This window comes from Enterobacter cloacae complex sp. P42RS, assembly GCF_014930595.1.
Taxonomy (GTDB): domain Bacteria; phylum Pseudomonadota; class Gammaproteobacteria; order Enterobacterales; family Enterobacteriaceae; genus Enterobacter; species Enterobacter bugandensis.
Genome location: NZ_JADBRK010000016.1, coordinates 1 through 100834, shown reverse-complemented (window position 1 = coordinate 100834; position 100834 = coordinate 1). Strand labels below are relative to the sequence as shown.

The following is a 100834-nucleotide window of genomic DNA, read 5'->3' as shown; positions in this document are numbered from 1 at the left end:
CGATGGTGCGGGACAATAAAAAATGGGCGGCAGCTTAGTCGTCAGATGTTGACTTTAAACACAGCTGCTCACCCCGTCCCTCTCCCACAGGGAGAGGGCGCAAACACCAAAAACGGCAACGAGGTTGCCGTTTTGCTTTTACCCTTAGGGCAGTTTACTCTCCAGCGGATTCTTGCTCAGGTAATCCGCACATTCCACCGTTGGGCGGTCAACCTTCTGCAGCTCCATCCCGTCATATTCAAGCGTAGCGCCGTCGCGATCCAGCGGATAGATATCCAGCTTGCGTGTGACGTTGTAATAGCTGTCTGAACGCAGCATGATCTTACCCGGTACGGCAATCACGCGCTGCCACTGGCGGCAGTCCAGCGTATCGCCCTCTTCCGTCACCACCAGTGTGGCAATCGCTTCAGGGCTGACCAGACTGCTCTGCGGCCCTTTCGACTGCCAGTATCCCGCCAGGTTCGCCGGGACGGGATGCTTGATCACGTCATTATAGTTATCGACCTGAACGCACCCGGTCAGTGCCAGCAGCGCGCCAGCAATTGCTATTTTTTTCATCATCTTTCCTGCATTCGAAGAAAAAAATATTGTGGCATTAAAGCGCTGAGGCTGCCAGCGAAGATCGAGGGGGCTTAAACACAAGAAGGACAGGTTTACTGAAATCTGATAAAACCCCGTTTACACGGGGTTTTGTATGACAGCATGTTGGAAATTAATACAGACTCGAGATAAACGCGCTTACAGGTTCTGGTAACAAATCCTGTGGGTGATCGCCACCGAAGGTAGCCCACTTGCTTTTGCCATTGATAATTGTTGATGCAATACGACTATTGGATTCACTATTATATACAGTGATTTTCACTTCAATCTTGTCTGGAATGCCGGACCACTCAGTTGCACGATCTTCCCAGTGCAATATCTGTGGGACCACATAATAACCGCGGCTAAGTGTATGGCGGCTTTTGAGACAGGCAAGATCATCACAGTCGGCAAAAACTGTCACATTATCTGAATATCGCAAAAATGCAGCTTTTACAGCGTCTGCCGTAGCTTTGCCAGACCCCGAATAAGTGTGTGTTTCATATACACCGTCAGTTGGCTGAGAGATCGCAACTGGGGAATCTTTTAACAGGGGCTCTGTACGCTCCTGAATATTATTTGTGCTGTATTTGGCGGAACAACCTGCCAGTAAAATTGCAGAAAAAAACAGAAACAAACTTTTCACTTTTCTATCCCTGTAAAATAAAGGAGTTACATTTTATCAGGCCAGCCCAAGTGAAACATATGTTTGCATCATGAAGACGTGACAAAACTGGTGAAATGCGTCGAGGAGGCACAGTTCTGGAAGGCGAAATTGACCGTATGAGACGCCTGTCCAGAACGAAATGTAATTAGCTTTGTCCCACCCATGTCCCATAACATGTCTGAGAGCAATCATTAACTATAAATTTCATCAGGTTTGATTGCTTAAACCTGCATCCCCATCACTTCCTGATACGCCGACACCAGCTTATTACGCACCTGGATCCCCATCTGCAGGGAAACCGAGGCTTTTTGCAAATCGGTCATCACATCATTGAGCGCCACGCCCGGCTCGCCGAGGGTGAACTTCTCCGCCTGCGTACGCGCAGCGGTCTGGGTATCGCTGATACGGTCAAGAGCGGCATGCAGTTGCCCCGCAAAGCTGATGGTCGGCTGCTGTTCTGCCACATTCTGATTACGGGCCGTCATCGCCGTTGCCTGCAACTGACTGATGACCCCTTCAATGCCCTGTATAGCCATGACTCTCCCCTGGATGGTTTTTTACGCGGTCAAGACTAACAGCTTGTCAATAAGATAATGGCGGTAAATAGCGTGAAAAAACCAGGTTATTTGACGCATAGAAAATCCGGAATCGTCAAATAATGGCAGGGCCATCAATATGGAACTTTTGTCGTGTTTGCCGACCCGGGAGTCAGTTTTGTTTCTCTACACGAATAACGTAAACCACCAGGATTTAAGAGGTGCGCAATGAGTGCAACAGCATCTACAGCGCCGCAGAATAAATCACTCGAGTGGATGAACCGCCTTCGCGCGAATCCTAAAATCCCGTTGATCGTGGCAGGCGCTGCCGCAATTGCGATCCTTGTAGCGATGGTCCTGTGGGCGAAAAGCCCTGATTACCGCACGCTCTACGGCAACCTTTCCGATCAGGATGGCGGCGCCATCGTCACCCAGCTTACCCAGATGAACATCCCGTATCGCTTTGCCGATAATGGCGGTGCGCTTGAGGTACCGGCGGATAAAGTGCACGAGCTGCGTCTGCGCCTGGCACAGCAGGGCCTGCCAAAGGGAGGTGCGGTCGGCTTTGAGCTGCTGGACCAGGAAAAATTCGGCATCAGCCAGTTCAGCGAGCAGGTGAACTACCAGCGTGCGCTGGAAGGCGAGCTGGCCCGCACCATTGAAACGTTAGGCCCGGTAAAGAGTGCCCGCGTGCACCTGGCAATGCCTAAACCCTCTTTATTTGTTCGGGAACAGAAATCCCCTTCAGCTTCCGTTACCGTAAACCTCGAGCCCGGCCGCGCGCTGGACGAAGGGCAAATCAGCGCGGTAACGCATCTCGTCTCCAGCGCCGTCGCCGGCCTGCCGCCGGGTAACGTGACGCTGGTGGATCAAAGCGGACACCTGCTGACGCAATCCAATACCGCCGGGCGTGACCTGAACGATGCGCAGCTGAAATACGCCGCCGACGTTGAAAACCGTCTCCAGCGCCGTATCGAAGCGATCCTCGGCCCGGTGGTGGGCAACAGCAACGTGCACGCCCAGGTGACCGCGCAGATTGACTTCTCTAATAAAGAACAAACCGAAGAGCAATACAGCCCGAACGGCGATGCGGCTCAGGCGGTCATGCGTTCACGCCAGATAAACTCCAGCGAACAGATCGGCGGGGCCTATCCTGGCGGCGTGCCGGGCGCGCTCTCTAACCAGCCAGCGCCGGCAAACGCGGCGCCGATTTCCACGCCGCCGGCCAACCAGCAGAACGGTCAGCAAAATAATCAGCAGACCACCTCAACGACCAATAACGCCGGTCCGCGCTCCAGCAGCCGTAACGAAACCACGAACTATGAAGTGGACCGGACGATCCGCCACACTAAGCTGAACGTGGGCGATATTCAGCGTCTTTCCGTTGCGGTGGTGGTGAACTACAAAACCCTGCCGGACGGCAAACCGTTGCCGTTGACCGCCGAGCAGATGAAGCAGATTGAAAACCTGACCCGCGAAGCGATGGGCTACTCCGAGAAGCGCGGCGATACCCTCAACGTGGTGAACTCTCCGTTTAACTCGGTTGAAGAGACCGGCGGTGAACTGCCGTTCTGGCAACAGCAGGCGTTTATCGACCAGCTGATGTCCGCAGGCCGCTGGCTGCTGGTGCTGATTGTCGCGTGGCTGCTGTGGCGTAAGGGTGTTCGTCCTCAGCTCCAGCGTCGTGCGGAAGCCGAAAAAGCGGCGCGCGAGCAGATGAATACGCGTCAGGAAACGGAAGAAGCGGTTGAAGTTAGCCTCAGCAAAGATGAACAGATGCAGCAGCGTCGTGCTAACCAGCGCATGGGCGCTGAGGTGATGAGCCAGCGCATTCGCGAAATGTCAGATAACGATCCGCGCGTCGTGGCGCTGGTCATCCGCCAGTGGATGGGTAACGAACATGAGTAATACGCTTACGGGCACCGATAAAAGCGTCATCCTGCTGATGACCATTGGCGAAGATCGCGCGGCAGAGGTGTTTAAACACCTCTCCCAGCGAGAAGTGCAAATTCTCAGTGCGGCGATGGCCAACGTGCGTCAAATCTCCAACAAACAGCTGACCGAAGTGCTGTCAGAGTTTGAACAGGAAGCCGAACAGTTTGCCGCGCTGAACGTTAACGCCAACGACTACCTGCGCTCCGTGCTGGTCAAGGCGCTGGGTGAAGAGCGTGCCGCCAGCCTGCTGGAAGACATTCTGGAAACCCGCGATACCGCCAGCGGTATCGAAACGCTCAACTTTATGGAGCCGCAGAGTGCCGCCGACCTGATTCGCGACGAGCACCCGCAGATTATCGCCACCATCCTGGTTCACCTCAAACGTGGTCAGGCGGCCGATATTCTGGCCCTGTTCGAAGAGCGCCTGCGTCACGACGTGATGCTGCGTATCGCCACCTTCGGCGGCGTCCAGCCGGCCGCGCTGGCGGAGCTGACCGAAGTGCTAAACAACCTGCTCGACGGCCAGAACCTCAAGCGCAGCAAAATGGGCGGCGTGAGAACGGCGGCGGAAATTATCAACCTGATGAAAACGCAGCAGGAAGAAGCCGTCATTTCGGCGGTTCGCGAATTCGACGGCGAGCTGGCGCAGAAAATCATCGACGAGATGTTCCTGTTCGAAAACCTCGTCGAAGTGGACGACCGCAGCATCCAGCGCCTGCTCCAGGAAGTGGATTCCGAGTCGCTGCTTATCGCCCTCAAAGGCGCCGAACAGCCGCTGCGCGAGAAGTTCCTGCGCAACATGTCCCAGCGTGCGGCCGATATCCTGCGCGACGACCTTGCCAACCGCGGCCCGGTTCGTCTGTCTCAGGTGGAAAACGAACAGAAAGCCATCCTGCTTATTGTTCGTCGTCTGGCGGAAACCGGCGAGATGGTGATTGGCAGCGGAGACGACACCTATGTCTAATGAGCTGTCGTGGAAGCGCTGGACGCCGGACGATCTGGCCCCTCCCCTTGCCGAATTCACGCCTGCGGTGGTCTCGCCCGCAGAGCCCGACGCGGACGTTGAACAGCCCGAGCTGAGCGAAGAGGGGCAGCAAGCGCAGATGCTGGCGCAGCTGCAAATGCAGGCGCACGAGCAGGGCTATAACGCCGGTCTGAACGAAGGCCGCCAGAAGGGGCACGATCTGGGGTACCAGGAAGGCCTGGCGAAAGGGTTAGAGCACGGCATCGATCAGGCGCGCCAGCAGCAGGCACCGATCCATGCCCGCATGCAGCAGCTGGTCAGCGAGTTCCAGCACACGCTGGACGCGCTGGACAGCGTGATTGCCTCGCGTCTGATGCAGATGGCGCTGGAGGCGGCGCGTCAGGTTATCGGCCAGACGCCCGTGGTGGATAACACCGCGCTGATTAAACAAATTCAGGGTCTGCTTCAGCAGGAGCCGCTGTTCAGCGGCAAACCGCAGCTGCGCGTCCACCCGGACGATCTGCAGCGCGTTGAAGAGAGCCTGGGCGCAACGCTGAGCCTGCACGGCTGGCGTCTGCGCGGCGACCCATCCTTACACCACGGCGGATGCAAAGTCTCTGCCGATGAAGGCGACCTGGATGCCAGCGTCGCCACCCGCTGGCAGGAACTGTGTCGCCTGGCGGCACCGGGAGTCGTCTGATGACCGCACGCCTTACCCGCTGGCTCACCACGCTCGACAACTTTGAGACGAAGATGGCGCAACTGCCATCTGTTCGTCGTTATGGGCGACTGACGCGCGCCACCGGTCTGGTACTGGAGGCCACCGGCCTGCAGCTTCCCCTGGGTGCGACCTGCGTCATTGAGCGTCAGGATGGGCAGGAAACGCGTGAAGTGGAAAGCGAAGTGGTCGGGTTTAACGGCCAGCGCCTGTTCCTGATGCCGCTTGAAGAGGTGGAAGGCATTCTGCCCGGCGCGCGCGTATACGCGAAAAACATCAGCGGCGACGGGCTGCAAAGCGGGAAACAGCTGCCGCTTGGCCCTGCCCTGCTCGGCCGCGTGCTGGACGGCAGCGGGAAGCCGCTGGATGGCCTGCCCGCGCCGGACACCACCGAAACCGGCGCGCTGATTACCCAGCCGTTCAACCCCCTGCAGCGTACCCCTATTGAGCACGTGCTGGATACCGGCGTGCGTCCGATTAACGCCCTCCTCACCGTAGGACGCGGACAGCGCATGGGCCTGTTCGCCGGTTCCGGCGTCGGGAAATCCGTCCTGCTCGGCATGATGGCGCGCTATACCCAGGCCGACGTGATTGTCGTGGGGCTGATCGGCGAGCGTGGTCGCGAAGTAAAAGACTTTATTGAAAACATTCTGGGTGCGGAAGGCCGCGCCCGCTCGGTGGTGATCGCTGCGCCGGCGGACGTGTCGCCGCTGCTGCGTATGCAGGGTGCCGCCTACGCCACCCGTATCGCCGAAGATTTTCGTGACCGCGGCAAGCACGTGCTTCTGATCATGGACTCCCTCACCCGCTACGCGATGGCTCAGCGTGAAATCGCGCTGGCCATCGGCGAGCCGCCGGCCACCAAAGGCTATCCGCCTTCGGTCTTCGCCAAACTTCCGGCGCTGGTAGAGCGTGCGGGGAACGGCATCAGCGGCGGCGGCTCCATCACCGCGTTCTATACGGTGCTGACCGAGGGCGACGACCAGCAGGACCCGATTGCCGACTCCGCGCGCGCGATCCTGGACGGCCATATCGTGCTGTCGCGCCGCCTGGCCGAAGCCGGGCACTACCCGGCGATTGATATTGAAGCGTCCATCAGCCGTGCGATGACGGCATTGATTACCGAGAAGCACTACGCCCGCGTGCGTAACTTCAAACAACTGCTTTCCAGCTTCCAGCGCAACCGCGATCTGGTCAGCGTGGGGGCGTATGCCAAAGGCAGCGACCCGATGCTCGACAAGGCGATTAGCCTGTGGCCGCAGCTGGAGGCGTTTTTACAACAGGGCATTTTTGAGCGTGCCGACTGGGAAGATTCAATCCAGGCGCTGGAGCTGATTTTCCCGCAGGTGTAACACAGGTGGAGGGCGAAGGTCATGGCGCAAAACAGCGCGTTATCAACGCTGAAAGATCTGGCTGAAAAAGAAGTTGATGATGCCGCATTGCAGCTTGGCGCAATGCGACGCGGGTGCCAGCAGGCTGAAGAACAGTTGAAGATGTTAATCGACTATCAGCATGAATATCGCACCAACCTCAATACCGATATGACGCAGGGCATTGGCAGCCAGCGCTGGATTAACTATCAGCAGTTTATCCAGACGCTCGAGAAGGCGATAGAGCAGCACCGCCAGCAGCTAAACCAGTGGACCCAAAAAGTCGATACCGCGCTGAATTTCTGGCGCGAGAAAAAACAGCGGCTGCAGGCCTGGCAGACCTTACAGGACCGGCAGATAGCAGCCTCGACCCTGGCGGAAAACCGCCTGGATCAGAAGAAAATGGATGAGTTTGCCCAGCGCGCATCAATGAGGAAACCGGAATGATCACACTGCAACAACTGCTGATGAGCGACAGCGACCCGTCAGGCGGGATGCAAACAGGGAAAGGCTCCGAGGGGGCACAGGACTTTCTCTCCCTGCTGGCGGGCGCCCTGACGGACGCAACGGGCAAGGGCAACGATGCGCCGCTCACCCTGGCGGATCTGAAAGCCGCCGGCAGCAAGCTGTCGAAAGTCGCGCAGGATGCCAAAGGCGATACCGCTCTGCAGGCCAAAATTGCCGACCTGCTCTCGCGTCAGCCTGCGCTGAATGGCGTTGAAACGTCGGAGTCTGCGCCGCTTGAAACGTTGGTCTCCGGGCTGGTGCCGCTGTCAAAGGGCGACGCGCTGAAGACGCTCACTGCGGCCAACGGTAAAGATGACGCTAAAACCGAGCTGAGCGAAGAAGAGCTGGCGGGGCTAAGCGCGCTGATGGCGATGCTGCCGCACCAGCAGACGACCGTCTCTCGTGCGGCAGGCAGCGACGGCGTTCACGCCACCTCGGCGCTGAGTTCAGCAACGCTTTCGCAAAACGGTGCGGGACAGCCGCCGTCCCTGAACGCGCCTGCGGGAAGCCATGATAAAGCGCAGCTTTCTGCGTCCTATCAGAGCCAGGCGAAGAACATCGGTCCGGATCTCGCCGCCAACGCGCCAGCCACACCGGTCGTGGCCGCAGCCGCTGAGAAGCAGGACTTCGCCAGCGCCTCCTCGTCATCTTCGCCGACCGCTACCCTGGCGCCGATTATCTCCAGCCATGCGGCCAGCCAGCCTGCCGCTACCGTTGCCACCGCCCCGGTGCTAAGCCAGCCTCTGGGCACACATGAATGGCAGCAGTCCCTGAGCCAGCACATCACCCTGTTCACTAAGCAGGGCCAGCAGACGGCGGAGCTGCGCCTGCACCCGGAAGATCTGGGCCAGGTGCAAATCTCGCTGAAGCTGGACGATAACCAGGCACAGCTGCAGATGGTCTCTGCGCACAGTCACGTGCGCGCGGCGCTGGAAGCCGCGCTGCCGGTCCTGCGGACCTCGCTGGCGGAAAACGGCATTCAGCTTTCTCAAAGCAGCGTCAGCAGCGAGAGCTTTGCCGGGCAACAACAGTCTTCATCCCAGCAGCACCATGCTTCACGCCCGGGCCAGCACGGCGGTTTTAATGAAGAGAGCGATGAGCTCCTGCCGACCCCTGCCGCCCTGCAATCCGCGGCGCGCGGTAACGGTGCCGTAGACATCTTCGCCTAAACGCCAGAGGTAGCGTGATTATCCCCGTCTTTTCCACGCTTTGACGACGGCAGGACACGGGATAATCACCTTATTAAGCTGTACCGAAACAGGAAGCTCGTATCAGATGACAGACTCCGCTATCACCAAAAAAAGCAAGCGTTCCATCTGGATCCCGCTGCTGGTGTTGATCACGCTCGCCGCCTGCGCTACCGCGGGCTATAGTTACTGGCGTATGCAGCAGGAACCTTCAACCGCTGCGGCCAAAGCCGAACCAGCCCCACCGCCGGCGCCGGTCTTTTTCCCTCTGGACACCTTCACCGTTAACCTCGGTGATGCGGATCGCGTGCTGTATGTCGGTATTACGCTGCGCCTGAAGGACGAAGCAACCCGCGCGCGCCTGAACGATTATCTGCCGGAAGTGCGTAGCCGCCTTCTCCTGCTGTTTTCTCGTCAGGACGCCTCCGCGCTGGCTACCGACGTGGGTAAGCAAAAGCTGGTCGACGCCATCAAGCAGACGCTGGCCACCCCGCTGGTAAACGGTCAACCTAAGCAGGAAGTCACTGACGTTCTGTACACAGCCTTTATTCTGCGGTAACGACATGGGCGACAGTATTCTTTCTCAGGCAGAAATCGACGCGCTGCTTAACGGCGACAGCGATAAGAGTGACGACCCGCAACCGGGTCTCACCGGTGACGATAATATTCGTCCTTACGATCCCAATACCCAGCGTCGCGTGGTACGTGAACGTCTGCAGGCGCTGGAGATCATTAACGAACGTTTTGCACGTCAGTTCCGTATGGGGCTGTTTAACCTGCTACGTCGTAGCCCGGATATCACGGTCGGTGCGATCCGCATCCAGCCGTATCATGAGTTTGCCCGCAACCTGCCGGTGCCAACCAACCTTAACCTGATTCATCTGAAGCCGCTGCGCGGCACCGGTCTGGTGGTGTTTTCCCCAAGCCTGGTGTTCATCGCGGTGGATAACCTGTTCGGCGGCGACGGGCGTTTTCCGACCAAAGTGGAAGGTCGTGAATTTACCCACACCGAGCAGCGCGTCATTAACCGCATGCTGAAGCTGGCGCTGGAATCCTACAGCGACGCGTGGAAAGCGATTAACCCGCTGGAAGTGGAGTACGTCCGTTCTGAGATGCAGGTGAAATTTACCAATATCACCACCTCCCCGAACGATATCGTCGTCAATACGCCGTTCCACGTGGAGATCGGTAACCTGACCGGTGAGTTCAACATCTGCCTGCCGTTCAGCATGATTGAACCGCTGCGCGAGCTGCTGGTTAACCCGCCGCTGGAGAACTCACGCAACGAAGATCAGAACTGGCGTGAAAACCTGGTGCGCCAGGTGCAGCACTCGCAGCTGGAGCTGGTGGCGAACTTCGCCGACATTTCGATGCGGTTATCCCAGATCCTGAAATTACAACCCGGCGACGTTTTGCCGATAGACAAACCCGACCGCATTATTGCCCACGTAGATGGTGTCCCCGTACTTACAAGCCAGTACGGCACGATTAACGGTCAGTATGCGTTACGCGTTGAGCACTTGATCAACCCGATTTTGAATTCGCTGAATGAGGAACAGCCCAAATGAGTGACATGAACAATCCGTCCGATGAAAACAGCGGAGCACTGGACGATCTGTGGGCTGACGCGTTAAACGAGCAAAAAACGACTCCGACAAAAAGCGCGGCGGACGCGGTATTCCAGCAGTTAGGCGGCGGCGACGTCAGCGGCACGCTGCAGGACATCGACCTGATTATGGACATCCCGGTTAAGCTGACCGTTGAACTGGGACGCACCCGGATGACCATTAAAGAGCTGCTGCGCCTCACGCAGGGTTCAGTTGTGGCCCTTGACGGCCTGGCCGGCGAGCCGCTGGATATTCTGATCAACGGTTATCTGATTGCCCAGGGTGAAGTGGTGGTGGTTGCCGATAAATACGGCGTGCGCATCACCGACATCATCACCCCGTCTGAACGCATGCGTCGTCTGAGCCGTTAAGCATGAAAACCCAGGCAACAATATCACAGCCTTCCGCCGTTCCCGGCTCCCCGCTGCTCCAGGTGAGCGGGGCGCTGTTCGGTATTATTGCCTTTATTCTTATCGCCGCCTGGCTGGCAAAGCGTTTTGGCCTGGCGGGTAAAACTGCCGGCACCCGCGGCCTGAAGGTCAGCGCCAGCACGACGCTTGGGCCGCGCGAACGCGTGGTCATCGTCGATGTGGAAGATGCGCGTCTGGTTCTGGGCGTAACCGGCTCAAACATCAACGTATTACATAAACTGCCGCCCGCCCCGGTCACGGTGGACGAGCGCGCACAAGCCCCTGCGGATTTTCAGTCCGTCATGAAGAGTTTGCTTAAGCGTTCCGGGAGAACCTGATGCGCCGTTTGTTATCCCTGACGCTTGCGGGCGTTGGCCTGTTTGCTCCTGCGGTTTATGCGCAGCTGCCCGGTCTGGTTTCCACGCCGATTGCGGGTGGCGGCCAGAGCTGGTCGCTCCCGGTTCAGACGCTGGTCTTCATCACCTCGCTGACCTTTATTCCGGCCATTCTGCTGATGATGACCAGCTTTACCCGCATCATCATCGTTTTTGGTCTGCTGCGAAACGCGCTGGGCACCCCTTCGGCGCCGCCAAACCAGGTTCTGCTCGGGCTGGCGCTGTTTTTGACCTTTTTCATCATGTCGCCGGTGATCGATAAGATTTATACCGACGCCTACCAGCCGTTCAGCGAAGACAAAATTTCGATGCAGGAGGCGCTGGATAAAGGCGCGCAGCCGCTGCGAGAATTTATGCTGCGCCAGACGCGCGAGGCGGACCTGGCCCTCTTCGCCCGCCTGTCCAACACCGGCGAGCTGCAGGGCCCGGAAGCGGTACCGATGCGCATTCTGCTGCCGGCCTATGTCACCAGCGAGCTGAAAACCGCGTTCCAGATTGGCTTTACCATCTTTATCCCGTTCCTGATTATCGACCTGGTGATCGCCAGCGTCCTGATGGCGCTCGGGATGATGATGGTACCGCCCGCCACCATTGCCCTGCCCTTTAAGATCATGCTTTTTGTGCTGGTCGACGGCTGGCAGCTGCTGGTCAGCTCGCTGGCGCAAAGTTTTTACAGTTAAGGAACGGTAATGACACCCGAATCGGTCATGATGATGGGCACGGAAGCGATGAAAATCGCCATTGCCGTTGCCGCGCCGCTGCTGCTTGTCGCGCTGGTTACCGGCCTGATTATCAGTATTCTTCAGGCCGCCACGCAGATTAACGAAATGACGCTGTCGTTCATCCCGAAAATCATCGCCGTATTTGTGGCGATTATCGTGGCCGGACCGTGGATGCTGAACCTGCTGCTGGACTATATGCGCAACCTGTTTACCAATCTGCCGTACATCATCGGCTGACCTGACGATGTTGCACTTCACCAGCGACCAGTGGGTTCAGTGGCTCGGCGTCTATTTCTGGCCGATGCTGCGCATTCTGGCGCTGATCTCCACCGCCCCCATTCTCAGCGAGAAATCGATCCCCAAGCGCGTTAAGGTGGGGCTGGGCATTATCATCACCATTATCGTCGCCCCTTCCCTGCCACCCGTGAATATTCCCATCTTCTCGGTTAACGCAATATGGGTCGCTTTACAGCAGGTGATGATTGGCGTCGCCGTGGGCTTTACCATGCAGCTCGCCTTCGCCGCCGTGCGCACGGCCGGTGAGTTGATTGGCCTGCAAATGGGATTATCGTTCGCCACGTTTGTCGATCCCGGCAGCCATCTCAACATGCCGGTGCTGGCGCGCATCATCGATCTGCTCGCGATGCTGCTGTTTCTGTCGCTCAACGGTCATCTGTGGCTCATCTCCATGCTGGTGGATACTTTCCATACGCTGCCGATCGGTGATAACCCGGTCAACAGCAATGCCTTCCTCGCGCTGACCCGCGCGGCGGGGCTGATCTTCCTCAACGGTCTGATGCTGGCTCTGCCGATCATCACGCTGCTGCTCACCGTCAACCTGGCATTAGGCTTGCTGAACAGAATGGCTCCGCAGCTCTCGGTGTTTGTGATTGGTTTTCCGCTAACGTTGACGGTCGGAATTTTATTAATGTCATTACTGATGCCCCTTATCGCCCCCTTCTGTGAACATTTATTCGGCGAGATATTCAATCTGTTAGCGGATATTGTCAGCGAATTGCCACGTAAATAATAGTCCTCACGATCGCTATTGTCTTTCTGAGGATATTCCTAAAATAAAACGCGAAAAACATCTTCCAGGATATATCTGACGCGGTTTAAATGTTTCTAACCACCTCACAATACTTAATATTTACTTTACTTTAAGAAGATTCCTGGCAAATTATACGTAACTTTACGGGATAGTGAGTCCGCCTGAAAGTCTTTGTCATGCTCACAGGTTTATTATTTTTTTCCATCCCGTATGGCTGTTTTGAGCTCTCAGGCAGATGGTGAATTATCGTTACGCATTGAGTGAGGGTATGCCATGTCAACGATCATTATGGATTTATGCAGCTACACCCGGCTAGGGTTAACCGGGTACCTGGCAAGCAGAGGGGTAAGAAAGAGAGACATCAACGATGCACACACCGTTGAAGAACTCGCAGCCGCTTGTGACGAACTCAAACCAGGCGTGGTGTTTATTAATGAGGACTGTTTCATTCACGATCCAGCCAACAGTCAGCACATTAAGCAAATCATTAATCAGCATCCAAAAACCCTGTTTATTGTTTTTATGGCGATCGCGAATATCCATTTCGATGAGTATTTGTTGGTCCGTAAAAATTTATTGATCAGTTCTAAGTCGATTAAACCCGAGTCGCTGGATGACATTCTGGGTGATTATTTGAATAAAGAAGTTAAAAATGTAGGAGCGGTTAACTTACCCACCCTTTCATTAAGCAGGACTGAATCAAGTATGCTGCGAATGTGGATGGCTGGACAAGGAACTATTCAGATCTCTGACCAGATGAATATTAAAGCGAAAACCGTTTCGTCACACAAAGGAAATATTAAAAGGAAAATTAAAACGCATAATAAGCAAGTGATCTATCACGTGGTACGTCTGACCGATAATGTGACGAACGGGATTTTCGTCAACATGCGTTAGTGGCTTAAACCCCTTTGCACCCTACCTTTGATCTCTGGCCTGGCCAGAGATTTTTGCTTTTGCGGACGTGGTCGGGCACGCGCAATGCTACCCGACGCCGTACTACTCCGCTTTCTCAACAAAAATGCCGTCCGGATGCCCCAGTTCGTTAAAAAACCAGATACCGAGCGGGTAGTCTTCCAGTGAGACCAGGTACATTGTGCCTTCACTAAACTCTTCAATTGCCAGCACCACCCCCGGGCGGCGCGGCCCACCGTCCGTTTTAACGGTTACCCGATCGTTGACCTTCATACATTCCTCCTCTGGTTTTGAGCCAGTGTAGAACAAAACGCAAAAACACACATCGCCGCACGGCGTGAATGGCGTTTTTATACACAGTCTATACTTACCGTGGACACGGTTTAATGAGGAGCCCCGTAATGAAGACCGATAAAGAGTACAGCGACACCATCAAACGCGAGGTCGAGGTGGATGTCGATGCCCTGCTGGCCGCCATCAATGAGATCAGTGAGTCAGAAGTCCGCCGCACGAACGATGGTTCGGACCACGTCATTGTAAACGGGAGGGATTATCACACCTACCGCGAGCTGGCGGAGGCCTTCGAGCTGGATATTCATGACTTTAGCGTGTCTGAAGCAAATCGTTAACACGAAAAAAATCCCGGTCATGGGGATGGCCGGGATCAAAACTTGCTTATGCAAGAAGCACTTGAAAATTCGTTACACCAGGAAATCTGATGTATAAACAACACTATCCCCAACGATTTTGCATGACAAGCATATATTCTTACGGTGAATATAATATTTTTAACATAATCGTTTTGGTTATGAGCAACAACATACGCCGAATGCGGGTTTGGCTGGATCGGTTCTCCTCAATTCGGTTTGAGCCCAGATATATTTTAGGATTATTCTTAGATTAAGGTTCATTCGTTTTCGGGAGTTATTATGCTTTCACTCCGGGGTCCCCTGCTGATTTTTTCCGATCTGGATGGATCGCTGCTGGATATTCATACCTATGAGTGGCAGCCCGCGATGCCATGGCTGGATAAACTGCAGGATAACCAGGTACCGGTGATTCTTTGCAGCAGCAAGAGCGCGGCAGAGATGCTGGATATTCAGCAGGATCTGGGTCTGGAAGGGTTACCGTTTATCGCTGAGAACGGCGCGGTGATTCAGCCTGACGTGCGCTGGGAAATGGGTCAGCGCCACATCAACGGCATGACGCACCGGGAGATTCGTCCGCTTATTGAGCAAATCCGCCAGCAGGCGGGCTTCAAATTCACCACCTTTGACGACGTGGACGAACGCGTCATTAGCGAATGGACGGGGGTGACCCGCTACCGGGCGGCGCTTGCCCGCAAGCATGACGCCTCCGTCACGCTCATCTGGCGTGATTCCGACGAAGCCATGGCCCGGTTTGAAGCGGCGCTGGCGCAACGCGGGCTGAAATGCCTGCAGGGTGCCCGTTTCTGGCATATTCTCGATGCCGGCTGCGGTAAGGACGTTGCGGCTAACTGGCTAATCGCGCAGTACCGTGAACGGGAAAATATTGAACCCACGACCCTGGGGCTCGGCGATGGGCCGAATGACGCGCCGCTGCTGGACAGCGTGGACTTCGCGGTGGTGATTAAGGGGATAAACCGGCAGGGTATTACGTTACGGGACGATAACCCCCGCCGGGTTTATCACACCCGGCAGGCGGGACCGCTCGGCTGGCAGGAGGGGCTGGATCACTTTTTGTCATGATCGTGCCAGACAACCCGGTTACGTCCGTCCTGTTTAGCTTTATATAACCGGGCATCCGCGACGGACTGCAGCTGTTCGAAATCGTAATTTTCGTTTTCCCGAGCGCTGCTGACGCCGAGTGACGCGCTGATGCGCAGGGTCGTACTCTTCTTCACCAGAATTTCCTTGCTGTTGATTCGGCAGCGAATACGCTCCGCGACGCCTCTCGCCTCCTCAAGACCGAGCCCCGGAAGGACGATACAAAACTCTTCCCCGCCCACGCGTCCTGCCACGTCGTTTTTACGCAAGGCGCTGGAAATCAGCCCTGCAGAGTGGGAAAGCACCTTATCACCGGCCTGGTGACCGAACCGATCGTTGACGCTTTTAAAATGGTCGAGGTCTAACTGAATGACCGAGAACGGCAACGACTGTTGATGACACTTCTTCGCCAGCAGTTTCGCGCGTTCGAACAGCGCGCCGCGATTATTCAGGCGGGTTAGCGGGTCGTGCCAGGCCTGCCACTTGAGCGAGTGCTGCAGCGTATACATATTGCTGACCATCCGGCGGATCACCAGCCACGAAATCAGCAGCATCGCGGTAAAAAGCGCCCACAGTAATGCCAGTACGATACTGATGCTGCCGAAGTCGCCCTGTACCCCTTCCTGCAGAGTATGGACACGCAAAACCAGGCCATCAAAATGATCGAGCCGCTGCCAACTGATGAAACGGCTGCCGAGGCGGATGCCACCGCCAGTATCGTGCTCGATCGCCTGCGCTATCTGCGCGAGTTCGCGTTCATCGAAATGGTTCACCTGTTTATCTGTCTTTTCAGAGGAGGCAATCATATTGAGCCGGGAGTCGTACAGCTGATACTCCCCCTCCGTACGGTCGTCCGTCGCCTCTGCCAACAGGCGTTGCATCGTATTCAGCGAAAAATCCATCGCCACCACGCCATACCAGTAGTGATTGAAATAAATGGGGACGCTGGCAGTGATCGTTCGCTCGTCACCAGTCCAGGATGACGGCGTGGAGATAAACCAGCGCACCGCGCGGGAGCGATTGTTACGTTCCGACTGCTGGGTAAACCAGGACTGCGTGACCAGTTGATAATAGCGGGGGATAATATCGCTCGCCTCTGTTAGCGTGTCCGTCGAAAGATAAAACCCGGCGCGTGAAACGTAGATCACCCGAGATTCACTATGCCTGCTCGACGTCGCCAGCCTAAGCAGATAACCCACCTCAAGCGCGGCTGAAATTTCATTGCTGATGCGTTCAGCGTCCCGGTTCAGAATCGACGTTTTTTCAACAAACGCATCCGAGACGCCGTTAATCGGAAGTGTGCGATTTTTGTCAACGAGGAGCTGCCAGGTGGGACGCATGCGTAATGCGTTAAAGTGCGATACTGCATCGTGCAAAACATTGAAGGCCAGCGGCGTCTGTAGCGCATCGCGCATGCTCTGGCGAAATAACAGCATTTTATCCACGCTGTACTGCAGCTGCCTGTCCAGCGAGCTGGCCACGGTTTCCAGGTGGTTGCGCTGGCTGGAGATATACGCCTCTTCGAGGACCACCACTTCACGCCAGGTCAGGAGGGTTGAAAATACCAGAACAGTGATAAAACAGAGGTTAACAATCAAACCCGGATTGCTACGCTTATGCAGCCATTGCAGAAAAGATCGTCTTACAACAAAGGTATCGCGCTGCACACACACTCCCTGATTACTACCTTACACCCGGTACTTCAGTTAAAAACGCCCGGCAAAGCCGGGCGTTATGTGATTAAGCCTGATCGTGCTTGCGCTGGCCGTCACCCGGCTGAAGCTCATCTTCACGAAAGGCTTCCTGCTTAATGCTGTAGCCATCATGCCACCGACATTCCACCATTCCGCTGGAATACCCGGTGACAATCATGCGCGGGCCGCCCTTCTTAGGCTTAACTTCATCACTGACCAAAAAGACCATACCTGCCTCCTGTATCAGGGTGAAACTGTTTCAATTTAGACGAGGAATGGTCTTTTTGCACCCTGCGACGGGTAACAATTAGTGCGCCGTACCGCGCATTTTTTCGATCAGTTTCACCGCCGCCACCACGATAGCGCCAACGATAAAGCCCAGCACCAGATTAAGCAGCGTGGGCAGAATCGCTGCCACCACGCTCCCCTGCGCCGAGGCGAAATGTTCGATGGCATGGTGCAGCGGCGCAATGCCGTGGACCACAATGCCGCCGCCCACGAGGAACATCGCCAGGGTACCCACCACGGACAAGCTCTTCATCAGCCACGGCGCCAGCGTCAGTAAGCCTTTACCGATACCTTTAGCCACCGCGCTGGATTTCTCCTCCAGCCAGTAACCGATATCATCCAGCTTCACGATCAGCCCGACCAGGCCGTAAACGCCCACCGTGACCAGAATGGCGATCCCGGAGAGGATCAACACCTGATTCAGCAGCGGCGCATCGGAGACGATGCCCAGCGTAATGGCGACAATTTCAGCCGACAGAATAAAGTCGGTGCGAATGGCGCCTTTGATTTTATCGCGCTCGAAAACTTTCGGATCCTGCGCGGCAAGCGCTTCAAGGCGCTGCTGGCGCGCCTCCGGGGTATCCTTCTGCTTGCGCGAGCTCAAAGAGTGCAGGACCTTCTCCACGCCTTCGAAACACAAGAATGCCCCGCCAATCATCAGCAGCGGCGTGATGGCCCAGGGAATGAATGCGCTGATCAGCAGCGCAAGCGGCACCAGGATAACTTTGTTCAGAAACGAGCCTTTTGCCACGCCCCACACCACCGGCAGCTCACGGTTAGCCCGTACCCCGCTTACCTGTTGGGCGTTAAGCGAGAGATCGTCCCCCAGCACCCCTGCGGTTTTCTTCGCCGCCAGTTTCCCCATCACGGAAATATCATCCAGTAAGGTGGCAATATCATCCAGCAATGTTAATAAGCTACTTCCTGCCAAAATGGTGATCCTTCTTTTTTGGTAATTAAGTGAATAGTATGGAGCAAAAGCGCAATCGCGGAAACAGGCAGCTTTCGTCAACAAAAAATTCACATCAACTACACAATTAAAGGGCTCGCCAGCGCGATAGTTTTCGCGTTTACTATCAGCGACCTTTTTATTTCGTCGTGAGGGATTATGCGTTTCCGGCAACTGCTTCCGCTTATCGGGGCACTTTTTTCGCTGTATATCATCTGGGGTTCAACCTATTTTGTCATTCGCATAGGCGTGGAAAGCTGGCCGCCGCTGATGATGGCGGGCATTCGCTTCCTCTCGGCGGGTGTGCTGCTACTGGCCTTCCTGCTGCTGCGCGGGCACAAGCTTCCACCGCTCCGCCCAATGCTGAACGCCGCCCTGATAGGCCTGCTGCTGCTGGCGGTCGGTAATGGCTTTGTGACCATTGCCGAGCACCAGAACGTACCGTCAGGGATCGCCGCCGTGGTCGTTGCCACCGTACCGCTGTTTACCCTCTGCTTCAGCCGTCTTTTCGGCATCCGCACCCGCAAGCTGGAGTGGCTGGGGATTGGCATCGGCCTTGCCGGCATTATTCTGCTTAACAGCGGCGGTAACCTGAGCGGGAATCCGTGGGGCGCAGTGATTATCCTTATCGGCTCGATGAGCTGGGCGTTTGGCTCCGTATACGGTTCGCGTATCGAACTGCCGACCGGCATGATGGCGGGGGCAATAGAGATGCTTGCGGCTGGGATTGTGCTGCTGCTGGCCTCAGCCCTGACGGGAGAGGAGCTGACGACCCTGCCGCCGTTGTCGGGCTTCCTGGCGGTAGGCTATCTGGCGCTGTTTGGCTCCATCATCGCCATCAACGCCTACATGTTCCTGATCCGTAACGTCTCACCGGCGGTCGCCACCAGCTATGCCTACGTCAACCCGGTCGTGGCCGTGCTGCTTGGCACCGGGCTAGGCGGTGAAACGCTCTCTCCGGTTGAGTGGTTAGCTTTAGGGGTGATTGTTTTTGCCGTCGTGCTGGTGACCTTAGGCAAATATTTGCTGCCGGCAAAGCCCGTGGTTACGCCTTGCGAGGTGGAGAAACCGTAAGCGCGTGGATCCCCTGGGTGTCGATCTGCGCGGCCTGGCCGCCGCCGCAGATCCACTCTTCCAGCCGTTCGCTCAGATCGGCATCGTTCAGCTTTAACCGTCCTCTCAGCGCACACTCCCAGACGATCAGCACTCTCCAGCCCTGCGCGACAAGCGTGGCGAGATCCCGCGCGTCGCGCTCAACGTTCTTACCAATCTTCTCCAGCCAGAAATCGGTGCGCGTCGCCGGGACTTTAAACAGGTAGCAGTCGTGATGATGCCAGAAACAGCCGTGGGTGAAGATAATGCACCGATACGCGTCGATGACGAAATCCGGGCGACCCGCAAGTGCGGGATCCTGCACGCGAAAGTCGAAGCCCACCTGCGTCAGAAGCCCGGCCAGACGCTTTTCAATCGCGGTGTCACGCGTGCCGATGGCACGCATGTTTTTGCTGCGCGTGGCCTTATCGTGAACGTCCGTCATTGACGGCCTCACCCTGGCGGAGCGCCACCGCCTGTCTGATGCGCGGGGCCAGCAGTTTTGCCACCGCCGCGAACGCGGGCACCACCACCGAGTTGCCAAACTGACGGTAAGCCTGGGTGTCCGAAACCGGAATACGAAAGCGGTAGCCCTGCGGCGTTTCAAAGCCCATCAACCGGGCGCACTCCCGCGGCGTGAGGCGCCGCGGACGGTGACGCTGGTTTTGCGGATCGTCGAAATCTTTCTCGCCCAGCGCTTTATCCCAGCCTCTGTCGATCAGGATTTCCGCGCCGTCTTTGTAGTAGCGAGCGGACAGCGTGCGGGTCACGCTGTGCGGATCGTTTGGGTTCACCATGCCAAACCCAAATCCGTTGCCTTTGGCCTGATGCTTTTTGGCATAGCGGTAGAGGTATTTCCACAGGATCGGGGTAAGGATAAATTTCGCGTCGACCACCGGCTCCAGCAGGTCGGCAATGGTTGGACGACGCTCGGGGTATAAGGAGGGAATATCCCGCAGGGTGAAATCCCCCTTCAGATTGAGATCGCGGCGGAAACCGACGAGCACAATGCGTTCGCGATGCTGGGGCAGGAAGTGTTTCCCGTCGATAATTTTCGGGTCATCCGCGCCCATGTCCTCGGAATCCGCCACGTCATAGCCCAGCTCGTCCAGCGTTTGCATGATAATGCGGAAGGTCTTTCCACCGTCATGGCTCTTTAAGTTCTTGACGTTTTCCAGCACGAATATGGCCGGGCGACGGGCGTCAATGATTCGGGCCACATCGAAAAACAGCGTTCCCTGCGTATCGCAGGCAAAACCGTGGGCACGCCCGAGGGCATTCTTTTTGGAGACGCCGGCCAGCGAGAAAGGCTGGCATGGGAAGCCCGCCAGCAGCACGTCATGCGCCGGAATCGTCTGGCGAATGTGCTCGGCGGCTTGTTCATCCGTGACGCCGCTTTTATGGCTCAGGGTAACGTCGCGGATATCGGCGTTGAAATGATGTTCGTGCGGATCGCAGTACCAGTTCGCTTTATAGGTGCGTACCGCATGTTTGTTCCACTCGCTGGTAAACACGCACTGACCGCCGATAGCTTCAAAGCCGTGCCGGATGCCACCGATGCCGGCAAACAGATCGATAAAGCGGAAGGCATAGTTCGGGTGCGCGGCAGACGGCCGCGGAAGCAGGTCTTGCAGATAACGAAACTCGCTTTCGCTCAGGCGGCGCCCTGCCCGATCGCTGGTCAGCAGTCGCTTAAGGATGGCCGGGCTCCAGTGGCTCTCGCCGTGCGCCACCAGCTGGTTTGCCAGCGTTTTAGCGTCATAAATATCCAGCAGCTGGCGCAGTAATGCCTGCACCGTTGCCGTTGACTTCTCAGCCTGCTCTGGCGCGGGCTCTGTCACTGATCGATTTTCCTGCATTCTTTTAACCGGGCAATAAAGACTGGAAACAGATTACCACAGTTCACTTTCGCAAACTGCGACGGAAGCGGTGTTGAATCTGGCTATCCAGCCCGATGCAGTCGCCCTGTAATTCGGCACTGAGTTTCGCCATAAACTGAATCAGAAAATCGGCGTTGTGCTGCGCGAGCTCGCGCCCGACGTCGGTTTGCATTGTATCAGGCAAGCGCAGCAGCTTGGTCTGAAAATGATCGAGCGCAAACGCCCGGTCATCAAGCGGGCGCGCGTCGGCAAACGGATCGTCCGCGTCAAAAAGCGGTACGCCCAGCGCGCCTGACACGGCAAACACGCGCGCCAGGCCAATCGCCCCCAGCGCCTCCAGACGATCTGCATCCTGGACAATTTTGGCCTCAATCGTGTACGGCGTCAGGCCGGCGCTGAAACTGTGCGCCTCGATGGCGTGCTCCACGGCGGCATAGCGATCGGACGGGAAGTCAGGGAAATCGCGGTGCAGAATGTCCCGCGTTTTGCGTGCAGCCAGACGCGACGACTGGCTGCGTTCAGGATGATTTTTCGGCAGGCTAACGATGTCGTGAAAATAGCAGGCGGTCAGGATCGTCAGCGGGTCGACGTGGTGATGAACCATGATTTTCTGCGCCGTCAGCCAGACGCGACGGAAGTGTGAAATATCGTGCGCGGTGTCGTCGGTCGCGTGATGTTCATCAAGCCAGGATTCAAAGCGCTGCTGCCACTGTATGAGTTCCATCATCCTTCCCTGTTACGAAAATGGGCACTGAATTATAACATAGCTAAATAAAATAAATTAAAAAATAGAACCCCGAAATACTTAATAATAATTACCCGCAATACTTTCAAGCGATTAATTCATTTGAAAAATAAAGAGATCTTTGGAAATATTTTGTAATATTTTCACTGGTTTAATTACATTTATTTTTGAACCAAATTTACTAGCCATAGAATAGTATCAGACACGTAATTACGGAGGGTGATTACATATATTCATATAAATTATCTTTAAAGGGAATATATAATGAAAAGAAAAGTTCTGGCAATTCTTGTACCCGCATTATTAATGGCTGGCGCGGCAAACGCGGCTGAAATGTATAACAAAGACGGCAATAAAGTTGACCTGTACGGCAAGGTCGACGCGCGTCATACCTTCTCCGACAACCCTGGCGACGACGGCGACGAAACCTACGTGCAGATTGGTTTCAAAGGCGAAACGCAGATTACACGCGATCTGGTCGGTTACGGTCAGTGGGAATATAAAACCTACGCAAATGATACCGAAAACGCCGGGGACACCTCTTTTAACCGTCTGGCCTATGCGGGCCTGAAATATGGCGAATACGGTTCATTTGATTATGGCCGTAATTACGGCGTCGTGTATGACGTTGAAGCCTGGACGGATATGCTGCCGGTATTTGGTGGTGATTCCTACACCTGGACTGACAACTATATGGTTGGCCGTACCAACGGTGTTGCGACCTACCGTAATAATGATTTCTTCGGTCTGGTTGATGGCCTGAACTTCGCGCTGCAGTATCAGGGTGCTAACGAAGGCGCAAACGCTAACGAAGATCAGGAAGGCACCAAAAACGGTCACGACGACGTACGCTTCCAGAACGGCGACGGCTTCGGTATGTCTACCACCTATGACTTCGACTTCGGCCTGACCCTGGGTGCGGCGTATTCTTCCTCTGACCGTACCAACGATCAGGTTGCTTATGGCGCGGGCAACTATAACCGCTTCAGCAAATACGCAGGCGGTGACCGTGCAGACGCATGGACCGTTGGCGCAAAATATGATGCTCAAGGCGTCTACCTGGCGATGATGTACGCGGAAACCCGCAACATGACGCCGTACGGCAGCGACGGCATCGCCAACAAAACGCAGAACTTTGAAGCCGTAGCGCAATACCAGTTTGACTTCGGTCTGCGTCCATCCCTGGCGTGGGTCTATTCCAAAGGCATCGATCTGGGCGGTAACGATTATCACCCACGCAATGGCTATGACTATGTAGACCAGGATCTGGTTAACTACATCGACCTGGGCATGACCTACAACTTCAACAAGAACTTCTCCACCTATGTTGATTATAAAATCAACCTGCTGGACGAAGATGACGCCTTCTACAATGACAACGGTATTGCAACCGATGACATTGTTGGCATCGGCATGATCTACCAGTTCTGATACCTGAAAATACTAAAGCCCGCATTTGCGGGCTTTTTTGTTTCAAGGGACACTATTTTACGGCGCTTCCTGCAGCGCCACGCGGATAAACCCGTTATTCTGCACCAGCAGCTCATGGGCTTTCCACGCATCAAGGCCTGTCAGCACCATCAATACCGCGGTTTTACAGTGATGGTTACAGCTCTCCAGCGCGGCCTTTGCCTGCGCCCGGGTGCATCCCCCCGCCTCCATCACGATGGCGATCTGCCGTTCGGCCCATTTGGTACTGCTTGCCTCAAGATCCACGCGCAGGTTGCTGTAAACGCGCCCGGTGCGAACGGCCAGCGCGGTGGTAATCATCGAGAGGATCATTTTTTGCGCGATCCCCGCCCTGGTATTGCGATACCCGGCAACCACATCAGCCCCAAGCTCTGGGGCAATTACCATGCTTGCCAGCTGTGCTGCTTCACTTTGTGCATCACCGGTGATGACCGCAACCGGCGCTCCCAACGACCACGCATGCCGCATTGCCCCCCAGACCCACGGCGTTTTTCCGCTGACGGTCACGGCAAGCATCATATCGTGTTCATCAAATTTAATGGCCTGCAGGTCAGCCACCCCGCGCTCGTAGCCCCCATCCCCCTCTTCTGCCGTCACGGCAATTACCGGCGTTTTACCCGGCGCATACTCATCTGCAGCCTGTTGTGCGATGCAGCCTGACGGGCCCGCGCCGACAATCACCAGACGGCCGCCGTGGTTGAGCGCCGAGGCGGCGTTATCCACCGCGCGGGCGATTGTCGTTAAGCAGGGGGTTATAGCAGCAGAAATGCGTGCATCTTCCTCGTGGATAACCTTCAGCATGTCCAGCGTGGACAATCTATCTATATTCATCGTGCTGGCGTGCCGTCTTTCCTTGACTGAACCGGTAAGCGTAATGCTCATAAACAGCCTCCTTATTATGAGTACCCACACACTATAAAGTGTTTTATATAGATGACCTGCGAGTGGGGTCACGAAAAGAAGAGTAAATCGACGCTTTTACATGGCTTTAAGAAAAGCCCATCATCAGCGATAATCACTCCCTTTCTTAATCATCGCGGAGTGTTGATGAGCGATTTGCAGCCTTTCCCTCTGACGCGCAAGCGCCCCATGAAACTGTACACGCTGGTCACGTTGATGGTGTCCGCGATTATCGCCTCGGTGTTGCTGGTAGTTTTTGCGCTCTATTCCGTGCAGATCACCCGGGCGACCCGCGATGATGTAAAAGATACCGCTCTGGGCATCGCCCGCACGCTGGCCGACAGCCCGGAAATCCAGCGCGGCCTGATGCAGTCGCCGCAGGCCGACATCATTCAGCCCATCGCCAAAGCCGTCACCCAACGCAACGATCTGCTGCTTACCGTGGTGACCGACATGCGGGGGATTCGCTACTCGCACCCGAACGAGGCGCTCATCGGCCTGCATTTTATCGGCAACGATCTGGAACCCGCGCTGGAAGGCAAAGAGAATGTCTCGGTTAACCGCGGCGCCCTCGCCGAGGCGCTTCGCGTTTTCACGCCGGTCTATGACAGCCAACACGATCAGATCGGGGTCGTCGTGGTCGGGATCTCCCTCAAAAAGGTGGAAGACCAGATAGCCCGCGGGCGGCTCAACGCGCTCTGGACGATTCTGTTCAGCATCTTTATGAGTTCGATGGCGATTTGGGGTCTGGTACGGGTCCTGAAACACATCCTGTTCGGGCTAGAACCCTATGAAATCTCCGCCCTGTTCGAACAGCGCCAGGCGATGCTGCAGTCGCTTCGCGAAGGGGTGCTGGCCGTCGATATTCACGGCCGCGTGACGATGATTAACCACGCTGCCAGAGAGATATTACTTCTCCCCTCCGGCAAGCAGACCGAAAACACCAGCGAGCCGCTGCTGGCAAGCCTGCGTGAGGTATCGAAAACCGGGATTGCGCGTCAGGATCAGGAGATTAGCTGCAACGGACGACTGCTGCTCTGCAACATGGTGCCGGTCAAAAGCCAGAATCGGGTGATCGGGGCTATCAGCACCTTCCGCGATAAAACGGAAATCAGCCAGCTGATGCAGCGTATTGATGGCATGGTCAACTACGTCGACGCCCTGCGCAGCCACACGCACGAGTTTATGAATAAACTGCATGTGATCCTCGGCCTGCTGCACATGAAGCGTTACGACAAGCTGGAGGAGTACATCATCCAGACGGCGCATAATTACCAGACGGACATTGGCACGATCCAGAGCAAGGTAAAGTCCCCGGTCGTTGCCGGGTTCCTGCTGGGTAAAATCAACCGGGCGAAAGAGGCCGGCGTCACCCTGACGCTGGCGGATGAAAGCCTGATACCGGATACCGGCAGTGAAGAGCAGGTTGCGGTGCTGATCACCGCGCTGGGTAACTTAATCGAAAACGCGCTCGACGCGATGGCAGGACAGCAGGAAGGCGAGATTGGCCTGCTGCTGCATTATCAGAATGGCTGGCTCAGCTGCGAAGTCAGCGACGACGGCCCCGGCATTGATCCCACTCAGCTGGAGGCTATTTTTACTAAGGGGTTCTCAACAAAAGGTGAAAACCGCGGCGTTGGGCTGTTCCTTGCTCGCCAGCAGATCCAGAACCTGGGCGGCGATATTACCGTCGAGTCTGAGCCTGGCGTATTTACCCAATTTTTTGTTCACATCCCCTGGGATAGCGAGAGGAATATCGCGTGATAAATGTATTAATTGTCGATGATGACGCCATGGTAGCCGACCTCAACCGTCTGTACGTCAACCGTGTTGAAGGCTTCAGCTGCTGCGGCGTCGCCTCCACGCTCAATCAGGCCAGGGCCTTTATCAATAACCCCAGCCAGCCTGTCGATCTGGTGCTGCTGGACGTCTACATGCAGCAGGATAACGGGCTGGATCTGCTGCCCGATATTCGCGCGTCAGGCCGCCCGATTGATGTGATTATGATCTCCTCGGCCGCCGATGCCGCCACGATCCAGACCTCCATCCACTACGGCGTGGTGGATTATCTGATAAAGCCGTTCCAGTTCCCGCGCTTTGAAGAGGCGCTGAACGGCTGGAAGGCAAAACACAGCCTGATGGGCTCGCACCAGTATTACGAGCAGGCGGACGTCGACAGGCTGATCCACGGCGGCGCGCCGGAGCTGGCGGACACTAAAAAATTGCCGAAGGGGTTAACGCCGCAAACGCTGCGCACGATTTGCCAGTGGATTGATGGCCACCCGGAGACGGAATTTTCCACCGACGATCTGGCTAACGCAGTCAATATCTCCCGCGTCTCCTGCCGTAAATACCTGATTTGGCTTGCGCAGATCAACATTCTGTTCACCAGCATTCACTACGGCGCCACCGGGCGTCCGGTGTACCGCTACCGCTTACAGCCGGAACAGATCGGGCTGCTCAAACAGTACTGCCAATAACGCGGTAGCTCTCGTCCAGAAGGGTAAAACGGAAGTGGTGCATCGAGGAGATCACCACTTCTTTTGTTTTGGTCACAAAGATAGCTTCAATATCAGGGCGCGCACGCAGGGCGGCACAGCCCTTTTCTACCCCCATGCCGTACATCAGCGTGGTCCAGATGTCGCCGTCAATGGAGTCTTTTGAAATGATAGTGACGCTCTCCAGCTCGTTGTCGAGCGGATACCCGGTGCGCGGATCGAGAATATGGTGATAGCGCTTGCCGTTCTGCTCGAAGTAGCGCTCGTACGTTCCCGAGGTCACCACGGAGAGGTTCTCCACCGTCATCGCACCGATCAGCGCGTCACCGGCAAACGGTTTTTTTAGCCCCACGCTCCAGCCACCTTCCGGCGAGCCTAACGTCTGGATGTTTCCGCCGAGGTTGATCAGCCCCAGCTCAGCGCCCTCTTTGCGCAGGTAGTCCCGCACCCGGTCGGCGATATAGCCTTTGGCGATGGCCCCCAGATCAATCTCCATCCCCGATCTGGTCAGAAACACGCTGGTCTGCGCCTCATCAAGGATGACCTCCTCGGGCCGGGTTATCGCCAGCAGGGACGCAATGTCATCGGCAGGCGGAACGCTGTCTCCCTGAAAGCCAATCTTCCAGCGCTTCACCAGCGGGCCGATCGCCAGGTTAAACGCGCTGTCTTTTAGCAGGCTTGCCGCTTTGGCACAGCGGATCAGTTCAAACACCGGATGACTGACGGCAACCGGATGCTGGCCCGCCGCATGGTTGATGTCCATCACCTGGGAATGCGCCCGGTTAACGGTGAGGAGATCTTCGTACTGTTTGATCAGGCGGAAAACGCGGGACGCGAGGGCTTCGTCATGGTAGAAGAGCTTCAGGAGAATGGGCGAGCCCATCAGAACGGCGGAGTAGCTGTAAACGCGATGGCTATCAGGCATTGCATGTGTCCTCAGATGTAGCCCCGGCAGGCACCGCGCCGCCGGGGAGACAGGAGCCTTACGTTCTTTTTGAGCGCATCGCCGCCTGATGTCCTGCAAGGGTACCAAAAATAATGATATCCGCCACCGCGTTACCGCCGATACGGTTGCCGCCGTGGATCCCCCCGACCACTTCACCCGCCGCAAACGCCCCCGGCAGTACGTTGTGGTTGCTGTCCAGCACGCAGGTTTCGGTGTTGATGGTCACGCCGCCCATGGTGTGGTGCACGCCTGGCGCAATCTGAATAGCGTAGAAAGGCCCTTCGTTGATGGGCGCACGCAGCGCGGTGGTACGACCAAAATCGTCATCGTGCTGTTTTTCAACGAAACCGTTGTAACGTTCCAGGGTCGCGAGGAAAGCGTGGTGATCCATACCGAGCGCTTCCGCCAGCGCTTTTGGCGAGCTGGCGCTGGTCACGAAGCCTTTCGCAATGTACTCATCCGCGGCTTTGTTTTTGGCACGTACGTGCTCGTCAAAGACGATGTACGCGTATTTCTCCGGCAGCGCGATGATTGACGCCGAGACTTTATCGCGGGTCGACATTTCGTTGTAGAAGCGCTCCCCTTTCTGGTTGACCAGAATCGCCCCGCCCCCGCGGATGGATTCGGAAATCAGGTACGAGGTGTTCTGCTCAACGGTTGGGTGAATTTGGATTTCGCCCATATCCACGGTGCCCGCCCCGATGCGCTCCAGCAGTGCGATACCGCCGCCGGTTGCCCCTTTGTGGTTGGTGGTGACGAACCCTTCCAGATCCGGACGGTATTTAACGACCATCTGGCTGTTGGCGCTGAAGCCGCCCGTCGCCACGATCACGCTTTTCGCTGCCACGGTGACGGTTTCATTCTCTTCGGTGGTCAGGCGCACGCCGGTGACTTCACCGTTTTCGAAGAGAATGTCGCTGACGGAGGTATCCAGCATCACCTCGATGTTGCGTTTGTTGACGTTACGCACCAGGCCGCTGATCAGGTAGCCCCCCACCGCAGAGCCGTCTTTTGGACGGTGAGTACGGTCGATGCTCATCCCACCGGTGGTGGTGATGTCGTTCAGCATGATGCCGCGCGTTGCCAGCCACTCGATCGCCTGCGGCGCGTTCTCGACAAAGCGGCGCAGCAGTTCAGGGTTGTTCTTGTTGCCGCCGCCTTTCAGGCTTTCCTGGTAGAACAGCTCTTTGCTGTCCTTAATGCCCTTCACGCGCTGGAAGCGGGTTTCGGCGGCATTCATACCGGCAGAGGCTTTAATGGTGTTCCCGCCGATGGTTGGCATTTTCTCAACAATCAGCACGCTCGCGCCTTCATCGTGAGCCTGAATCGCCGCCGCCAGACCGGCGCCGCCGCTACCGACAACAACCACGTCCACGCTGCGGGTTTCGTTCGGGTCAACGCCCTCTTCCGCTGCCAGCGCTTTGCTGGATTTCAGCATCGCTTTAGAGACCGCTTTCTTCACCGCTTCACTCTGGCTGGTGGCACCGGTGATGGCATCCACGTGCGGGGTATTGGCGTCAAGAATGCGGGTACGGATCTCTTCAAAGCTGGTGACGAACTCAATATCTTCGCTCGGGCCAGAGGCCAGCTCGATGTCCGCAATGCGGTCAGTCTCCAGACTGACGTTAATCACCAGCTCGTTCGCGTCGTCCTGCACCTTCTCGGTGAACATGCCCGGTTTGAATTTCGATTCGCCCATGCTCATGTCGCGGATCATCGCTTCCACCAGCGAGAAGCGCCACAGCGGTTCAGGAATGCTCAGTTCCTCGCGTTTGGTGCTGTCCATAAACAGCTCAAGGTTTTCACCCGCCGCGATGCGGTCGGTCCAGTCCGGGTAGGCAATAGTGGCGCGGCCAACGGCAATCAGGTCGTAACCGTGTTCCAGCGCTTCATTCACGTCTGACGCATTCACCACGCCGCCCACGCCCATCACCGGAACCTGCGCCAGCGTTTCAGAACGCATCGCGCAGTATTTTTCGATCAGCGGCGTCGGGTCCTGGGTGTCGACAATGGACGGACGCAGAGTCGCGCCGACGGAGAAGTGCAGGTAGTCCACGCCGCGCGCCGCCAGTTTCTCCAGCAGGTACATGGTGTCTTCAAAGCGGATGCCCGGCACTTCCAGCTCTTCAGGGGAGAAACGGTAGCCAATAATAAACGCGTCGTCCGCGTACTGGCGCACCATTTTGTGGGTGATGTCCAGCACCGCCAGCGGGAACTTCGCGCGGTTGTCGCGGCTGCCGCCCCACTCGTCGTCGCGCTGGTTAGAGTTTGGAGAGTAGAACTGCTGAATCAGGTAGGTGTTCGCCCCGTGGATTTCCACGCCGTCAAAACCGGCCTGGATGGCGCGGCGCACGGCTTCACCAAACTTGCCGATCATGCCTTCCACTTCTTCGGCGGTCAGGGCAACCGGCGTTGCGGCACCGTCACGCGGCGCGGCTACGGCGCTTGGGCCAACCGGGGTACGGCCACCGATCAGTTTCGGATCAACCATGCGGCCGCCGTGGTAGATCTGCAGCAGGGCCTTAGATCCTTTGGATTTAATGGCCTCGGCGATTTTCGCCAGCCCGGCGATTTTCTCGTCGTTATCAATACCAATTGCGCCCGGGAAGGCGAGGCCGAGATCGTCGACGAAGCAGCACTCCACGATGATGGTGCCAATGCTGCCGGAACGGGCCCGATAGTACTCCACCAGCTCGCTGGTGACGGTGCCGTCATAATAGCCGGTACAGGTGGTCATAGGGGCCATTAACAAACGGTTTTTCAGTTCAGTGCCATTCGGTAATGTGAAGGGGCTAAGAATGCGTTCGTTAGTGCTCATAATAGAAACTCCAAACTTTTAAAAATTGAGAATTCGTTATCGGATTGATTTTTTATTTCGTCGTTTTTTGCCGATGTCATGATATTAATATAATGGTTTTTTTAGTTTCTAAAGTTATTACGTTAGTTAAAAAACTATTTAATCCCTGTGATAACACTAATAATACATTGGTGTTAGCGATTGTCATTGAGGCATTCACAATATTTTAAAATACGTTAAATAAAAAATGGTAAAACCATTTCGCCAAAAACCAAAAACACCCTTTAAAATCAACTGAATAGGCGTTATTAAAATTTCGAATTGTTACAGAAATGATAAAATAAACCCGCAAAAAAGATAATAACCACATACGCCAGAGCGGTTATTAATAAAAGCATAAAAATAACGCTGCAATTCTGTTTTTTTGATCTCGATCAATAGTCATGGCATTTAAAAGCGCAATATAAAAACATCATCATTTTTTAATTTAACGCACACAAAAAAGCGTTAAATCGCTATTACTGAAAATACCAAAACGCACCTTTAATAACTAAAAAAAGCAAAGAAACTTAAGAAAGCAATTTTGACTTTTCAGTGCGACCGAATTTTTGACAACTTAAGACGTGAAACTATGAATACAAAAACTGCTGTAACGCCCCCTGTGGCGAACCAGGCATCAAATGGAAACGCAAAACGTCTGCTGATGATGGCACTGCCCGTCATCGTCGCCGTACTGCTGCTGTTTGTTCCGGTACCGGAAGGGCTGCCGCCTTACGCGTGGCACTACTTCGCCATCTTCGTCGGCGTGATCGTCGGTCTTATCTTCGAACCCCTGCCGGGCGCGGTGATCGGTCTGACCGGCGTGGTCGCCATTGCCCTGTGCAGCCAGTGGGTGCTGTTCAGCCCTGAACAGCTGGCTGACCCGAAATTCAAGCTGGCGGGCGCCTCCTTTAAGTGGGCAGTGAGCGGGTTTGGTAACTCCACCGTCTGGCTGATTTTCGGTGCCTTTATGTTTGCCGCGGGCTATGATAAAACCCGCTTCGGCCGCCGTCTGGCGCTGATTCTGGTGAAGTATCTTGGCCGTCGCAGCCTGACGCTCGGTTACGCGATTACGTTTGCGGACCTGCTGCTGGCACCGTTCACTCCGTCAAATACCGCGCGCAGCGGTGGGACCATCTACCCGATCATCGCTAACCTGCCGCCGCTGTACGGTTCAAAACCGAACGACCCCAGCGCGCGTAAGATTGGTTCGTACCTGATGTGGGTGGCGATCACCGCGGCCTGTATCACCAGCTCAATGTTCCTCTCCGCCCTCGCGCCAAACCTGCTGGCCCTGGCGCTGGTGAAAAGTACGGTTGGGATCGACATTTCCTGGGGGACCTGGTTCCTCGCCTTCCTGCCGCTGGGCATCCTGCTGATCCTGACCATGCCGCTGCTGGCCTACTGGTTCTACCCGCCAGAAGTGAAGGTGAACAACGAAGTGCCGCTGTGGGCGACCCGTGAACTGGAAAAACTGGGCAAACTGTCGCGCAATGAGATCCTTCTGCTAGTGTTCGTATGCTGCGCGCTGCTGATGTGGATCTTCGCCGCCGCGTGGATTGAACCCGCGATGGCAGCCCTGCTTATCGTTGGCCTGATGCTGTGGACCGGCGTGCTGGAGTGGAACGATATCACCGGCAACAAAGCGGCGTGGAACACCTTCGTCTGGTTCGCCACCCTGGTGGCGCTGGCGGATGGCCTCTCCTCTACCGGCTTTATCAGCTGGTTAGGTAAAGAAGGCGGCCTGCTGATGAGCGGTATCTCTCCGGGCGTGGCGACCATCGTCCTGCTGCTGGCGTTCTACCTGCTGCACTACCTGTTTGCCAGCACCACAGCGCACACCACGGCGCTGCTGCCAGCGATGCTGACCATCGCCTCCACCATTCCGGGCATGAATATGGAAGTGTTCGTTCTGCTGATGGTGACCTCGCTGGGCGTCATGGGGATCATCACCCCGTACGGCACTGGCCCAAGCCCGATTTACTACGGTAGCGGCTACCTGCCAACCAAAGACTACTGGCGCCTCGGCACCATCTTCGGTGCCATCTTCCTGGCGGCCCTGCTGCTGATTGGCTACCCGTGGATGTCCATGATGTTCTGATTCCTGACCGCCGGACTTCTCCTCCGGCGGTTTTATTTTTGTGGAGCAATACTATGTCGAATAAACCGTTTTTTTATCAGAACCCCTTCCCTCTTTCGCATGACGACACCGAATACTACCTGCTGACCAACGAGCATGTCTCCATTGCCGAATTCGACGGCCAGGAAGTGCTGAAGGTGGAGCCCGAAGCCCTGACCCTGCTGGCGCAGCAGGCCTTCCACGACGCCGCATTTATGCTGCGTCCTTCCCACCAGAAGCAGGTTGCCGCCATTCTTAACGACCCGGAAGCCAGCGAGAACGATAAGTACGTGGCCCTGCAGTTCCTGCGCAACTCGGAAATTGCGGCGAAAGGCGTGCTGCCAACCTGCCAGGATACCGGCACGGCAATCATTATGGGTAAGAAAGGCCAGCGCGTCTGGACCGGCGGCGGTGACGAAGCGGCCCTGAGCCAGGGCGTGTATAACACCTATATTGAAGATAACCTGCGCTACTCGCAGAATGCGGCGCTGGATATGTATAAAGAAGTGAATACCGGCACCAACCTGCCCGCACAGATTGACCTCTACAGCGTCGACGGGGACGAATACAAATTCCTGTGCATGGCGAAGGGCGGCGGCTCTGCCAACAAAACCTATCTCTACCAGGAAACCAAAGCGCTGATTACCCCGGCGAAGCTGAAAAACTACCTGGTTGAGAAGATGCGTACCCTGGGGACCGCAGCCTGCCCGCCGTACCATATCGCGTTTGTTATCGGCGGCACCTCAGCGGAAGCCACGCTGAAAACCGTGAAGCTCGCCTCCACCCGCTACTACGACGCGCTGCCAACCGAAGGCAACGAGCACGGCCAGGCGTTCCGCGACGTTCAGCTCGAACAGGAACTGCTCCAGGAAGCACAGAACCTCGGCCTCGGCGCGCAGTTTGGCGGTAAATACTTCGCCCACGACATTCGCGTGATCCGCCTGCCGCGCCACGGTGCCTCCTGCCCTATTGGCATGGGGGTTTCCTGCTCCGCAGACCGCAACATCAAAGCGAAAATCAACCGCGATGGGATCTGGATTGAGAAGCTGGAACACAACCCGGGCCAGTATATTCCGGAGTCACTGCGCCAGCAGGGCGAAGGCGACGTGGTCAGCATCAACCTGAACAAGCCGATGAATGAGATCCTGGCGCAGCTTTCCGCGCACCCGGTCTCTACCCGCCTGTCGCTGAACGGAACCATCATCGTGGCGCGCGACATCGCCCACGCGAAGCTGAAAGAGCTGATCGACAACGGTGAAGAACTGCCGCAGTACGTCAAAGATCATCCGATTTACTACGCGGGCCCGGCCAAAACGCCGGAAGGCTACGCGTCTGGCTCACTCGGTCCAACTACCGCAGGGCGCATGGATTCGTATGTGGACTTACTGCAGTCCCACGGCGCGAGCATGATCATGCTGGCGAAAGGCAACCGCAGCAAGCAGGTGACGGACGCCTGCCATAAGCACGGCGGCTTCTACCTGGGCAGCATCGGCGGCCCGGCGGCGGTGCTGGCGCAAAACAGCATCAAGAGCCTGGAGTGCGTTGCCTATCCTGAGCTGGGTATGGAGGCGATCTGGAAAATTGAGGTGGAGAACTTCCCGGCGTTTATTCTGGTGGATGATAAAGGCAACGACTTCTTCCAGCAGATCCAGAACAAACAGTGCAAAAGCTGTTCACAGCGCTGAGTGCTTCCATACGTCCGGCAGGAGCGACAGCGTTTCAGCGATCGTGCTGCGCTTGTCGCTCCCCGGCTTCCAGATGGTGACCATCGTCTGACCAATCCCCTGGCTGCCCACTTCGGTGTGCAGCCTTTTTACGTTTTGCCACTGACCCGCATGAAAATGCGTCGGTAAGAATCCCCAGCCGCAGCCGCGCTCCAGCAGACCGCGCAGCATCTCCGGTTCGTTGGTAAAGAGGGTATGCCCGGAGATCTGCAGGCGGCGCGCCACCGGCTCGTCCGAGGCGGGGTGCATGACGACCTGGGGCACCAGGGAGAGATCGAGCAGCGACAGTGGGGAAGCACTGTCCGCAAACAGCCCGCGGGCGGCATAAAAATCCATATCAATGGCGCCGAGGGCGCGCCACTCCATATCATTGCCCACGCTGCGATTGCGCGCCTGGCAGATGGCCAGATCCGCGTCGTTGTTCGCCAGCAGCCGTTCCGATTCATCCCGCGAGGTGCAGATAAGGCTCAGCCGGATGTTTCGCGCAGCCATTTCAGCAATCACCCCGTGCAGAAAGGCTCTGGGCGTAAAAGGATCGTAGGCCAGCGTCAGGTCCTGCGTGGCACCGTGCGGCACCTCTCTGGCAAACGCCTCAAAGGCTTTTACCTGCCGCATCAGCAGGTGCGCCTGGCGCTGAAGCTGTTCCCCTTCGGGCGTGAGCCGCAGGGTGCGGCCGTCGCGAATAAACAGCGCGTAGCCTAACCCATCCTCAAGAAAATCAACCAGATCGCGAAGCGTCGTGCGGTCCTTCTTCAGCGCCACCGCGGCTTTACTCAGGCTCCCGTTCTCGGCCACGGCGGTAAATGCCTCGAGCTGTGCAAAAGAGTAAATCAGTCCCACCACGCTACGCTCCCTCTGTTTTTTGGGGGGATTTTCCCCCGCTACGCGTTTTTTATTATAGCCCCGGGGTTTTTAAACTAAAGCCGTTCCTAACCTGTAAGAGACGGATATGAAAAACAGAAAAGTAAACCATGCCCTGCTGGCGGGCCTTGTCTTCAGCACCCTGATCTCCCCTGCGGCAGTGGCGGCCTGTAAAGGCACCGACCTCAGCGCCTGTCCAGCCCCCTTCGACACCGCGCTGCCGGACACCCATAAGATGCTCACCTGGAGTCAGGCCGATCGCGTGGTGGGCTTTCGCAATGACTATCGCAACTACGCCGGGGATCGTTTCCGCCACGGTAACGCCGTGCCGCTGGAAATGTCGGACAAGCCGCTCACGGACGCACACTATCAGGTCAACGGCAGGCGCTACGGCCTTCAGGAGTACCTCCAGCGCCAGAACGTCAGCGGCATGCTGGTGCTGAAGGACGGCAAAATCGCCTGGAAGTATCTTGGAGAGGGCAATACCGACTCGACGCTCTGGACCTCGCGCTCGGTTGGGAAATCGGTGGTATCGGCGCTGGTGGGCGTGGCCCTCAAAGAGGGAAAAATTCACTCGCTCGACGACCTGGTCACGCGGTATGAACCCGACCTGAAAGGCACCGCGTGGGACGGCGTGACGCTCAGACAGCTGATCACCCATACCTCCGGCGTGGCCTGGAATGAGGATTACACCAACCCCCACTCCGACTTTGCGCAGCTCACCGAGTGCGAGGCGAAGCCGGGTACATATGACTGCGTGCGGAAGCTGGTGAAGGGGTTACGCAGAGCGCATCCGGCCGGAGAGAGCTGGTCTTACTCTTCGGGCGGCGCCTGGCTGCTGGGTGACGTGCTGGAGCGGGCCACCGGCATGACGCTCGCAGCCTATCTGGAGAAAAGCATCTGGCAGCCTTACGGCATGGCGAGCGACGGCGTGTGGCATGCCTACAGCAAAGGCCAGCATGACGTTGGCGCGCACGGCTTTAACGCCACGCTGGAGGACTGGGGACGCTTCGGGCAATTTATCCTGAACAACGGTACGCTGCCGAACGGTAAGACCATCCTGCCGGAAAACTGGATCCGGCAGTCGTCAGACTGGACGAAGGCCAAAGGCTCGGTCTCTGACGCCCATCCCGAGGGGCTGTACGGCTATCAGTGGTGGAACAACGAAGTGCCCGCCAATGCCAAGGGCGTAGAGCCGACGGCACAGGATTCGCTGAAAGGTTCACTCTGGGCGCTGGGCATTTTCGGGCAGATGATTATGGTGAACCCGAAGGAAAATCTGGTCATTGTCCAGTGGTCTACCTGGCCGCAGGCGGAACCGTCCTTCAGCGCCCAGCCGCTGGAGGCCTCTCTGATGTTTAGCGCGATTGCCAGAGCGCTGCGCTAAATGGCCTCCGCCGGGTAACGACGCGGTTACCCGGCTCATTCTGAAACGCGCCTCTGCGCTACATCACAAAATCGCAATATCAGAGGCTTACAGAATATTGGTGAATAAAAAGCCAATATTTTGTTAAGTTATTGTTGCCGTTAATTGTATTTGTTCGCCGGATTATATTCATGCAAGAAACGCATAAGTCGATGCGGCATTTGCGCTTATCTAATTCCTCATCCTGATCCAGTTTTCAGAAACAGACGCGTAAAACGTCAACAATAAACTGGAGATAACCATGTTTTCCTCAACCTCACCTGCAACCGTACGCTCTAAGGCGGGCGCAATACTTCGCGTGACGTCCGGCAACTTTCTTGAGCAATTCGATTTCTTTCTTTTCGGCATCTACGCCACCTACATCGCCCACACGTTCTTCCCGGCGAGCAGTGAATTTGCCTCGCTGATGATGACCTTTGCCGTCTTCGGCGCGGGCTTTTTGATGCGTCCAGTCGGGGCCATTGTGCTGGGGGCTTATATTGACAAGGTGGGTCGCCGCAAAGGGCTGATCGTGACGCTTTCCATCATGGCGGCAGGCACCTTCCTGATCGTGCTGATCCCGTCCTATCAAAGCATCGGGCTTTGGGCACCGTTGCTGGTACTGACGGGCCGTCTGCTGCAGGGCTTTTCCGCCGGTGCGGAGCTTGGAGGCGTCTCGGTCTATCTCGCTGAAATCGCCACGCCGGGCCGCAAAGGGTTCTATACCAGCTGGCAGTCCGGCAGTCAGCAGGTTGCCATTATGGTCGCCGCGGCGATGGGCTTTGCCCTGAACGCGCTGATGGAAGAGAGCGCCATTCGTGAATGGGGCTGGCGCATCCCGTTCCTGTTCGGCTGTTTAATCGTGCCGTTTATCTTTTTCCTGCGCCGCAAGCTGGAGGAGACGGAAGAGTTCAGCGCGCGCCGCCATCATCTTGAGATGCGTCAGGTCTTTAAAACGCTGCTTGGCAACTGGCAGGTGGTGGTCGCGGGCATGCTGATGGTGGCGATGACCACCACCGCGTTCTACCTGATCACCGTCTACGCGCCAACCTTCGGCAAAAAAGTGCTGATGCTGAGCGCCTCGGACAGCCTGCTGGTCACGCTGCTGGTGGCGATCTCTAACTTCATCTGGCTGCCGGTGGGCGGCGCGCTGTCGGACCGCTTCGGGCGTAAACCGGTGCTGATTGCCATGACCCTGCTGGCGCTGGCCAGCAGCTATCCGGCCCTGACGCTGCTGGCTGACGCGCCAAGCTTCTCCATGATGCTGAGCGTCCTGCTGTGGCTCTCCTTCCTGTACGGGCTGTATAACGGGGCGATGATCCCGGCGCTGACGGAAATTATGCCCGCTGAAGTCCGCGTGGCGGGCTTCTCGCTGGCTTACAGCCTCGCAACGGCGGTCTTCGGCGGCTTTACCCCGGTGATGTCCACCGCGCTGATTGAATACACCGGTGACAAAGCCTCGCCGGGCTACTGGATGAGCTTCGCCGCGGTGTGTGCCCTGCTGGCAACCCTCTACCTCTACCGTCGTCGCGCGGTATCGGTGCAAAACACCGTTAAGTCGCAGGGGGCAGCATGACTCGCACTTCTCGTTATGCCGCCACCGCGCTGATGCTGACGTTCCTGAGCGCCAATGCCTGCGCTCAGGAGGTGAAAGTGATGATTTCAGGCGGTTTCAAAGCCGCCCTTGAAAAGCTGGCACCGGAATATGAACGCCAGACCGGCGATACCATCGTGATTATTCCCGGTCCGTCAATGGGCGCTACGCCGCAGGCGATCCCAAACCGGCTCGCGCGCGGCGAGAAAGCCGACGTGGTGATTATGGTGGGCGATGCGCTGGCGAAGCTCGAAAAAACCAGCCAGACCCAGCCGGGTTCGCGAACTGAACTTGCGGACTCCCCCGTCGGAATGGTGGTGAAAAAAGGGGCGGATGTCCCTGATATCAGCAGCGAGGTGACGCTACGTAACGCGCTGCTTCAGGCCAGCTCCATCGCCTACTCAGACAGCGCCAGCGGCAGGTATGTCAGCCAGACGTTGTTCAAGAAACTAGGGATTGAAAAGGAGGCGGCAGCTAAAGCAACGATGGTCGAACGCATTCCGGTTGCTTCGGAAGTGGCAAAAGGGAAATACGCCGTGGGCTTCCAGCAGGTGAGCGAGCTGCTGCCGGTTCAGGGCGTCACTTTTATCGGTAAAATCCCGGATAATCTGCAGTACATCACGCGCTTCGCGGGTGCAGTTACCCGTCACGCAGAACATCCTGACGAGGGGAAAGCGCTGCTGACCTATCTCGCCTCACCGCCCTCACGCGCCGTCATCGAGAAGACGGGGATGATCCCCGTTACGTCCGGCGATACCGCTCGGTGATCTCTTTTTCCAGTTCAGCCGCGATATAAGACTGGATGCGCCCCCGGCGCCGGATAAGCCCCACGGTGCGTTTCACTTCCGGCGCCACCAGCGGCAGATGCGTCAGCGGCGTGTACTCTGACGTCGGCATCGACATGGCGGGAACGGCGGCAATGCCGATCCCCGCCTCTACCATACCGAGCATCGTGGTGACGTGGCGCGTTTCGCAGACGCTGGGGCGCTCGGGAATGATATCCCCCAGCATCCGATCCAGCAGGTTGCGGTTCCCCGACGTTTTATCGAGGGAGATATAGTCCTGCTGGTAAAACGCCTGCCAGGTCAGGTGGCTCTTCTGCGCCAGCGGGTGGTCCTTTCTGCACGCCACAACGTAGACATCCTCCACCAGCGGGAAAAATTCAATTTCAGACGGCAAGTTTCCCGCAAAGCAGATGCCAAAATCCGCCTGGCTTCGGGCCACGGCGTCAATCACATTCCCCGCGCTGCTGTCGATGAGCTTAATGCGAACGCGCGGAAAGCGGGACTGAAAGCGACGGATCACATCAGGCATAAAGTAACAGGCGGCGGAAGGTACCGCGGCGACCGTAATCAGCCCCGTCCGCTCTTCACTGGCCTTATCGACATCCGCCAGCATTGATTCTACGTTGTCGAGCAGCTGTGCTGAGCGTTCAGCAAAGTTTTGCCCGTATAGCGTCAGGGCGACGCGGCGGGTGGTTCGGTCAAACAGCCTGGTTCCCAGCGCGGCTTCCAGCTTTTCGATTCTGCGGCTCAGCGCCGACTGGGATATGCAGATTGATTCAGCGGCGACACGGAAGTTACCGTATTCCACTAACGCCCTGAAGGCATAGAGATCGTTAAGGTCGAAATTCACGGGCATAGCGTCTGGATGTCCTTTCAGGGAAAGCAACAAAGTCAAAAATAATAGCGTCTTATTGACCTTCCGCAACCGGCGCGATGTTGAAACAGGTCAGAGGTCGTTGAGATTGAGGCGAATGCGCCCGGCCTGGTCAGCAATCGCCTGCCGTTCCTCTTCCTTCATATCCGCAAGCTGTTTATAGACAATGCCCAGGCGGGGATTGTTACCGAGGCGCGACCGGTTGCGCGCAAAGAAATCCCAGTAGAGGGCATTGAACGGGCACGCCAGCTCTCCGGTGCGCTGGTTGTGCTGGTACCGACATCCCTGACAGTAATTACTCATCTTATGAATGTAGGATGCGCTTGAGACATAGGGCTTACTGGCCAGTAACCCGCCATCGCCAAACTGGCTCATGCCGAGAGTATTGGGCAGTTCCACCCATTCAAACGCATCAATATAGACCCCCAGATACCACTCATGAACCGCCTGGGGTGACAGGCCGCTGAGCAGACTAAAGTTCCCGATCACCATCAGGCGCTGGATATGGTGGGCGTAAGCCTCGGTAAGCGATTGCCCAACGGCATGCGCCAGGCAGCGCATCTGCGTTTTGCCCGTCCAGAACCAGTCCGGCAGCGGGGCGTGCTGCTCCAGGGCATTCAGCTCGCGATAGCCCGGCATTTGCGACCAGTAGATCCCGCGCACGTACTCCCGCCAGCCGAGAATTTGTCGGATAAACCCTTCAACGGCAGGCAGCGGCGCGTGGCCAGAACGCCATGCCTGCCGGGCGGCGGCCACCACTTCCCGGGGATTAAGCATTTTGGTATTCAGCGCAAAAGAAATTAACGAATGAAAAAGAAAAGGTTCCTCCGCGTGCATCGCATCCTGCCAGTTTCCAAACTGCGGGAGCACGTGAGAAATAAACGCATCCAGACTGGCTTTGGCTTCCGAACGGTTGAGCGGCCAGCGAAAATTGTCGGCCTGCGGTTCGCCGAAGGTCTTTACGCCGCAGCGTTGGATCTCTGCCCACAAGGCTGAACGATCGTGGCGGGGGCGCGAGTCACCCGGTGCGGGCGGCTCGCCGGACCAGCGCCTGCGGTTTTCAGCATCATAATTCCATTTCCCCCCTTCCGGCTCGCCTTCAGAGGTCAAGAGAATCCCGTGCCGACGGCGAATTTCCCGATAAAAGTATTCCATTCGCCAGCTTTTACGCGACGTAAAAAACGCGCTTACCGCGTCCCGGGGGGTGAAAAAATGCTCGCTGCTGACGCAGGCTGTTTCGACGGACGCTGTTTTCGCCCACGCCTGCAGCTGCGCATCAAGACGCCATTCGTCGGGCTCCTGCCACAACACCCTTCCGGCGCTGTAATGCGTAACAAGCGCGTTGAGATTCTCTTCCAGCGCGCCGCGGTTTGAACCGTCAGAGAGCCGGACATACCTCACCCGATGCCCCTTCTCTTTCAACGCTGAGGCAAACGCGCGCATGGCCGCGAAGATAGCGATAACTTTCTGGGCATGATGCAGCACGTATGCGGTTTCCGCCCGCAGCTCCAGCATCACGTAAATGACGTTTGGGTTGCCGGTATCAAACCAGCTGTGATGCGGATTAAGCTGATCGCCCAGGATTAGACGCAGCTCGGTCAACGGTGGCTCCTGCGACAACGCTCAGAACAGTATTTGACCTCATCCCAGCATTTCGCCCATTTTTTGCGCCACGTCATGGGCCGCTGGCAGTGCACACACAGCCGACTGGGCAGGTCCTGCTTGTTGCCTTTGAAATCGCTCATCTTTTCAATACCGTACTGATTTATTCACCCCACCTGCAGATAAAGGCTACGACAGACGTCACAAAATGAAGGTGATGCCTGCAAAGCGCTACCCACCGCTACGTACGAAATGATAGTTTATTCGGGCTGTAAGTGTTGCAATGATAACGTTCCCCTTTGTGTTCAAGTGACGAGTTTGCGAGCAAAGCGATGATTAAGTGGCCCTGGAAAACGAATGAGGCTGGCCGGGATATGGCGCTGCCGTGGGATGACGCGCTGGCGATCCCTGTTCTGGCGAATCTTAAGCCGGATGAACAATCGAAACTGGTTCAGATGGCGGATCGTTTTTTGCAGCAAAAACGCCTGGTGCCGCTGCAGGGGTTCGAGCTGGATCCGATGAAAAACGCCCGCATCGCCCTGCTTTTCTGCCTGCCGGTGCTGGAACTCGGCATTGAGTGGCTGGACGGTTTTCATGAAGTGCTGATTTATCCTGCACCGTTCGTCGTCGATGACGAGTGGGAGGATGATATCGGGCTGGTACACAACCAGCGGGTGGTGCAGTCCGGGCAAAGCTGGCAGCAGGGGCCAATTATCCTCAACTGGCTCGACATTCAGGACTCGTTCGACGCCTCAGGCTTTAATCTGATTATTCACGAGGTGGCGCATAAGCTTGATACCCGCAACGGCGATCGCGCCAGCGGCGTGCCTTTTATTCCGCTACGTGAAGTCGCAGGATGGGAGCACGACCTGCATGCGGCAATGGATAACATCCAGGATGAGATCGATCTGGTGGGCGAAAGCGCGGCCAGCATTGATGCGTATGCAGCAACTGACCCCGCCGAGTGCTTTGCGGTGCTCTCGGAGTACTTCTTCAGCGCCCCCGAACTCTTCGCGCCCCGTTTCCCGGCGCTGTGGCAGCGTTTCAGCCAGTTTTATCAGCAGGATCCGCTCCAGCGCCTGCGGCAAAATGAGGGCGCTGGCGGCCCTTCACCCCACCACGTCCATTAATTTTTTTCGACATGGGTACGCTCGGTTAACCGTACCCCGATGCTCAGCGCTAAAAACAGCGCTGCCATGCCAAAGGCCGCCGTCGTTAAATAGTGTTCGCCGAAAAAGCGCGTCACGACGGGCACCAGCAGCGCGCTGACGCCATAGCCCAGCGTGTGGCTGGTCGCAATAGCGCCCGCCCCCTTCCCCGTGGTCAGGCGATCGTTCAGCAGCAGCTGATAGCCCGGCGTTGCCATTGCCGCGCCGAGCGAAGTGATAGCAATCCCCACGTAGAACAGCGCCAGTTCGGCGATACACATTAGCGCCAGCCCAGCCACCATCAGCACCGCCGCCATGCAAAGCAGGGTCAGCGGGCTGAAATGCTGCGGACGAACCACCAGGAACTGCGCCGCGAGCGTAGCCAGCGCGGCCAGGCTCAGCAGGAGCGCAACATGATGGCTGATATCCCGGGCGTTGCCGTCCAGCAAGGGGCTGAGGTGCGGTGACAGGCCGAGCTGCATCAGGCTCACCAGCGCCGCGAGCAGCATCGCCAGCAGCAGGAACGGCAGCATGGACATCTGCAGACGGGTCGCCTGGTGTGCCACCGGCGGCAGCGGCGGATCCGCCACCTCGCGCAGCACCAGCAGCAGAGCGATTAACGGCGCGATCGCCATCAGCCAGAGCGGCGCGACCGGGTTAACGCTGAGCATCAGCGCCGCCAGCGGAGGCCCCAGCAGGCGGCCGCAGCTGAGGCCGGAACTGATGGTTGCCAGCGCCGCCATGCGTTTATCCAGGCCCGTACGCTGAATGGCCCACGTCTGCGCGGCAGGCACCATGCCCGACACCGTCAGGCCATACAGCAGACGCGAGAGGATCAGCCCCGCCAGCCCCCAGGTGCTTTCCAGCCTCCCTGCCGCCATCGCCCACACCACCAGCGCCATGACGCCAAAGCTGGCGAGATAGCCGCTGAGAGAGGCCACCATAACGACCTTACAGCCGCGGCGCTCGCTCTGGCGTCCCCACCAGGGGGACGCGGGTAAAAAAAGCATGGAGCCGAACATCAGCAGCCCGGCCCAGACCGAGAGTGAAAATCCGGTCAGGGTCACCAGCTGCGGAAGCATGACCAGCAAACCGTTTTGCCCGATGCCCAGCAGGCCCGCGCAGAGCGCCAGGGGCCAGTTGGCTTTGGAGGTGATGCTTTCGGTCAACGTTTCAGAATCAGCGCGCATGAGAATGTGAACATAGTGTCAATAAATGTGTGGAAATTATGAAGTTAATGAAAACAAATATTGCAAAAATAGTTGCGACTGTAAACAGAATGAATATCATAACGAGAATTATTATCAGTCATGGAATGAGGTACATCTATGCGTGCTCTGCCCCGCTCTGCCGGTACAGACGTTGCAGCCCAGTGTTTTTTAAACGCCCTGTTACGCGAAACGAAGGACTGGCGCTATCTCCCCGCAGCTGCAGCGGATGAGTTAGCGCACATTCATATTCCACTCTCTTCCTCCCAGGCCCTTCGGGTTCCGGTACGCTATTTCTCCCCAACCCAGCACCATCAGTACCGTTTCCCGGCAACGCTTATTCAGAGCGATAGCGACAGTGGTGACGCCGTCACTTTCACTCAACTGATTGATTTAATTCTTGAAAAACCCTCAGTAAAAGGCTCACTGGATGCCGATACGCTGACGCGTTTTAAACAGCGCGCGCTGGAAAGCCATACCCATACCTGGCAGGCGATTGATTTGCGTCACGGCTGGGCAACGCTACGCGACAAGCCGCTGACGTTTGCCGAAGCGGAACAGGCGCTGCTGGTGGGCCACGCGTTTCACCCTGCGCCAAAATCCCACGAGCCGTTCAACGAAACCGAGGCGCGCCGGTATCTGCCGGATTTCGGCTCCCGCTTCCCGCTGCGCTGGTTTGCCGTAGAGAGCACGCTCGTTGCCGGCGACAGCCTGAACGTATCTCTGCGCGAGCGTCTGCTGCGCTTCGCCGCCCAGAGCGCGCCCGTTCTGCTCGGCCACTTCACCGACACCCGCTGGCTGCTGCCGATGCATCCGTGGCAGGCCGACTATCTGCTGGAGCAGGACTGGTGTCAGCGTCTGGCGGCAAACGGTTCATTACAGGACCTTGGTGAAGCGGGCGCACAGTGGCTGCCCACCAGCTCCTCACGCTCGTTGTACAGCGAAACCAACAGCGACATGATCAAATTCTCCCTCAGCGTGCGCCTGACCAACTCCGTGCGCACGCTGTCGGTCAAAGAGGTTAAGCGCGGTATGCGCCTGGCGCGGCTGGCGAAAACAGAACGCTGGCAAGATTTACAGGCCCGCTACCCGACCATGCGCGTGATGCAGGAAGACGGCTGGGCGGGACTGCGTGATGAAAGCGGCGTCGTTCAGGAAGAGAGCCTGATGGCCCTGCGCGTTAACCTGCTGTTCGATACGCCAGACACCCAGACCAACGTGCTGGTCAGCCTGACCCAGGCCGCGCCTGACGGCGGTGACAGCCTGCTGGCCGCAGCGGTGCGCCGTCTTAGCCAGCGTCTGGATTTACCGCTCGCCCAGGCCGCCCGCTGCTGGCTGGACGCCTACTGCGACCGCGTGTTGCTTCCGCTGTTCAGCGCCGAGGCGGACTACGGTCTGGTGCTGCTGGCACACCAGCAAAATATCCTCGTTGAGATGCAGCAGGATTTCCCCGTCGGGCTGATCTACCGCGACTGCCAGGGCAGCGCCTGGACCGAAGGGGCCGACGCGTGGCTGAAAGAGGCGGGCGAAACCGACGTGGAAAACCGCTTCGGTGAAAGCCAGCTGCTGCGCTACTTCCCTTATTACCTGCTGCTGAACTCCACCCTTGCGGTCACCGCCGCTCTCGCCGCCGCCGGTTTCGACAGCGAAGAGCACCTGATGTCCCGCGTGCGTGACGCGCTGGCCGGGCTGCGCACGACGGCGAAGCAGACCCGCTGCCTCGACTACGTGCTCGACAGCCCGACCTGGAACTGCAAAGGCAACTTCTTCTGCTACCTGCACGATCGCAATGAGAACACCATCGTCGATCCGGCGGTGATCTATTTCGACTTTAGCAACCCGTTTTACAAGGAGAAGGCGTGATGGCCATCGCGAATATCGTCCATTCCGGCTACGGCTTTCGCTGCACCGCAACGGAACAAAACCTGCCGCTGACGCTGGGTCTTGACGGCAGCGCGGTGCTGGAGCGTCTTACCGGGATCCCGGACGGCTGGCTGGTGGAAGCCCTCGATCAGCTGTTTGTTGCCGCGCCGGCCCTGACCGGCATTACCCTGCCGTGGGCGGACTGGCAGGATGAACCCCAGGCGCAGGCGCTGTTTAGCCAGGCCCACGGGGATTATCTGGCGCGAGAAACCTTCTGGCAGCTGCCGCTGTGGCTGCAAGGCGAACGTCCGCAGGCAAGCGGCGGGATGCAGTTTGATGAGAGCCGCCAGCTGTACTTCCCGCTGCGTCCTCGTCGCCCGCAGGGCGAGGTGTATCGCCGTTACGATCCGCAAATCAAGCGCACTTTGAGCTTCCGCGTGGCCGACGTGGCGCTGGACCGCGAGCGTTTTACCCGCTGGATGAATAACCCGCGCGTGAACGCCTTCTGGGAGATGGCGGGCCCGCAGGCCGAGCAGGAAAACTACCTGCGACGCCAGCTTGACTCGACCTACTGCTACCCGGTTATCGGCTGCTTCGACGACCAGCCGTTTGGCTATTTTGAACTCTACTGGGCGGCAGAAGACCGCATTGGCCGTCACTACCGCTGGCAGCCGTTTGACCGCGGGCTGCACATGCTGGTGGGCGAAGAAAACTGGCGCGGCGCGCAGTATATCCGCAGCTGGCTGCGCGGCCTGAGCCACTATCTGTATCTCGATGAACCGCGCACCGCGCGCATCGTGGCCGAGCCGCGCTTCGACAACCAGCGCCTGTTCCGCCATCTGGCCTCCGCCGGTTTCGACACGGTGAAAGAGTTCGACTTCCCGCACAAGCGCTCGCGCCTCATCATGAGCCAGCGTCACCGCTTCTTCAGTGAGGTGGGCCTGTGAACGCGCTCTGGCAGAAAGTGAACCGCGAGATGGTGGCAAAGATCCTCGCGGAGCTGGAATACGAACGCACCCTGCGCGCTGAGCCGGTTTCATCGGACGGCTGGCGCATCGCCATGGGCAACGAGTGCTGGCAGTTTCGCGCCGCGCGCGGGATCTGGGGCTGGCTGCATATCGACCCGGACAGCCTGACCGCCGCCAGCGGCGCCGCCGTGGAAGCGGAAAGCGCGCTGCTGCAGCTGGCGACGGTGCTGGAGATGAGCGACGCGCAAACGGCGGAGCACATGGAAGATCTCTACGCCACGCTGCGCGGCGACATGCAGCTGCTGCAGGCGCGTGAAGCCCTGGACGCGGACGCGCTGATCCACCTCGACCCGGACGAATTACAGTGTCTGATGAGCGGCCACCCGAAGTTTATTTTCAACAAAGGCCGCCGCGGCTGGGGTCTGGACGCGCTGCGCCAGTACGCGCCGGAATACCGCGGGCGCTTCCGCCTGCACTGGGTCGCCGTCCAGCGTGAACATCTGGTCTGGAGCAGCGACGCCGATTGCGACATTCACGCTCTGCTGGCCAGCACCATGGACGATGCCGAGCGCGCCCGGTTTGACGCTCGCTGGCAAGCGCTGGGTCTCGACGACGGCTGGCTGCCCGTGCCGCTGCACCCGTGGCAGTGGCAGCAAAAAATTGCCATTCATTTCCTTGCTCAACTGGCGCGCGGTGAAATGGTTGAGCTGGGCGAGTTTGGCGATGAGTACCTGGCCCAGCAGTCCCTGCGCACGCTCACCAACGCCAGCCGTCGCGCGCCGTATGACATCAAGCTGCCGCTGACCATCTACAACACCTCCTGCTATCGCGGCATTCCGGGCAAGTACATTGCCGCCGGTCCTCTGGCCTCGCGCTGGCTGCAGCAGCAGTTCGCCGCTGACGCCACGCTGATCCGCTCTGGCGCGCAGGTGCTGGGCGAACCCGCCGCCGGGTATCTGTCGCATCCGGGCTACGCGGCGCTGCCGAAAGCGCCCTACCGCTACCAGGAGATGCTGGGCGTGATCTGGCGCGAGAACCCATCCTGCTATTTACAGGATGGCGAACAGGCGGTGCTGATGGCGGCGCTAATGGAAACCGACAACGCCGGACGTCCGCTGATCGACGCGTGGATCACGCGCTCGGGGTTAAGCGCCGACGCGTGGCTGGAAAAGCTGTTTGAGGCAACGGTGATCCCGTTCTACCACCTGCTCTGCCGCTACGGCGTGGCGCTGATTGCCCACGGCCAGAACGTGACGCTGGTGATGAAGCACTACGTCCCGCAGCGCATCCTGCTGAAGGATTTCCAGGGCGATATGCGCCTGGTGGACGAGGATTTCCCGCAGGCGCAGAGCCTGCCGGAGCAGGTAAAAGCGGTGACGGCGCGCCTGAGCGCGGATTACATCATTCACGACCTGCAGACCGGCAACTTTGTGACGGTGCTGCGCTTTATTTCGCGCCTCACGCTGCAAAGCGGCGTGAGCGAAAACCGCTTCTATCAGATCCTCGTCGGGGTGCTGCACCGCTATATGGCCGCGCACCCGGAGCTTGCGGAGCGCTTTGCGAAATTCGATCTGTTTAAGCCGCAGATTATTCGCGTGATCCTCAACCCGGTCAAACTGACCTTCTCCGAACACGACGGCGGCAGCCGCATGCTGCCGAACTACGTTACCGATCTTGATAACCCTCTTTTTCTGGCCTCCCGGGAGTCCGCGCAATGAAAACCTATGATTTCATCGGCATTGGTATTGGCCCGTTTAACCTCAGCGTCGCCGCCCTCGCAGAAGGTCTGGACGGCTTTAGCTCGCTGTTCCTTGAGCGTAAACCGCACTTCTCATGGCACCCGGGCATGATGGTGCCGGACTGCCACATGCAGACCAGCTTCCTGAAGGATCTGGTCAGCGCCGTGGAGCCGACCAACCGCCACAGCTTTCTGAACTACCTGGTGCAGCGCAAAAAGTTCTACCGCTTCCTGACCACCGAGCAGCGCACGGTTTCCCGCGAAGAGTTTGCGGACTACCTGTGTTGGGCGGCGGATAACCTCACCAACCTCGCCTTCAGCCAGCAGGTTCAGCAGGTGAGCTTTGATGAGCAACGCGGCCTGTTTGAGGTCGTGACCCAGCGCGACCGCTTCCTCGCGCGCCACGTCTGTGTGGGGATTGGCAAACAGATCAACCTGCCTGACTGCGTCACGGTGCAGGACGATACCTGCTTCCACGCCAGCGAGATGATGCTGCGCACGCCGGATCTCGCCGGCAAGCGCGTTACCGTCGTCGGCGGCGGCCAGAGCGGCGCCGACCTGTTCCTGAATATTTTCCGCGGCGAATGGGGCCAGCCGCTGAGCCTGAACTGGGTCTCGCGCCGCAACAACTACAACGCGCTGGATGAAGCCGCCTTTGCTAACGAGTATTTCACGCCGGAGTATGTGGACAGCTTCTCCACGCTCGGTGAAGAGGCGCGTCGTCAGATGCTGCACGAGCAGAAGATGACCTCCGACGGCATCACCACCGAGTCCCTGCTGGCGATTTACCGCGCCATGTATCACCGCTTCGAAGTGCTGCGTGAAAAACCCTGGGCGCACCTGATGCCGTCCCGCTCGGTGACGGCCCTGACGCGTCAGGAAACCGGACATCGCCTGAGCATTCAGCATCACCTCGACGGCGGCCACGAGCAGCTGGAGAGCGACGTGGTGATTTTCGCCACCGGCTACCGCGCCGTGCAGCCCGCGTTCCTCGCGCCGCTGTCTCACCGCCTGCATCTGGATGCGGACGAAGCGTTCTGCATTAACAACGATTTCACCCTCGAATGGGACGGTCCGCAGAGCAACCGCCTTTTCGCCGTGAACGCCGGGATGCACCGTCTCGGCATTGCCGAACCCCAGCTCAGCCTGATGGCCTGGCGCGCGGCGCGAATTCTGAATCGCGCACATGCCGACGAGCCGTTTGAACTGGCCACCACCCCTGGCGTTATCCACTGGCGGAGCACCACCAGCCCGGAGAGCAGCCAGGTTTTTAAATCGTTAGCAAAAACCACTGAGTACTGACACACACAATCAGGATCAACATAACAATGAAACGTTCTCATCTTTGGGTTTTAAATCCTTGCTTGCTTGCAATGCTTTCTACCTCTGCGTGGGCGGAAGAACAAAAGGAAGAAAATATCGTGGTCTCTGCCAGCCGCGCGCACCGCAGCGTGGCCGAGATGGCGCAGACCACCTGGGTCATTGAACGCTCTGAGATCGAGCAGCAGGTTCAGGGCGGGAAAGAGATTAAAGAAGTGCTGGCGCAGCTGATCCCGGGTATGGATGTCAGCAGCCAGGGGCGTACCAACTACGGCATGAACCTGCGCGGCCGCTCCATGATGGTGATGCTAGACGGCGTACGCCTGAACTCGTCCCGCAGCGACAGCCGCCAGCTCGACTCCATCGACCCGTTCAACATTGACCGCATCGAAGTCATCTCCGGCGCCACGTCACTCTACGGCGGCGGCAGCACCGGCGGCCTGGTGAATATCGTCACCAAAAAGGGCCAGCCGGAGACCGAAGTTGAGTTCCAGACCGGAGCAAAAAGCGGGTTTAACAGCCACAATGACCACGATGAGAACGTGTCGGCTGCGGTCAGCGGCGGCAACGACAACGCCTCCGGCCGTCTGTCGGTGTCGTATCAGCGCTACGGCGGCTGGTATGACGGCAACGGCGACGAGGTGATCATCGACAACACCCAGACCGGCCTACAGTATTCCGACCGTATTGATGTGATGGGAACAGGCACTCTCAACATCGACGATCACCAGCAGTTGCAGCTCACTACCCAGTACTACAAGAGCGAATCCGACGGCAAGCATGGGCTGTATCTCGGGAAGAACTTCTCGGCGGTAACGGGGGATGCAACCGCATACAACAAAGGTAATCTCGACTCTGACCGCGTGCCGGGCACCGAGCGCCATCTGATTAACCTGCAGTACTCCAATACTGATTTCTGGGGCCAGGATCTGGTCGCGCAGATTTACTACCGTGACGAGAGCCTGACCTACTACCCGTTCCCGACCCTGACCAAAGGCGTGGTGAGCAGCATCGGCGCGTCGCAGCAGAAAACCGATTTTTACGGCGGCAAGCTGACGCTGAACAGCAAGCCGGTGGACGATTTGACGCTGACCTGGGGTGTCGATGCCGACCACGAAACGTTCGATGCCAACCAGCAGTTCTTTGACCTGAGCAAAGCGGCGGCGAGCGGCGGCATGGAGCTGGACAACGCCTACAACGTGGGCCGTTATCCGGGCTACAGCATCACCAACCTTGCTCCGTTCCTGCAGGCGAGCTATGACATTGACGCCATCACCCTGAGCGGCGGCGTGCGCTACCAGTACACCGAAAACAAGGTGGATGATTTTGTTGGCTACGCTCAGCAGCAGGCCATCGCTACCGGGAAAGCCACCTCCGCCGACGCGGTGCCGGGCGGGAAAACCGATTACAACAACTTCCTGTTTAACGCCGGGATCCTCGGTCGTCTGACCGAACAGCAGCAGCTGTGGTTTAACTTCTCCCAGGGCTTTGAAATTCCTGACCTGGCGAAGTACTACGGCTCCGGCACCTACCAACTCAGCAACGGCCACTATCGCCTGCTGAACAGCGTGAACGTCAACGACTCAACGCTGGACGGCATCAAGGTCAACGCCTACGAGCTGGGCTGGCGCTTCACCGGTGACAACCTGCGCACGCAGGTCGCGGCGTATTACTCGCTCTCGGATAAAACCATCACCATCAACAAGACGGATATGACCATCAACCTGGAAGACGACAAGCGTCGTATCTACGGGATTGAAGGCCAGATGGACTATTTCTTCACCGACAGCGACTGGAGCACCGGCGCGAACTTTAACGCCATCAAGTCTGAAACCCGTGAAAACGGGAAGTGGGAGAAGCTGACGGTCGACAGCGCCAGCCCGTCGAAAGCCAGCGCATGGGTGAACTGGGCGCCGGGCGACTGGACCCTGCGCGTGCAGAGCACGCAGACCTTTGACGTGTCTGACGCTGACGGCAAGAAGATCGATGGCTATAACACGGTCGACTTCCTGGGCAGCTACGCCCTGCCGGTGGGGAAAGTCAGCTTCAGCGTGGAAAACCTGCTGGACAAAGACTACACCACCGCCTGGGGCCAGCGCGCGCCGGGACTGTATAGCCCAACCTACGGTGCACCGGGCCTGTACACCTACAAAGGCCGCGGACGTACGTTTGGTCTGAACTACTCCGTGCTGTTCTGATCCTTCGCGCCGCCTGCGGGCGGCGCATTTCGTTGAGTAATTTCAACGCGAATTTGCTATAAAATCAGCGATTTGCTGAAATAGTCGGCAAACGAACAAAAAGCGCGTTTTCACCCTTTGACAAGGCGTACCGAGGTCGATAATATGCGCCTCGTTCACACGATTCCTCTGTAGTTCAGTCGGTAGAACGGCGGACTGTTAATCCGTATGTCACTGGTTCGAGTCCAGTCAGAGGAGCCAAATTTGAAAAGCCTGCTTTTAAAGCAGGCTTTTTGCTTTTCTGCGTCTCTGATGCTAACTCAGAATTGCATCCAGCCTGGCAAGCACTTCATTTATAACAGCATCAGGTATGCGTTCCAGCCGCATGCCGTTTCGGGCAGCCATATCAATAGTTCTGGGCTGGTCGCAGCGAATAACACCCATCGTTTTTGTCCCCGCCCCTTCCAGTGAAACGGTGAAACCTGCCGTGCGAGCAAAGTTACCGCCGCTGGTGACGGGAACCACTACCGGTAGCCGGGTCAGCTTGTTAAACGATGCCTTCGACACGACGAGAACCGGACGTTTTCCGCTTTGCTCATGGCCAGCAATCGGATCCAGTGAAACAAGCCAGATTTCCCCTCTGTCCATTTACAGGATCTCCTTGCCCACCGCAGGCGCATCAATCCATTCCCGATCCTCTTCACTCATTTCAGCGTGCGGATCGCACTGCGCCAGCAGCTCCTCAAGCGAATAATGAGGCCGTTTTTGGGGTTCAATGATCAGGCAGCCATTGTTGATGGTCATGCCGACTTCGCTGTCCGTCGACAGCTCCAGCGTTTTCAACACGGCGGGAGGAACCGCCAACATGATGGATCCGCCGACCTTTTTCAGGCGAGTTTTATACATAGCGCACCTCCTAATATTATATTTTAATATAACATTTATGCCAGGAGATGCGCAGTTATTCATCAGATTCATGGTGATTTCCTTTTCGTAATTAAGTGGGCAGAGAGCCGTTATCCATCGAAGGGCAGCGCTGGTGGGAACGAATTGCGTCACTTAGAAGGCTGATAATAAAAAACTGTTTTTACGGTTAAAAGAATTATGGCGGATCGGATAAACGAAATGCGAGGCGGCTTCCGCATCGGGAGCATTGTGGGGGCCAGGCTAAGGTCCACCCCCTCATGGCTTCATAACGATGCGGCCAAGCGGTTTCGCTGTCTCAGCGTATTCATGGGCCGCGGCGGCGTCAGCCAGGGGGAAGATGCGGTCAATGACAACCCTGATGCGCCCTGCCGCTACAGCCTGCAACATCTCGTCCACGCTTGCCCGAACCTCGGGCCTTTCAAAAAGGGGGCCCATGAATACCCCCATAAGCGTCTGGTTAGACTGCATTGCCGGCCATAAGTCGGCTGTCAGGCTGCCACCGCCCGCATTACCGACGAAAACGAGACGCCCTTCCGGCGCGAGTGCAGAAAGCGACGCAGGCAACGTCGTCCCTACCGGATCGATGACGAGGTTAACACCGGTGCCACGAGTGACCTGTCGGACACTCTCCACGACGTTATTCTCTACACGATCCACAACATGATCGGCCCCCAGTTCCAGCAAACGGTTTTTTCGCTGCGTTCCGCTTGCCACGGCGATGACCGTCGCGCCAGCTTGTGAGGCAAGCTGAACGGCCGCGAGCCCCACGCCACCCGCTGCAGCCTGAATCAGAACGGTTTCTCCGTGCCGGAGCATGCCTCGTGTGAAGAGGCAGTGATATGCTGTTCCAAAGGAGATCGGTACCACCGCCGCTTCTGCTGCATCCACTCCGTCTGGTATAAGCAAGGTTCGTTCCGCAGGCACAGCCCAACGTTCCGCATGCGATCCCTGCATGCTAAAAGCAGTCACTCTGTCTCCAACCTTGCGGCTACGAACTTTCGACCCGACGGCAACCACCGTCCCCGCGGCCGCGTAGCCAACGATCCATGAAGGAAAAGGCGGCGGAGTTGAACGTCGGTTGATCAGATCTCCCCCTTCAATCGAGATAGCCTCGACAGAAATCAGCACATCGTCAGGCCCTGCGACCGGATCCGGAACATCGACATACTGCAGGACGCCGGGAGCGCCTTCCACGTCATAAACCGCTGCCTTCATAAATTTTCCTCTGACTTGCCTTTTGACCGTCGGAAAGATCCGTAACGCTCAGGGTAGCCTGGCAATCACTTTTATCTCAAACTGGAATCCGTACAGCCACGTCACGCCGATCCCGGTCAAGGTTGGGTAAGGTGCTTCCCCCCAGTATTCCGGCAGGACACTCCAGATAGCGTCGAGGTTTGACTCGGGATCGACAACAAAAAGGGTAACGTCAACCACGTCATCGAACGTGCAGCCCGCAGCCGTGAGAACAGCATTAAGGTTATCAAACGCCAGACGGATCTGCGCTTTTATATCCTCTTCAGGCGAACCATCTTCCCGGCTACCCACCTGCCCCGAAACAAACAAGAAGCCATCAGATTTGATGGCGGGTGAATAGCGATTGCGCTCATAGAGCGCCTGGCGCCCGAAGGGAAAAACGGCTTCGCGTGTTGTCATATTTGTACCTTTGTAATGGGGCGAACTCTGCCCGGTGAACGTAAAGAGACTTTACAGCTGCTGAAGCAGGGGGATAAACAGGCGACTTTGTCCATCATTGTTTGTAATATCCAAACAATCGGTGAAAAGAGAGGACATGGGATGGATCGTTTTGATGCGATGCGCGCCTTTGCTCGCGTGGTGGAGGCAGGCAGCTTCACAAAGGCTGCCCAAACGCTCCATATGAGCAAAACCACGGTGACGCAGCTTATTCAGCAGCTGGAAGCGCGCCTGCGCGTCAAGCTGCTCCATCGCACCACCCGCAGGCTCGGCGTCACTCCCGATGGCGCGGTCTACTACGAGCGCGTTATCCGCCTGCTGGCGGACATGGAAGATGCAGAAAACAGCCTGTCCAGTGCGGCGATGACGCCCAGGGGACGCCTAAGGGTGGATGTGCCCACTCCTCTCGCCCGCCTTGTGCTGGTGCCCGCGCTACCGGCTTTTCACGCGCGCTACCCTGATATCCAGTTTGACATGGGCGTAAGTGACCGGGTGGTGGATCTGATCGGTGACAACGTGGATTGCGTCCTGCGGGGTGGCGAAATCAATGGCCAGTCACTGATCGCGCGCCATGTTGGCGATTTGCAAATCGGTGTTTACGTCGCACCGAGTTATGTGGAACGCCTCGGTGCCCCCGCGCATCCGCGAGAGCTGGAAAACACGGACCATCGCATCGTGGGATTCTTGTCCTCACGCACCGGTAAGATTGATCCTCTGGTGCTGCACGGTGAGAGTGAACGTATTGAAATTACGGGCAACTATGTGCTTGCTGTGGATGATGGCAATGCTTACCTCGAAGCTGGGCTAGCGGGATTGGGCGTGATTGCGCTGCCGGTCTATATGGCGGCAGCACATCAGGCTCGCGGTGCCTTGATTCCGCTATTTGAACGCTGGCGTATCGCTCCAATGCCCCTGTACCTGGCATTCCCGCCTAACCGCCATGTCAACGCTAAACTGCGCGTTTTTATTGACTGGATTGTTGAGTTGATGCAGCAGCATGTCCCTACTTCTACCATTAAGTGACTACATCTATTCGCTCATCACCGCCGATTGGTGGTCATTCAGGCGGTTTTGACAGAAAGGGAAATATTTATTTGTTTGTTACTGGCAAAGTCGAACCCATCAGAGGAGCCATTTTTGAAAAGCCTGCTTTTGAAGCCGGCTTTTTGCATCTGTGACTCACTAATAGTTACCAAGCGGATTCTTTTCACAGGCAATACCGCAAATGCCCTCAAGTTCGGCTTCGAGTGTTTTAACCAACGATTGAAGATAATCTGGCCCTTCCTGATACTTGCGACGTTGTAACTGGTATTCTTCGGTAGAAAGCAAAGTTAATCGTTCTTTGACTCGCTCACCGCATGACGCTATCTCTTCAATAAAATCAATATCATAAAATGGAAGAATTTCTTTAGTTTTGTTATTAAAAACGATGACTTTGACGCTATGAGCATCCAGAACTTCAATGAATTTTTTATCACAGGTTAAGATTGCGGGAAAAAAGAATGCCGCGTTTTTATCAATATTTAAGGTAATAACAAATTCGAGAAAGCGCTGATGGCGAAGATCCCAGGCCATACCTCTAACGTACTCCCATAATCCCGCCGTATTACGGTTCACTTTGTGAAAAAAGGCTTCCTTAGAACCATTTTCAAAAAAACGCTTAGCGAGCAAAATCTCTCTAATGCCAAAGAAATGGGCTTCATTGTGAGTAAATTCTAGCAGTTCGAGTAATTTTTCCTGCACCTGCTTAGCACTTGTTTTTGGGTTCCGCAGGTGAATCGCGCACATTTTTAACACATATACATATAAGCGATTATAGTCACGAGCCAGCTCTTCCATTAGCGACTTATTTATAAACTCATAATTTTTACGTGCCATATATTGCTGCGTTTTAGCTATAATTTCATGTTCAGACACATTAATTTTTAACTGCCTATGCTGCTGCCAAGCCGCAACATCCAGGTTGCGTAACATCTCATAAGCTCGAATGCGTTCGAAGATTTTTTCCTGTTTATTGAGATCGCTAAAATTACAAAGATTTTCGAGTTCATACAGCAAAGGATCAACATTGACTTCCTCTCTGGCGATGAAGTCAAAAATTTCTTCAAAATCATCGGGAAGTCGCGATCTTTGCCCTTCAAAGAAAGGCTTAAGATAACTTAATACCTGCGTATCGAGCGAGATAGAATAGTCGATGGGAAATGTAACGCGGTTACCAGAGATAAACATTTCTCTGAATATGTCTGGTGTAAGAATAAACACATGCGGCGTTTTGAATAAGCTACGCACGGCAGAACCACTGCTGAAGTTCCTGTTAACCGATAAGCCCGGAGTCGCACCTTTCTCCGCTGCAAAAATGAAGGTATAATCGTCAAGATAGTGGTAATAGAGTGCATATTGTTGAACAGCTGCCTCAAGATTTCCTGATTGGCAGATATCATAAATAAAATCATGAATAACATTTGCCATTGTGCCCTCCCGGCATCGACCTAGCCTCCATTTTTAACACGCCTAAGCTTTTGCTATCAATATTCAGTATTTATTCCTGCATGCATACTTCATAAAATTTATGCCGCGATACTTACGCACCGGGCATAAACGATAACAGACTGCTTGTCTAAGTTGGATTATTAAATCTGATAATCAATCGCCACTTCTTCTGGCTCCATCACCTGCCGTTTAATCTCATCCACCGACAGCCCGGCATTGCACAGCTCGATAAAGCGCCACACATAGTTACGCTGCAGCTGACCGCGCTTCAGGCCCAGCCATACGGTGTTGGCGTCAAACAGATGTCGCGTATCCAGGCGCACCAGGTTCCCGTCCTCGCGTTCGCCGCTGGACTGTTCCGCCACCAGGCCAATGCCCAGCCCCAGCTCGACGTAGGTTTTAATTACGTCAGAGTCCTGCGCGCTCAGCACGATGTCCGGCGTTAATCCTTTACGGTTGAAGGCCTCGTCTATGCGCGAGCGTCCGGTTATGCCCTGGCGATACGTAATCAGCGGCCATTTCGCGATTGCTTCCAGCGTCAGTGGTGAAACCTGATTCAACGGATGATCGAGCGGGAGCAACAGGCTGTGGTACCAGCGGAACCAGGGGAAGGCCACCAGCAGCGGGTCGTTGCTCAACCGCTCGCTGGCAATGCCGATATCTGCCCCACCGTTTTGCAGCAGCCCTTCAATTTCCTGCGGAGTGCCCTGGATAAGCTCCAGACGGACGTCAGGGAAAAGTTCGCGGAAGGCTTTGATTACCGGCGGCAGGCTGTAGCGCGCCTGGGTGTGGGTGGTGGCGATGGTGAGCACGCCGGAGGCATCGTTGGTGAAGAGATCCGCCAGGCGACGCACGTTGCTGGCTTCGTTGAGGATCCGCTCCGCGATGGTGAGCAATGCTTTACCCGGCTCCGTCATGCCGAGCAGCCGCTTGCCGCGACGAATAAAGATCTCTATGCCCAGCTCCTCTTCCAGCTCGCGGATATGGCGGCTGACGCCGGACTGAGAGGTATAAAGCATATTGGCGACCTCGGTCAGGTTGTAGTCCCGCCTGGCCGCCTCACGGATAATTTTAAGTTGCTGGAAATTCACGATTCACTCCGGCGCATCTGACATAGCTCTATTGTTAGAGTCAGCCGAGCTGCAGAACAAATAATAAAAACCAGCATCTTATGCTTTTATGGAATATCAGCTCACGAGCTGGAGCTCACGGTTCTCAAGCGACGGCTTGCTGACCAGCGACATTAAAATCTCTTTTACCGCCTGCGCCTGCGGCGAAAGCGAGCCGCGAGCGGACATGTTCAGCGACAGCGGCAGGCTCATCGAAGGCGTGGTGATCCGCGCCATCCAGCCGTTTGCCGCACCGCACAGCGAGCGCGCGGCGGATTCCGGCAGTACGGTGACGCCCATTCCGCTGGCAATGGCTGCGGTCAGCGTGGAGATTGAGTCGATTTCGCCGATGATTTTGGCCGTCAGGCGGCGCAGGGAGAACGCTTCGTCCACACGCACGCGCACGGCGCTGTAGTCGCGCGGCAGATAGAGGTTCATCTCTGCCACGGCGGTAAGATCGACGCTCTGGCCCGGACAGTCGCGGGTGCCCACGAGGTAGAGATCTTCCTTGAGCAGCGGCTGGCTGGTGATCCCGGCAACCGGGGAGCGATCGTAAAGGACCGCCATGTCCAGCTGGCCGTTGAGCAGCTTGTCATTCAGTACAGAACCACTGTTTTCATGCAGATAGACCAGCACTTCCGGCAGCTCGGCGCGCACGGCCTGCAGAAGCGGCATGGTGATAGAGGACGCCGCCGTTCCCGGCGCCAGCCCGATAGAAACGTGCCCGCTCAGGGTCTGGCCCACGTTGTTCACCGCCAGCTGCGCCTGTTCACACTGACGCAGGATAGTGCGGGCATGGGTATACAGGATCTTGCCTGCTTCCGTTGGCGTGACGCCGCGTTTGGTGCGGATCAGTAACTGCTGATCCATCTCGCCTTCCAGAGTAGCCACCTGCTGGCTCAGCGCAGGCTGCGCGATGTGCAGCACTTCTGCCGCTTGAGTCAGGCTGCCGATATCGACGATTTTTACGAAGTATTTCAGTCGTCTTAAGTTCATTTTGCCCCCTGTTCGAAATGCATTGCCGGAACCGGCTGTCGTTGTTGAACAGGTTTTGCAATATGAATGCCACTTTTATCGTGCGGTCTGAATTGTTCGCTAACCGCCTGAAAATAAGGAAACCTAATCATGGAGGGGTGATTTATTACTGAAACAGCAGTTTACGATCTGCCCCATTAGAGGTATATCCGCACCATTACGGTGCATTCCGCTGTCAAAAACATCATTTTGCCGATTTTGTCAGCAAACGATCAAAAGGCATTGATCCACCCTTTGACAAGGCGAACGCAGGTCGATAATATGCGCCCCGTTCACACGATTCCTCTGTAGTTCAGTCGGTAGAACGGCGGACTGTTAATCCGTATGTCACTGGTTCGAGTCCAGTCAGAGGAGCCAAATTTGAAAAGCCTGCTTTTAAAGCAGGCTTTTTGCTTTTCTGCGTCGGGTAAAATTGTCGGGTGGCGGCTTCGCCTTACCCGACCTACGGGACTGTAGGCCCGGTAAGCGCAGCGCCACCGGGCGAAAGGGCTTCACATGCCGATTTTAACCGGCATCCCCGACCGCCGTTCCAGTTCAGCGCCCGCCCCCTCGTTTATCAACTGTGTCTGCTGTGCGGCGGAGATGGGCAGAGGCACTTTCCGGCTCGATTCAAATTCCGCCCGGTTACGCGACAGCGGTTCGTGAACCTCCACCCAGCGGCTGCCGTCCGGCTCCGTGGTCACCTTAACGGGCCGATCGATAAGCTGCACGCGGGTGCCCACGGGGACGTTATCAAAAAGATATTTAATGTCGTTGTTACGCAGACGAATACAGCCCTGGCTCACCCGCAGCCCAATGCCGAAATTGGAGTTTGTGCCGTGTATGGCATATAGCCTGCCGATATATATCGCATACAGCCCCATCGGGTTATCCGGCCCGGCGGGCACGAAGGCGGGCAGCGTTTTCCCCTCGGCCGCATAGGCACGACGCGTGTTCGGCGTAGGTGACCAGGTGGGGCCCTCCTGCTTGCGCTCAACCGCCGTGACCCAGTTACGCGGGGTTTCGCGACCGGCCTGACCAATGCCGATGGGCAATACTTCGACGGTATTGCTGCCCGGTGGATAATAGTAAAGACGCATTTCCGCCACGTTAACGACAATCCCCTCGCGCACGGTGTCGGGTAAAATCAGCTGCTGAGGAATGACCAGCCGGGTGCCGGATTTGGGCAAAAAAGGATCCACGCCCGGGTTCGCTTCCAGCATATTGCTGAGCCCCAGCCCGTGCTGTGCAGCAAAGGCCTCAAGCGGTAATGTATTGCGCTCGGGAACGGTGATGGTAATCGGGGTTCCCACCAGCCGACTGCCTTCCGGCGGTAAGGTATAGGTTACGGCAAACGCGCCGGGTACAGCGACACACAGCGTAAGGACGAACCAGGTAAATCGCATCATAATTTCCTGTGCTCACAAAAGAGAAAGCCTGGACTCAGGCAGGCTTTCTCAGTTTACGCTATTACGCTTCGATTTTACGCCATCTGCGCGTCAGCACTTTTTCCGCCTCGACAATAAGGAACATCACAAAACCAATCAGGAAGGTAATGACCCAGTAGCGGAACGGCAGCGCTTCGGTGCCAAACAGCATCTGCATGAACGGGGCGTAAATGATAAGAAGCTGTAGCGCCAGCAGTACGCCGCTCACGATCCAAATCCCTTTATTCGCCAGCAGACCTTTGCTCAGCGAGAAGCCGTCATTAACGCGACAGTTGAGCATGTAGAACCACTGCGCGGTCACCAGGGTTTGCAGCAGCACGGTGCGAATGAATTCCGCCGAGTAGCCGCGTGGCTGTAGCCAGGCTTCCAGCACGAAGGCGCTAATGGCAATCATCAGACCGACAAACACCACGCGCCAGATGGCGTAGCCGTCCATCACATGCAGATTCGCCTTGCGCGGTGGCCGGTTCATGATGTCCTTCTCACCCGCTTCAAACGCCAGGCCAAACGACAGGGTTGCCGACGTCGCCATGTTCATCCACAGGATCAGGACCGGCGTCAGCGGAATCAGGTTCCCCGCCAGCAGCGCGATGATGATCAGCAGGGCCTGCGCGATGTTGCTCGGGATAACGAACAGAATCGTTTTTTTCAGGTTATCGTAAACCCGCCGTCCCTCGTGGACCGCACTGGCAATGGTGGCAAAATTGTCATCCGTTAACACCATGTCGGCGGCTTCCTTGGTGACCTCAGTCCCCTTAATCCCCATGGCGATACCCACATCCGCCCGCTTGAGCGCCGGGGCATCGTTTACGCCATCCCCGGTCATGCCCACCACTTCCTGTTTACTTTGCAGGGCCTGCACGAGGCGGAATTTATCCTCCGGGCTGGTTCGGGCGAAAATATCGTACTGCTGCGCGGCGTCGCTCAGCTGACGGTCATCCATCGCCTCCAGCTCACGTCCGGTGATTGCGCTTGCGGCGTTACCAATCCCCAGCATTTGCCCAATGCTCATGGCCGTTTGCGGGTGGTCGCCGGTGATCATTTTCACGCGAATCCCGGCCTGCAGACAGTCGGCAATCGCGGTAATGGCCTCCGGACGCGGCGGATCCATCATTCCTGCAATACCCAGCAGGATCACGCCATCATGGAGGTCCGGGTGATCCAGCTCGCGCAGTCCCTCGCGGGCAGGTTTCCAGGCCGCCGCCACCATGCGCAGCCCTTCCCGGGCATACTCTTCAATCTTCCCTTCCCAGTAAGGTTGATTGAACGGCTGCAGTCCGTCATTCGTCTGCTGGTGCTGGCAGAGGCGGAACAGGACGTCCGGCGCGCCGGTGATTAAAATCGCCTCTTCTTCACCCAGTCGGTAGAGCGTGGACATGTATTTATACTGCGAATCAAACGGGATTTTACTGCGCATTTCCGTCTCAAGCGGTGCGAGCGGGATTTTCGCCGCCAGCACCTTCAGGGCGCCCTCGGTTGGCCCTCCGGTGATTTTCCACAGCCCCTTCTCGTCTTTGATCAGCTGGCTGTCATTGCAGAGGTCAATGGTGCGCAGGTAGCGTTCCAGCAGGGAACCCTGGGTCACGCTGACGGGCGTCGGGTCATCTACGGGGTGAATATTCCCCACCGGTTCGTAGCTGTCGCCCTCCACGCGATAGGTCGTGTCAGCGGTAATCACCGCTTTGACCGTCATTTCATTCATCGTCAGGGTGCCGGTTTTATCCGAGCAGATGACCGTCATTGCGCCCAGGGTTTCCACCGTGGGCAACTTGCGAATAATGGCCTTGCGACGCGCCATGGCCTGTACGCCAAGAGAAAGGATGATGGAAATGATGGCCGGCAGGCCTTCCGGCACGGCGGCAACGGCGAGGCTGATAAGCGACAGCACCAGTTCAGAAACCGGCATATCCCGGAACAGGAGGCTAAAGACGAACAGCGCTACCATCATCACCAGGATAGTGATGAAGATGGTCTTACCGAGCTTGTCCATCTGCACCATCAGCGGCGTGCGGTGCTTTTCAATGTCGGACATCATCTGATTGATGTGGCCAAGCTCGGTCTCGCCCCCGGTTGCCACCACCACGCCTTTACCGCCGCCGGAGCTGACGGTGGTGCCTGAGTAGAGCAGATTATAGCGATCGCCTAAAGGCAGTTCCCCGCTTAACGCATCGCTGTTTTTCTCAACAACGGTGGATTCGCCGGTCAGGATGGCCTCCTCCACGCGAAGGTTATGCGCCTCAATCACGCGCAGGTCCGCAGGGATACGATCCCCGGCGCGGATCACCACGATATCGCCCGGGACCAGCGACGTGGTGGGGATCGTTTCATGATTCCCCTGTCGTACCACCACGGCTTCGCTGGCGAGCATATTGCGAATACTCTGCAACGATTTCTCAGCATTGCTCTCCTGGATATGGCCGATCAGCGCGTTAATGATGGCAACCCCAAGGATCACAAACATGTCTACCCAGTGGCCCATAAAGAGCTTAAGCAACGCGGCCACCAGCAGAACGTAAATCAGTACATCGTTAAAATGCGCCAGGAAGCGCAGCCAGGCGGGTTTGCCCTTTTTTTGCGGTAACGCATTCTCACCATGCTGCTGAAGTCGGGCTGATGCCTCAGTGCCACTAAGTCCTTCCAGAGTGGAATGGATATTCGACAGGGTTTCATCAACGGTTTGTTGATAATACGGACGTTCAGGTTTTCCTGTTTTCATTGTTACTTCCTCAGGTTCTATTCAGAAATCACCTTGCTTTCATGAAATTAACGAATAACGAAAACAGGAACATGGGCGTAACGGACAATACTTGCCGCCTCCGATCCTAACAAATGGGTTTGAATATTTGGATTGCGGGAGCCGACGATAATCGCGCCAGCAGCAAGTTCATCCGCCAGCTTAATAACCTCATCACGAACATTTCCGCTACGAACATGGAGGTGAACGCGCTCTTCTGGCAAATTCAATTTTTTGACCAGGTCAGACAGTTTTTCTTTTGAATTATTAATCATATATTCATCCATCTTTCGCGCATCTGAAATAAAACCGCGCGTCAGCTCGGCTGAAAATTTTGGCATGACGTGCAGCAAATGAATGTCACCCAATGCGCTTTGCGCCAGAAACTGTGCATGCTGCAACGCTTTATCCGCCAGGCTTGTCTCGTAGACATCCACCGGAACGAGAATGTTTTTATACATATCGAGCATCCTTTTTATAACCAACATGAGAGTGAATGAAGCAAAAAAAACGCATTAAATGCAGGGGGTTGCCCTTAATGCCAGTTACGGTAAAAGAGATGAATAATATTAAACGTAGCACAGGAATTTCAGGTTTAGCGCGTCCCCGCTGCTAATGGTTATTTAACATTTATCTTTTCGCCGACTATGCTCATAGTGAGTTACCGCTTCCGGCTCATGGAGGAATGTATGTATGGCATAAGCCTGATCCGACTGGGTATGTTTATTGCGCTTGCCATTATCGCCAGCACGGCGATTGGTTTATTTACCTATATGGTCGTCACTGTTCTGGCAGAATAGTGTCACCCCTGTCCAGGTTATGGAATAAATAAAACAGTTATTTATTAGGGGAATACAGTGAACCGCTACCTCTCTCTTTTACCGTTCGTTTTGTTAACGCTCACGGCGTGCGATCCTAAACCTGAACAAGCCTCCCCCCTGCCCAGAATGGTTAAAGTGGCGGAGGTGACGGTTCCCGGTCATGCCCAGCAGCGCGTTTTTCCCGCCCGCATTGAATCGGGCGATGCCACAGACCTTTCCTTCAAGCGCGCTGGTCAAATTGAAGCGCTCGATGTGCGTCAGGGCGCAGCCATCAAGCAGGGCCAACAGCTTGCAAGATTGAACTCTCGTGAAGCCCAGCAGCGGGTTAACGACAGGCAGACGGCGGCGACGCTGGCTCAGAGGCAGTTCGATCGCTTCCAGACGCTGGCGGGCCGCCAGGCGATTTCGAAAGCCGAAATGGACGTGCAGCGTGCGAACCGCGATTCGGCGAATGCGGCGCTGCAGATTGCCCGAGAAGAGTTGAATCAGATGACGCTCGTCGCCCCCTTCAGCGGGACGGCGGCCAGCGTACATGTCCGAAACCATCAAGTGGTGTCTGCTGGTCAGCCCATCGCGACGTTAACCCGCACCGATCTGCTTGACGTGGTGTTCAGCATCCCTGAAAACCTGTTTAAGACCTTTGATATCCGCAACGCGCAGTATCGTCCGGTAGTGAGAATTAACGCTATTCCGGATCGGGAATTTACCGCCGTCTACAAAGAGCACTCGGGCAGCAGCGACAGTAATACCCTGACCTGGCAGGTGATACTGACCATGCCGCGACCAGATGATTTTCCCGCCGTCGGTGGCGTAAGCGGTACGGTTACCATCAATTTAACCAACCTCCCGGCTGGCGCGGGCGCTCAGGCGCTGGTTGTACCGGTTGAGGCCGTCTTTAACCCGGACAACAGCCCACGCAATGAGCCGCACGTCTGGGTTGTGGCGGGAGAAGGCGACACGCTCCATCTTGAAGACCGCAAGGTCAGCGTGGGGCAAGTGATAACCGAAGGCGTGACGATCACCAGCGGGCTTAAGGCGGGCGAGCGCGTGGTGGCCGCAGGCGTGGGAGAGCTCCATGCTAACCAGCCGGTGCGTATCTGGACGCGTGAGCGGGGACTGTAATGGATATCACTCGTCAATTTATTAATAACCCGGTTCGCGTCTGGCTAACGATTCTGCTGCTGGGCATTGGGGGGATTTTCGCCCTGTTGAATATCGGCAGGCTGGAAGATCCCGCCTTTACCATCAAAACCGCAGTGGTGGTCACCCACTACCCCGGCGCATCCGCTCAACAGGTTGAAGAAGAGGTGACGCTGCCGCTGGAGAATGCCCTTCAGCAGTTGCCTTATCTGGACAACGTAAGCTCCATCTCTTCAAACGGGCTGTCGCAAATCACCGTCAATATCGCTTCACGCTATCACTCGAACGAACTGCCGCAGATTTGGGATGAGCTGCGCCGCCGCGTGGGCGATGCCTCGCGTCAGTTCCCGCCCGGCGTCGTCACGCCCTTTGTGAATGACGATTTCGGCGACGTATTCGGCTTCTTCTTCGCCATTTCGGGGGATGAATTCAGTAATCCTGAACTTGTGAGATATGCAGAGCAGCTGCGCCGCGCGTTGATTCTTGTTCCCGGCGTCGCGAAGGTCGCCATCGGCGGGGCCATGAGCCAACAGGTCAACATCGATATTTCCCTGACCAAAATGGCCGCGCGCGGCATTACGCTGAACCAACTTTCCGCCCTGCTCAGCAGGCTCAACGTCGTTTCCAGCGCCGGAGAAATCACCTCGGGCAGCGAATCCATTCGTCTGCACCCCACCGGTGAGTTCGAGAATCTTGATGAACTGGCGGATCTCATCATCACGCCTTCCGGCACCGGGGCGGCGACGCGCCTGCGGGATATCGCCACGCTGTCGCGCGGGCTGAACGAATCGCCCGCCAGTATCTACCATGCCAACGGCAAAAAAGCCGTTACCATGGGCGTCTCGTTTATTCCCGGCGTGAACGTGATCGACGTGGGCCACGCGCTGGAGGCGAAGCTAAACCAGATGTCGGCGGAAAAACCGGCAGGCATACAGATAGATCTGTTTTACGATCAGGCAGCCGAAGTGGGCCATTCTGTTAACGGTTTTATTATTAACTTCCTGATGGCGCTGGCGATTGTCATCGGCGTGCTGCTGATCTTTATGGGGGTACGCAGCGGGATCATCATCGCGGTTTCTCTCGCCCTTAACGTGCTGGGCACGCTGCTGATTATGTATCTGTGTGGCATTGAGCTACAGCGCATCTCGCTCGGGGCTCTGATTATCGCCCTCAGCATGCTGGTGGATAACGCCATCGTGATTGTCGAAGGGGTGTTGATTGCCCGGCAGCAGGGCTCCCCGCTGTTAACCGCCGTAAACAACATCATCCGCCGCTCCGCCCTGCCGCTGCTGGGGGCGACGGTGATCGCCATCCTTGCGTTTGCCCCTATCGGGCTATCGCAGGATTCCACCGGGGAATACTGTAAATCTCTGTTCCAGGTGCTGCTGATTTCCCTGATGCTGAGCTGGTTCTCGGCGCTCACCCTCACCCCGGTGCTGATTAAGTGGTGGTTGTTTAAAAACGACAGCGCACCGGACACTACTGACGAGTCAGATCCTTACGACAAACGTCTCTACCGCCTTTACCAGCACCTGCTGAACGCACTGCTGCACCATAAAGCGCCGACGCTGGTAGTGATGGCCGCCCTGCTGGCCGCGTCTGTCTGGGGGTTTGGCGCGGTGCGGCAAAACTTTTTCCCGTCGTCCAATACGCCGATTTTCTTTGTCGACCTCTGGTTACCCTACGGGACAGATATCAAATGGACCGAGAAAATGACCGGCGACATTGAGAAAACCATCAAGGGACGGCCCGGCGTGGAAACCACCGTCTCGACCATTGGTCAGGGGAGCATGCGCTTTATTCTGACCTACAGCGGACAGCGGCAGTACAGCAACTACGCGCAGATCATGGTGCGTATGGATGACCGGCGCAGCATCTCCGCGCTGACGCGCTACGTGGATGAGTACATCGCGCGTAACTACCCGCAGGTCAACGCCAGTACGAAACGGGTGATGTTTGGGCCCTCCGGCGACAGCGCCATTGAAGTGCGCATTAAAGGCCCGGATCCTGACAGGCTGCGTCTGATTGCCAGCCAGGTGGACGATATCCTGGCGCGCGACCCGGCCACGGGGAGCGTCCGAAACGACTGGCAAAACCGCAGCAAAGTGATCCGTCCGCAGTACGTCGCCGCGCTGGGACGCGAGCTTGGCGTGGATAAGCAGGACGTCGACAACGCGCTGGAGATGAATTTCTCCGGCAGCCGGGCGGGGTTGTATCGGGAAGGCAGTGACCTACTGCCCGTGGTGGTGAGGCCTCCGGAAAGCGAAAGGCTGGACGCCAGCCACCTGAACAACGTGCTGGTGTGGAGCCATGCGCGGCAGCAGTATATCCCGCTGAGTAACGTCGTCAGCAGCTTCACGCTGGAGTGGGAAGATCCGCTCATCCTTCGACGCGACCGCTCGCGGGTACTGACGGTTCAGACGGATCCGGACCCGCTGAGCCAGCAAACCTCCGGTGATATTCTCGCCCGCGTGAAGCCGCAGGTGGATGCCCTTCCCCTGCCACACGGCTACAGCATCGAGTGGGGGGGCGACGCGGAAAACTCCAGCGAAGCGCAGCAAGGGCTGTTCACTACGCTACCTCTCGGGTATCTGGTGATGTTTGTCATTACGGTGCTGATGTTCAGCTCGGTAAAAAATGCCGTCGCGATCTGGCTAACCGTACCGCTGGCGTTGATTGGCGTCACGCCAGGATTTTTAATTACCGGCATTCCCTTTGGCTTTATGGCGCTGATTGGTCTGCTGAGCCTGAGCGGAATGCTCATCCGCAACGGCATCGTGCTGGTGGAAGAGATTGAACAGCAGAAAACGCACAAGGATCAGCACAGCGCGATCGTTTATGCCGCCACCTCGCGCCTGCGCCCTATCCTGCTCACCGCGTTCACGACCGTACTTGGCCTGGCACCGCTGCTGCTGGATGTTTTCTTCCAGAGCATGGCCGTTGTGATTATGTTTGGACTGGGGTTTGCTACAATCCTGACGCTACTGGTACTCCCCGTGATCTATGCGTGTTTCCATCGTAAGGACGAAGCCAAACAACAATGAATGCGACAGGGCTGAACATTATCAAGACGCTGGGCTGTATGACGGCGGTCACCTTCTTCACCATCTACAATACCTGGGATCATTATGACTATGACTATCACTGGATCCTGGGCTTTTTAACCTTTATCTCGACCATCGCCACGCCGCTGTTTTTTGTGGTGTCGGGCTATCTCGACGGGCAATCCCGGCACGGCACACGCTGGCAGCTGGGTAAAATAAAAAGTCTGGTGATTGTTTTTCTGTTCTGGATAACGATCTACTACCTCTGGGAGCCTTATCAGCGCGGGTATTTAATTCAGCCCTGGTTCATGTTCGCCTTTGTGGTGATTTACACCTTCCACCCGGCAGTGGAGTGGCTTAGCCAGCGGAGAGCGCTGTTCTGCGGCGCGATTGCTGCTCTGCTGTGCTTTTCCTACGGATACGATCTGCTATCGGCGCTTTATCCTGAAACGCACGTCCTTTCGCTTTCGCCGCAGTATCGGATGTGGACATGGCTGCTGTTTTATCTGACCGGGCAGCTCTTCTGCGACCCAAAAGTGGCCGAGTGGATAAGCCGCAAAAATGTGGTCCGGGCGGCGGTTGTCGCCATCCCGTTTATCTATCTCTTCACCTGGTTTTACGAGCGCCACTTCTTTTTTGCCCTGTTTAAGGCCGACAGAAACGCCTTTATTCTCACCGGCTCGCAGATCTACATCCTGATTATTGCCCTGGTGATTGCGGCGAACGGCGTTCGCTTTCGCCGCAATGCTGAATTAAAGGAGTCCATTCTGGCCGCCATCAGCAAAACGATGACCGGCGTATATATTGTGCACTACTCGGTGTTTCATCTGCTGACGGCGCTGATACCGGTGACCTCTCTCGGTATGAAGCTGGCGCTGATTGTGCTTACGTTCGTCACCTCTGTTCTCTTCTCCATGCTGGTATTGTCTAACGCCGTGGCAAAAAAGGTGATCACCCTTTAAAAGCCTAAGCGCAGCCAGGCAAAGAGCACGTTGCCGTTGTTATACGTTCCGGGAATATAGGTGAACTGGACGGTAACGCGCTTATAGCCAGCTGAAAACAGCGGGAAGATGAACGGCAGAGGCACATAGTTTGCAAAATCATCTCGCGCCGTGATGCCCGCGGCGGCACCGAGCCCAAGGCGGAAATCTTTGGCATTATCCAGATACCAGCCCTTCTCCCAGCCATAGCCCATCGCGGGCTGCCATTCGTTGTGCGAGTCCTTGAACATCATTGCGAAAAGCGCGCTCCAGTTGCCCTCTTCGTTATAGCGGGACACGCCCAGGCCGCCGCCCCACGGCATTTCGTTGTAATTGTCGGTTTTTTCTTTATCGTACATAAAGCGGGCGTGCCAGCTCAGAAACGGCAAGTACAAATCGTAACGTTGCGGCTCTTCCCAGGTCTGGGAGATATCATCCGTCAGCGCATTCCACCAGCCGCTAATACGCTGTTCGCCATAGACTTTCGGCTCGGCATGAAGCGGTGCGGCGAATAAAAACAGGACCATCCAGAATGCCGAAAAGTTACGTTGCATCGTTTTTCCCTCAGCTTTAGTCACGCAGCGGTATCTATTACTGTAATCCATTCAGCACGAACCGGAGCCAAACAGACTGATTTATCTCGAGGCAGGGGAAGATGAAATTTATTTATTCAGCGCCTTCCGGAAAGATAAAAACGTTTTCTCAGGCGTTTTGTCGCGGTAGTCTCATAGGTTCCGTTTATATGACGGCAGCTATGTGAGTGACCTTTTCTTATACCAATAATAAAAAACAGTACGGACAGGATAACTATGGACTCCACCCTCATCTCCGATCGTCCCAACGAGGAGACACCTTCGCTCAATCGTGCCCGCCGCGCTGCACTCGGCAGCTTCGCAGGTGCCGTCGTCGACTGGTATGATTTTCTGCTTTACGGCATTACCGCCGCGCTGGTGTTTAACCGCGAGTTTTTCCCTCAGGTTAGCCCCGCGATGGGCACCCTCGCCGCGTTTGCCACTTTCGGCGTTGGCTTTCTGTTTCGCCCGCTTGGCGGGGTGATTTTCGGCCACTTCGGCGACCGGCTTGGCCGCAAGCGGATGCTGATGCTTACCGTCTGGATGATGGGGATTGCCACCGCGCTGATTGGCATTCTTCCTTCGTTTTCCGCTATTGGCTGGTGGGCGCCTGTGCTGCTGGTGACGCTGCGCGCCATTCAGGGCTTCGCCGTGGGCGGCGAATGGGGCGGCGCGGCGCTGTTATCCGTTGAAAGTGCGCCAAAAAACAAGAAAGCGTTTTACAGCAGTGGCGTGCAGGTCGGGTACGGCGTCGGGCTGTTGCTTTCCACCGGGCTGGTATCGTTAATCAGCCAGCTCACCACCGACGCGCAGTTTCTGAGCTGGGGCTGGCGCATCCCTTTTATCTTCAGCATCGTGCTGGTCATTGCCGCCCTGTGGATCCGCAACGGGATGGAGGAGTCCGCTGAATTCGAACAACAGCAGCAGGAAAAACCGGCCGTCAAAAAACGGCTGCCGGTGATGGAAGCCCTGATTCGGCACCCTGGCGCTTTTCTGAAAATCATCGCCCTGCGCCTGTGCGAACTGCTGACGATGTATATCGTTACCGCCTTTGCGCTGAACTACTCGACGCAGAACCTCGGCCTGCCGCGCGAACTGTTCCTGAATATCGGCCTGCTGGTCGGCGGGATCAGCTGTCTGACCATCCCCTGCTTCGCCTGGCTGGCGGACCGGTTTGGTCGCCGCCGCGTCTACATCACCGGCGCGCTGATTGGCACCCTCAGCGCCTGGCCGTTCTTTATGGCGCTGGAGGCGCAGTCTGTGTTCTGGATTGTCTTCTTCGCCATTATGCTCGCCAACATCGCTCACGATATGGTGGTCTGCGTGCAGCAGCCGATGTTTACCGAACTGTTCGGCGCCAGCTACCGCTACAGCGGCGCGGGCGTGGGCTACCAGGTGGCAAGCGTGGTCGGCGGCGGGTTTACGCCGTTTATTGCCGCCGCGCTGGTGACCTTCTCCGGCGGTAACTGGCACAGCGTGGCGATTTATCTGCTGGCCGGCTGCCTGCTGTCGGCAGCGACGGCGCTTCTGATGAAAGAGACGAGCCACGCCTGATCTCCCTTTTGTTTCACAGGCGTGTGACATACTATCGGATAGAGTCGCACACCTGTGGAACAAGGAGACAGAGATGAATAATAAGGGCTCCAGCCTGACCCCGGCTCAGGCGCTGGAAAAACTCGACGCGCTGTATGAACAGTCCGTCAACGCGCTGCGCAGCGCCATCAGCGAATACATCGAAACGGGGAAACTTCCCGATCAAAAGGCCAGAAACGAAGGCCTTTTTGTTTATCCATCGCTCTCTGTGACCTGGGACGGCAGCGCAAGCACGACGCCGAAAACCCGCGCCTACGCCCGTTTTACCCACTCCGGCTGCTACAGCACCACCGTCACCCGCCCTGCACTGTTCCGCCCCTATCTGGAAGAGCAGCTAACGCTGTTGTATCAGGATTACGGCGCGCACATTGCCGTGGAGCCTTCACAGCATGAGATCCCGTACCCGTACGTGATTGACGGTTCGGCGCTAACTCTTGACCGCTCCATGAGCGCGGGACTGACCCGCCACTTCCCAACGACGGAACTGTCACAGATTGGCGATGAGACGGCTGACGGGATTTATCACCCGGCAGAGTTTTCACCCCTGTCGCACTTTGACGCCCGTCGGGTGGATTTCTCCCTGGCGCGCCTGCGCCACTACACCGGCACGCCCGCCGAGCATTTCCAGCCGTTTGTGCTGTTTACCAACTACACCCGCTACGTGGACGAGTTCGTTCGCTGGGGCTGTAGCCAGATCCTTGATCCGGACAGTCCATATATCGCCCTCTCCTGCGCGGGGGGGATCTGGATCACCGCTGAAACCGAAGCCCCCGAGCAGGCCATCTCCGATCTGGCGTGGAAAAAACACCAGATGCCCGCCTGGCACCTGATCACCGCCGACGGTCAGGGGATCACCCTGATCAACATCGGCGTCGGCCCGTCGAACGCCAAAACCATCTGTGACCATCTGGCGGTGCTGCGCCCCGACGTGTGGCTGATGATTGGCCACTGCGGCGGCCTGCGCGAAAGCCAGCTAATTGGCGATTACGTGCTGGCCCACGCCTATCTGCGCGACGACCACGTGCTGGATGCGGTACTGCCGCCGGATATCCCAATCCCGAGCATCGCCGAAGTACAGCGCGCGCTGTATGACGCCACCAAAGAGGTGAGCGGCATGCCGGGTGAAGAGGTGAAGCAGCGCCTGCGTACCGGTACGGTGGTGACAACGGATGACCGCAACTGGGAGTTGCGTTACTCCGCCTCCGCGCTGCGCTTCAACCTGAGCCGAGCGGTGGCGATTGATATGGAGAGCGCCACCATCGCCGCCCAGGGGTATCGCTTCCGCGTTCCTTACGGCACGCTGCTGTGCGTGTCCGATAAGCCGCTGCACGGCGAAATTAAGCTGCCGGGCCAGGCCAACCGTTTTTACGAAGGGGCCATCTCAGAGCATCTGCAGATCGGTATTCGTGCGATTGATTTACTTCGCGCGGAAGGCGACAAGCTGCATTCACGCAAGCTGCGTACCTTCAACGAGCCGCCGTTCCGCTAATAACAAGGAAAAACCATGCACACCACATCACCGCTCTCTGCCCTGCGTCAGTGGCTTCAGGAAAACAGCCTCGACGGGATGATCGTTCCGCGCACCGATGCCTGGCAAAGCGAGAATTGCGCGTCGAACGACGAAAAGCTGGCCTGGCTGACAGGCTTTGACGGCTCTGCTGGCGTCGCGCTGGTACTGAGGGATAAAGCGCTGCTGTTCGTCGACGGGCGCTATCAGGTGCAGGCCCGCGTTCAGGTGAATATGGATGAGGTTGAGATCCACCATCTGCACAACGAGCCGCTGGCAGACTGGCTGACGACCAACGTCGAGGCGGGCACGCGCATCGGTTTTGACCCAATGCTGATGACGAATACCGAGTTTACGCAGCTGTCTGCCACACCGTGCGCGCTCGTGCCGCTGAACGCATCACCGTTTGACGCCTTATGGGCCGATCGCCCTGCCGCACCGGTGGGGCTTATCCGTGAGATGCCGGTTGCGATAAGCGGTGAAAGCAGCGAAGACAAACGTCAGCGCGTTGCCGCCGTGCTGGCCGCGAACAACGCTGACTACCTGGCCGTTACGCTGCCGGATAACATTGCGTGGCTGCTCAACGTGCGCGGCTCAGATATCCCCACCAGTCCGGTACCGCTCTCATTTGCCCTGCTCGGTCGCGACGGCCGCGTTGAGTGGTTTGTTAACGATAATAAGCTCGCAGAACTCCCTGATGCAGTTCTGAACGCCTTCACGATTGCGTCGCAAGACACCTTTATTGAACGCTGTCAGCAACTTGCTGAAGGGAAGCGGGTGATGGTTGATGCCGACTCCGCGCCGGTGGCCCTGCGCTTTGCCATTGAACCGCGCGGTGAAATTGTCTGGCGAACCGATCCCATTACCCTCATTAAGGCTACCAAAAACCCGGTCGAGCTGGCAGGGTATCGCGAGTGCCATCTCCAGGACGGCGCCGCGTGGGTCAACTTCCTGGCCTGGCTGAGCCGCGAAGTGCCGCTGCGTGCGGCGGCGGGACAACCGCTAACGGAGCTGGAAGTGCAGGCGCAGCAGCTGGCATTTCGCAAACAGCAGCCCGGTTTTATCGAGCAGAGTTTCGCGACCATTTCCGCCTCTTCGAGCAATGCGGCGATGTGCCACTATCATTCAAGCGAGGCCAGCAACAAGCCCATCGGTCATGATCATTTTTACCTGAACGATTCGGGCGGTCAGTACGCTAACGGCACCACCGATGCCACGCGCACGCTGGCGTGGGGTAATGTCCCCTCGCAGCAGCGTCTGCACTACACCGCCGTGCTGAGAGGTTTTCTGTCGCTCATTACCCTGCAGTTCCCTTCCGGTACGCAGGGGCACCAGCTGGATGCTTTCGCGCGTCGTCCGCTGTGGGAGATGGGGCTGGATTACGATCACGGTACCGGGCACGGCGTGGGCCACCAGCTTCTGATCCACGAAAACCCGCATCGCATCGCCAAAAAGGTGAACCCGTGGCCGCTGGTGGCAGGCAATATCATGACGATTGAACCGGGATACTATCTGGGCGATAGCCACGGTATTCGTATTGAAAACCAAGTGGAGATAGTGGAGAGCCGTCCGGGGTTCTGCCGGTTCGCCTCGCTGACGCTGATCCCGATCGATCTAAGCCAAGTGGAATTGCAGCTGTTGAGCGAGCAGGAAAAGCAGTGGCTGGATGAGTATCATCAGCAGGTACGTGAGGCACTGACGCCGCTGGTGAATAGCGAGGCGCGTTCGTGGCTGGAGGCGGCGACGGCGCCGGTTCGTCTGTAATTTCGTGCGGTATGATGCCCTCACCCCATCCCTCTCCCACGGGAGAGGGTGAAAACACTAAAAACGGCAACCTAGTTGCCGTTTTGCATTTACCTGACGCAGAAAAGCAAAAAGCCTGCTTCAAAAGCAGGCTTTTCAAATTTGGCTCCTCTGACTGGACTCGAACCAGTGACATACGGATTAACAGTCCGCCGTTCTACCGACTGAACTACAGAGGAATCGTGTGAACGGGGCGCATATTATCGATGCTCTCCGATGATGTCAAAGGCAGAATGCATATTTCCGATCGTTTGCCGAATTATTCTCCATTTCGCGCATTTGTCAGGCATTTTGTCGCGGATATTTCCACAGCCAGCGCCCACTGACCATGCGCCAGTAGAACAGCGCCCCGCGTACGGCCCAGTCAAGGAACATCCCCAGCCAGACGCCAACCACGCCCCAGCCCAGCACCACACCCAGCGTATAGCCCGCCACAACGCGACACCCCCACATGCCAAGCATGGACACCCACATGGCAAAACGGGCATCGCGCGCCCCTTTCAGCCCGGCAGGCAACACCCAGGATGCCGCCCAGATGGGCATAAAGGCGGCGTTGAGCCAGATAAGGATCTTCACCACCTCTTTCACGTCATCTTCGTGGGTATAGAACGCGGCCATCAGCCCGGCAAACGGCGCGGTGCCCCAGGCGATCAGCGTCAGCCCAATCGTCGACAGCCAGAACACATGGCGCAGCTGCCGCTCCGCCTGGCCTATCTGTCCTTTCCCGAGCCGTTTACCCGTGATGATGGTTGATGCCGACCCAAGGGCGTTACCCGGCAGGTTAATCAGCGAGGCGATGGAGAAGGCGATAAAGTTACCAGCGATAACGTCGGTGCCCATTCCGGCGACAAACATCTGCGTGAGCAGCTTCCCACCGTTGAACAACACGGATTCAATGCTCGCGGGAATACCAATCCCCATCACTTCCCAGATAATGGCGAAATTAAAGGGCCGGAAGTAGCTCTTAAGCGTAAGACGCAGCGAGGGGGTAATCCCCGTCATCAGCACCCCGATGATGGCCGCCGCACCGATATAGCGTGATATGGTTAATCCCAGCCCGGCCCCGACGAACCCCAGCCCATCCCACGAGAACGCGCCGTAGATCAGCACGCTGCTGATGATGATATTCAGGATATTCATCCCACCGTTGATCAGCAGCGGGATTTTGGTGTTACCTGCCCCGCGCAGCGCGCCGCTACCAATCAACGCGATGGCCGCCGCCGGATAGCTTAAGACGGTCATTTCGAGATAGGTCAGCGCCAGGTCTTTGACCTCGTTCGTGGCTTCCCCGGCGACAAAATCGATAATCTCTTTACCGAAATAGTGGATCACCGCCGCCAGAACAATCGAAAAGAGGGTCATGATCATCAGCGACTGACGTGCAGCCTCGCGCGCGCGTTTGGGATCCAGCTTGCCGAGACTAAAGGCCACCACAACCGTCGTCCCGAGATCGATGGCGGCAAAGAACGACATCACCACCATGTTAAAGCTGTCTGCCAGCCCGACCCCCGCCATCGCCTCTTTCCCCAGCCAGCTTACCAGGAAGGTGCTCAGCACTCCCATCAGCAGAACGCAGGTATTTTCCAGGAAAATAGGCACGGCAAGAGGGGTGATTTCACGCCAGAACAGAACACGATAGCTTTTACGTTTTGCGTACCATGGCGTGCGCACGATCGCCTGGCGCAGAGGGGCAGTGACGTTCAAAATGGACCTTAGCGAGAATAGTTGAAACTCCATTTCAAATGATGGGGGAGAAATGCTAATCCTGCAAAGTATTTTCCTGAAAAAGATGTGTGTATTTACAACAAACTGACGACAGAATCGGCAATCAGTCGATTTTCCCTAAGATCAGGTTTGACAAAAGTTTTTTCGCCGCTAAGATAAGCCTCCACAACGATTCCTCTGTAGTTCAGTCGGTAGAACGGCGGACTGTTAATCCGTATGTCACTGGTTCGAGTCCAGTCAGAGGAGCCAAATTTAAAAAGCCTGCTTTGTAGCAGGCTTTTGCTTTTCTATAGTAGATAAAATTGTCGGCTGGCGGCCGCGCATGACCCGACCTACAAATCAGCGGACCGTTGATCGTCAAATAAAAAAGGCCCCCTGTCACCAGAGAGCCTTTTTCACAATTCGCTGCGATTATTCGCTTTTAGCTTCGGCGTTTTTGATTTCGCCCATCACTTTCAGCTTTTTGGAGATGTCGCGACGCTCTTTGGACAGCTCGGCATTTTTGATGATGTAATCATCAACGCGGTCTTCATAGTCGCTCTTCATGCTGGCGATGATGCCCTGAATAGCTTCAACGCTCATGCCCGGCTTGATGTAGTCGCTCAGGTTGTCGAGCAGCAGAACACGTTTCTGGTTGTCACGGATCTTCTTCTCAACGTCCTGGATTTCACGCTGCAGTTTGTTTTTGCGGCGGAACAGGCGGACGAATTCCAGAACATCCTGGAACGAAGGCTTGATAGTTTCCATTTTTACACCCCTGATAATGTGAGATTCGGATTCGTTAAAGCAACCGTTGTAACAATAACCTTACTGACAGCGGCTGCGAATGACAATGGCTATATCGTTTAAAGCTATCATAACCCCAATTGCTGCTGAATCGAAGCAGCAGGCGTCACATCCGCGTTTTATTTGCGCAGCGCCCGACAAATCAGGTGCGATAGCAGTTCAAGCTGTCGCGCCAGCTCCAGGCTCAGCCAGACATAGCCGTGAATGGGCGTTTCCGCCACGTTATCGCCCTGCCGCTCGTTGATTAACTGCTTCAGTTCCGCCACGATTTCATTGAGACGCTCGCTGTTCGCCAGAACGGGCTGCGGGTTCCCTTCATAGAGCGCATGGGCGATGGTCAGCAGGGTCTGCTGCGTCATCATCTGCGTCTCTTTGAGGGTCTGGGCGTTAAGCATCAACAGATGGCTGGGACGCGTGGCCCAGTGCGCGTTGATTTGCAGTTCAAGCATACACACCAGATTGCGGCTGACCGTCTGGATAGCTTCGAAAATCGCTTTCTGAATATGGGTCTCTTTACTGGCTGGTACTATCAGGCCGCGCATTTTGACCACGTCGTTGAGGATGGTTTGCAGATGCTTTTCCAGCCGGGGACGCTCAACCAGATTCGGTGAAAACCCCGCCTGGTAAACGCGGTTAAACGCCGTGACGTAGTTAGCCATCTGGATACGCCAGTGCAGAAAAGCCCGCTGCGGCCAGATGCCGGTAAACAGCATGGCGAGCAGCGAGCCCAGAATAACATCCCCGCTTCGCCACATCGCCGTGGTCATATCCCCTGCTGGCGCGCCGACCACGACCGCGAGAGTGATACCAATCAGCAGCGCCTGATAAGGCCGTTTGCCCAGCGCCAGCCAGCCGCACAGGAACATGGCGGCACCGCACCATGCCAGCATCACTGGAAATGAGATGAGCTCAAGCTTCAGGGCAATCAGCCCCAGGGCAGAGCCAAGCACGGTACCACCTATCCGCTCGAAGGCGCGCGGGACAACGTTTCCCCAAAATGAGATTGGTCCCATCACCACCACCAGCGTGATCAGCGGCCACGTTCCTTCCGGTATATCCAGCAACCTGACCAGTACAAAGGTCAACACGAACGCCAGCGCGATGCGACACCCGTGCACCACGCGGTAATGTTTATATAAGCGAATTTCAAAAGGGGTTAATGATTTGTCGGGACGCACACCCGCTCTCCAGCAACACGGCAAATCACAATTGTACTGTGTTTTCAGCCGGGCGGATCGCTCCCGGCTGAAAAACCCTTCATTGAGCAGGCTTAAACCGTTTTGTGCTCTACCGCGATAAACATTTCAATATCCCAGTAGCCGTCCGCGTTGCCATCATTGAGATAGCGCTCAAAGCAGGGCTTAAGCACCATCTGATATTTATTATCCTGCAGCAGGGAATTAAAGAACTGATACCACGGGGTTGCAAAGTCGTAGTTTTCCACGCGCGCCGTCGCCACGGCATAATCACCGGCCGCGATTTCGGTCATCATCACCCCTTCGCTGTTTTCCGGGATGACGAAATCATCCGGTACGGTAACGGCCGTATCGCAGCGCAGTTTTTCTGCCGGAACCTCATCGGGGTTATCGTAATAGACCGCCACCCACTCCAGCGGCTCAATGTGACGCCCGTCTACCCACATGACCAGCTGTTCAAAGCCCTGCTTGACCGTTTTTTCCCACGGCCCAACAAGATGAAAACCCGCAATCTTACGTTTCTGTTGCTGCTTGATGCTGTAGTCCATGCTGCCTCCGATTAGCACTGTATATTTATACACTATAAAGCAGGATTTCTATTATCGGCAAACGAGGAGTGTTTATTATGTGAGCAGACTCGCAACCCTGCCAGTCTGCCCATCAGCGGTTAAAGCGTGTGGTGAAGATAATCGCTCAGGCGTGAGAATACGCCTCCCTTATCAACGGCTTCCAGAGTGACCAGAGGCCAGTGCGCCACGACCTTGTCGCGGTCATAGAGCTGGATCTCCCCGACCCGCTGATGCGCGGCAATCGGTGCTTCCAGCTCTTTTTTATCCAGCACGTATTTGGCTTTGATGTTCGGTACTTCCGCTTTCGGCAGGGCCAGCCAGAAGTCCTGGTCGGTGCCCAGTTTCACCTGTTCTTTATCGCCGTACCAGATACGCTCTGTTCCGACTTTTTTACCGTTATGCAGGATCTGCACCGTATCGAAGTTCTGTTGTCCCCAGTGCAGGAGCTTACGCGCCTGGTCCTCGCGCCCTTTCGGGCTGTCCGCGCCCATCACCACCGCAATCAAACGACGCTGACCGTCCACCGCGGAGGCAATAAGGTTAAAGCCTGCTCCTGAGGTATGCCCCGTTTTCAGGCCGTCCACGTTCATGGTTTTATCCCATAGCAGGCCGTTACGGTTTTGCTGGGTGATGCCGTTCCAGGTGAGACTCTTTTCGCTGTACATATGATAAAACTCTGGCTCACCGTGAATGATGGCCCGGGAGAGCACGGCCAGGTCATAGGCCGAGCTGTGCTGGCCCGGCGCGTCCAGACCGTGGACGGTTTCAAAGTGCGTATCACGCATGTTCAGCTTCTGCACGTAGTCGTTCATCATCTTCACAAACTGCGGCTGCCCGCCAGCCACGTGATCGGCCAGCGCCACGCAGGCATCGTTGCCGGAATCGACAATCAGACCGCGGCTTAAGTCACGCACGGTGACGCGATCGCCCTCTTTCAGGAACATCAGCGACGAACCGTCAAAAACCGGGTTGCCCTTTGCCCATGCGTCACGCCCTACGGTGACGATGTCATCCGGGGTAATGCGGTGGCTATCAATGGCCCGATCCACCACATAACCCGTCATCAGCTTGGTGAGGCTCGCCGGGTTACGTTGCTGATGTTCGTTGCCCGCCGTTAAAATTTGACCAGTCGTGTAATCCATCAGCACCCAGGAGCCAGCCTGGATGGCCGGAGGCTGCGGCGAAAAATCCAGTGGTTCGGCCGCAAAAGCAGATGAGACACTCGAAGCGAGTAAAGAAACAGCAATAAACAGACGGCGTTTCAACGGTATATCCTCAGGTCATTAAAAATCGATGACCTTTTTACGGGAGTTCTGATGTCGTTACCTGGCTTAATTGCAAAAAAATGTGACAGAACGCAGGTTTTACGCGGAAGCGGTCTCGCAAATTTGCGCCGCGGCGGCGCTTTTTATTCGGTCTGACCCGCACGATCGTTTACCATAGTGACGTCATTTTTTAACAGGATGGTATTACTGGTGTCTGACTCTGCCGCTCGCCCGACTTTTTTATTCCACGACTACGAAACCTTTGGCACGCATCCGGCGCTGGACCGACCGGCGCAGTTTGCCGCCATCCGTACCGATGACGAATTCAACATCATCGGCGAGCCTGAGGTCTTTTACTGCAAGCCAGCGGATGATTACCTGCCGCAGCCCGGCGCGGTGATGGTCACCGGGATCACCCCGCAGGAAGCGCGGGAAAAAGGCGTTAACGAGGCAGAGTTCGCCCGCCGCATCCACGATCTGTTTACCGTGCCTAATACCTGCGTGGTCGGTTACAACAACATCCGCTTCGATGATGAAGTGACGCGCAATATCTTCTATCGCAACTTCTACGATCCGTACGCCTGGAGCTGGCAGAACCGCAATTCACGCTGGGATCTGCTCGACATCATGCGCGCCTGTTATGCCCTGCGCCCTGAAGGCATTAACTGGCCGGAAAATGAGGAAGGGCTGACCAGCTTCCGGCTGGAACACCTGACGCGCGCCAACGGCATCGAGCACAGCAATGCCCACGATGCGATGGCAGACGTTTATGCCACCATTGCCATGGCGAAGCTGGTGAAAACCGCACAGCCCCGGCTGTTTGAATATCTGCTGAGCCACCGAAGCAAGCAGAAGCTCATGACCCTTATCGACGTACCGCAGATGAAGCCCCTGGTGCATATCTCCGGCATGTTTGGCGCCTGGCGCGGCAATACCAGCTGGGTTGCGCCGCTGGCGTGGCACCCGGATAACCGTAATGCGGTTATCATGGTGGACCTGGCGGGCGATATTTCGCCGCTGCTGGAGCTTGACAGCGATACCCTGCGCGAACGGCTTTACACCCCGAAAAATGAACTCGGGGATCTGCCTGCGGTGCCGGTTAAGCTGGTGCATATCAATAAATGTCCGGTGCTGGCGCAGGCGAACACGCTGCGTCCGGAAGATGCCGACAGGCTGGGCATTAACCGTCAACACTGCCTGGATAACCTGAAAGTGCTTCGCGATAACCCGCAGGTGCGCGAGAAAGTGGTCGCCATCTTTGCCGAGGCGGAGCCGTTTGTGCCGTCCGAAAACGTGGATGCCCAGCTCTACAACGGCTTCTTCAGCGATGCCGACCGTGCAGCCATGAATATTGTTCTGCAAACCGAGCCGCGTAACTTACCTGCGCTGGACATCACCTTCGCCGATAAGCGCATCGAAAAGCTGATGTTTAACTACCGGGCGCGCAATTATCCCGGCACGCTGGATGAAGCAGAACAGGCGCGCTGGCTGCAACACCGTCGAAACGTGTTTACGCCAGAGTATCTGCAGCATTACGCGCAGGAGCTTGAGTCGTTATACAACCAGTATGAAGGCAACGCAGAAAAACAGATCCTGTTAAAAGCCCTGTTCCAGTACGCGCAAGAGATAGTCTGAAGTGAGATATAAAAAAACCGGAGACAAGGGTCTCCGGTTTTTTTTTGATACGTTAAGACTTAAGCAACGTCTTCGTACTGAGGAACCGGGTTACGGAAGCTCTTCGTAACGCAGGCCAGGTAAACCAGGCCGATACCTGCCCAAATCAGGCCAAGCACCATCGAGCTCTCTTCCAGGTTAACCCACAGCGCGCCCACGGTCAGGGCACCGCACATCGGCAGGAACAGATACTGGAAGTGATCTTTCAGCGTCTTGTTACGCTTTTCACGGATCCAGAACTGAGAGATAACCGACAGGTTAACAAAGGTGAACGCCACCAGCGCACCGAAGTTAATCAGCGCCGTTGCCATCACCAGGTCAAAGTTAATCGCCAGAAGCGCGATCGCACCGACAAGGATAATGTTCATCGCCGGGGTACGCCAGGTTGGATGTACGTAGCCGAAGAAGCTTTTCGGGAATACGCCATCACGACCCATTACGTACATCAGACGCGCAACGCCTGCATGCGCGGCCATACCGGACGCCAGTACGGTGATGGTGGAGAAGATCAGCGCGCCGACCTGGAACGCTTTACCCGCCACATAGAGCATGATTTCCGGCTGAGACGCATCCGGATCCTTGAAGCGCGAGATATCCGGGAAGTACAGCTGCAGGAAATAGGTCGAGAAAATAAAGATCAGACCGCCAATCAGCGCCGTCAGGAAGATGGCACGCGGGATCACGCGCTCTGCATCCTTCGTTTCCTCAGACAGGTTGCTAATCCCGTCGAAACCGGTAAAGGAGAAGCACAGAATCGTCGCCCCGGTAATCATCGGGATCACATGCGCATCACCAGACCAGAACGGTTTGCTGCTCGCCAGGGTGCCCGCGCCTTCGCCGTGGAATACGCCATAGATCACCATGCCAAGAATCACGGCAATCAGGACAACCTGAAGCACAACGATAACGGAGTTAAAGTTGGCAACGGACTTGATGCTGCGCAGGTTAAAGGCCGTCATAAAGGCTACCAGCGCCACGACGAAGATCCACGAGGGAATCGATGGCACCAGCGCTTCAAAATAGATTTTTGCCAGCAGAATGTTGATCATCGGCGCGAACAGGTAGTCGAGCAGCGAAGACCAGCCCACCATAAAGCCAACCGTCGGGCTGATGGATTTCTGGGCATAGGTGTAGGCGGAACCTGCAGACGGATAGCGACGCACCAGTTTACCGTAGCTCAGCGCGGTAAAGAGGATCGCAATCAGCGCAAAGCCGTAAGCCGTCGGCACATGACCGTCAGTGAGGCCCGATACGATACCGAATGTATCGAACAGCGTCATCGGTTGCATATAGGCAAGGCCCATCATAACAACCGGAATCAACGTAAGCGTTTTACGTAATTCCACGCGAGAGGTGTTTGGAGTTGCGTTATGCGACATAGTTATTCTCCTTTACGGTGATAACCGCCACGTAAGCGAAAAATTGCCCCATTTCTTTCTTCCTCAGCGACAACAACTGTCGGATTTTAGTAAATATCTATCCGGTACGAAGCCCGGCCTCTTGGTTTTTAGTTTCGTTTCGTACATGCAAAAAAAAATAACCGACGCCTTTTATATCGTCGATTATTCATTTGGTTGCAGCGGCGGCATTTTGCCCCACATCGGATACAAAAGGCAATACTTTGCAACGCACCGGGTCATTTTCTTTTTTCTAACTGGCTGATTTCTCGGCTCTCCCCTGAGAGTAAACTGCAGCGATAGCACTATTTGCTAAAATTTCGTCCCGCCACCAGGCGCTGGCCAGCCCGGCGGTTTGTTCATTCCAGCCGACCCACACCGATTCGTTACTGCTTTGCGCAAGCACCTGTTTTTCAACAAGCGCACCGCTATCAATAAAGCGCTGCGCCAGATAGCGCGGCAAATAGCCGCAGCCCAGGCCGCTAATTTGCAGCTCCAGCTTGGTTTTAAAGTCAAAAACGGTAATGGCCTCCTGCTCATCCAGCAGCTGCGAGGAAACCGCACATTCGGGGCGCGAGCTGTCCCCGACTACTATTGCGCGGTACCCCTTAATAACGCGACGGTTAAGAGGATCAGGCTCCTGAGCCAGCGGATGATGGGGCGCCACGGCAAATACCTGCTCCAGCACGCCCAGGCGGGCAAAGCCAAAGTCACTCAACTGGGGAGGCTCATGCAGGGCACCGACAAAAATGTCCGCCCTGCCCTGGGTTAAGGCATCCCAGGAGCCGCCCAGCACGCCGTTGATGAAAATCAGCCGGGTGACGCTGTGATGCTGAAAAAACGCTTCAATGAGCGGCGTCAGTAGAGAAAACGGAAAGGTATCATCCACGCCAATCACCAGCTCATTCTCCCATCCCTGATGGAGCTTGACGGCCTGCTTTTCCAGCTCGCGAACGGTATGAAGAACGTCACGGCCTTTTTCCAGCAGCATCTGCCCGGTGCGGGTAAACCGCGCGCGGTGCCCGGAGCGATCGAGGATCTGAATATTGAGGTCGCTTTCCAGTTTTTGAACGGTATAGCTCAGGGCCGAAGGGGTTTTGTAGAGCTTTGCCGACGCAGCCGCAAAGCTCCCCTCTTTTTCCAGTGCATCCAGAATAATAAGAACATCCAGCAGCGGTTTCATGCTCGCCCCCTTCTGGTGTGCGATTGTCTCCGCTGCGGGGCTTATTCCATGGGCATCACCAGCGGATCGGGATACTGATACTCAAACCCCAGCTCATGGCAAATGCGATTGCCATCAACAATTTTGCCTTTACTTTCGTTCTTTGCCTCACCAAAAACCGGCGGAGCCAACCCAAGCTGGCGTGCCATGAGCGGGTAAAACGTGCTGCGCGCCGGATGAGACGGTGCACATATATTATAGATGTGTCCGCCTTTTGGAGCCTGTAAGAGTAGCTCAATCGCGCCAATAACATCTTCAAGATGCACAAGATTCACGCCATGCTGACCGTCTGGTGCCGTCTTACCGGCAAAGAAGCGCCCCGGATGACGCCCCGGGCCAACCAGCCCCGCCAGACGAACGATATCGACCTGCGTGCCGGGAAGGTTATGCAGCCAGTCTTCCAGCTCTTTCAGGACCTGACCGCTCGCGGTTACGGGACGGCGCTCGGAACTCTCTTTCACCACGCCCTCAGCATCGCCATAGACCGACGTCGAGCTGGTAAAAATTATGCGCGGGACGTGATGCGCCAGCGCGCTGTCGACAATCTCCTGCATCGCCTGCAGGTAGAATGATTCGCCCGGGCCACTGCGCCGTGCGGGTAGCGTAATCACCAGCGCATCTACGTTCATCAGCGTGTCCAGATCGTCCGCATCACACACCAGTTCCGGCTCCAGACGCAGTTCAACGCCATCAATACCGCACATGCGTGCCGCTTCGACCCCATCCCGGGTGGTCTTGCTCCCGGTCACCTGCCAGCCTTTCGCGGCTAATGACATCGCCAGCGGCATTCCCAGCCATCCTAAACCGACAATCGCGACCTTTTTCATGCGAATTCTCCTGACTCTCACTCGTCTTTCATAAGGCTACGCCAGCCCGGCAGAACACACAATTCATAGCATCAATATGAAATGAATTAATGATCAAAAAAAGCCCTTGCAATATGTCGTACAACTGGTTTAGGTTAAAAGACATCAAATGAATAAGCATTCATCGAGAATTTATATGACACGCGTTCAATTTAAACACCACCATCATCACCATCATCCTGACTAGTCTTTCAGGCGATGTGTGCTGGAAGACGTTTGGATCTTCCAGTGGTGCATGAACGCATGAAAAAGCCCCCGGAAGATCTTCTTCCGGGGGCTTTTTTTTGGACCGAATTCAGACAGGTTAAAACAGGTTAACGAGGAATAAAGAATGTTAGATAACTCACGTTTACGCATAGCTATTCAAAAATCAGGCCGTTTGAGTGACGATTCACGCGAACTGCTGGCCCGCTGCGGGATCAAAATCAACCTGCACACCCAGCGCCTGATTGCTCTGGCTGAAAACATGCCCATCGACATTCTGCGCGTGCGTGATGACGATATTCCCGGCCTTGTGATGGACGGCGTCGTTGACCTCGGCATCATTGGTGAAAACGTGCTGGAAGAAGAGCTGCTGACCCGCCGCGCGCAGGGTGAAGACCCGCGTTACTTCACCCTGCGTCGTCTGGACTTCGGCGGCTGCCGCCTGTCGCTGGCAACGCCGGTTGATGAAGCGTGGGACGGCCCGGCCGCGCTGAACGGCAAACGTATCGCCACCTCTTACCCTCACCTGTTGAAGCGTTATCTTGACCAGAAAGGCGTGCAGTTTAAATCCTGCCTGCTGAACGGCTCCGTTGAAGTGGCACCGCGTGCGGGTCTGGCGGACGCCATCTGTGACCTCGTCTCGACCGGCGCGACGCTGGAAGCGAACGGTCTGCGCGAAGTGGAAGTCATCTACCGCTCTAAAGCGTGCCTGATTCAGCGCGACGGCGAGATGGCCGACGCCAAACAGCAGCTGATCGACAAGCTGCTGACCCGTATTCAGGGCGTGATTCAGGCGCGTGAGTCCAAATACATCATGATGCACGCCCCAACCGAGCGTCTGGATGAAGTGATTGCCCTGCTGCCGGGCGCTGAGCGCCCAACCATCCTGCCGCTGGCGGGCGATCAGCAGCGCGTGGCGATGCACATGGTGAGCAGCGAAACCCTGTTCTGGGAAACCATGGAAAAACTGAAGGCGCTGGGCGCAAGCTCCATCCTGGTGCTGCCAATTGAGAAGATGATGGAGTAATGGCCATGAGCTTTAACACAATCATCGACTGGAATACCTGTAGCGACGCACAGCAGCGTGAGCTGCTGATGCGCCCGGCGATTTCCGCCTCTGAAAGCATCTCCCGCACCGTGGCGGAGATCCTGGATAACGTCAAAGCCCGTGGCGATGACGCGCTGCGTGAATACAGTGCAAAGTTTGATAAGACGGAAGTTGGCGCATTGCAGGTTACGGAGCAGGAAATCATTGATGCCAGTAATCGTCTCGGTGACGATATCAAGCAGGCGATGGCCGTCGCGGTGAAAAATATCGATACCTTCCACACCGCGCAAAAGTTGCAGACCGTGGATGTGGAAACCCTGCCCGGCGTGCGTTGCCAGCAGGTGACGCGCCCGGTTGCGTCAGTGGGACTTTATATCCCTGGTGGTTCAGCGCCGCTGTTTTCGACCGTATTAATGCTCGCCACGCCGGCGCGTATCGCCGGATGCCAGAAAGTAGTGCTGTGCTCGCCGCCACCGATCGCCGATGAGATCCTCTACGCGGCAAAACTCTGCGGCGTGCAGGCGGTGTATAAAGTGGGCGGCGCACAGGCGATTTCCGCCCTGGCGTTCGGGACAGAGTCCATTCCTAAAGTCGACAAAATCTTTGGCCCGGGCAATGCGTATGTGACCGAAGCCAAGCGTCAGGTCAGCCAGCGTCTCGACGGCGCTGCCATCGATATGCCTGCCGGTCCGTCTGAAGTGCTGGTCATTGCCGACAGCGGCGCAACGCCGGACTTCGTGGCCTCCGACCTGCTTTCACAGGCAGAACACGGCCCGGACTCGCAGGTCATCCTGCTGACGCCGGATGCCGATATGGCGAAACGCGTGGGCGAAGCCGTTGAACGCCAGCTTGCCGACCTGCCCCGCGCCGACACGGCACGTCAGGCGCTGGCGGCCAGCCGCCTGATTGTGGCGCGCGATCTCGAGCAGTGCATCGCCATCTCCAACCAGTACGGCCCGGAGCACCTGATTATTCAGACCCGCAACGCGCGCGATCTGGTCGACAGCATCACCAGCGCGGGCTCGGTGTTCCTCGGCGACTGGTCACCGGAGTCCGCGGGGGATTACGCCTCCGGCACCAACCACGTGCTGCCAACGTATGGCTACACCTCTACCTGTTCCAGCCTCGGCCTGGCGGATTTCCAGAAACGCATGACCGTGCAGGAACTCTCCCGCGAGGGGTTTGCTTCACTGGCTTCTACTATTGAAACCCTGGCCGCCGCCGAGCGTCTGACCGCCCACAAAAACGCCGTGACGCTGCGCGTTGCCGCCCTGAAGGAGCAAGCATGAACATTGAAGAATTAGCCCGCGAAAATGTCCGCCGCCTGACGCCTTACCAGTCTGCACGTCGTCTGGGCGGAAACGGGGACGTCTGGCTGAACGCCAACGAATTCCCGACTGCGGTGCAGTTTGAGCTGTCGCAGCAAACGCTGAACCGCTATCCGGAGTGTCAGCCAAAAGCGGTGATTGAAAACTACGCCCAGTACGCGGGTGTGAAGCCGGAGCAGGTACTGGTCAGCCGCGGCGCGGATGAGGGCATTGAGCTGCTGATCCGCGCGTTCTGCGAGCCGGGCAAAGACGCGGTGATGTACTGCCAGCCCACGTACGGCATGTACAGCGTCAGCGCCGAAACCTTCGGCGTGGCGTGCCGCAACGTCCAGGCGCTGGAGAACTGGCAGCTCGATTTACAGGGCATTGCCGACAATCTCGACGGCGTGAAGGTCGTCTTCGTCTGCAGCCCAAATAACCCAACCGGGCAGATTATTAACCCGCAGGATATCCGCACCCTGCTGGAGATGACCCGTGGTAAAGCGCTGGTGGTGGCCGACGAAGCCTACATCGAGTTCTGCCCGCAGGCGACGCTGACGGGTTGGCTGGAAGAGTATCCGCATCTCGTTGTGCTGCGCACGTTGTCAAAAGCCTTCGCCCTCGCGGGCCTGCGCTGCGGGTTTACGCTGGCGAATAAAGAGGTTATCGACCTGCTGCTGAAAGTGATCGCCCCGTACCCGCTCTCAACGCCGGTTGCCGATATTGCGGCACAGGCGCTGACGCCTCAGGGTATCAACGCGATGCGCGAACGCGTGGCGCAGATCCTGGAGGAACGTCAGTACCTTGTCACCGCGCTGAAAGACATCCCTTGCGTCGAGCAGGTGTTCGACTCGGAAACCAACTACATCCTGGCGCGCTTCACCGCCTCCAGTGCCGTATTTAAATCTTTATGGGATCAGGGCATTATCTTACGAGACCAGAATAAACAACCTTCCCTGAGTGGCTGTTTACGTATCACCGTAGGCACCCGCGCAGAGAGCCAGCGCGTCATTGACGCCCTGAAAGCGGAGAAAGTATGACCCAGAAGATCCTTTTCATCGATCGTGATGGCACCCTTATTTCGGAGCCACCAGCCGATTTCCAGGTCGATCGTTTCGACAAGCTGGCTTTTGAACCGGACGTCATCCCGGTGCTGCTTAAGCTTCAGAAAGCGGGCTATAAGCTGGTGATGATCACTAACCAGGACGGTCTGGGTACCGACAGCTTCCCGCAGGCAGACTTTGACGGCCCGCATAATTTAATGATGCAGGTGCTGACCTCTCAGGGCGTGGTATTTGATGAAGTGCTGATTTGCCCGCATATGCCAGCCGACGAGTGCGACTGCCGTAAGCCAAAGGTGAAGCTGGTTGAGCGCTATCTGGCCGAAGATATGCTGGATAAAACCAACAGCTACGTCATCGGCGATCGCATCACCGATATTACGCTGGCGGAAAACATGGGCATCGCGGGGCTGCGCTACGATCGTAACGACCTTAACTGGGCAAAGATTGGCGAGCAACTGACAAAACGCGACCGCTATTCCCACGTTGAGCGTAACACCAAAGAGACGCAGATTGATGTAAAGGTATGGCTGGACCGTGAAGGCGGCAGCAAGATCCACACCGGCGTCGGTTTCTTTGACCACATGCTGGACCAGATCGCCACCCACGGCGGTTTCCGCATGGAGATCGCGGTAAAAGGCGACCTTTATATTGACGATCACCACACCGTGGAAGATACCGGCCTGGCGCTGGGTGAAGCCCTGAAGCTGGCGCTCGGCGACAAGCGCGGCATCAACCGTTTCGGCTTCGTCCTGCCGATGGACGAGTGCCTGGCGCGCTGCGCCATGGACATCTCGGGTCGTCCGCACCTGGAATACAAAGCTGATTTCACCTACCAGCGCGTCGGCGATCTCAGCACCGAAATGGTGGAGCACTTCTTCCGTTCCCTGTCCTACACCATGGGACTGACGCTGCACCTGAAAACCAAAGGCAAAAACGATCACCACCGCGTGGAGAGCCTGTTTAAAGCCTTTGGCCGTACGCTTCGCCAGGCGATCCGCGTGGAAGGCGATGCCCTGCCCTCGTCGAAAGGAGTGCTGTGATGAACGTGGTGATTCTGGATACCGGATGCGCCAACCTCAACTCCGTGAAATCGGCCATCGCGCGCCACGGCTATGAGCCGGTGGTGAGCCGCGATCCGGACATTGTATTGCGCGCTGACAAGCTTTTCCTGCCGGGCGTTGGCACCGCACAGGCGGCGATGGATCAGATCCACGCCCGAGATCTGGTCGATTTGATCAAAGCCTGTACCCAGCCGGTGCTGGGGATTTGCCTGGGCATGCAGCTTCTTGGCCGCCGCAGCGAAGAGAGCAACGGCGTTGACCTGCTGGGCATTATCGACGAAGACGTACCGAAAATGACCGACCACGGCCTGCCTCTGCCTCATATGGGCTGGAACCGGGTTTACGCCAAAGCGGGTGACCGGCTGTTTCGCGGCATCGAAGACGGCGCGTACTTTTACTTCGTGCACAGTTACGCCATGCCGGTGAACGTCAATACCATCGCCCAGTGCACTTACGGTGAGGCGTTTACCGCGGCGGTGCAGAAAGACAATTTCTTCGGCGTGCAGTTTCACCCGGAACGCTCTGGCGCCGCGGGCGCGCAGCTGCTGAAAAACTTCCTGGAGATGTGATGATTATTCCCGCGTTAGATTTAATTGACGGCACGGTTGTCCGTCTCCACCAGGGCGATTACGGCCAGCAGCGCGACTACGGAAAGGACCCGCTGCCGCGCCTGCAGGATTATGCAGCCCAGGGTGCACAGGTGCTGCATCTGGTGGATTTAACGGGCGCGAAAGATCCGGCGAAGCGCCAGATCCCGCTGCTAAAAAAACTGGTTGCTGGTGTTGACGTGCCCGTGCAGGTCGGCGGCGGCGTACGCACCGAAGACGACGTGGCCGCTCTGCTGGATGCGGGCATGGCGCGCGTGGTGGTCGGTTCAACCGCCGTGAAAGATCCTGAGACGGTGAAAGGCTGGTTCCGCCGTTTTGGCGCCGACGCCCTGGTACTGGCGCTGGACGTGCGCATTGACGAACAGGGTAATAAACAGGTGGCGGTCAGCGGCTGGCAGGAAAACTCCGGCGTAACGCTGGAAGCGCTGGTCGAGACGTATCTCCCTGTGGGCCTGAAGCACGTGCTGTGCACGGACATCTCGCGCGACGGCACGCTGGCGGGTTCCAACGTTTCTTTATACGAAGAAGTTTGCGCCCGTTATCCGCAGGTGGCATTCCAGTCATCTGGCGGCATCGGTGACTTAGCCGATATCGCCGCGCTGCGCGGAACGGGGGTACAGGGCGTGATTGTGGGCCGGGCCCTGCTGGAAGGTAAATTTACGGTGACGGAGGCGATTCAATGCTGGCAAAACGGATAATTCCTTGTCTTGACGTGCGCGATGGTCAGGTTGTGAAAGGCGTGCAGTTCCGCAACCACGAGATCATTGGCGATATCGTCCCGCTGGCAAAACGCTATGCCGATGAAGGCGCTGACGAACTGGTCTTCTATGACATCACCGCCTCCAGCGATGGCCGCGTGGTCGATAAAAGCTGGGTCGCGCGCGTGGCGGAAGTGATTGATATTCCGTTCTGCGTGGCGGGCGGGATTAAGTCTGCTGATGACGCCGCCAAAATTCTCTCTTTTGGCGCCGACAAGATTTCCATCAACTCCCCTGCTCTGGCCGAGCCGGAACTGATTACCCGCCTGGCCGATCGCTTTGGCGTGCAGTGCATAGTGGTAGGGATTGATACCTGGTTCGACGCCGCGACCGGCAAATATCACGTAAACCAATATACTGGCGATGAAAGCCGGACGCGCGTGACGCAGTGGGAAACGCTCGACTGGGTGCAGGAAGTGCAGAAGCGCGGCGCAGGTGAGATCGTGCTGAACATGATGAACCAGGACGGCGTGCGTAACGGTTACGATCTCGAGCAGCTGAAGAAAGTTCGCGCGGTGTGCCACATTCCGCTGATTGCCTCCGGCGGCGCGGGCACCATGGAACACTTCCTGGAAGCCTTCCGCGATGCGAACGTGGACGGCGCGCTGGCCGCGTCCGTGTTCCACAAACAGATTATCAATATTGGTGAGTTAAAAACGTACCTGGCCGACCAGGGCGTGGAGATCAGGGTATGTTAACACAGCAACAACAGACGCAGCTGGACTGGGAAAAAACTGACGGATTACTGCCGGTGGTTGTACAGCATGCCGTCTCAGGCGAAGTGCTGATGCTGGGATACATGAACCAGGACGCGCTGGTAAAAACAATCGACAGCGGCAAAGTGACGTTTTTCTCGCGCACGAAGCAGCGCCTGTGGACCAAAGGGGAAACCTCGGGGCACTTCCTGAACGTGGTCAGCATGACGCCAGACTGCGATAACGACACCCTGCTGGTGCTGGTGAACCCAATCGGACCAACCTGCCATAAAGGCACCAGCAGCTGTTTTGGCGAGGCGAGCCACCAGTGGCTGTTCCTGTATCAGCTTGAGCAACTCCTGGCGGAGCGTAAAACGGCGGATCCTGAGAGCTCCTATACCGCGAAGCTGTATGCCAGCGGGACTAAGCGTATTGCGCAGAAGGTGGGTGAAGAAGGTGTTGAGACGGCGCTGGCCGCGACCGTACACGACCGGGAAGAGTTGACGAATGAAGCGTCGGATTTGATGTATCACCTGCTGGTGCTGCTGCAGGATCAGGAACTGGATTTGACGGCGGTGATTGAGAATCTACGAAAGCGTCATAAATAAAAAAACCGGGGATTTTCCCCGGTTTTTTTTAATCTGCAAATCAGGCTTTTGGCTTATAGTTGCGTAATGCGTTACGCGCCAGTACCACTACAGAACCCATCATCAAGCCCAGCAGCACGGCAAGAGTCAGAATGATTGGTTTTTTGGGGCTGTCACGATGTACAGGCAGATTTGGTTTCATAACGTAACGGTAGACGTGGATAGTATCCGGGTTTACGTTCAGATTTTGAATATCCAGCAAGTTTTGTCTGGTCTGATAGTAAGCAGCAGAAAAGACCAGCGGGCGTGACGCTTCATTGTCAATCATCGATTTCAGACCGTCGCTTCCCAGCAGAAACATCGTTTCCTGAGTCACATCCTGGGTTTGCTGAATGCGCGGCGAGGTAATTTTCGCCGCCTCAGCATTTTTCAGCGCCTCAGCAATCTGTTTGATTCGCAGCTCTTTCTGCTCTTGAGCGACCTTTTCCTGGCTTACCAGAGAATCGTTCAGGGATTTAATCCGTTCCTTGATATTGTCCTTGAGGTCAAGGGCAAGTTCTTTTGCCGTCTGTTCATCTACTTGCTGAATGTACTGCGCTAACTGCTTTTGAGCCGCTTCAGCAGAAGTGCTGATATAGGAGACGGTTAATGGCAACGTTTCCCCTTTAACAGCAGGCTCAATGGTCAGTTTTTCTGGCACGTCCTGATTGTCCAGCGCCTGCGATAACGCTGAGAAAGAAGAGTTAAAACGTCCAATAGCGCGCGTTTGGATGTCCAGCATCGAAGGAGCAGCGCTGCCGTAGAGGATGTTCAATGCATTTGAATAAGTCGCTATCTGGGCCGCATCTGGTTGTGCAATAATCGCCCGTGAGGTCCACTTTTCCTTTGCGACTGATAGATATCCTATCGCCATGGCAATAAAAACAAAAACAAAAATTGCTATCGTCCACTTCCCACGCCACAGCTGTAGCATTAATGCAAGTAAATCAATGTGCTCAGGGTCATTGCTTCGGCTGACCGGACTATTGTTGTTTTGCGTCATACAATCCCTAACAGATAAAAAGGGGGAAAATTATTATGTTTGCATAGTGTATATATTGCTGAGGATTTTTCTATAAGAATCCGATGAGTTATATCGGAAAGATGCGTTATGTAACTCGCCCCCTTCGCGCTATCATAGTCACTATGTGATGCGTTATCGCATCTGTAAGCGTTAGGTATTTGAGGAAAGATATGAAATTTCTGGTAACGGGTGCAGCGGGTTTTATCGGTTCGAATGTCAGCAAACGCCTCATTGAGGGCGGTCATGAGGTTGTCGGTATTGATAACCTGAACGACTATTACGATGTTAATTTAAAGCTGGCACGTCTGGAACGGCTACAATCTGAGCGATTCACCTTCCACAAGATGGAATTAGCTGACCGGGAAGGTATGGCTGCGCTTTTCGCTGACGAGAAGTTCGATCGCGTTATTCACCTGGCCGCACAGGCAGGCGTACGCTACTCCCTGGAAAACCCGCATGCGTACGCCGATGCCAACCTTATTGGCCACCTCAACGTGCTGGAAGGCTGCCGCCATAACCACGTTCAGCATTTGCTGTATGCCTCATCCAGCTCCGTATATGGCCTCAACCGTAAGATGCCCTTCTCCACTGACGATTCCGTAGATCACCCGGTTTCACTCTATGCCGCGACCAAAAAAGCCAATGAGCTGATGTCGCACACCTATTCGCATCTCTACAACCTGCCGACCACCGGACTGCGCTTCTTTACCGTATACGGTCCGTGGGGACGCCCGGACATGGCGCTGTTTAAGTTTACTAAGGCGATGATTGAAGGCAAAAGCATCGATGTCTATAACTACGGCAAGATGAAGCGCGATTTCACCTACATCGATGATATCGCTGAAGCAATTATCCGCCTGCAGGATGTTATTCCCCATCCTGACGCAAACTGGACCGTCGAGACTGGCTCACCGGCAACCAGTTCAGCACCTTACCGCGTTTACAACATCGGTAACAGTTCGCCAGTAGAACTGATGGACTATATCACCGCGCTGGAAGAGGCGCTGGGTAAGAAAGCCGAGAAAAATATGTTGCCACTCCAGCCGGGCGATGTCCTGGAAACCAGCGCCGACACGAAAGCGCTCTATGACGTGATCGGTTTCAAACCGCAAACCTCGGTTAAAGACGGCGTGAAGAACTTCGTTGACTGGTACCGCGAGTTTTATAAGGTCTGAAAATAAAAAACCCGGCAAATCAGCCGGGTTTTTTATTTTAAAGTAATAGAATTAGTCGCTACCGAACAGATCGCGGGTATAGACTTTGTCAGCGACGTCAGCCAGCTCTTCGGCCATGCGGTTCGAGATGATGACATCCGCTTCCTTCTTAAAAGCATCCAGATCGCGGATCACGCGGGAATTGAAGAACTGATCTTCCTGCATGGCCGGTTCATAAATAATAACCTCAACGCCTTTCGCCTTGATGCGCTTCATGATCCCCTGAATGGAAGAGGCGCGGAAGTTATCGGAACCGCTCTTCATGATCAGACGGTACACGCCGACCACTTTCGGCTGGCGCGCAAGAATAGAATCGGAGATGAAATCTTTACGCGTACGGTTAGCGTCAACAATCGCCGATATCAGGTTATTCGGCACAGCCTGGTAGTTTGCCAGCAGCTGCTTGGTATCTTTTGGCAGGCAATAGCCACCGTAGCCAAATGACGGGTTGTTGTAGTGGTTACCAATACGCGGGTCGAGGCAAACCCCTTCAATAATCTGGCGGGTATTCAGCCCAAGACTTTCTGCATAGCTGTCGAGCTCATTGAAGTACGCGACTCGCATTGCCAGATAGGTGTTTGCGAAAAGCTTAATAGCCTCTGCTTCGGTGGAGTCTGTGAAAAGCACCGGAATATCTTTCTTCACCGCGCCTTCCTGAAGCAGCGCAGCGAAACGTTCAGCGCGCTCAGAGCGTTCACCAATAACGATGCGGGAAGGATGCAGGTTATCATAAAGCGCTCTCCCCTCACGCAGGAACTCAGGCGAGAAGAAAATATTATCGATACCAAACTTTTCTTTGATGGATTTGGTAAAGCCGACAGGAATGGTTGATTTAATAACCATCACCGCATGAGGATTAATCGCAATAACATCTTTGATAACCGCTTCTACGGTTGAGGTGTTGAAATAGTTGGTTTTTGGATCGTAGTCAGTAGGCGTCGCAATGATGACGTAATCCGCATCGCGGTATGCATCTTCTTTATCTGTCGTGGCGCGGAAATTCAGCGGTTTGTTGCTGAGATAGTCCTGGATTTCTTTGTCGACAATCGGCGATTTCTTCTGATTGAGCATATCCACTTTGGCCTGCACGATATCCAGCGCAACCACTTCATGGTTCTGAGCAATCAGAATGCCGTTAGAAAGACCGACATACCCTGTTCCGGAAATTGTTATTTTCATTCGCTTATGACTTCTTTGAGTTAACTGTATTGATGGCCGGCAGACCATCGCGATAAACATAACTGTTGGGCTTTGTACCTCCTGGCAAACAGCACTGTCAAGGCAAACCAGGAGTAATCACAACGAGGGGGATGAGATTCAGACTACTTCGAATAATGCGCGGCATTTTTTGCATAAAAAAACCCGGAGACAGGCTCCGGGTTTGATGATAGCGAGTAAGTTAACTTATTCCATCCATTCGGTGTGGAACACGCCTTCTTTATCCGTGCGCTTGTAAGTATGCGCGCCGAAATAGTCACGCTGTGCCTGAATCAGGTTGGCAGGCAGAACGGCAGCGCGGTAGCTATCGTAATACGCCACCGCAGCGGAGAAGGTTGGAACCGGGATACCGTTCTGTACAGCGTAGGCAACCACGTCACGCAGCGCCTGCTGGTACTCGTCTGCAATCTTCTTAAAGTACGGTGCCAGCAGAAGGTTAGCGATACCTGCGTTTTCAGCATAGGCATCGGTGATTTTCTGCAGGAACTGCGCACGAATGATGCAACCCGCGCGGAAGATCTTCGCGATCTCGCCGTAGTTCAGGTCCCAGTTATTCTCGTCTGACGCCGCACGCAGCTGAGAGAAGCCCTGCGCGTAGGAGACGATTTTACCCAGGTACAGGGCGCGACGAACTTTCTCGACGAACTCAGCTTTGTCACCGGCTGGTTTAGCCTGTGGGCCTGACAGCACTTTAGAAGCCGCAACGCGCTGCTCTTTCAGAGAAGAGATATAACGCGCAAAGACGGATTCGGTGATCAGAGACAGCGGCTCGCCCAGATCCAGAGAGCTCTGGCTGGTCCATTTACCGGTACCTTTGTTCGCTGCCTCATCCAGAATCACATCAACCAGGTATTTACCCTCTTCATCTTTTTTCGTGAAGATATCTTTGGTGATGTCGATCAGGTAGCTGTTCAGCTCGCCTTTGTTCCACTCGGTAAAGGTTTCAGCCAGCTCTTCATTAGAGAGATTCAGGCCGCCTTTCAGCAGGGAGTATGCTTCTGCGATCAGCTGCATATCGCCGTATTCGATGCCGTTGTGCACCATTTTTACATAGTGACCCGCACCGTCCGGACCGATATAAGTCACACACGGCTCGCCATCTTCCGCAACAGCAGCGATTTTAGTCAGAATAGGCGCAACCAGTTCGTACGCTTCTTTCTGGCCACCAGGCATGATAGATGGGCCTTTCAGCGCGCCCTCTTCACCACCGGAAACACCGGTACCGATGAAGTTGAAGCCTTCAGCGGACAATTCACGGTTACGACGAATGGTGTCCTGGAAGAAGGTGTTACCGCCATCAATGATGATGTCGCCTTTTTCGAGGTAAGGCTTCAGGGAGTCGATAGCTGCATCGGTACCTGCGCCCGCTTTCACCATTAGCATGATTCGACGAGGCGTTTCCAGAGACTCAACGAACTCTTTCACCGTATAGAAAGGAACCAGCTTCTTGCCTGGGTTCTCGGCAATCACTTCTTCAGTCTTATCACGGGAGCGGTTGAAAACGGAGACGGTATAACCACGGCTTTCGATGTTGAGCGCCAGGTTGCGCCCCATCACTGCCATACCGACAACGCCGATCTGTTGCTTGGACATTACATACTCCTGTCAGGTGTGGTCCCACCAGGTACTTCCCGGTGGATATATTATCGAATAATCTTAACTCAGAAATCGAGAGCAGAGGTAGGTAATTATGGTCATTAATACACTTTAGCCATAACAAAAGCATGGCTTTATCAAGTGGTCATTTTTGCGTCGTTGAGATACATTGCTTTTTATATTCTTTAATAGTTTTCTGGTAAATATAATAGCTTAACTTAGGTATACGTTTCAAATTCTTATCATCGAAATCGACACCAATTATTCCAAATCTATTCTTGTAACCCCATAACCACTCGAAATTATCGAGCAAGCTCCAAAATAGATAGCCCTGAATATCCAATCCTTCCTTTTTTGCATTCATAACGGCAGTAACATGTCTCTTGAGATAGTCTGCTCTCAACTTATCAGAAATGACCCCTTCCTTAAGTTGTTCATCAGCTAAACCAAAACCTGCACCATTCTCAGTAATAATGAAGGTAGGATGAGCATATTCGGCATCAATCTTTTTCATCATTGTAACCAACGCCTCAGGAGAAACAGGTCCGTTGACGGATGGTTTTTTATCTGGGTTAGGGACATTACCTATTTCAAACGGTTCAGATTTATCATGCCTAACCAATGTTGGACCATAATAATTTACGCCGATGAAATCAGGTTTTCCTTGGGTAATCAATTGCATATCTTGAGATGTGGGCTTAAATTTAGGATATGCTGATTGATACATTTTCAATACTGAATCTGGATATTTTCCCTTATATAGAGCATCGAGAATCCAGTTGTTGTGGAGATCGTTACATAACTGCTCAGTAGTACTATTTGGATGTCCATTATCGATGCAAGGAGATAAGTTTAACGCAATGCCAATACGTCCATCATATTTAGCCTTATGGTAATTACGTACCACCATCGCATTTGCAATCAAAAGGTTGTGTAATGCTACCGCTTGTTTTCCACGAGACGCTACGGACAAAACGTCACGGTATCCGTCTGGTTTTTTTTCAATGAGATTTGCTGCAAGGGGTTCAAGAGTAAAAACATAGCCTTCAGGCTCATTAAAGGTAATAAAATTATGACTTTTATTACCAAAATTCTCAAAAATTACTTGCGCAAATTTTTCGAACCACACTGGTGATTCAGGGTTAGACCAACTACCTTTTTTATAAAGCGCTAATGGCATGTCCCAGTGGTAAAGTGTAATCACCGGCTCAATATTAGCTTCTTTTAAGTCAGCAATAAGTTGGTTGTAATATTCTAATCCCTTTTTATTTACCGTTACACCGTCAGGCATGACCCTGGACCAGGATATGGAGAAGCGGTACGAATTGACACCTAATTCTTTCATGAGTTGTATATCTTTTAGATAGACATCCCGAGAAATTTGATTGGCTGCAACATCTCCATTTTCAACGGTACCAATAGTATATTTTGTTACTTCATTATGAGTAAAATAATCCCAGTTTGAAGGACCCTTTCCACTCTCATTCCAGCCACCTTCAACCTGGTAAGATGAGGATGCCGTGCCCCAGAGAAAATCACATTGCTGTTTTTCACCAGAGAATGCAGGAGGTAAAAGAAGCGCAGAGGTAAGGAAAAAATATTTTGCTTTCATTTTATAATCAAAACCTGATAGCTATTAAGGGTATGATATTGTTAATTTTATGAATAGCTATTTGCTATTTTTTATTAAATTGAGCAAATACTGACCGTAATTGGTCTTGCTCATTTCATTCCCGTAGGTCAGGACCTCACTCTCAGTGAGCCAACCGTTACGGTAAGCAATTTCCTCCAGGCAGGCGATTTTGAACCCTTGTCGTTTCTCAATAGTATGAATAAATTGTGATGCTTCGATTAAACTGTCATGGGTACCGGTATCGAGCCATGCAAAACCTCGTCCCAGTAATTCTACCTGAAGATTTCCCTGTTCGAGATACATCTCATTCAGCGTAGTAATTTCAAGTTCACCGCGTGCCGATGGTTTAACACGTTTTGCCATATCAACCACGTTTGCATCATAAAAATATAGGCCAGTAACAGCCCAGTTGGATTTAGGTGCAGCTGGTTTTTCTTCTATGCTTAATGCCTTGAAGTTTTCATCAAACTCAACAACACCAAAACGTTCTGGATCCATTACCTGGTAGCCAAAAACAGTAGCCCCGGCATTACCTGAAACAACCGATTCAAGTTTCCTACCAAAACTCTGCCCGAAGAAAATATTATCACCTAATACTAAGGCACATTTATCACCAGAGATAAACTCTTCACCAATTATGAATGCTTGCGCAAGGCCATCAGGAGACGGCTGAACTTCATAGGACAAATTAATTCCGAAACGACTACCATCTCCTAACAAACGTTTAAAAGAAGGCAGATCTTCAGGTGTTGTGATTAAGAGAATATCACGGATACCCGCAAGCATAAGCACCGACATTGGATAATAAACCATAGGTTTATCATAAATGGGTAAAAGTTGTTTAGAGACTCCACGTGTAATTGGGTGTAAACGTGTTCCTGAACCGCCAGCAAGAATAATACCCTTCATTCTACTACCTCAATACTCTTAAGCTAAATTAGAATTAATATCTATCAATTAAACAACATCTTTTCTGATATCAGTTGAGCACAATGTTTTTACCCATGAGTCTACGCTATAACGCGAAATTGCATCCGTATGCTTTTCATTATACGGGATATCAAAAAAAGCAGAGTCTAAATAAATATTTTTGCGGTCTATAAAATAAAAATTTTCAGATGCATAAAAGTCGTAGTCCTTAACTCTGCTATTAGTAGTTATGAACTTCCTCTTTAGAGGTAAGCATTCTATTGTTCTCATCGTCAAACC

The 100834-nt window shown here is 55.8% G+C and carries 92 protein-coding genes, 4 tRNA genes, 2 pseudogenes and 1 other annotated feature; of the genes and pseudogenes, 52 read left to right on the top strand and 46 right to left on the bottom strand.

The window, feature by feature from the left end; translation table 11 throughout:
* Positions 1 to 144: 144 nt before the first annotated feature.
* The 3 genes from yedD to fliE all read right to left on the bottom strand — a co-directional run bounded on the left by yedD (position 145) and on the right by fliE (position 1782).
* Positions 145 to 558 (bottom strand): lipoprotein YedD, encoded by a 414-nt coding sequence (gene yedD / locus IM314_RS17455; RefSeq protein ID WP_045260349.1) that lies wholly within the window; start codon positions 556 to 558, stop codon positions 145 to 147.
* Between the two features lie 154 nt (positions 559 to 712).
* Positions 713 to 1225, bottom strand: a complete 513-nt coding sequence (locus IM314_RS17450) for a DUF4823 domain-containing protein (protein ID WP_193358737.1) — start codon at positions 1223 to 1225, stop codon at positions 713 to 715.
* Positions 1226 to 1467: 242 nt separating this feature from the next.
* Complete coding sequence (fliE, locus tag IM314_RS17445) at positions 1468 to 1782, bottom strand: flagellar hook-basal body complex protein FliE (RefSeq protein ID WP_013097729.1); 315 nt, start codon at positions 1780 to 1782, stop codon at positions 1468 to 1470.
* 228 nt (positions 1783 to 2010) lie between these two features.
* On the opposite strand from fliE, the gene fliF reads away from it, so the two are divergent.
* The 14 genes and pseudogenes from fliF (at position 2011) to rcsA (ending at position 13545) form a co-directional block, all read left to right on the top strand.
* Positions 2011 to 3690, top strand: a complete 1680-nt coding sequence (gene fliF / locus IM314_RS17440; protein ID WP_193358738.1) for a flagellar basal-body MS-ring/collar protein FliF — start codon at positions 2011 to 2013, stop codon at positions 3688 to 3690.
* The gene (fliG, locus tag IM314_RS17435; protein ID WP_014832476.1) at positions 3683 to 4681 is read left to right on the top strand and encodes a flagellar motor switch protein FliG; all 999 of its coding nucleotides are present in this window, start codon (positions 3683 to 3685) and stop codon (positions 4679 to 4681) included. Before fliF ends, fliG begins: the two co-directional genes overlap by 8 nt.
* Positions 4674 to 5381, top strand: a complete 708-nt coding sequence (fliH, locus tag IM314_RS17430) for a flagellar assembly protein FliH (RefSeq protein ID WP_193358739.1) — start codon at positions 4674 to 4676, stop codon at positions 5379 to 5381. The genes fliG and fliH overlap by 8 nt, the downstream gene beginning before the upstream one ends.
* Entirely contained in the window at positions 5381 to 6751 is a 1371-nt protein-coding gene (gene fliI, locus IM314_RS17425) for a flagellar protein export ATPase FliI (RefSeq protein WP_023330814.1), read from the top strand. The genes fliH and fliI overlap by 1 nt, the downstream gene beginning before the upstream one ends.
* Positions 6752 to 6772: 21 nt before the next feature.
* On the top strand, positions 6773 to 7216 hold the full coding sequence (gene fliJ, locus IM314_RS17420) for a flagellar export protein FliJ (protein WP_006811155.1): 444 nt from the start codon (positions 6773 to 6775) through the stop codon (positions 7214 to 7216).
* Positions 7213 to 8445, top strand: a complete 1233-nt coding sequence (fliK, locus tag IM314_RS17415; RefSeq protein ID WP_193358740.1) for a flagellar hook length control protein FliK — start codon at positions 7213 to 7215, stop codon at positions 8443 to 8445. Before fliJ ends, fliK begins: the two co-directional genes overlap by 4 nt.
* 106 nt (positions 8446 to 8551) lie before the next feature.
* On the top strand, positions 8552 to 9022 hold the full coding sequence (gene fliL / locus IM314_RS17410) for a flagellar basal body-associated protein FliL (protein WP_021241388.1): 471 nt from the start codon (positions 8552 to 8554) through the stop codon (positions 9020 to 9022).
* Positions 9023 to 9026: 4 nt separating this feature from the next.
* Positions 9027 to 10031 carry a flagellar motor switch protein FliM gene (fliM, locus tag IM314_RS17405; RefSeq protein ID WP_028013703.1) on the top strand — a complete coding sequence of 335 codons (1005 nt, stop codon included), beginning with the start codon at positions 9027 to 9029 and terminating at the stop codon, positions 10029 to 10031.
* Positions 10028 to 10441 (top strand): flagellar motor switch protein FliN, encoded by a 414-nt coding sequence (fliN, locus tag IM314_RS17400; protein ID WP_003859592.1) that lies wholly within the window; start codon positions 10028 to 10030, stop codon positions 10439 to 10441. The genes fliM and fliN overlap by 4 nt, the downstream gene beginning before the upstream one ends.
* A gap of 2 nt (positions 10442 to 10443) precedes the next feature.
* A complete protein-coding gene (gene fliO, locus IM314_RS17395; protein WP_045260352.1) occupies positions 10444 to 10818 on the top strand; it encodes a flagellar biosynthetic protein FliO in 375 nt (124 codons plus the stop codon).
* Positions 10818 to 11555 carry a flagellar type III secretion system pore protein FliP gene (gene fliP, locus IM314_RS17390; protein ID WP_193358741.1) on the top strand — a complete coding sequence of 246 codons (738 nt, stop codon included), beginning with the start codon at positions 10818 to 10820 and terminating at the stop codon, positions 11553 to 11555. The genes fliO and fliP overlap by 1 nt, the downstream gene beginning before the upstream one ends.
* Before the next feature lie 9 nt (positions 11556 to 11564).
* Positions 11565 to 11834: a flagellar biosynthesis protein FliQ gene (gene fliQ / locus IM314_RS17385; protein WP_008500315.1), complete on the top strand. Its 270-nt coding sequence runs from the start codon at positions 11565 to 11567 to the stop codon at positions 11832 to 11834.
* Between the two features lie 7 nt (positions 11835 to 11841).
* Positions 11842 to 12634: pseudogene (gene fliR, locus IM314_RS17380) on the top strand (flagellar biosynthetic protein FliR); the annotation flags it as partial.
* Between the two features lie 287 nt (positions 12635 to 12921).
* Positions 12922 to 13545, top strand: a complete 624-nt coding sequence (gene rcsA / locus IM314_RS17375) for a transcriptional regulator RcsA (RefSeq protein WP_013097740.1) — start codon at positions 12922 to 12924, stop codon at positions 13543 to 13545.
* A gap of 102 nt (positions 13546 to 13647) precedes the next feature.
* Here rcsA and dsrB read toward each other — a convergent pair whose 3' ends face one another.
* Positions 13648 to 13836 carry a protein DsrB gene (dsrB, locus tag IM314_RS17370; protein WP_013097741.1) on the bottom strand — a complete coding sequence of 63 codons (189 nt, stop codon included), beginning with the start codon at positions 13834 to 13836 and terminating at the stop codon, positions 13648 to 13650.
* Positions 13837 to 13964: 128 nt separating this feature from the next.
* Between dsrB and yodD the strand changes: the two genes are divergently transcribed.
* Together yodD and IM314_RS17360 are read left to right on the top strand one after the other, a co-directional pair.
* A complete protein-coding gene (gene yodD, locus IM314_RS17365) occupies positions 13965 to 14192 on the top strand; it encodes a YodD family peroxide/acid resistance protein (RefSeq protein WP_028013707.1) in 228 nt (75 codons plus the stop codon).
* Between the two features lie 300 nt (positions 14193 to 14492).
* Positions 14493 to 15293 (top strand): mannosyl-3-phosphoglycerate phosphatase-related protein, encoded by an 801-nt coding sequence (locus tag IM314_RS17360; protein WP_045631638.1) that lies wholly within the window; start codon positions 14493 to 14495, stop codon positions 15291 to 15293.
* Here IM314_RS17360 and dgcQ read toward each other — a convergent pair.
* From dgcQ to IM314_RS17345, 3 genes are all read right to left on the bottom strand, one after another.
* The gene (gene dgcQ / locus IM314_RS17355) at positions 15278 to 16978 is read right to left on the bottom strand and encodes a cellulose biosynthesis regulator diguanylate cyclase DgcQ (protein ID WP_193358742.1); all 1701 of its coding nucleotides are present in this window, start codon (positions 16976 to 16978) and stop codon (positions 15278 to 15280) included. The genes IM314_RS17360 and dgcQ overlap by 16 nt on opposite strands.
* Positions 16979 to 17051: 73 nt before the next feature.
* Positions 17052 to 17234 (bottom strand): YodC family protein, encoded by a 183-nt coding sequence (locus tag IM314_RS17350; RefSeq protein WP_028013710.1) that lies wholly within the window; start codon positions 17232 to 17234, stop codon positions 17052 to 17054.
* Positions 17235 to 17312: 78 nt separating this feature from the next.
* Complete coding sequence (locus IM314_RS17345; RefSeq protein ID WP_169804339.1) at positions 17313 to 18227, bottom strand: DUF808 domain-containing protein; 915 nt, start codon at positions 18225 to 18227, stop codon at positions 17313 to 17315.
* 174 nt (positions 18228 to 18401) lie between these two features.
* Here IM314_RS17345 and yedA point away from each other — a divergent pair, with 174 nt between their 5' ends.
* Positions 18402 to 19316, top strand: a complete 915-nt coding sequence (yedA, locus tag IM314_RS17340) for a drug/metabolite exporter YedA (protein WP_028013712.1) — start codon at positions 18402 to 18404, stop codon at positions 19314 to 19316.
* Here yedA and IM314_RS17335 read toward each other — a convergent pair.
* From IM314_RS17335 to IM314_RS17325, 3 genes are all read right to left on the bottom strand, one after another.
* Positions 19288 to 19779 (bottom strand): very short patch repair endonuclease, encoded by a 492-nt coding sequence (locus IM314_RS17335; protein ID WP_193358743.1) that lies wholly within the window; start codon positions 19777 to 19779, stop codon positions 19288 to 19290. The two genes, yedA and IM314_RS17335, sit on opposite strands and share 29 nt — an antisense overlap.
* A complete protein-coding gene (locus tag IM314_RS17330; protein WP_041909349.1) occupies positions 19760 to 21175 on the bottom strand; it encodes a DNA cytosine methyltransferase in 1416 nt (471 codons plus the stop codon). Before IM314_RS17330 ends, IM314_RS17335 begins: the two co-directional genes overlap by 20 nt.
* A 61-nt stretch (positions 21176 to 21236) precedes the next feature.
* Positions 21237 to 21938, bottom strand: coding sequence for a phosphohydrolase (locus IM314_RS17325; RefSeq protein WP_193358833.1), 702 nt, complete (start codon positions 21936 to 21938; stop codon positions 21237 to 21239).
* A gap of 285 nt (positions 21939 to 22223) precedes the next feature.
* Here IM314_RS17325 and ompC point away from each other — a divergent pair, with 285 nt between their 5' ends.
* Positions 22224 to 23390, top strand: coding sequence for a porin OmpC (ompC, locus tag IM314_RS17320; RefSeq protein WP_047362895.1), 1167 nt, complete (start codon positions 22224 to 22226; stop codon positions 23388 to 23390).
* A gap of 57 nt (positions 23391 to 23447) precedes the next feature.
* Here the strand turns inward: ompC and IM314_RS17315 are convergent, their stop codons facing one another.
* Positions 23448 to 24311 carry an N-acetylmuramic acid 6-phosphate etherase gene (locus IM314_RS17315; protein WP_193358744.1) on the bottom strand — a complete coding sequence of 288 codons (864 nt, stop codon included), beginning with the start codon at positions 24309 to 24311 and terminating at the stop codon, positions 23448 to 23450.
* Positions 24312 to 24476: 165 nt separating this feature from the next.
* On the opposite strand from IM314_RS17315, the gene IM314_RS17310 reads away from it, so the two are divergent.
* Positions 24477 to 26093, top strand: a complete 1617-nt coding sequence (locus tag IM314_RS17310) for a sensor histidine kinase (protein WP_193358745.1) — start codon at positions 24477 to 24479, stop codon at positions 26091 to 26093.
* Positions 26090 to 26809, top strand: a complete 720-nt coding sequence (dcuR, locus tag IM314_RS17305) for a two-component system response regulator DcuR (protein ID WP_028013719.1) — start codon at positions 26090 to 26092, stop codon at positions 26807 to 26809. The genes IM314_RS17310 and dcuR overlap by 4 nt, the downstream gene beginning before the upstream one ends.
* On the opposite strand, the gene IM314_RS17300 is transcribed toward dcuR, so the two are convergent.
* Positions 26790 to 27752 carry an FAD:protein FMN transferase gene (locus IM314_RS17300; RefSeq protein WP_193358746.1) on the bottom strand — a complete coding sequence of 321 codons (963 nt, stop codon included), beginning with the start codon at positions 27750 to 27752 and terminating at the stop codon, positions 26790 to 26792. The genes dcuR and IM314_RS17300 overlap by 20 nt on opposite strands.
* 58 nt (positions 27753 to 27810) lie before the next feature.
* Positions 27811 to 30591: a flavocytochrome c gene (locus tag IM314_RS17295; RefSeq protein ID WP_193358747.1), complete on the bottom strand. Its 2781-nt coding sequence runs from the start codon at positions 30589 to 30591 to the stop codon at positions 27811 to 27813.
* 610 nt (positions 30592 to 31201) lie between these two features.
* Between IM314_RS17295 and IM314_RS17290 the strand changes: the two genes are divergently transcribed.
* Positions 31202 to 32710 carry an anion permease gene (locus IM314_RS17290; protein WP_023325580.1) on the top strand — a complete coding sequence of 503 codons (1509 nt, stop codon included), beginning with the start codon at positions 31202 to 31204 and terminating at the stop codon, positions 32708 to 32710.
* A gap of 53 nt (positions 32711 to 32763) precedes the next feature.
* On the top strand, positions 32764 to 34413 hold the full coding sequence (gene fumA, locus IM314_RS17285) for a class I fumarate hydratase FumA (RefSeq protein WP_193358748.1): 1650 nt from the start codon (positions 32764 to 32766) through the stop codon (positions 34411 to 34413).
* Here the strand turns inward: fumA and IM314_RS17280 are convergent.
* Positions 34402 to 35295, bottom strand: a complete 894-nt coding sequence (locus IM314_RS17280; protein ID WP_193358749.1) for a LysR family transcriptional regulator — start codon at positions 35293 to 35295, stop codon at positions 34402 to 34404. The genes fumA and IM314_RS17280 overlap by 12 nt on opposite strands.
* A 106-nt stretch (positions 35296 to 35401) precedes the next feature.
* On the opposite strand from IM314_RS17280, the gene IM314_RS17275 reads away from it, so the two are divergent.
* From IM314_RS17275 to IM314_RS17265, 3 genes are all read left to right on the top strand, one after another.
* The gene (locus tag IM314_RS17275; protein ID WP_193358750.1) at positions 35402 to 36700 is read left to right on the top strand and encodes a serine hydrolase; all 1299 of its coding nucleotides are present in this window, start codon (positions 35402 to 35404) and stop codon (positions 36698 to 36700) included.
* A gap of 280 nt (positions 36701 to 36980) precedes the next feature.
* A complete protein-coding gene (locus IM314_RS17270; RefSeq protein WP_193358751.1) occupies positions 36981 to 38294 on the top strand; it encodes an MFS transporter in 1314 nt (437 codons plus the stop codon).
* On the top strand, positions 38291 to 39079 hold the full coding sequence (locus IM314_RS17265; RefSeq protein WP_193358752.1) for a substrate-binding domain-containing protein: 789 nt from the start codon (positions 38291 to 38293) through the stop codon (positions 39077 to 39079). Before IM314_RS17270 ends, IM314_RS17265 begins: the two co-directional genes overlap by 4 nt.
* On the opposite strand, the gene IM314_RS17260 is transcribed toward IM314_RS17265, so the two are convergent.
* The 3 genes from IM314_RS17260 to IM314_RS17250 all read right to left on the bottom strand — a co-directional run bounded on the left by IM314_RS17260 (position 39054) and on the right by IM314_RS17250 (position 41716).
* Positions 39054 to 39953 (bottom strand): LysR family transcriptional regulator, encoded by a 900-nt coding sequence (locus IM314_RS17260; RefSeq protein WP_028013727.1) that lies wholly within the window; start codon positions 39951 to 39953, stop codon positions 39054 to 39056. The genes IM314_RS17265 and IM314_RS17260 overlap by 26 nt on opposite strands.
* A gap of 90 nt (positions 39954 to 40043) precedes the next feature.
* Entirely contained in the window at positions 40044 to 41573 is a 1530-nt protein-coding gene (locus tag IM314_RS17255) for a cryptochrome/photolyase family protein (RefSeq protein WP_193358753.1), read from the bottom strand.
* Positions 41570 to 41716 carry a DUF2256 domain-containing protein gene (locus IM314_RS17250; RefSeq protein ID WP_072001212.1) on the bottom strand — a complete coding sequence of 49 codons (147 nt, stop codon included), beginning with the start codon at positions 41714 to 41716 and terminating at the stop codon, positions 41570 to 41572. Before IM314_RS17250 ends, IM314_RS17255 begins: the two co-directional genes overlap by 4 nt.
* 189 nt (positions 41717 to 41905) lie before the next feature.
* On the opposite strand from IM314_RS17250, the gene mtfA reads away from it, so the two are divergent.
* On the top strand, positions 41906 to 42703 hold the full coding sequence (gene mtfA / locus IM314_RS17245; RefSeq protein WP_193358754.1) for a DgsA anti-repressor MtfA: 798 nt from the start codon (positions 41906 to 41908) through the stop codon (positions 42701 to 42703).
* Here the strand turns inward: mtfA and IM314_RS17240 are convergent.
* Positions 42700 to 43911: an MFS transporter gene (locus IM314_RS17240; protein ID WP_193358755.1), complete on the bottom strand. Its 1212-nt coding sequence runs from the start codon at positions 43909 to 43911 to the stop codon at positions 42700 to 42702. The genes mtfA and IM314_RS17240 overlap by 4 nt on opposite strands.
* A 138-nt stretch (positions 43912 to 44049) precedes the next feature.
* On the opposite strand from IM314_RS17240, the gene IM314_RS17235 reads away from it, so the two are divergent.
* The 6 genes from IM314_RS17235 to IM314_RS17210 all read left to right on the top strand — a co-directional run bounded on the left by IM314_RS17235 (position 44050) and on the right by IM314_RS17210 (position 52256).
* Positions 44050 to 45792, top strand: coding sequence for an IucA/IucC family siderophore biosynthesis protein (locus IM314_RS17235; RefSeq protein WP_193358756.1), 1743 nt, complete (start codon positions 44050 to 44052; stop codon positions 45790 to 45792).
* Positions 45792 to 46739 (top strand): GNAT family N-acetyltransferase, encoded by a 948-nt coding sequence (locus tag IM314_RS17230; RefSeq protein ID WP_193358757.1) that lies wholly within the window; start codon positions 45792 to 45794, stop codon positions 46737 to 46739. The genes IM314_RS17235 and IM314_RS17230 overlap by 1 nt, the downstream gene beginning before the upstream one ends.
* The gene (gene iucC / locus IM314_RS17225; RefSeq protein WP_370529580.1) at positions 46736 to 48478 is read left to right on the top strand and encodes an aerobactin synthase IucC; all 1743 of its coding nucleotides are present in this window, start codon (positions 46736 to 46738) and stop codon (positions 48476 to 48478) included. Before IM314_RS17230 ends, iucC begins: the two co-directional genes overlap by 4 nt.
* Complete coding sequence (locus IM314_RS17220) at positions 48475 to 49800, top strand: lysine N(6)-hydroxylase/L-ornithine N(5)-oxygenase family protein (RefSeq protein WP_166711639.1); 1326 nt, start codon at positions 48475 to 48477, stop codon at positions 49798 to 49800. Before iucC ends, IM314_RS17220 begins: the two co-directional genes overlap by 4 nt.
* A gap of 26 nt (positions 49801 to 49826) precedes the next feature.
* Positions 49827 to 52016, top strand: coding sequence for a TonB-dependent siderophore receptor (locus tag IM314_RS17215; protein ID WP_193358758.1), 2190 nt, complete (start codon positions 49827 to 49829; stop codon positions 52014 to 52016).
* Between the two features lie 164 nt (positions 52017 to 52180).
* Positions 52181 to 52256, top strand: a tRNA-Asn gene (locus tag IM314_RS17210).
* 54 nt (positions 52257 to 52310) lie between these two features.
* Here IM314_RS17210 and IM314_RS17205 read toward each other — a convergent pair.
* From IM314_RS17205 to IM314_RS17190, 4 genes are all read right to left on the bottom strand, one after another.
* Positions 52311 to 52643, bottom strand: coding sequence for a type II toxin-antitoxin system PemK/MazF family toxin (locus tag IM314_RS17205; protein WP_045629798.1), 333 nt, complete (start codon positions 52641 to 52643; stop codon positions 52311 to 52313).
* Positions 52644 to 52901, bottom strand: coding sequence for an antitoxin (locus IM314_RS17200; protein WP_041909206.1), 258 nt, complete (start codon positions 52899 to 52901; stop codon positions 52644 to 52646).
* Between the two features lie 276 nt (positions 52902 to 53177).
* The gene (locus tag IM314_RS17195; RefSeq protein ID WP_193357093.1) at positions 53178 to 54137 is read right to left on the bottom strand and encodes a zinc-binding alcohol dehydrogenase family protein; all 960 of its coding nucleotides are present in this window, start codon (positions 54135 to 54137) and stop codon (positions 53178 to 53180) included.
* Between the two features lie 48 nt (positions 54138 to 54185).
* Entirely contained in the window at positions 54186 to 54575 is a 390-nt protein-coding gene (locus tag IM314_RS17190) for a RidA family protein (protein ID WP_045629800.1), read from the bottom strand.
* Positions 54576 to 54716: 141 nt separating this feature from the next.
* Between IM314_RS17190 and IM314_RS17185 the strand changes: the two genes are divergently transcribed.
* Positions 54717 to 55637 carry a LysR family transcriptional regulator gene (locus IM314_RS17185; protein WP_193358759.1) on the top strand — a complete coding sequence of 307 codons (921 nt, stop codon included), beginning with the start codon at positions 54717 to 54719 and terminating at the stop codon, positions 55635 to 55637.
* Positions 55638 to 55796: 159 nt separating this feature from the next.
* Here the strand turns inward: IM314_RS17185 and IM314_RS17180 are convergent, their stop codons facing one another.
* The 3 genes from IM314_RS17180 to nac form a co-directional block, all read right to left on the bottom strand.
* The gene (locus IM314_RS17180) at positions 55797 to 57083 is read right to left on the bottom strand and encodes a hypothetical protein (protein WP_193358760.1); all 1287 of its coding nucleotides are present in this window, start codon (positions 57081 to 57083) and stop codon (positions 55797 to 55799) included.
* Positions 57084 to 57244: 161 nt separating this feature from the next.
* Positions 57245 to 58195 (bottom strand): HTH-type transcriptional regulator Cbl, encoded by a 951-nt coding sequence (gene cbl / locus IM314_RS17175; protein WP_045260381.1) that lies wholly within the window; start codon positions 58193 to 58195, stop codon positions 57245 to 57247.
* A gap of 96 nt (positions 58196 to 58291) precedes the next feature.
* Positions 58292 to 59209: a nitrogen assimilation transcriptional regulator NAC gene (gene nac / locus IM314_RS17170; RefSeq protein WP_028013742.1), complete on the bottom strand. Its 918-nt coding sequence runs from the start codon at positions 59207 to 59209 to the stop codon at positions 58292 to 58294.
* A gap of 320 nt (positions 59210 to 59529) precedes the next feature.
* On the opposite strand from nac, the gene IM314_RS17165 reads away from it, so the two are divergent.
* Positions 59530 to 59605: transfer RNA gene (locus IM314_RS17165), tRNA-Asn, on the top strand.
* 134 nt (positions 59606 to 59739) lie between these two features.
* Here the strand turns inward: IM314_RS17165 and ldtA are convergent.
* The 3 genes from ldtA to IM314_RS17150 all read right to left on the bottom strand — a co-directional run bounded on the left by ldtA (position 59740) and on the right by IM314_RS17150 (position 63870).
* Positions 59740 to 60636: a L,D-transpeptidase gene (gene ldtA, locus IM314_RS17160; RefSeq protein ID WP_193358761.1), complete on the bottom strand. Its 897-nt coding sequence runs from the start codon at positions 60634 to 60636 to the stop codon at positions 59740 to 59742.
* Positions 60637 to 60697: 61 nt separating this feature from the next.
* The gene (locus IM314_RS17155) at positions 60698 to 63391 is read right to left on the bottom strand and encodes a cation-transporting P-type ATPase (protein ID WP_193358762.1); all 2694 of its coding nucleotides are present in this window, start codon (positions 63389 to 63391) and stop codon (positions 60698 to 60700) included.
* A 47-nt stretch (positions 63392 to 63438) separates the two neighbouring features.
* Complete coding sequence (locus tag IM314_RS17150; protein WP_028013745.1) at positions 63439 to 63870, bottom strand: universal stress protein; 432 nt, start codon at positions 63868 to 63870, stop codon at positions 63439 to 63441.
* 396 nt (positions 63871 to 64266) lie between these two features.
* On the opposite strand from IM314_RS17150, the gene IM314_RS17145 reads away from it, so the two are divergent.
* From IM314_RS17145 to IM314_RS17135, 3 genes are read left to right on the top strand one after another with little or no spacing between them, the layout of a single operon-like run.
* On the top strand, positions 64267 to 65352 hold the full coding sequence (locus IM314_RS17145; RefSeq protein ID WP_193358763.1) for an efflux RND transporter periplasmic adaptor subunit: 1086 nt from the start codon (positions 64267 to 64269) through the stop codon (positions 65350 to 65352).
* A complete protein-coding gene (locus IM314_RS17140) occupies positions 65352 to 68414 on the top strand; it encodes an efflux RND transporter permease subunit (protein ID WP_193358764.1) in 3063 nt (1020 codons plus the stop codon). The genes IM314_RS17145 and IM314_RS17140 overlap by 1 nt, the downstream gene beginning before the upstream one ends.
* Positions 68411 to 69376: an acyltransferase gene (locus tag IM314_RS17135; RefSeq protein WP_193358765.1), complete on the top strand. Its 966-nt coding sequence runs from the start codon at positions 68411 to 68413 to the stop codon at positions 69374 to 69376. Before IM314_RS17140 ends, IM314_RS17135 begins: the two co-directional genes overlap by 4 nt.
* Here IM314_RS17135 and pagP read toward each other — a convergent pair.
* Entirely contained in the window at positions 69373 to 69948 is a 576-nt protein-coding gene (gene pagP / locus IM314_RS17130; protein WP_028013749.1) for a lipid IV(A) palmitoyltransferase PagP, read from the bottom strand. The genes IM314_RS17135 and pagP overlap by 4 nt on opposite strands.
* 255 nt (positions 69949 to 70203) lie before the next feature.
* Here pagP and shiA point away from each other — a divergent pair, with 255 nt between their 5' ends.
* From shiA to IM314_RS17115, 3 genes are all read left to right on the top strand, one after another.
* A complete protein-coding gene (shiA, locus tag IM314_RS17125) occupies positions 70204 to 71520 on the top strand; it encodes a shikimate transporter (RefSeq protein ID WP_193358766.1) in 1317 nt (438 codons plus the stop codon).
* Between the two features lie 73 nt (positions 71521 to 71593).
* Entirely contained in the window at positions 71594 to 73048 is a 1455-nt protein-coding gene (locus tag IM314_RS17120) for an AMP nucleosidase (RefSeq protein ID WP_047363003.1), read from the top strand.
* Positions 73049 to 73063: 15 nt separating this feature from the next.
* Positions 73064 to 74830 carry an aminopeptidase P family protein gene (locus tag IM314_RS17115; protein WP_193358767.1) on the top strand — a complete coding sequence of 589 codons (1767 nt, stop codon included), beginning with the start codon at positions 73064 to 73066 and terminating at the stop codon, positions 74828 to 74830.
* A gap of 142 nt (positions 74831 to 74972) precedes the next feature.
* Here IM314_RS17115 and IM314_RS17110 read toward each other — a convergent pair.
* The 3 genes from IM314_RS17110 to IM314_RS22155 all read right to left on the bottom strand — a co-directional run bounded on the left by IM314_RS17110 (position 74973) and on the right by IM314_RS22155 (position 76761).
* Positions 74973 to 75048, bottom strand: a tRNA-Asn gene (locus IM314_RS17110).
* A gap of 103 nt (positions 75049 to 75151) precedes the next feature.
* Complete coding sequence (gene emmdR / locus IM314_RS17105) at positions 75152 to 76606, bottom strand: multidrug efflux MATE transporter EmmdR (protein WP_120787280.1); 1455 nt, start codon at positions 76604 to 76606, stop codon at positions 75152 to 75154.
* 62 nt (positions 76607 to 76668) lie between these two features.
* Positions 76669 to 76761 carry a DUF5951 family protein gene (locus tag IM314_RS22155; RefSeq protein ID WP_219358334.1) on the bottom strand — a complete coding sequence of 31 codons (93 nt, stop codon included), beginning with the start codon at positions 76759 to 76761 and terminating at the stop codon, positions 76669 to 76671.
* Between the two features lie 6 nt (positions 76762 to 76767).
* Here IM314_RS22155 and IM314_RS17100 point away from each other — a divergent pair.
* Positions 76768 to 76843: transfer RNA gene (locus IM314_RS17100), tRNA-Asn, on the top strand.
* A 162-nt stretch (positions 76844 to 77005) separates the two neighbouring features.
* Here IM314_RS17100 and IM314_RS17095 read toward each other — a convergent pair.
* From IM314_RS17095 to dacD, 4 genes are all read right to left on the bottom strand, one after another.
* Entirely contained in the window at positions 77006 to 77341 is a 336-nt protein-coding gene (locus IM314_RS17095; RefSeq protein ID WP_028013754.1) for a DUF496 family protein, read from the bottom strand.
* Positions 77342 to 77499: 158 nt separating this feature from the next.
* Positions 77500 to 78558, bottom strand: coding sequence for an FUSC family protein (locus IM314_RS17090; protein WP_028013755.1), 1059 nt, complete (start codon positions 78556 to 78558; stop codon positions 77500 to 77502).
* Positions 78559 to 78650: 92 nt separating this feature from the next.
* Positions 78651 to 79124: a DNA gyrase inhibitor SbmC gene (gene sbmC, locus IM314_RS17085; RefSeq protein WP_041909176.1), complete on the bottom strand. Its 474-nt coding sequence runs from the start codon at positions 79122 to 79124 to the stop codon at positions 78651 to 78653.
* A gap of 119 nt (positions 79125 to 79243) precedes the next feature.
* Positions 79244 to 80410: a serine-type D-Ala-D-Ala carboxypeptidase DacD gene (dacD, locus tag IM314_RS17080; RefSeq protein ID WP_193358768.1), complete on the bottom strand. Its 1167-nt coding sequence runs from the start codon at positions 80408 to 80410 to the stop codon at positions 79244 to 79246.
* 198 nt (positions 80411 to 80608) lie between these two features.
* Between dacD and sbcB the strand changes: the two genes are divergently transcribed.
* Entirely contained in the window at positions 80609 to 82045 is a 1437-nt protein-coding gene (gene sbcB / locus IM314_RS17075; protein WP_153656654.1) for an exodeoxyribonuclease I, read from the top strand.
* 59 nt (positions 82046 to 82104) lie between these two features.
* Here sbcB and plaP read toward each other — a convergent pair whose 3' ends face one another.
* The 4 genes from plaP to IM314_RS17055 all read right to left on the bottom strand — a co-directional run bounded on the left by plaP (position 82105) and on the right by IM314_RS17055 (position 85530).
* Positions 82105 to 83463 carry a putrescine/proton symporter PlaP gene (gene plaP / locus IM314_RS17070; RefSeq protein WP_028013759.1) on the bottom strand — a complete coding sequence of 453 codons (1359 nt, stop codon included), beginning with the start codon at positions 83461 to 83463 and terminating at the stop codon, positions 82105 to 82107.
* Positions 83453 to 83515, bottom strand: a complete 63-nt coding sequence (yoeI, locus tag IM314_RS17065; RefSeq protein WP_099458931.1) for a membrane protein YoeI — start codon at positions 83513 to 83515, stop codon at positions 83453 to 83455. The genes plaP and yoeI overlap by 11 nt, the downstream gene beginning before the upstream one ends.
* Positions 83516 to 83734: 219 nt before the next feature.
* Positions 83735 to 84664, bottom strand: a complete 930-nt coding sequence (locus IM314_RS17060) for a LysR substrate-binding domain-containing protein (RefSeq protein WP_193358769.1) — start codon at positions 84662 to 84664, stop codon at positions 83735 to 83737.
* Between the two features lie 41 nt (positions 84665 to 84705).
* Positions 84706 to 85530: an SDR family oxidoreductase gene (locus IM314_RS17055; protein ID WP_028013761.1), complete on the bottom strand. Its 825-nt coding sequence runs from the start codon at positions 85528 to 85530 to the stop codon at positions 84706 to 84708.
* 175 nt (positions 85531 to 85705) lie between these two features.
* On the opposite strand from IM314_RS17055, the gene hisL reads away from it, so the two are divergent.
* From hisL to hisIE, 9 genes are all read left to right on the top strand, one after another.
* The gene (gene hisL / locus IM314_RS17050; protein WP_001364200.1) at positions 85706 to 85756 is read left to right on the top strand and encodes a his operon leader peptide; all 51 of its coding nucleotides are present in this window, start codon (positions 85706 to 85708) and stop codon (positions 85754 to 85756) included.
* Positions 85732 to 85855, top strand: a sequence feature (His leader region). Its footprint overlaps the gene before it by 25 nt.
* 45 nt (positions 85856 to 85900) lie before the next feature.
* Entirely contained in the window at positions 85901 to 86800 is a 900-nt protein-coding gene (gene hisG / locus IM314_RS17045; protein WP_000886595.1) for an ATP phosphoribosyltransferase, read from the top strand.
* A 5-nt stretch (positions 86801 to 86805) separates the two neighbouring features.
* Positions 86806 to 88110, top strand: a complete 1305-nt coding sequence (gene hisD / locus IM314_RS17040; protein ID WP_193358770.1) for a histidinol dehydrogenase — start codon at positions 86806 to 86808, stop codon at positions 88108 to 88110.
* Positions 88107 to 89168 (top strand): histidinol-phosphate transaminase, encoded by a 1062-nt coding sequence (gene hisC, locus IM314_RS17035; protein WP_028013763.1) that lies wholly within the window; start codon positions 88107 to 88109, stop codon positions 89166 to 89168. Before hisD ends, hisC begins: the two co-directional genes overlap by 4 nt.
* Entirely contained in the window at positions 89165 to 90232 is a 1068-nt protein-coding gene (gene hisB, locus IM314_RS17030; RefSeq protein ID WP_028013764.1) for a bifunctional histidinol-phosphatase/imidazoleglycerol-phosphate dehydratase HisB, read from the top strand. The genes hisC and hisB overlap by 4 nt, the downstream gene beginning before the upstream one ends.
* Positions 90232 to 90822 carry an imidazole glycerol phosphate synthase subunit HisH gene (gene hisH, locus IM314_RS17025; RefSeq protein ID WP_153656627.1) on the top strand — a complete coding sequence of 197 codons (591 nt, stop codon included), beginning with the start codon at positions 90232 to 90234 and terminating at the stop codon, positions 90820 to 90822. Before hisB ends, hisH begins: the two co-directional genes overlap by 1 nt.
* The gene (hisA, locus tag IM314_RS17020; RefSeq protein WP_193358771.1) at positions 90822 to 91559 is read left to right on the top strand and encodes a 1-(5-phosphoribosyl)-5-[(5-phosphoribosylamino)methylideneamino]imidazole-4-carboxamide isomerase; all 738 of its coding nucleotides are present in this window, start codon (positions 90822 to 90824) and stop codon (positions 91557 to 91559) included. The genes hisH and hisA overlap by 1 nt, the downstream gene beginning before the upstream one ends.
* Positions 91541 to 92317 (top strand): imidazole glycerol phosphate synthase subunit HisF, encoded by a 777-nt coding sequence (gene hisF, locus IM314_RS17015; RefSeq protein WP_193358772.1) that lies wholly within the window; start codon positions 91541 to 91543, stop codon positions 92315 to 92317. Before hisA ends, hisF begins: the two co-directional genes overlap by 19 nt.
* A complete protein-coding gene (hisIE, locus tag IM314_RS17010) occupies positions 92311 to 92922 on the top strand; it encodes a bifunctional phosphoribosyl-AMP cyclohydrolase/phosphoribosyl-ATP diphosphatase HisIE (protein WP_193358773.1) in 612 nt (203 codons plus the stop codon). Before hisF ends, hisIE begins: the two co-directional genes overlap by 7 nt.
* A gap of 40 nt (positions 92923 to 92962) precedes the next feature.
* Here the strand turns inward: hisIE and wzzB are convergent, their stop codons facing one another.
* Positions 92963 to 93943: an LPS O-antigen chain length determinant protein WzzB gene (gene wzzB / locus IM314_RS17005; protein ID WP_047363188.1), complete on the bottom strand. Its 981-nt coding sequence runs from the start codon at positions 93941 to 93943 to the stop codon at positions 92963 to 92965.
* Between the two features lie 191 nt (positions 93944 to 94134).
* Here wzzB and IM314_RS17000 point away from each other — a divergent pair, with 191 nt between their 5' ends.
* Positions 94135 to 95139, top strand: a complete 1005-nt coding sequence (locus tag IM314_RS17000) for an NAD-dependent epimerase (protein ID WP_063154995.1) — start codon at positions 94135 to 94137, stop codon at positions 95137 to 95139.
* A 51-nt stretch (positions 95140 to 95190) separates the two neighbouring features.
* On the opposite strand, the gene ugd is transcribed toward IM314_RS17000, so the two are convergent.
* The 5 genes and pseudogenes from ugd to IM314_RS22000 all read right to left on the bottom strand — a co-directional run.
* The gene (gene ugd / locus IM314_RS16995; RefSeq protein ID WP_193358774.1) at positions 95191 to 96357 is read right to left on the bottom strand and encodes a UDP-glucose 6-dehydrogenase; all 1167 of its coding nucleotides are present in this window, start codon (positions 96355 to 96357) and stop codon (positions 95191 to 95193) included.
* A 225-nt stretch (positions 96358 to 96582) separates the two neighbouring features.
* Positions 96583 to 97989 carry an NADP-dependent phosphogluconate dehydrogenase gene (gene gndA / locus IM314_RS16990; RefSeq protein WP_193358775.1) on the bottom strand — a complete coding sequence of 469 codons (1407 nt, stop codon included), beginning with the start codon at positions 97987 to 97989 and terminating at the stop codon, positions 96583 to 96585.
* Between the two features lie 148 nt (positions 97990 to 98137).
* Entirely contained in the window at positions 98138 to 99604 is a 1467-nt protein-coding gene (locus IM314_RS16985) for a glycoside hydrolase family 1 protein (protein WP_047363185.1), read from the bottom strand.
* Between the two features lie 57 nt (positions 99605 to 99661).
* Positions 99662 to 100534 carry a glucose-1-phosphate thymidylyltransferase RfbA gene (rfbA, locus tag IM314_RS16980; RefSeq protein ID WP_047363184.1) on the bottom strand — a complete coding sequence of 291 codons (873 nt, stop codon included), beginning with the start codon at positions 100532 to 100534 and terminating at the stop codon, positions 99662 to 99664.
* 48 nt (positions 100535 to 100582) lie between these two features.
* A pseudogene (locus IM314_RS22000) lies at positions 100583 to 100834 on the bottom strand (hypothetical protein); the annotation flags it as partial.

What these genes read in the sequence shown, in the direction of transcription:
- yedD (WP_045260349.1), bottom strand. Translation starts at nt 558, where the DNA reads ATGAAAAAAATAGCAATTGCTGGCGCGCTGCTGGCACTGACCGGGTGC.
- fliE (WP_013097729.1), bottom strand. Translation starts at nt 1,782, where the DNA reads ATGGCTATACAGGGCATTGAAGGGGTCATCAGTCAGTTGCAGGCAACG.
- fliF (WP_193358738.1), top strand. Translation starts at nt 2,011, where the DNA reads ATGAGTGCAACAGCATCTACAGCGCCGCAGAATAAATCACTCGAGTGG.
- fliG (WP_014832476.1), top strand. Translation starts at nt 3,683, where the DNA reads ATGAGTAATACGCTTACGGGCACCGATAAAAGCGTCATCCTGCTGATG.
- fliH (WP_193358739.1), top strand. Translation starts at nt 4,674, where the DNA reads ATGTCTAATGAGCTGTCGTGGAAGCGCTGGACGCCGGACGATCTGGCC.
- fliI (WP_023330814.1), top strand. Translation starts at nt 5,381, where the DNA reads ATGACCGCACGCCTTACCCGCTGGCTCACCACGCTCGACAACTTTGAG.
- fliJ (WP_006811155.1), top strand. Translation starts at nt 6,773, where the DNA reads ATGGCGCAAAACAGCGCGTTATCAACGCTGAAAGATCTGGCTGAAAAA.
- fliK (WP_193358740.1), top strand. Translation starts at nt 7,213, where the DNA reads ATGATCACACTGCAACAACTGCTGATGAGCGACAGCGACCCGTCAGGC.
- fliL (WP_021241388.1), top strand. Translation starts at nt 8,552, where the DNA reads ATGACAGACTCCGCTATCACCAAAAAAAGCAAGCGTTCCATCTGGATC.
- fliM (WP_028013703.1), top strand. Translation starts at nt 9,027, where the DNA reads ATGGGCGACAGTATTCTTTCTCAGGCAGAAATCGACGCGCTGCTTAAC.
- fliN (WP_003859592.1), top strand. Translation starts at nt 10,028, where the DNA reads ATGAGTGACATGAACAATCCGTCCGATGAAAACAGCGGAGCACTGGAC.
- fliO (WP_045260352.1), top strand. Translation starts at nt 10,444, where the DNA reads ATGAAAACCCAGGCAACAATATCACAGCCTTCCGCCGTTCCCGGCTCC.
- fliP (WP_193358741.1), top strand. Translation starts at nt 10,818, where the DNA reads ATGCGCCGTTTGTTATCCCTGACGCTTGCGGGCGTTGGCCTGTTTGCT.
- fliQ (WP_008500315.1), top strand. Translation starts at nt 11,565, where the DNA reads ATGACACCCGAATCGGTCATGATGATGGGCACGGAAGCGATGAAAATC.
- rcsA (WP_013097740.1), top strand. Translation starts at nt 12,922, where the DNA reads ATGTCAACGATCATTATGGATTTATGCAGCTACACCCGGCTAGGGTTA.
- dsrB (WP_013097741.1), bottom strand. Translation starts at nt 13,836, where the DNA reads ATGAAGGTCAACGATCGGGTAACCGTTAAAACGGACGGTGGGCCGCGC.
- yodD (WP_028013707.1), top strand. Translation starts at nt 13,965, where the DNA reads ATGAAGACCGATAAAGAGTACAGCGACACCATCAAACGCGAGGTCGAG.
- IM314_RS17360 (WP_045631638.1), top strand. Translation starts at nt 14,493, where the DNA reads ATGCTTTCACTCCGGGGTCCCCTGCTGATTTTTTCCGATCTGGATGGA.
- IM314_RS17350 (WP_028013710.1), bottom strand. Translation starts at nt 17,234, where the DNA reads ATGGTCTTTTTGGTCAGTGATGAAGTTAAGCCTAAGAAGGGCGGCCCG.
- yedA (WP_028013712.1), top strand. Translation starts at nt 18,402, where the DNA reads ATGCGTTTCCGGCAACTGCTTCCGCTTATCGGGGCACTTTTTTCGCTG.
- IM314_RS17335 (WP_193358743.1), bottom strand. Translation starts at nt 19,779, where the DNA reads ATGACGGACGTTCACGATAAGGCCACGCGCAGCAAAAACATGCGTGCC.
- IM314_RS17325 (WP_193358833.1), bottom strand. Translation starts at nt 21,938, where the DNA reads ATGGAACTCATACAGTGGCAGCAGCGCTTTGAATCCTGGCTTGATGAA.
- ompC (WP_047362895.1), top strand. Translation starts at nt 22,224, where the DNA reads ATGAAAAGAAAAGTTCTGGCAATTCTTGTACCCGCATTATTAATGGCT.
- IM314_RS17315 (WP_193358744.1), bottom strand. Translation starts at nt 24,311, where the DNA reads ATGAGCATTACGCTTACCGGTTCAGTCAAGGAAAGACGGCACGCCAGC.
- IM314_RS17310 (WP_193358745.1), top strand. Translation starts at nt 24,477, where the DNA reads ATGAGCGATTTGCAGCCTTTCCCTCTGACGCGCAAGCGCCCCATGAAA.
- IM314_RS17300 (WP_193358746.1), bottom strand. Translation starts at nt 27,752, where the DNA reads ATGCCTGATAGCCATCGCGTTTACAGCTACTCCGCCGTTCTGATGGGC.
- IM314_RS17295 (WP_193358747.1), bottom strand. Translation starts at nt 30,591, where the DNA reads ATGAGCACTAACGAACGCATTCTTAGCCCCTTCACATTACCGAATGGC.
- IM314_RS17290 (WP_023325580.1), top strand. Translation starts at nt 31,202, where the DNA reads ATGAATACAAAAACTGCTGTAACGCCCCCTGTGGCGAACCAGGCATCA.
- fumA (WP_193358748.1), top strand. Translation starts at nt 32,764, where the DNA reads ATGTCGAATAAACCGTTTTTTTATCAGAACCCCTTCCCTCTTTCGCAT.
- IM314_RS17275 (WP_193358750.1), top strand. Translation starts at nt 35,402, where the DNA reads ATGAAAAACAGAAAAGTAAACCATGCCCTGCTGGCGGGCCTTGTCTTC.
- IM314_RS17270 (WP_193358751.1), top strand. Translation starts at nt 36,981, where the DNA reads ATGTTTTCCTCAACCTCACCTGCAACCGTACGCTCTAAGGCGGGCGCA.
- IM314_RS17265 (WP_193358752.1), top strand. Translation starts at nt 38,291, where the DNA reads ATGACTCGCACTTCTCGTTATGCCGCCACCGCGCTGATGCTGACGTTC.
- IM314_RS17260 (WP_028013727.1), bottom strand. Translation starts at nt 39,953, where the DNA reads ATGCCCGTGAATTTCGACCTTAACGATCTCTATGCCTTCAGGGCGTTA.
- IM314_RS17250 (WP_072001212.1), bottom strand. Translation starts at nt 41,716, where the DNA reads ATGAGCGATTTCAAAGGCAACAAGCAGGACCTGCCCAGTCGGCTGTGT.
- mtfA (WP_193358754.1), top strand. Translation starts at nt 41,906, where the DNA reads ATGATTAAGTGGCCCTGGAAAACGAATGAGGCTGGCCGGGATATGGCG.
- IM314_RS17240 (WP_193358755.1), bottom strand. Translation starts at nt 43,911, where the DNA reads ATGCGCGCTGATTCTGAAACGTTGACCGAAAGCATCACCTCCAAAGCC.
- IM314_RS17235 (WP_193358756.1), top strand. Translation starts at nt 44,050, where the DNA reads ATGCGTGCTCTGCCCCGCTCTGCCGGTACAGACGTTGCAGCCCAGTGT.
- IM314_RS17230 (WP_193358757.1), top strand. Translation starts at nt 45,792, where the DNA reads ATGGCCATCGCGAATATCGTCCATTCCGGCTACGGCTTTCGCTGCACC.
- IM314_RS17220 (WP_166711639.1), top strand. Translation starts at nt 48,475, where the DNA reads ATGAAAACCTATGATTTCATCGGCATTGGTATTGGCCCGTTTAACCTC.
- IM314_RS17215 (WP_193358758.1), top strand. Translation starts at nt 49,827, where the DNA reads ATGAAACGTTCTCATCTTTGGGTTTTAAATCCTTGCTTGCTTGCAATG.
- IM314_RS17205 (WP_045629798.1), bottom strand. Translation starts at nt 52,643, where the DNA reads ATGGACAGAGGGGAAATCTGGCTTGTTTCACTGGATCCGATTGCTGGC.
- IM314_RS17200 (WP_041909206.1), bottom strand. Translation starts at nt 52,901, where the DNA reads ATGTATAAAACTCGCCTGAAAAAGGTCGGCGGATCCATCATGTTGGCG.
- IM314_RS17195 (WP_193357093.1), bottom strand. Translation starts at nt 54,137, where the DNA reads ATGAAGGCAGCGGTTTATGACGTGGAAGGCGCTCCCGGCGTCCTGCAG.
- IM314_RS17190 (WP_045629800.1), bottom strand. Translation starts at nt 54,575, where the DNA reads ATGACAACACGCGAAGCCGTTTTTCCCTTCGGGCGCCAGGCGCTCTAT.
- IM314_RS17185 (WP_193358759.1), top strand. Translation starts at nt 54,717, where the DNA reads ATGGATCGTTTTGATGCGATGCGCGCCTTTGCTCGCGTGGTGGAGGCA.
- IM314_RS17180 (WP_193358760.1), bottom strand. Translation starts at nt 57,083, where the DNA reads ATGGCAAATGTTATTCATGATTTTATTTATGATATCTGCCAATCAGGA.
- nac (WP_028013742.1), bottom strand. Translation starts at nt 59,209, where the DNA reads ATGAACTTAAGACGACTGAAATACTTCGTAAAAATCGTCGATATCGGC.
- ldtA (WP_193358761.1), bottom strand. Translation starts at nt 60,636, where the DNA reads ATGATGCGATTTACCTGGTTCGTCCTTACGCTGTGTGTCGCTGTACCC.
- IM314_RS17155 (WP_193358762.1), bottom strand. Translation starts at nt 63,391, where the DNA reads ATGAAAACAGGAAAACCTGAACGTCCGTATTATCAACAAACCGTTGAT.
- IM314_RS17150 (WP_028013745.1), bottom strand. Translation starts at nt 63,870, where the DNA reads ATGTATAAAAACATTCTCGTTCCGGTGGATGTCTACGAGACAAGCCTG.
- IM314_RS17140 (WP_193358764.1), top strand. Translation starts at nt 65,352, where the DNA reads ATGGATATCACTCGTCAATTTATTAATAACCCGGTTCGCGTCTGGCTA.
- IM314_RS17135 (WP_193358765.1), top strand. Translation starts at nt 68,411, where the DNA reads ATGAATGCGACAGGGCTGAACATTATCAAGACGCTGGGCTGTATGACG.
- pagP (WP_028013749.1), bottom strand. Translation starts at nt 69,948, where the DNA reads ATGCAACGTAACTTTTCGGCATTCTGGATGGTCCTGTTTTTATTCGCC.
- shiA (WP_193358766.1), top strand. Translation starts at nt 70,204, where the DNA reads ATGGACTCCACCCTCATCTCCGATCGTCCCAACGAGGAGACACCTTCG.
- IM314_RS17120 (WP_047363003.1), top strand. Translation starts at nt 71,594, where the DNA reads ATGAATAATAAGGGCTCCAGCCTGACCCCGGCTCAGGCGCTGGAAAAA.
- IM314_RS17115 (WP_193358767.1), top strand. Translation starts at nt 73,064, where the DNA reads ATGCACACCACATCACCGCTCTCTGCCCTGCGTCAGTGGCTTCAGGAA.
- emmdR (WP_120787280.1), bottom strand. Translation starts at nt 76,606, where the DNA reads ATGGAGTTTCAACTATTCTCGCTAAGGTCCATTTTGAACGTCACTGCC.
- IM314_RS17095 (WP_028013754.1), bottom strand. Translation starts at nt 77,341, where the DNA reads ATGGAAACTATCAAGCCTTCGTTCCAGGATGTTCTGGAATTCGTCCGC.
- sbmC (WP_041909176.1), bottom strand. Translation starts at nt 79,124, where the DNA reads ATGGACTACAGCATCAAGCAGCAACAGAAACGTAAGATTGCGGGTTTT.
- sbcB (WP_153656654.1), top strand. Translation starts at nt 80,609, where the DNA reads ATGGTATTACTGGTGTCTGACTCTGCCGCTCGCCCGACTTTTTTATTC.
- plaP (WP_028013759.1), bottom strand. Translation starts at nt 83,463, where the DNA reads ATGTCGCATAACGCAACTCCAAACACCTCTCGCGTGGAATTACGTAAA.
- IM314_RS17060 (WP_193358769.1), bottom strand. Translation starts at nt 84,664, where the DNA reads ATGAAACCGCTGCTGGATGTTCTTATTATTCTGGATGCACTGGAAAAA.
- IM314_RS17055 (WP_028013761.1), bottom strand. Translation starts at nt 85,530, where the DNA reads ATGAAAAAGGTCGCGATTGTCGGTTTAGGATGGCTGGGAATGCCGCTG.
- hisG (WP_000886595.1), top strand. Translation starts at nt 85,901, where the DNA reads ATGTTAGATAACTCACGTTTACGCATAGCTATTCAAAAATCAGGCCGT.
- hisD (WP_193358770.1), top strand. Translation starts at nt 86,806, where the DNA reads ATGAGCTTTAACACAATCATCGACTGGAATACCTGTAGCGACGCACAG.
- hisC (WP_028013763.1), top strand. Translation starts at nt 88,107, where the DNA reads ATGAACATTGAAGAATTAGCCCGCGAAAATGTCCGCCGCCTGACGCCT.
- hisB (WP_028013764.1), top strand. Translation starts at nt 89,165, where the DNA reads ATGACCCAGAAGATCCTTTTCATCGATCGTGATGGCACCCTTATTTCG.
- hisH (WP_153656627.1), top strand. Translation starts at nt 90,232, where the DNA reads ATGAACGTGGTGATTCTGGATACCGGATGCGCCAACCTCAACTCCGTG.
- hisA (WP_193358771.1), top strand. Translation starts at nt 90,822, where the DNA reads ATGATTATTCCCGCGTTAGATTTAATTGACGGCACGGTTGTCCGTCTC.
- hisF (WP_193358772.1), top strand. Translation starts at nt 91,541, where the DNA reads ATGCTGGCAAAACGGATAATTCCTTGTCTTGACGTGCGCGATGGTCAG.
- hisIE (WP_193358773.1), top strand. Translation starts at nt 92,311, where the DNA reads ATGTTAACACAGCAACAACAGACGCAGCTGGACTGGGAAAAAACTGAC.
- wzzB (WP_047363188.1), bottom strand. Translation starts at nt 93,943, where the DNA reads ATGACGCAAAACAACAATAGTCCGGTCAGCCGAAGCAATGACCCTGAG.
- IM314_RS17000 (WP_063154995.1), top strand. Translation starts at nt 94,135, where the DNA reads ATGAAATTTCTGGTAACGGGTGCAGCGGGTTTTATCGGTTCGAATGTC.
- ugd (WP_193358774.1), bottom strand. Translation starts at nt 96,357, where the DNA reads ATGAAAATAACAATTTCCGGAACAGGGTATGTCGGTCTTTCTAACGGC.
- gndA (WP_193358775.1), bottom strand. Translation starts at nt 97,989, where the DNA reads ATGTCCAAGCAACAGATCGGCGTTGTCGGTATGGCAGTGATGGGGCGC.
- IM314_RS16985 (WP_047363185.1), bottom strand. Translation starts at nt 99,604, where the DNA reads ATGAAAGCAAAATATTTTTTCCTTACCTCTGCGCTTCTTTTACCTCCT.
- rfbA (WP_047363184.1), bottom strand. Translation starts at nt 100,534, where the DNA reads ATGAAGGGTATTATTCTTGCTGGCGGTTCAGGAACACGTTTACACCCA.